Raw genomic sequence first — 115,343 nt, 5'->3', positions numbered from 1 at the left:
AAGAAGTTTCTGACGCAGGCGGAGTAGCAGGAGTTCCTCTTGACTCTAACGGATTGGATGCAAAAGCCAGAATGGAAAAAATAATGAAAGATATGCAAGATGTAAACTATCAGTTTACAAAAGAAAACATGAATAATCCTGTAGGAGAATTTATTTTCATGTCATCTGCAAGATCATTTGAAGAAGATCAAATTAAAGAACTTATTTCTCTTAGCGACAGCTCATTCCAAAACAAACCGGAAATAAAAGATCTGTTAGGCATGTTCGAAATGCAATCTCAACGCAATGCTGATGTTTTGAACCAACCGTATAAAGATGTACAGTTAACAGACCAAAATGGAAAATCTGTAGCTTTATCTACTTATGTAGGAAAAGGAAAAGTTGTATTTCTTGATTTCTGGGCATCATGGTGTGGTCCGTGCATGCAGGAAGTACCTCATTTAGTACAAGCGTATGCTAAATACAAAAGCAAAGGATTCGAAATTGTTGGTATTTCTCTTGATGAAGACAAGGCGGCATGGACAAATGCTGTTAAGACAAACAATATGTCTTGGACACAATTAATCGATGCAGATAAATCGGCAGCAGAAACTTATGGAATAAGTGCGATTCCTTATACACTTCTAGTTGATGGAAACGGTACTATAATAGCTATGAACCTAAGAGGTGACGACTTAGATAAAAAACTAGCCGAACTTTTGAAGTAATTTGACTGTTAATACATAGATTAATAAGCACAAAGTTATAAACATATGAAAAAGTTATTATTATTTTCTGCAGTTGCGATCTTAATGTCATCGTGTGTAGAGAAAAAGGAATTTACCATCAATGGTAATATGGGTGATGATGAATTTGAAGGTCAACAAGTATACTTACAAGAAATAGGCGCTGATTGGAAAGAAAAAATCAATATTGATACTGCCCTTATCGAAAACGGAGCGTTTACATTCAAAGGCGTTGCCAAAGAGTCTAATGTTGTCCGCTTTATTGTTTTAGCCGAGGCTGATGCAAGACGTAAAGTGCCTGCAACAGTTATAATTGAACCGGGAACTATTCAACTATCATTCGATAGTATTCCTACTGTAAAAGGAACACCGGCAAACGACAGCTATCAGGCTTTTGCTTCTAAAGCAAATACTATTAGCCAAGAACAAAAAGCCATATACGAGAAAAGCAAGCAAGATACTGCTAACGTAGCACTTCAGGCTGATCTAGAAAAACAGTATGAAGCGAAAGATGCCGAAATGAAGACAATTCTTTACGATTATGTAAAGGCTAACATTCAAACACAAGTAGGTACATACTTCTTTGCAACAAGAGCTTATCAATTCAGTTTGGATCAACTTAAAGAGCTATTACCATTAGTTAGCTCTGAGTTCAAAACAAATGAAAGAATACTAAGCATGGAAAAGCGTGCACAGGCTCTTGAGGCTACCCAAGTAGGCAATTCGTTTGTAGATATAAAAGGAAATGCTCCTGACGGAAAAGAAGTAGCTTTATCCGACTATGCCGGCAAAGGCAAGTATGTACTTGTAGATTTCTGGGCATCATGGTGTCCTCCTTGCCGTCGAGATATGCCGATATTGGTAGAAGCATATAAGAAATACAACAGTAAAGGTTTAGAAATAGTAGGCGTATCGATAGATCATGACAAAGCAGCTTGGGAAAAAGGCATCAAAGACTTGAACATTACATGGCCACAAATGTCTGATCTTAAAGGTTGGAAAAGCGACTTATCTAATGCATATGGTGTAGCATCGATACCTCACACTGTATTATTAGACAAGGAAGGCAAAATCATTGCTAAAGACCTTCATGGCAAACAAGTAATGGACAAGCTGGACGAATTGTTTAAATAAAGTAAGTCGGTTTACAAAAACGTAACGAATGAAGAAATTCGCACTTATAATGATATCCCTGCTTATTGCAGGGAATATCTTTTCACAGAACAGGGAGTTTACCTTAAACGGTAAGCTCCCAAATTCGCTTAAAGATGGCTGGTCTGTATATTTGTATAGCCTGTCTGAGCAAGACATGTCCCCTATATTATTGGACAGCACAAAAGTCGAGACTGGTCAATTCTCAATCAAAAATACGATAGACAATAGTCAAGAGCTTAAGATCGTAAGGCTTGTCGATCCTACTGGTGAGAAAGATGTGGTAAATCATCTAATTATTGAACCCGGTACGATTGATCTGTTGTATATTGACGATACTTTTATCGTAAAAAACTCTCCTGCGAATGAAAACTATGCAGCCTTCAAAGAAAGTTTAGATACTATATCTTACAAAATGAAGCAAATCAATCAAGCCATGCAAGCTCCGGGTGCTACACCAAGCCTTGCACAAGATTTTGATTCGTTAGCCGATCAGTTTCAAAAGGAGACTTTCAACTATATATATAAAAATATAGACAACAAAGTAGGTGAGATCTTTTTTCTCTCGTATGGCAGTTACCTCCGTCCCGAACAAATTAAGGAATTATACGATTCGGTAAGACCTGCATTCCAAAACACAAAGATGGTGAAATATCTGATGGACACCTATGTAAACACGAAAGAAGATGTGGTGATAGGCAGTAAATTTATAGACGTAGAGCTATCAACTCCTACCGGAAATAAAGCCATGATGAGTGATTATGTAGGTAAAGGAAAAGTGGTACTGATAGATTTTTGGGCTTCGTGGTGTGGACCATGCATCAAAGAAATGCCACAGATTGTTGGCTTATACAACAGATTCAAAGACCAGAATTTTGAGATAGTCGGTGTATCTCTCGACGATCATAAGGGTCGCTGGACAACAGCTATCGACAGGATGAACATGACATGGATTCAGCTATCCGATTTTGGTGGATGGGACAGTGTTGCAGCACGCCTCTACGGAGTATCGCAAATCCCTCAAAGTTTCTTGGTAGACAAAGATGGAACAGTAGTTGCACACGACTTGCATGGAAATGAACTAATCAGAAAAATAGAAAGTTTACTGAAAGAAGAATAAGTTTACTTATTCTTCTTTTCTTCCTCCTCTTGTTCTTCCTTATATGCGCGTGGAAGAACGATAGAACAATATAGTGTAAGAAGCGATGCTATAAGAAGTATCACTACCCACTCGCTCATATTCACAAACATAAGATAAGCAGATACAGCCATCAACAACACTGCAAACACCTGAATGTTGAAAAGGCGCTTTCCCCGGATACTCTTCCCCGGATAAGGTGTTGTAAACACAGATGCAGCAAAGCCTGCAACGCCAATTATCATGGCATACCTACCAACAGTAAGATCGAAATTGTAAGCAATAGCCGACAATAGGATAAGAATAGCTGATACTTGGAAAAATATATTTTTTGCTTTCGGGTTTAATTTCATTAGGTAGGAGTATAAATAATCTTACTTATTCGATGATAAAGATATCTTCATCGGGTCTTTTCATCAAATAATTTTCGCGGGCAAATTTCTCAATATGCTCTCTGTCGTCCTGAAGTTGTTCTAATTTTTCTCTATCCTGAACTGCTTGTTCACGATAATACTCTATCTGACCATTCAATTCCATAATTTTAGCATCATGACTCAATCGCGAAAAGATACTGCTATCGCTAATGAAAAAGCCAAAAATAATAACTACCAAAATTACAATCAATTGCACTTTAGTATATCGGGTAGTCAGATAATTGAATATCAGTCTGAAAAATTTCATCTATAGAATTAAATTTTAGTAGAACTCACCACACAAAGATATATATTTGTAATAATATTCAGACACAATGACGACAAAAGATGATGTTATAAAAAAATATAAGAACTATTTATTGCTGGAAAGGTCATTATCTCCCAATTCTATCGATGCATACATGACCGATCTTAGTAAATTGTCGGGTTTTCTCCAAAATGAAGAATTGAAGATAGAAGACGTAAAGCTCGATCATTTACAGCAATTTATAGCACAACTCTATGATCTTGGTATCAATGCACGCTCCGTTGCACGCATTATATCGGGCACAAAGTCGTTCTTCAACTTCCTTGTTTTGGATGGTTACATACAAGCAGACCCTACCGAACTTCTGGAAACTCCTAAAATAGGATTGAAACTGCCTACTGTACTTTCTCTCGAAGAAATAGACAACCTATTATCCATTATTGATTTGTCTACAAAAGAGGGACAGCGCAACAGGGCTATAATCGAAACCCTCTATGGCTGTGGACTGCGCATATCGGAATTGACAAATCTCCGGTTCTCCGACTTATTTTTTGAAGAAGGCTTTATAAAAGTAGAAGGAAAAGGCAGCAAACAGCGATTAGTTCCTATATCGCATACTGCGGTCAACGAAATAAAGAAATATCTCTATTACCGCAATGAGATGACCATCAAGAAAGGATTCGAGAACGTATTATTCCTAAGCAACAGAGGCACAATGATATCGCGTATCATGGTTTTCCACTTCATTAAACAATATGCAGAAGAGGCCGGAATAAAAAAGACAATCAGCCCGCATACATTTCGCCATTCTTTTGCCACGCATCTGCTCGAAGGTGGTGCCAATATCCGTGCTATCCAATTGATGCTGGGACACGAAAAGATAACTACCACCGAAATCTATACCCACATGGATAGAGAATATCTACGACAGGAGATAATAGAACATCATCCACGCAATAAAAAATAAGCGATTGTTATCCAAGTTTTAATATGGAAATCATATCTTTGTTTTCACCTAAAGGTCATAAGCCTTCCCATTACTTTGACTGCATGAGAGTCAAGGTATGCTACATCACTAAAATTTAATATTAAAAATTAATCATACATTTAAATTAATACGCACCTATGAAAAAAAGATTTTTTACTGTCGCAGCTATTATAGCAATCGCTAGTACTATTATGTTTTCATCTTGCATCGGGTCATTCGGGTTATCTAAAAAGTTATTATCATGGAATCAAACACTTGACAATAAATTTGTCAATCAAATAGTATTCTTTGCATTATGGATCGTTCCTGTATATGAAGTTTCTATACTGGCAGATGTTCTCGTAATCAATTCTATCGAGTTCTGGTCGGGCGACAATCCGATAGAAGCAGGTATTGTAAAACAAGTACAAGGGGAGAACGGAATCTATACGGTAGAAACTTTAGAAAATGGATATCGCATCGAGAATCAAGAGGGTCAGGAAATGAATCTGGTGTACGACAAGGAGTCTAATACATGGAGTGTTGTAGCAAATGGAAATTCTGCAAAACTGATAAAAATTGAAGATGGTGGTAATGCTATAGTTTATCTACCTAATGGTGGTGAAAAATCGGTACAGCTTTCTAACGAAGGTGTTTTAGCTTTCCGCGAATCGATCGAAAATTCAACATATTACGCAGCAAAATAAGCAAATCGATTATTTAGTTGTATAAAAAGATGGGTGTTTGAAAAATTACTTTTCAAACACTCACTTTTTGCTGTTTACAGCACCCATAACAAATGCTATTTATTTTTCATTTGACGTGAATAGCCTGATACCATGCGAGCCTCTTATAAGCTGCATTCAGAAAAGAGAACTGTTCTTGTTCGACATAAACTGTCAGCCCAGAATATTTCTCTATTGCAAATCCGCTATATCCTAACATAAAATGGGGTGTAGCCGATTTCCACACAACACATTTATCTATCAGAGCTTTAAATTCCTCGCGTTGCGTATCACTAGCAATAAAAGATGCATAATATTGCTCAAAATCGAAAAACAGATGATAGCCGTAACGGTCGAAATATTGAATATCGCCTACGTTTATTTCTTTATTCAAATCGCAATTTTGACTCACAAAATCCGACAGATCACCCAGTGCAGAAGTCTTTATAATGGAGAAGGTAGCCGAACACTCCCATCCTGTTTTGGTATTGAAATACTCGAATGAAGTCTGAGCAAATCCTTTCAGATCACCATCAAAGAGTTTATTGATAATTTGCGGATAAACTTCAGTAAAGCCGGGTGACAATATTTCTGCCGAAGAAGCCAGAATATAATCAGTCTTGTCTTTGAGTTCATAAGCGACTTCTATACCTGCCATAAAGCAGGCTTCAAACACAATGTAATCAAATGTACCATCGGGGATGGCATTTGCAAAATCAGTCATATCCATTTCTGATATACCATCCATCAAAACCGATTTATTCGCAGCCTGGGGGTTGGTTAATGTGCCTGGCGGCAACCAACCCGAGGCATGCGAGAACACAAGTAAACCGTAAGGTGAATAAGGGTAAAGGTTTTTAACTTCGCCAATCACGCGGGCGAGAGTTTCTTTGTAAGCAGAATCTTCTTCCATATATAGATTTACGGTCTTTAGTACATTCTTTCCATTTTGATTTACAATCACCATAAGCAATGGTTTAGCATCCGAAGCATCGCTATATATTAATAGCTTATTATCATTTTCTGCTTTCCAACCCGAGCGGATGGACTCTATTTTTTGGTAAGTCTCGTCCGAGAGGCTATTGTCACCACCAATATATACCAACAAGACATGCTGCGCCATAGACAGATCCTCTCCTCCATCTTTACTGCAAGAGAATAACAGAATACACAAGAGCATCAGCAATAATCCTATCTTATTGAAACCATCCATCAGTATCATTTTTTAATTTCTTTTTAAATTTTCATCTCTTCCCCCTTCCGCTGAAACGGAAGGGATCAGAAATTCTTCGGAGGAGTTCATATAATCACTACGTTAACAACCCCATCATCTTAACAAAACTTTAAAAACTACACATACAAGCTCGCTAGCCTAGTATGTTTATCGTGTGTTTCTCTTTTGAACACTTAATGTTTGAGAAACTTAAATTCTTCCATCTCGTAAGGTTCATTGACAATACCCTTCTCGTCAATATAATACAGGCTCGGTGTTGCAGCCACACCCCAATGCTTGAAATCGGGGCTACTGAATCCCTGTAAATCGCATAGTTTATCCGTCCATGGACACTGCGAGGCAAAGCTTTCAAAGACTTTCCTGTCTGTATCGGACGATAGGCTGATAACCCTAATCTGTTTGTCTTGCAACAGGTTGAAATGTTTTTTTACGGCTTCCAACAGATTAACACAATTGGGGCAGTCGCTCTCGTAAAAGATCACCAAAGCAGGGTAAAGATCAATATCCAATCCTGTTATAGCAGGTGCTTTGTTTCCGGTAAGCCGTGTCTGAATAAGCAAGCGGTTGGCTATCTCGCTGTATTCGTTAGGAGAAACATCTATCCCATATGGGTAGGCAGCAATACTTGCCGCTGCTTTTTCGTTACCTTCTGCTACCAGACAGTCCGCAAGTGCGCGTATCAAAGGTTTCAGCCTTTGAGGATAATTTTCCGCCACACGCACGATCAATTTCTTAGAAGCATCGGTGAGAGCGGTGGTATAGCTATCGCCCGAAAATTCCTCTTTATAGCTACCGCTCCAAGCATGGAGATAACTAGCCCATAGTGGCGAGGCGTACAGGCTATCAAAGTCAAGAGAGTCGCACACATAAGTTCTTTCCACTGCCTTTTGTTGGGATGTACCCGAAACCAGTAGTTCGTAACGCTTGTCAAGTGCTGACTGTCTATTCTCCAAACAGCTGACCAATAACAATGGCATCAGAATGAAAAAAATGATTTTGCATATGTATTTATCTCCTTTTGGCATACTATTTTGTTTAGATATTATATTTTAATCTATTCGTCGCAATTTTAGGCTCATTAATTCCTCACACAACGCACAGAGATAGTATAGTTGTAGTAGTTAGTAGCAGGGTCTGACATACCGGTATTACTGGCTGTAAAGGCTCTATTTGCTGTAGAAGTCCACCAATATCCAGCCAAACCCCAATTGAACCACATACCATTCGCAGGATAACTTGGGTTATAATTTCCTGCAAAAGGATTTCCTTCATTTTTTACCCACCATTTGGCAGAGGGAGGTATAGGTGTAGCATTTACTATATTTATCAGTTCAGTAACATCGGCATCCTCCGGCAGTCTCCAGCCTGCCGGACAAGCACTCGGAGCTTCTAGATAAGAAGTATAATAGTAACCGTTTACTCTTTTTGAATTGCCGTCGTATGCTTTAAGACTCGTCGTACCCTCAATAGAGTTCTCTACCATCCAGCATTTATCACCATATTGATGGGTCAGGTATTCGTTATTCCCGATCTTCATTTTTACGGCATTTCCATTCGATCCGCAAACCTTTCCTGTTATTTGTAACCTCGTGTCGCCCATTTTACCCGTAGGATCGTATAGGATAATATAAAACGTGCGGTCGTTATCAACCGTACTAGTACTGTTTTTCAGGCTAAATTTCAAGGGATATCCTGTGGCTTCGTTATTACCACCATACTGGGTCATATCCAGCGGATTAAGAAGAATTCCGGTATCACCGATTACTTCCCTGATAGCCCACGAAGTGTTGGTTTTGATTGTAATGGTATTTTCCTGTCCGTTTAGTCCGTAATATATCTGATTGTCGTGGTTTAAATTGACAGCACCCTGAGCGAAGCTGACAGATTTACTTATGCTATTAGTACCTCTCGTTATGGTAAATGTAACTGTCGAGCTTTTTAAGGATGTACTGCCCAATGAAGGAGTGATTGTATATTGCTTAGAGCCTCCGGTAATATCGTCAGCACTCATACCACTGCCACTACCGAAATCAAATGGGGTGCTTCCATGCTCAATGGTAACATTAACGGGCAGAGATGTAGGTAGCCAGTTTATATTTATGATTTTCTCAATGGGATTCGATATACTGAATGCTAACGAGCTACCTATCTCGTTTCCTTCGTTATCGGTTATTTTCAGATCGAGAAAACTGCCATACTCGTTTGTTTGCGTTACTTGTACCGGATAACTGATGCGTCCTGCCGTAAGCCATATCGTAGCTTTACGTTGCATGCTACCCGTGTTTTCGCCGAATTGAAGAAATACTTTTTGGGTAGTTCCGGCAGCACCAGTATTGGTTGATAGTGTCAGCCAATCGGTCTCTGTAATACCATCGGCTCCAACAATTTTATCTACCTTCCAGCCTGTAGGATAATTGGTCTCTACAAGCAATGCGTTGAAATCCGGCTCATCACCCGTAGTGCTTGCATCCCGTGCAAAAGTGAATTCTTTTTTATTTACACTCAAATAATACTGCCCATCAGTAGCGACATTCTCCAAGAAGCTTTCATTCCAGGCTGTTACATCAGCCGTCATGTTAACCGGACGTGATAAAAATGCTTCGTCAGGTGTCTGATATCCTGAACCACCTACCGAAGTTATATTTACTTTGTATCTATAGTTGCGAAGGATGTCAAGCCTCGATGTATTGGGCGTGGAAGAACTGCGGTCGTAGAAATCGATGCGATAGTATGTTTCGGATGTCGAACCGTTATAGTATCCGCCTACTACGATACAGAACATATTATTGTCATTACTCTGGCTTTTGTTATCGTATTCGCTGGCATATATCTCACGGATAAAGCCAATGCCGGCTTGTGCATGCTCATATTTAATAACGGAATTAAGTGAGATACCATCCGAAATACTGGGTAACACCACTCCTCCGCCTGAAACAGCACCCATCGGTGCAGCAAGCCCTTCTGACTTACTGTTATAGACAGCTACACTTTTAATATTGAATGTACTGCCTAATCCCAACGGTACATCATCCGTCGTTGAAAAATTGAGCCCCACATCGATACGTGCCACACTACGCAGCAAACTGATAAGACCTAACGATTGATTATTAGTGTTAGCTGTTATTGTATAGGTTGTGCCAGTCTCGCCCCACATAGGAAGATAAATTCTGTCCGGTTCGTCTGTTTTCCATTCCGCACTAGTAAAACGGATCATATCCAGAACTTCCGCCTTTGTCTTGTTTGTCGTAAAGCTTCCTTTGACAGCATCTATTTCATTCCTGAGATTAGCCAGCAAGACAACACGGTGCTTTTCGCTCCCATCACTTTTCTTTAACAGAACTTTAAAACTTTTGCTGGTAGACCCTGCTGCATTATTTATATCAGTAGCATGGGTTGCATAAAGGAATGTTTCGGGATCTGAATTGTTGTCTTTAAAAACAAGAACATCGATCGTCTCTAATTCATATTCGTCTGTTTCATCAAGTGCATAGGTGGCAGGCGTAGCAATACCGGGTACCCTGACAGTGAGGTTGAGTTCCATCTTGTCTCCTCTGTCTATCGCTCCTGAATCATTATCCACTATGTCTTCGTTGGTACATCTGCCAAAAAGGGATGCCAATAAAAATAGAATTAATAATTGTTGATAAAATTTCATTGCCTTGGATTTTATACGATGTTTTTTTATTCTTTCATATTATGCTGTCTGCTATAAGGGAACTTACATTCCCGAAGGACTATTTATTACCTGCCAGTTATTTATACTGATTAATGCAAAACTATTTGTTCCGTTTTCATTGCTCACACGGTAATGGAAGGTGTAGTCATCCAGACGATCCAGATCCTCCTGCGTATTTATGGGCAGGTTTTGCAGAATACGCTGTGTAAGCGATTCTTCATATAGTACCTCACCTGAGGCGTTTTTTAAAGTGATCTGCATATTGCCTTCTTTGAAAAAGCGCATAACCGTAAAATCTGTTTGTTGCGCTTGATCGTGAGTCATAGTACAGGCCGATATATGTTGTAGCTTGGCATTACCAGCTAACGAGTTATCATAATTATAATCACCATTAAAACCATCTAACTGGACGGTATAGGGTTCTTTAATATTTTTTGTCCCGCCTGTTGCCGGATCATCTTCTATAATGATATGTATATCATTTGTATTTTTTATCAGTGAAATTGTCTGTATGCCGTTATCTGTTGCCCGGATTTTGGCAAGACCATGAAAGAGTGAATATTTACCGGAGGTAACAAGCCTCTGATGGTCGGTAATAATGGAAACCTGCATATCGGCAAGCATGGAAGTATAAGTATTATTGAAGCGCAAAGCATCCATATTACCCCAAATAACAATAGTATAATTGCCCACAGGCAGAAAAGAGAGTGAATAACTGTTACCAATATCAAGATCGGCAGATAATATATGTTTCGCAACAAAAAAGTTGTTGTCTTCGTCGTATATAAACAGATCTAATGTTTCCACCTGATCGGCGAAAAGGTCTTTATAAGCAGTATTATGCGTATAGACGAATGAAAGACTTAGACCTAAACCCGTTGGGCAGTCGTCGTAATCTTTGTCTATGCATCCCCAAAACAGGAAGATCAATATCAGACTCAGCAATGCTTTTCTTGTAGTGGTTGAAAACGGATATCTCATTTTATTGCTGTTATTATTCATTTTTGTAGCTTCAGAAGCTTATTGAAAAAGGAATACCCATCGAGGTTACCCTATATAGGTATTCCTTTTGTCTCTTACTAAATTGTCTATCTATACCTAGTATTCACGCCAACTGTCATATAAGTGGAGTATTTCCTTAGATACCTCCGCTTTGTTCGATAACCGACCAAGGCATTACATCGATAGTGGCATGGATATTGGTTTCGGATGCAAGTGGATTTTCAGGTTTCGGATCTGTTGGAACTGTAGGTTCATTACCACCGCCTTCGGCACTTCCACCTACACCGCTAACTGAGGTTATTGTCACTTTGAAGTAGGTATTACGCTTTACAGTATGTTTGGCTATCACTGTACTTTCTTCGTTATCAGCTAAATATAAGCGGTAGTAGCATACGCCTTCGGTGTATTTAACAACAATGTCTCCGCTTTCGACCAGTTGGTCTATTAGAGGATAGGGGTTTTCGTTAAAAAACTTCTCATTCCAACTATTATCTTCAGCAGACCATATACGGTAGAAAGTTTTGTCTGCAGCTGGTGTACTAATTACTTCGTTTCTATTATATACTACTTTTGGTTCATACACGCCTTTTACAGAAATATAAGTTGCATTTCCTTCTTTGGGTATTTCATTGCTGTTCTCCATCGCATAAGAAGGCTCGCTCTTGTCTGTTCTTAAATATTCAAGGTTATTGAAATAGCTGGTAGTGATAACATTTTCTGCGGAGTAAAATGGAGCCCATAGCTGTATTCCTTCAAACTTAGGCACTATATACATCTGCTTAGGATTATTGTGTATCTTATACTTAACCGCAGTAAGAACACCTCCCGAAGGATCTGTATTTGCATCTGGCTCCATATACACATTCACCTTGGCAACAGCACGTCCTACTTCTATTTTGAAGTTGTTTTCATTGCCTTCTGTTTCCGCCTCTCCCACTGAGGCAGAAATAAGTATCTTACTGATTGGTGTGCCAACACTGGTCATTAAGAAATCATCATCAGTAGTTAATTCATCTATCGCTGCTATGTCTATTACGTCCTTCTTTACGTCATTAAGAGATATAGCACCTTTTTTATAGGTCGAAACTATATCTGTAATAGCGGCTGTTTCATTAACAATGGCATAAAAATAATGAGTACCCGTTGTTGTAGTAATCGTTTTAGAAGCATATACATCTATATCTAAAGATACAGCCTGCTCGAATGACTGCTTGGCGTCGAATATCAATAAAATGGCAGTATTGATATTCTTTTCATTCGGATCAGCCTGCTCCGTTCCTGTCGGTGCATATGTGACCGGTTGGGACTGTGTCAGGGTAATTTTAGCAGTAGTAGCCACTCCGTTGGACACTATGCTGCCACCTCCTGTATCCACATTCTCATCGTTATTGCAACTGGCAAAACTTATTAGCATCGTTGTTGCAATCATTAAAAAATAGATACTTTTTTTCATTTTGTTTAAATTAAAATTGTTTGTAATTAATTTTTCGTTTCTCATTAATTGATTCATTTTTTATTTTGAGTTTACTTAATTATTTTGTGGATGTTTTTTGTAACGCTCCATGCGCTTATTATCCTGCTCTTTCTTTTCCACTTCTGTGAGGTTGTATACAGCTTCGGCATATCCGGCTTTTTTCGCCTTTTTGAAATAGTCCCTAGCCATATCAAGCTCATTGCGATAGAGGTAAATGACACCGAGATTGTTCCATGCCTGCGGCATATCCGCATATCTTTCGAGATGGCGTGCTGCAGTGGACAGTTCACCTATTTCAATCATCAGCGCCGCGGCATTAAGCGTGGCTAGAGAATCTTGAGGAAATTGTTTTGGAATAATATCAAGTAGAATATCCCGATATTCCTTACTTTCTTTACCATAGCTTTGTGCAACAGAATATAATTCGCGGTGGCTAAGTAGTTCGTTTCTCTTGCCAATCATTTTTTTTACCTCTTCTATGGAATACTCCCTAACTTTATAGTTGATCTGGTATTCTACACGGCGAAGCTGGGGAAACAGATCTTTGAGCATGATTCGATAAGGAGTACCTCCACCTAATTTCATCAGTTTGCCTTCACGCCCATCAAAAATATCCGTGTCGTCAATAATAGATAGAATTTCTTCTTTATGAATAATATCACCGCTCTGCACCAGTATTTTCAGCCCGTCCCAATCCTCGGCTATCCACTTTACGCTGATCTGTTCAGTGTTGAGATTCAGATTATAATTGTTTAGAATATAGTCTTTGAATGCAAAAGCCCTTTCTTTGGAGAGTCGTTCGTTGGTTTCATACCTACCATCGGGTGAAGCGTAGCCTTCGATAAACAATCCGATGATATGTATATCCGCATTACTTATCAGTTCGCTGAAAGCATCTTTTATCTTCAATAATTCAATAGGGTTACGACGGAAATCGGGCAGAATAACCGAGCGTCCTAATTGAAAATCTAAAAAAGCCTGTCCCTGTTTATTGCGGAATTTATTCTCGACTGCAGGTTCGATAAAGCTTACTTTAGGTTGTACTTGATAAGGAGTTCGTACTGCCAATTGTACACGCTGTGCCAACACAAAAGTGTTGAGTGTCCTCTCGTCCTTATAACCTGCAATCTCCTGACGCATTACCAATACCGCTTTATCCATCCATATACTGTAAGGCATGCTGAGTTTGTAATGCAGGATAGTATCGGTTTCTGCATTAAGGTGGTCAATAATCATATAGGGCTCTTGATTGTTACTTTTCGCTTCGCTACCTTTAAGACTTTTCCAACGAGAAAACATATTTCGCTTATTGCTGCCTTGAACTAATACACTAGGAAAAGTTTGTCTATCGCTACTGCCATATAATTCGGGTATCAGCCGAATGGCTGCATAATCTTTTACGGCATGCTGCTGTATATGAATATCAAAACTGATATGCAGGCTGTCATTTTCTTCTTTGAGCACATTGCTTTTGAAGAATATATTTCCCTGATAGTCTTGTGCCCAACTATTTAAGGCGAAGAGCAAGAGTAGGTATAATAAGCTGCACTGTTTCATATATTGATATATTTTGAGTCGTCAACCTTCTTTTCCGAAATGATTACCATTGATTATGAGGAGGAAACGAATGCTTTGTTTGTTATTTTATATAATAAATAAGTGATATACCTGCTTTTGTTGGTCCAATGTAATGCTGGTAATTATTTCTCAAGCCTTTACCATCAGAACAGGTACTACAATCCTGATTGACATTGTCCAGATAAACGTATCCGAAACCGAGGGTAGCTTCGAGCGACCAACGTGGTGCCAAATACCAATTGTAACCGTAGCTGAAACCTACCCCATAGAGATTGCCCTGATAACGGTTGTTTTTTAGTGAACCGATATTGAACCCTCCTATATTATAATGTGAATAAATTGTATGAAACCCCAAAAAGTGCCTGTTGAAAGGCTCATTGATCCAGTAACGCAATTCGGGTTGCAGCATAATATGCTTAAACATTTTGACCCGGGAGAGTTGCCATGGATTGTAACTGCCCGATATATCGAGTGTATATTTGTCCGACAGGCGAAATTCAACACCTAAATTAAAAGAAGCAGTAAGATTATATAACAGGTTGCTTTTGACAGCGATTGTGGGCATGCTCCGCTTTTGCCAAGGAATGTCATGAGGAATAATAATATCCGAAGATGTATTAAAAGTCTCATCGCTAATTTCACTCTTATTTAAGCGAATTGTATCAATGCCTTTTTTCTGTATTATTGTATTTCCCTGAGCGGATATGAAACCGAACGGCAGTATCAATATTACTAATACTAGAAAAAGTATCTTTAATACCTCTTTTTTGTGAGTATTATAATTCATTATGTTATAGAGTTATATTTATTATTTATACTGCAATGAGTATTATAGTATTTTCAATGTATCTGTATCTAGAATGACTAAGATGCTTTAGCGATGAAAACGCGGAGAAAATGTTCTGTTGTGTTGAATAATTTCATCAACAAGTTTCATACTCCCGAAAATACTTTTTTACTCTTCCACAAAGATACGCCAACAGCATAATACACTGCAAATCAAACGATAACAAGACCGTAAATGTATTATCAAGACCGTAAATAATGCATCCCAATTTCGTCAATTGAGATACATTATCATTAAAATCAATATTTAGCGGGGAAAATTTTCTATTATAGGGGAGGCATTTTAATCTTTTAGAAAGGGGTGTTCACGATCTAAAATATATTTATCAATTTGGGCAAATATATATGTCTCCTTAGCGGAAAAAGGACAAATATTTTGAGTAAATACAGTTTGGGGATATTTATATTTTATAACAGTATCTATTATTTAGAAACTGTCTCTCGTTTTTCGTACCAATCGGCCGATTGAGTAAGGTACATTTTATGGTATTTCGCAAAAGTAGTGTAACTGCTGAAACCACAATTGTCAGCAATGGCTTTCAAGCTATAAGATGATGTTGCCTCAATCTGTTTTTTGGCCTCTTCGATCCTGAAAACATTTACAAAATTAAAGAATGTGGTGTCAAAGTCAGCGTTGATGATTTTCGAAATATAAGTGCGATTAGTATTTAAATCCCGGGCAACATCGTTCATTATTAATCTTTTCGATATGTATGGCCTTGACTCTTCGAAATATACAATGAGTCTTTTACGAAGCTCTTCGTGTTTGTCGTCAAGCAGAATTTCAGGATCTGACGGAAAAAAAAGATTGAATTCTTTGATATTGGTTTCAGCTAGAAAATTGGAAAAATATACTGTTACTTCGCTTTCTGTCTTTTCATAAGTAGTAAAATTAAAAATAATATATAGAACCCTATAGAGATATAGTAACTGGTACACTACATAAATTATCACGATCGGTATACTATAATAGAAAATCATTAACAGAGCGCCCAGAAATGAAATTATCGCAAACAGAACACCAAGGATCACACCATTTTTATATCTGATCAATGATTGTTCTATATAAGAATAGTTATCCATTATATAATCCAGAAACAGCAGATTAACACGTATCATCCGTTTCATATAGATAAAAACCAGATAAATGGTAGTAACAATCGTTAGTGCAATGGAGATTTTTACTCCCAAAAATCCATTACCGATAATATTGCCCTGCAGATCCATTAAAAAACCCTGTTCCTGAAAGGTATAAAATACAATAACAAGCACATGAAGCGTACCCACGACTATACCTGCGATCATCACTTTCTTAGAAAACTGCAACCATTTTCTTGCAGGTACAACTACGCTGTTCCAAGCCATAAAGAAAAAAAAGAACGTAAAAAACAGTACATATCCCCGCAAGCATTCCAATATCGTTATATTGTAAGGGGTTGCATAGATAAGTATAGCACTGAGTAATGCGTTTAGAATAAAATATATACCGAATAATACAATAGTTTCTTTTTTCCTGAAACTACTCTGTACTATCAGCAATGTGACTCCTTGAGCCACAAGTATAACTGGAAGAATGAGAAAGATATCCGCAGGCATATAGTACTAGCTTAAAGCTCTATTAAGATGATTGTCTTAGCAAATATATATAATTATTTTGGAGAAATAATCACGAAGTAATTTTTTAATTACATTGAACGTATATTATTATTAATACTTTGATTTACATTAGAGATACAGAGATTTTATAAAAATATAGATGCTGGGAAAACAAATGAAAAATTAATCAAAACACAGGACTAATATCCAAATAACTATGGTAAAAACTATCAAATATCAGAAAAACATAAGTAAACAATTCGCAGTAGCCAACAAATAGTAGGTTATTACTCTGTTTATTTTCACATTCTTTAAATAGACTTAACCTACTAAATCACAATATCTTAAATAAACATCCATTTTTCTTTGTTGATTTCAGAAATAATGGTTTAGTTTGTAGCATTATCTTATCATATAATAGATAAATAAAAGATGCAAAATAACACTCCTCATAATGATAAACTAAGACTGGGTTTCTCACCAACTAGTTTGGGAGTTAACCTTATATTGTTTGAGAGAGAGTCAACCCCCGCAGCCTCATCCTTCTTTGCATCAAAGAAACGTAAATATATACGGCAATTTCAATAGTTAGATTTCACACTTTAACCATAAAATGCCCTGCGACAGATAGATTTGCTCTAAACCACAAAATGCTCACAATTTTGCACAATCTATGTCAGATCTGAATTTCAAATTAAACTACCTTAAGCAAAATGAAGACGAGCCCCAGCTTTACTATTATAGTATTTATAATACTAAGTTTTGTTAGCTACTCACCAACAACCCATGCACAAGTGACTATCGGGTCAGGTGGCGCACCTCCACAGGGAGCACTACTGCAACTCAAAGAAACGGAAAGCACAAGTAACAATAGTAGCCGAGGACTAAGCATGCCACGCGTGAGCCTTAATAACCTTACTCCTACCACTCCTGCTGCTTTAGCTGCATCCATAGGTGGTACAGGCAATTACGACCTAGCCGAACACATTGGGCTGATTGTCTACAATGTAACTGATTATTCATGCTCTGCTGCCCCTATCGCCAAAGGTATTTACTTTTGGCAGGGAACACGCTGGGAAAGCATATTGCCCGTTACTCCTTACCCTGTTATTACATCAGTCGTTGCCACCCCGAATGCTATATGCACGGGTGCAGCTACTACGCTTTCTGGTCAGGTTAACGAAGGGGCAACTATCCGTTGGTATACAACCTTAACAGATGGAACTTCAATCGGAACAGGTAGAAGTCTAAGAGTTACGCCTACAAATAGTACCATATATTATGCCGAAGCTTACAACCCGGCTAACAACTGCGCATCGTCCGTTGCGCGCAAAGCTGTGAACGTAACTGTGAGCGCTAGCGTTGCTCCGATACCGACTATTACAGGGTCAACCAATAGTATATCCAATTCGGCAGGCAACGTGTACAGCACCGAAGCAGGCATGAATAACTATGTTTGGGCAGTAACAGGGGGCACAATAACTTCGGGTACAGGAACAAATACAATAACTATCACTTGGGGCTCGGGCAACAGTGGCAGCGTCACAATTGATTATACCAATTCCGAAGGTTGTACAGGCTCAACAACCACTGATGTTATCTTAAAAACAATGCGTGCTACCTTAGGCTCTGGCGCACTTACCGGCAAAATATGTTTTGATATTGCACTGAGCAATAACGACATCAACGACAGTGGTGCATTATCCAGTCGGTTGCCGCACCAAGCCGATTTTACTAAAACGGCTACCAATACCCAAACTTACATCTTCACCCCTAGTGGAACGGTCAGTAATGTCCGCTTTATAAGCATAGCCGGTAATGGTTCTATTATTCAAAGTATAGTACCTAACGGCAATTACACAGGTACTAATATTTCTACCCCTTGTACGGCAACTGTTGTTTACTTCAACACATTAAACACCGATGCCTTGGGCAAATACACGAATGGGGTAGGCAACAATGCTCCACTTACGGCGGATATCTATGCGATATACAACAATAACTCGGCTGGTACAGGCGATGATGTGACGGTTAAACTACCCATTATTATCAAAGATGCTTCGTGTTGTGGAGCACTTATAGCCCCCGGTGTCTGGAAAGACTTTATGTGCCATAACATGGGTGCGGATGCTACGAAAGACCCGCTTAACCCTGTGAAAGAAATTCATGGCAATTATTATCAATGGGGACGAGCCACTATCGTGGGTGATGCCACTACAGCCAGAGGAAAACCGTCGAATTGGAATACAATTCGGGAACCAGACGGGGCATGGAATTCGGGTACGGAAGATGCTCCGGTGAAAACCGATAATGACCCTTGCCCTGCCGGCTACCGTGTGCCAACCAGAAAAGAATGGGAAGGCGTTACTCGTAATAACCCTACTTCCTCGCTGGGCACATGGAGTACAGGAACAAATAACGATACCAACTTTGGTGTAGGCCGCAGACACGGTCAAAACCTTCTTTTGCCGATCGGTGGACGCCTCACCGAAGGGGATGGCGAACTGCTCTATCGTGGACGCTTCGGTGTATACTTGAGTAGTACTGAGGATAAAGGTACCCCTGAATACATGTACTATCTGGACAACAATAACGAGTCCGATAAGGGGAAGGCATATATAAATAGCAACTTCCGTACATTCGGAATGATGGTGCGTTGTATATCCGAAAGATAAGTAAACGTCGTTTTACTATTTGCACCCTCCTGCCTAATGTGCAAGAGGGTGTATTTCGATACCGTTAGATAATAGAAAATATGTGCAATCTTCAATTGAAAGTATCTTGTAAAAGTAAAGAAGGTGGATGAGGCAGAAATAATATGGGCTCCTTATACATCAGTTATTTACTATGCGCGTAGTTAAAGTGAGAGTGTGTACAAAACGTATATACATAAAAATAAAAAAGTCTTACAATTACTTGTAAGACTTTGATTTTTATGTGGTCCCAACTGGGCTTGAACCAGTGACCCCCTGATTATGAGTCAGATGCTCTAACCAACTGAGCTATAGGACCGGATTGGGATGTTCTCCCGAAATCGGATGCAATATTACTGCTTTTTATCGAAACCAGCAAACTTTCAAAGAAAAAAGTAGCTTTAAAATATCGCTTTATAGGCATTAAGCCTCACTTACAGGCTTATTACGATTTCCAATAATAGACAAAGCTATATAAAGGAGTATGCCTGCTGCAATAGCCAATACACCAATAAGAGCAAAAAGCCCTATGATAAATACAGCTAAGAAATAACGCTGTTCGTTGCCCTTAAGTTTTAGGCTCTTAATTTTCAATGAAAACATTGGCAATTCCGAAACCATAAGAAGTGAAAAGACGATTATACCAATCAGTATTGTATAAACTAATCCCGAAGAGAAAACAATACTCTCATGCGTCATCAACCCATAGCAGAAACTCACCCAAAAAAAGCCATTTGCAGGCGTATTAAGACCGATAAAGGACTCCGACTGGCGTTCGTCCACATTAAATTTCGCTAAGCGGAGAGCGGAGAAGATTGCCAGCAAGAATGCCATGTATGGAAGATACTCACATATAATAGGATTCTGAGATATAACCGGTACTTTTTCAGATAATAATGTAAAGACAGCCAGACTAGGCGCAAAACCGAAGCTAACCATATCTGCCAAGGAATCTAATTCTTTACCTATCGGTGAATAAGCCTTTAAAAAACGAGCGGCAAACCCATCCGAAAAATCAAATAATCCAGCTATAACAACCCAGACCACTACCCACATATATTCTCCATGAAATGCCATCACACAAGCAATACACCCGGAGGAGAGATTCAGACATGTAAGAAAATTAGGGATATGCTTTCTCATAATTTATTTGAATTTAGCGATAACAGTTTGATTCCCCACCACCTTTTGATCCATTTCTACTACAATCTCGGTACCTAGAGGTAAATAGACATCAACCCGCGAACCCAATTTAATAAAACCCAGATGCTCATCGATATGCGCCTCATCTCCAGCTTGAGGATAAGTCACAATACGACGAGCCATCGCTCCCGCCACTTGACGCAGCAAAAGCTGATGCTTCCTATCTTCGGTCTCGAGCACAATAGTCGAACGCTCGTTCTCTGTACTCGATTTGGGTAAATACGCTGCCATAAAACGTCCCGGATGGTGTTTTGCCATCAACACTTTCCCGTTGATAGGAAACCAGTTGGCATGAACATTGAACGGAGACATAAATATAGAAACTATTATACGCTTATCTTTAAAATATTCGCCTTCATACACTTCTTCAATAGCTACAACCTTACCATCTGCCGATGCGACTATGGTGTTATTCATATCGCCTGTGAACCTACGATAGGGACTGCGATAAAAATTAAGTACTATCAAAAAGAAAACCAAAGAGGCTCCACCTACAAAATAAGAGAGTACAGGTAGATGAAAGAAGTAGTACAATGCTCCATTGAGCAATGCGAGTATTATAAAGTAAGTTGCTAAAACTCCACGACCTTCGTGATGAACTTTCATAATCTATGTTTTACAAAGACATAATTCTGTTAAGATGCAAAAGTATCTTTATTTGCCGATATATACAAATTTGATACTGCATTTCGTATAAAGAAAAAAGAGAGACCACAGGCCTCTCTTTATATTATCAGAGTTCCTTTGATTACAACAAATAAAGCGAACTGATAGACTCATTGCTCAGTACCCTGCGAATTGCATTTGCGAAAACATCTGCAACTGAAAGAACAACAACCTTATCGCATTTTTTAGTATATGGAATACTATCCGTAAACACCATTTCTGTAAGCCCCGACTGATCTATACGTGTAGAAGCCGGATCGGACATCACAGCATGGCTCGTAATAGCTCTAACCGAACGCGCACCGTTAGCCATCATGATATCTGCAGCTTTGGTTATTGTTCCTGCTGTATCCACGATATCATCTACAATAAGAACATCCATTCCGGTCACATCCCCTATTATTTGCATCTCGGATATTTCATTCGCTTTCTTGCGAAGTTTATAGCAGATAACCATAGGTACGCCAAAATATTTTGCATAAGAACTTGCACGCTTAGTTCCACCTACATCAGGTGTAGCTATTACAAGATTCTCTTTATCTAACGATTGGATATAATCTACAAATATAGCTGATGCATAAAGATGATCAACAGGCACATTGAAAAAGCCCTGTATTTGATCTGCATGTAAATCCATCGTAATTAAACGATTAATACCTGCCGCACTTAGCATATCGGCAATAAGTTTAGCACCTATAGAAACACGCGGCTTATCTTTGCGATCTTGTCTAGCCCATCCGAAATAAGGAACCACAGCAACAATAGAATGAGCCGAAGCCCTCTTTGCCGCATCAACCATCAATAACAATTCCATCAAATTATCTGAAGAAGGAAACGTCGATTGTACCAAAAACACTTGACATCCACGAATAGACTCCTCGTATGACACGGAGAATTCGCCATCTGCAAAATGCTCAATATTCATTTTACCAAGAGGGCACCCAAGACTCGCACAGATTTTTTCAGCTAGATAACGAGAATTAGTTCCCGAGAAGACCTTAAATGGTAGACTTTCCATTGTTTTTTTAATCTTTTAGATAGGTTTAATGATAGGTTTGTTATTTGAACTACAAAAGTATAAAAACAATTTGCTCAACAAAAATATTAGCTCATAGAAAATCTAATAATTTTCCCTGAATGCGCATTTACGCTCACTTTTAACGATTGATACCAGTTTGCAGGCAGTTTAAAGTCTTTATTTGCAAACAATTCTTTTGCAACCTTTATCTTATATGGTATAATGTCCATAAAATCAAAGGCATCTTCGGGGATATCAACCACAACCTCTTTATCTACTTCGTCAAAATTGGCAATTACCAGCACGAACTCTTTCTTAGATGAACGTAAAAACGTATATTGTTTAGTTGAATCAAACAACGGATTCTCATAATTAGCATACATCAGATCGTAAAACTTACCGCTGTTTATGCTTTCGTCTGTTCCTGCTATCTGCAATAGTTGAGTGTAAAATTTACGGAGTTTTATTTGGCTATCATTCAGTTCCGAATTACCAAAAGAACCTCCATTACGCCATTTAGAAACAGAATCAACAGACCAATAATCAAATATAGTTGTTCGTCCGTCACAGCCACTAAAACCTTCTTTATCCATACCCCGCTCTCCTAATTCCTGACCGAAATAAATCATTACAGGGTTCGTATTCATTGTAGCTGTAACAATCATCCCAGGGATAGCCTTAAATGGATCTCCTGCAAAAAAATCAGAAGCAATACGCTGTTCATCGTGATTTTCTAAAAAGTTAAGCATTTTTTGCTGCAAACCATCTATACGTTGCCAGCAGAATGTTATTTCGGAAGTCGGCTTATGACCGCAAATGACATCACGAAGCGTATCGTACAAGTCGACTTTATCGTACAAGTAATCGAATAAACCCCAATGCACATAGTTGTTATATTGCTCCGGATTATAAACCTCAGCAATGAATAATAACGATTTATTTTTTGCTTTGACTTTTGGTATTACCCAATTCCAAAATTCGACAGGTACCATCTCTGCCATATCACAACGGAAGCCATCAACACCTTTAGCTGTCCAATAAAGCAGAATATCTTTCATTTTCGACCATGTATCGGGAATAAGCGCAAAGTGATTTCTTCGCCCGTTATTATAATCGACACCATAATTAAGCTTTACGGTTTCATACCAATCGCTCACAGATGGCTTATTACTAAAACAGTCATTTCCTGTGGCTTTTGCAGGGTATTCATCATAAGCACCTTCTCCTTGCTGAACAGGAAATTGCAGTTCGAGTTTTTGCCCGGGTATATAGTAGAAATTGTTATCGGGAGAAAATGCAGACGAAGTATCATCATCAGCCCCAAAATCTTTCACGTCTTCAGGTTTTGCATCAGAACGATATTGTCGCGCAACATGGTTAGGTACAAAATCCATAATTACCTTCATTCCGTTTTTATGCGTCCGCTCTACTAATGCTTCAAATTCTGACATTCTATCTCCTACACTATCAGCAAGGTCAGGTGTAACATCATAGTAGTCACGAATAGCATAGGGCGAACCGGCATTTCCTTTTATTACATCAGGATGATCTTTAAGAATACCAAAATCCGAATAATCTGTTTTAGAAGCATGCTCCAATATACCGGTATACCATATATGGGTGTATCCCATTTTTTTAATCTCTTTCAATGCTTTATTATCAAAAGCTGAAAACTTGCCCACACCATTTTCTTCGAGGCTTCCATTCTCTTTATTGAGAGATTTTTCGTTGCCAAATAATCTTGGAAGAACCTGATATATAAATATTTTTTCTTTCATAACGTCTAAGTCTTAATGTGTCAAACAACAATATTCGCAAAATCTTTCTCTAAGGATTCCTTTTTTTCTTTAAACATATCTACCACCAAATCGTATCCCGATTGATAAATATCTTCGACATGTTCCAGATCAAACATCGAATACTTCGATAGATCCGTCGATTCTATTAAATAATCGCATAAATTACGATCGAGCAATGTATTAGAGCCCGACATATAATGGAATGAACGCTCCGCCACATACTTCAATGAATTCTTATACTCCATAACCCTTATAGGACTAACATTGACTCCTATAATCTTTATACACTCACGACGAATGGTCGAAACCGGAAAGTTTTTAAATAAACCACCATCTACATAATAGTGTTCATCTATTTCTACAGGTCTGAATATAATGGGAACAGAACAAGAAGCAACTACTGCAGGAATAAGTGGCCCGGATGTAAAAACCATGCTCTTTCCGTATTCAATATCAGTAGCGACAACACGCAAGGGTATTTGCAAATCTTCAAACGTTTTTGCACGGAGATGCTTCTTTAGAAAGCTTTGAAATCCGGTACTTTTAAAGAATCCACCCTGCGGAATTGTGAACTCGGCAAATTCACGAAAAACTTTCTTTTTAAAGAATGACAAAATTTCTTGTGGAGAATAGCCATCAGCATAAAGCACTCCTGCAAACGCTCCTGCACTCGTTCCGGACACGACCTCCGGGAATAATCCATTATCATTAAGAGCCTGTAATACACCCAAGTGAGCAAAACCCTTTGCTCCTCCTCCACTCAAAGCAATCCCCAGTTTAAATTTATCTTTATCGTCTACTTTCATATATCTAATTAATCAATGCATTCAAGAGCATCTTTAGCAAATTTAATGATTATAGGCTATATTTTACTAATTATAAGAATATTATTATCTCAATCTTTCGTAATTTTACAGTCATATATATTTTACATTAACCTTTATCAATATGATGAAAAAGAAATTACTGGCAGTCTGCCTTGTTCTAATTTGTAGTATCTCACTTTTAAATGCACAGAAGCTAAATGTTGCGACATATAATATACGCAACGACAACAGAGGAGATTCTATTGCCGGAAATGGCTGGGTACAACGCTGTCCTGTTATTTGCGAATTGATACAATTCCACGACTTTGATATCTTCGGATCACAGGAAGTATTAAACAATCAGCTAAACGATATGTTAGCGGGTCTTCCTAATTTCGCATACATAGGTGTTGGACGCGATGATGGAAAAACAGCAGGCGAATATGCTCCTATATTTTATAAAAAGGACAAATTCAAGCTGCTAAAATCAGGCAACTTCTGGTTGTCAAAAGAAACCACATTCCCCAATAAAGGCTGGGATGCTGTATTACCACGCATTTGCACATGGGGTGAATTTGAAGATAGGACAAGTGGACTACGATTCTGGTTTTTCAACCTGCACATGGATCATGTGGGTGTAGAAGCACGTAAAGAAAGTGCGAAACTAGTGTTGAGTAAGATAAAAGAAATGTGTGGCACAGAACCTGTAATATTCACAGGTGACTTCAATGTAGACCAAACAAATGAAAGCTTCACACTCATCAACAGCTCAGGCATTATGAGGGATTCGTACGAAGCGAGCAAGATTCGTTATGCACAAAACGGTACTTTTAATGGGTTCAATACTGACCGCAAAACAAACAGCCGCATAGACCATATATTTGTTAGTCCGACATTCGATGTGTTACGCTATGGAATATTGACTGACACATACAGATCGGCTGTTGCAGAAAGCAACGAAGAGATAAAATCGGGGAACTTTCCCAAAGAAGTTTCGCTACATAAATATTCGGCACGAGTACCTTCCGATCATTTCCCTGTGATGGTAGTGCTAGAGTATAAGAAATAATTATAAATCGAAAAGGATATATATCACAAGAGGCTGTCCCATAGTTGGAATCAGCCTCTTTTTGTATGTTTACGTAATATCAATTATTTTTTAATGTAAACTATACCATCCTCACTAGCGGTCAATTTATTATTCGCTATAGTTGCAACAATAGTTTCCCCATCTTCAACCATAACTACATTTGGGTGATCGTAGGTATATGTGCCACTTCCCGAAAATTCTAGTTTTTTATCTACGAGAGCTTCATACCCTGAATAATTAAATGTTGATTTTTGAAACTTAATAGTGCTTTTGTAGGTATATTCACCATCAACCTCATTAGCCTCCCATGTTGTACCCTCTAAAGAATCATTTTTGTCGTCATCATCTTTACTACACGAACCTACGATAAGAGGTAAAAGCAATAATAATAAAAGTAATTTTTTCATAGTTGTAAAATTGTAGTTGTAATTTATAGTATTAAAATTTCGACAAATGTATAATTTATTATTTAGCATTCTCTATTTAAGCAGTTAAATTATTAATATCCTGCTATATTTATTTTTACTCCCAAATTTCGGACAAATCGGTGATTTAGGAATCGATCAGCAAAATTCATTGACGATGGGCAATTTTGGTGGAATAGCATGGTGGCATCCTGTATATTAAAAGATAGTTGTAGATTTAAAAGAAAAAGGAAGCTATCAGCCAGAGACGTCGGAAGAAATACTGGTCACTCATGAGTTACACCTCCCTTTCTTATTGTTTCTGTTCGATTAATTTTCTTGCTTTCATTCTATAGAGAAAAACATCAGTAGCTCGCAAAGAATCTACTGTCATGAAATCTTTTTGTAGAGCATCATAAAAGTTATAAAATACCTCTTGTACTTCCGGTCGATCTTGATTTAATAAAATAAATTCAGGCGCAGCCGGATCTCCATAGCCCATTTTTTCAAAATTAAATGGCTCGAAACGAGGGTTAATTCCCTCAGGTACTAACACACAATATCTATTACCAGGAGCAATTAGCTCTACACGGCTAAGCATAAAATGTGAATAAAAATTTACCACAAAAATATGCCCTTCCTTTCCGTCCGATCCGATAAATCGGCGAATATCAGTATAAGCATTTTCTACGATCTTATAATCTCTCTTGCATGAATAACATCGTACGGCACCAGCAAGAGTTAAAAGAACCAGAAAAGTGATAGCTAACTGTCTGAATCGAGGTAAGTCCATAGCCCTACCCAAAATGATAGCAATACTAAGTACATATAATCCAAACGAGCACGTCATATAGCGGGGAACTAATATAGGCAAATAGATTATGGATATTATAAAAGCTGTTGCAATAGGCAATAGAAATGCCACAAATGCTATTAAGCTCAAATAAACCTGTTTGTTCTTCTGTTTAAAACCATTTATAAACACCTTTGCGGTTAAAATGCACTGTACCAACATTAAAAAGATGAGCCCAACCATCATTTGTATTTTTGTAAAATAAAGGAAGGGGGCTTCTACTATCTTAGGTGAATAAAAATAATAAATATGAACAAATATATCGTTTAACGTTAGTGGAACTATCCAATAATGACAGACAACATCTTCAATCTGAAAAGTAAGCTGATAAAGCCATGGCGAATAAATAACCGAAAACACGACTCCCAGAATAATCAGATGAAGCCACTTCTTTTTAGCTCTAAACAGGAAGATCAACAACAGAATATATATCCAGAAAACACCCAGTAGTCCATAGTTGTGAGTATACGCGGCACAAATACTCATCGCAAAAAACTTAAGCCAATCGATAAACCTTCCCTTTAAATAAACATCGTAAGCAAACAAGGCACATGCTAGAACGAAGAACATGCACCACGAATACATTCGTATATCCGTTACTAAATATTGAGTTGCAGGAAATACAATAAGCAGAATAATAAAAATAATTGCAACACGATCTCCAAAATGACGGCGTACAGGGAAACAACCAAGCAGCAATATTGCCATCATACCCAGAGCTGAGAATACGCGTAAGGCAAACATCGAGTTATCGAATATAAGACTGTACGTTTTCAACAACCAATAGTAAAGCGGTGGATGTACATCAGATGCTGTTATCCGCAGAATATCAAGATAAGATCTCCTTATCATAAATGTAGAATATGCATCATCGTAAGGAATAAGAACATTTATAGAATCCTGATACAAGAATGTACCAAAAGCCAAACATAATAAAAGAATATATGTTATAATCTTTGTGAATTTCATCTGTCTTCTATTTGGTACTGCCCCACTCCAACGATTCCATTATATGAATAATATCTTCGCGTATAAATTGAGTTACAGGTGCAATGGAATCCTTATTTACTTTCTGATCATAATAAAGTGAGCCTCTGAAAAAATTAGAAAGACTATCTGTCACGAAAAACTGAATGGGAGTAGCTACCGCCCCCTTTATTTCATATATTATCCCCGATGTATTATGTAATTCATTAGTAAAGCTCAGTTGTTTTATGGCATCTGCTATCGAAGCATGGCTGTAGGCTAATTGGTAATTGACATCAAGAGCATTACGCAGTGTCTCGGGAGTAATAGGAATATAGGTGCAAAAAATAGTAGCATTATATTGAGGATAAACAATATTAAACCATTTCTCGTTGCCTGGGGAACCTTCGACATTCTCTATTCTGGCAATATCGGGGTATTGAAATGAGAATTGGTGATCCTTGTACTCTGCCATACCAGACTCCTTCCTTTCGAGTCGTAAATATCCTTTTGGCTTGGGGGTATATTCATTACAAGAGAAGAATAACAGGCATAAAATGCATAAAGAAAATCTCATTTAATCCATTATTTGTAAAGTGAAAACAGATTAAACATTTATAGCTTAATAGCTATTTACATTTAATCTGTTCCATATTAATTTCAATATATATAAACCTTTAGAAAGGCAAATCATCCTCGTCCGAAGCATTCGAGAATGAGGTTGGAGCCTGATATGTATTATTCGTTTCGCTAGCAGGTGGAGTTGTATTGTATGAGTGTTCGCCTCCTTCGCCAGCTTCTCTTCTACGGCCAAGAAGTTCTAAATTATCCGCATATATCTCGTTTACATAACGCTTCATTCCATTGGCATCGTCGTATGTACGTGAGCGGATTTTACCTTCCACGTATACTTGTGTTCCTTTACGGACAAACTGCTCAGCAACTTTAGCTAATCCCCGCCAGCATACAATATTATGCCACTCCGTACGGTCAGGAATCTGAGTTCCATTAGCAGCAGTATATCCCCTTTCGGTCGTTGCCAACGTAAAGTTAGCTACAACACTACCATTATCAAAATATTTTATATCAGGGTCTTTCCCTATATTACCGATTAATATTACTTTATTTACGGACATATCTTTGTTGTTTTTAGGTTCTTATCTATTTACAAATATAGGAATTTTTTCTACGTGTCGGAGTTCGGGATTATTTATTCTCCTACAGATACAATTTTTTGTAAAAACAGAGAATTTGGAATGACAACAAGTTCTCCTTCGTTTGTCCGCAGATAAGTATGAAATGTCTGAATATTTTCTATTGTAGCAACAATAGGCGAATCTTTATCTAATATGCGTATTTCGTCTCCAATATGAAAAGGGGTCGTGAAAAATATAATTATTCCAGCAGTTATATTGCTAAGCATAGACCATTGGGCAAACATAGCGACACCTATAACTGCAAATATAGAGGATAAAGCAACAAGCATATGCTCGGGTTGTACCCCCCAAATAATAGTCAAGGCAACAATACAGGTGAAATTTATAAGTATGTATATAACTCTTATAATATGCGCTATACGATTTTCATTTTTCAAACGAAGAATACCAAAATTACGTATCAACTTACGTGTTACGTATTTAGAAACCGGTGTTGCTATTAAAACAATGGCTGTAGCAATTAACTGTGGGATATATTCGTACATAGCAATTTTGTTAGTGTAAAAAAGGAGAAACAGACTAGCCATTCCTCCTTTTGTTTATTTATTTAGATTGAATTTATTTATTTTTTATACGCTAAATAATAACGTTGATTAGATGTGCTAGTCAATAAATCCCATGTACCTACAGAAGTAAGCACATCTTTTGTTTTACCTTCTACGGTAGTTGATGCCCAATATCTGAATTTAATTGGCACGAGAATGTAATCGCCCTGTATCACCGCATTTGCATTGTTAGCTGGGTGAAATTCACTTCTCAACCGAGACAGACTAGTTACCGAGGTAACAGTTCTTGACGCAGTGGTACCATCATTACTACCAGGTACTTTTTTAAAACGTACATCAATTATTAATTTGTTATCTTCAGGATTTATTTTTGTCGGTACTTTATCTATAATCTCTATCTGATTATTTCTGTCATAATAAAACTCAGCTACTACTTTGTCATCTGGCTTCATAGTAAACTCATAACCAAAAAACCAATTATCACCATAATAATCGGTTCCATCAAAAAACGGAGTTCCTACAACCTTTGCAACAATACTATCTTCGCCTGCTTTCGGAACTGATAGAGGATAGAATTCTGATTTCTCTATAGCTTTTCCATCACTATTAGAAGGGGTTATATATTCTGCATTATATAATCCATTTGAATTATTCGACAAATTTATTTTATAATTAATCAAATAGCATTTCCCCGGTGTAAAATCTGCCATATTAGTAGTAGTCATTTGACCGATTGGCGTTGACGCTATCGTCTGGCCTGTTGTGCCTGTCGATATGTATGCAAATATGCCCTTATCTTCCGAAACACTTTCACCATCTCCCAAACAAGAAGACAATGAAAGCGCCGTTGCAAACACTGAAAAAATCACTTTAAACGTTATCCTTTTCATTTCTATATAGTTTTAATTTAATATTCAATTTTATTTTGTGTTCTCGATTGAGAATTCGATTGAGTTTTTCTCCCTGAATAGATTATTTATCCACTGTATTAAAACAGCATGCTCTTCATATTAGGCTTCAAATATACAACTTTTTTACAACACGATAAAAATACAAAGAATTGTTTGCCTATCATCTTATAAATTTAACTTACTCATACTGTTTTTAACAATGTCAAATATCCGATATCCAAAAATACGCCCTCTCTCAACAATTAAATAGTCAGATAGTTGACAAACAAAGTCTGGATAACTCTTAAGCTATCCATTATTCACACGCATATTAGCTATGCTTAAATAGTAAAACGGTTATTGGAATTTATTAGTATATATGAACAGTTAAATTTTCGAATGAAGCTTCTATTATATGAGTCTGAAGTGGAAATTACAGCTCACAATTCTATTCTACAAGATTAACATGAAAATTGACATTATTTACCTCTCTTGTCTTTTGTCTGTATTTTCTTATCTCCAAGTTTAGTCCCGGAATAAATTATATCTTCAGTATTATTATCTGCTTTCTTACCAACCGAAAGTCCATCTCCTTCCTCAGGAATAGTATCAGCATCTTGCACAGGCACAACTACTTCCTCTTCTGGAAGTGTCTTTTCCTCGGGTGCAGGTTTTGGTAAATCAGTTAACAATGGAACAGATTCAGTAGGTACACTATCCACTAATGAATCAAGAGTATCTGTTGTGTCATCTATCATTATAACATTATCCACAGGAGGTTCTTCCTTCGGCTCATCACTGTCTGTAAGGAGTACGACCCCACCAATAATTACAGCAACACTTACAGCGGCAACAGTTGACTTAACCGCTACAGTTGACATGACCGTAGATGTACCTGATGAAGAAGCAGATGATGCGGACGACGCAGATGATGATGGATCAACCGGAGGTTGAATTGGTGATTGCGATAATAGCAGATCTAACCCACCCCAAAGAGATGCAGGCACTTCCGGTTCGAAACTATTTAGTTTCGAAGAGAAGAGATCTTTTATTTTATCGTTTTCCAATGCCATCTTTTATCCTCTGTTTTTTAGATATTGTTTAACTTTTTCTTGCAGAATCTGGCGTGCACGAACATACTGTGAACGAGATGTACCTTCACTAATTTCAAGCATTTCCGCTATTTCTTTATGGGAATAGTCTTCTATTGCGTATAAGTTAAAAACGGTTGCGTAGCCTTTTGGTAGTTCTTGTATCATTTTTAGCAGTTCATTTTCTGATATTTTATACATCTGATCTTCTTCCGTTGTGTCATCCACAATATCAGGAAGATCTTCTATATGCTCTGAACTTTCTGTAATCGATTTTCTTTTTCTTAAATTCTCTAAAGCTTGGTTTATAAAAATTCGTTTCATCCAACCCTCAAAAGATCCTTTTCCTTCGAAAGAACCCATGTGGGAGAAAACTTTGATAAATCCATCCTGCAGCAAATCTTTAGCAGCATTTTGATCGGAACTGTAACGCAAGCAGATACCAAACATCTTACGAGAGTACATCTCGTAGAGTAGCTTCTGCGCATCACGCTTCTGTTCCTTACAACCTGCTATTATCTGCAGTTCATTCATATGAGCTAAGCTTCCTTTTTATAAGATGCACTTTTTATTAAAATGTTGCATGCACCTACCATAAATTTGTTTTTTTATTTACATTTTTTGAAGAATATGGATTTCATGCTGCAATTACAAGATTCAAGTATTAATGATAACATCAATTTTAGTCCTGTTTTTGCGTGAAAAGAACCATTTTGACACGCAATTTATTCCCTATATCAATCATATCAACCACATCTTGCAGATTCAGACTTCTATCAGCCTGCAACAAGATGTTAGCCTCCTCATTCTCTTGCTTATTAGCAAGAATGGCAGCTAGAGTAGGTTCTATCTCGTCCTTTGTTACCGGTTTATCATTAATATAATAATGCAAATCAGCCGTGATAACTAAGTTTATATTCTTTTTAGTCACCACCTGTTCCGATGTAGATGCATTTGGAAGCAACACCCTAATTGCAGCAGGTGTCACCATAGTAGATATAATAAGGAAAAACAATAACAAGAAGAACATAATATCGTTCAATGAGGACGTATAGACCTCAGCTGCTCTTGTTTTTCTTCGTTGAATTTTCATTGGTTATGCTCTTTACGAATTGTTAAGCCTCTATTTTACCTTTTTTGTAAGCTCTTATAGCTTTCAAAATCTCATTCGACTCTTTATCTATATTAGCCACAACTTTATCTATGCGCCCATTTAAAATATAATATCCCGTATATGCAATGATCCCAACTAACAAGCCGGCTCCCGAACAAATCATTTTTTGATACAACCCTGTAGAGATAGTATCTATAGCTAAATCATTTGTCTTAGCAATATCATAGAATATTTTTATTACTCCGAAGATTGTACCCAAGAAACCAAGCATTGGAGCTATAGATGCAGTAATACCCAAATAGTTCATTTGGTTTTCGAGCATCGATACTTGTTGACGGGCCTCAACCTCCATCGATTCTTGTATCTCGCTATCGTCACAATCAAAGTCTTTCAGACCGGCAGCCACTACTTTGGCAGACGAATAAGGACGCTCGACACAAAACTTAAGAGCCTTGTCGGTTTTCCCTTCGTGGACTAGTTCTACTACACGGGATAGCCATACCAAATCCTTTTTTCCAACACGATTTATAATCAACCATTTGTTTATTATAACATATATAGCTAATAGCGAAAGCAGAAAGATAGGTAATAATATCCATCCACCTTTTAACACAAGGTTAAAGTAACTTTCTTCAGGAGCAACCTGAGTTGCTACATCGACGATAGGAGTTGTTTCTTGAAGTAGAACAAATAGGTTCATAGGTGTTATTTTTGACGTTTTATTTTTTACACAAAATTCGACAGAAGGCTGATTTACCAGTCTAATGTCGAACTTTTATATTGTTTTTATCTGTTGTTAATATATCCCAAAGCTGGCTAAATTTATATGTTCATAGAAGCAACTTATCATACCGATGAAGAATATGCCTACCATCGATACAATGAGTGAGAGTTTCAAATATCCATCACTGTTAACAGTTTCGATAGGAGAATTGTTCTTATTGATAAACATCGCTTTAACGACAAGTAAGTAATAGAACAAAGATACAACAGTATTTAAGAATGCCAAGAAAACAAGCAATATTTGTCCTTGCTCCATTGCGGTCATAAATACAAACAGCTTACTAAAGAACCCTGCTGTCGGAGGAATACCCCCCAGAGAGAACATGGCGATCATCATTACCAATGCCAGTTTCGGATTAGTTTTATACAATCCGTTATAGTCATCCATACTTACTTTACCCGTTTTATCTTCAATGGCTGAGATAACACCGAATGCTGCAAGATTAGAAAATACATATACAAATATATAAAATAATGTAGCTGCCATCCCTTCGGCTGTTCCTGTAAATACACTCAACATGATATATCCCGCCTGAGACACAGAAGAGAATGCAAGGAATCGCTTCATATTCTTTTGACGAATAGCAAACAAGTTACCGATTGTAATAGTCGCCAGAATAATAATCCATATAATATCTTTCCATATAGCAGAAACCACAGGGAATACTGTATATAATATAATCATCAGTGCAAATACTGCTGCACCTTTCGATATGGTAGATAAATATAGCGTTACATTAGTTGGTGCACCTTGATACGTATCTGCAGCCCACAGGTGGAAAGGCACCAATGATACCTTAAAGAACAAACCACTCATGATAAATATCATAGCCATGATTACCAAAGGCGTAGAATATATACTTGTTGCAATATCCGAATAGTAAAGAGTTCCGCACGCTCCATAAAGGAACGAGATTCCAAAGATCATAATTGCAGATGAAAATATAGCATTAAAGATATATTTAGCTCCTGCTTCTGCTGACTCATGTCTGTATTTATCGAATGCAACAAGCGCTGCGATAGGCAATGATGCAGTTTCGAGTCCGATGTAAAACATCATGAAATTACCCGACGAGATCATAAGATACATACCTTCTAATGTAAGAAGAGTAAGCATAAAAAATTCACCTCGCTTAAATATAGAATCGGGTTTCGACAACCAAGAGTTAGCTTGGAGGAAAATCAGGAATACGCCGATATTCAATATTTGTTTTATTGTATGTTGTGCCGGACCTGTAATATATAATCCAGAAAAGGCCTCACCCGAATCTTTGAAAAAGAAACAGGCTACCGTATGCACCAGAAATAAGGTACAGGCTACGGGGAAATAGTATTTTTTAGCGCTGTCTGAAGCAAATAAATCGTAAAAAATAAGTAAGAGAAATACTGCCATTAGCGACAGTTCGGGCTTCATCAACAAATAATTACTTAAATCCATCTTTATATCTTAAATTACAACGTTTACAAATTTTGATTCCTACTTATTTCTTATTGAATATAAGCTAAACTAGAGCTGATAAGATTTGAAATCCATCCCGGGAATAATCCCATACCAGCCACACATACAATAAGTCCTACAACTGCTATCTTTTCGTGCCATACAGCATCAGTCAATTCCAAATGGTGCTCATCTATTACCGGACCGTAAAGAATCTTACCTACCACCTTAAGAATATATACAGCTGTTGCCACAATAGAAGATATGGCAATAATTGTAAATACACGATGGAAAGTATCTGCATGCTCGAATGAGCCTACAAAGATTGTCATCTCGGCAACGAATCCACTCAATCCCGGAAGCCCTAGGGATGCCAAACCGGCAATTACATAGGCGACACTAAGGAATGGCATGACTTTCATCAACCCTCCCAACTGACGTATATCACGAGTATGTGTTCGTCCGTATATCATACCTATCAAGGCGAAGAAAAGGGCAGTCATCAAACCATGAGATAGCATTTGCATCACCGCACCCGTCATTGCTGTTTTATTCATCATCAGAATAGCAAATAATACTAATCCGCAATGACTAACCGATGAGTAGGCATTGATATATTTCAAGTCTGTTTGAGAGATAGCACCTAATGCACCATATATTACACTTATACCCGTAAGTATGATAAATATCCAAGAAAGTTCATCTGCCGCATCGGGAAGCAAACGCATTGCAATACGGAAACAACCGTATCCCCCAAGCTTCATCAGTACACCTGCATGTAACATAGATACTGCTGTTGGCGCAGAAGCATGACCATCGGGCGACCAAGTATGGAACGGGAATAAAGCACCTAATACACCAAAGCCAAGGAATGTCAATGGGAATATCCAATATTGAGCTCCGATAGGAATTGTGTTATTAGCAGCAATCTTCATTATATCGAATGTATGTTGACCGTCTATCAGTGGAGAGTTAAAATGAATACCTAATATTCCTACGAATAGGAATGCAGATCCCCCCATCAACATTAACGTCAACTTCATAGCCGAATATTCTTTTCGTCCAGTACCCCAAAGCCCGATAAGTAAGTACATCGGAATCAAGGCTATCTCGTAGAAAAAGAACATGGTAAACATATCGAGAGAGATAAAGAATCCGTATACCCCCACCGAAAGGAGAGTTAACCACATAAAGAAATCCTTAGGCAGCGGATTCATATTCCACGAAGCGAATGTGCCGGTGAGTATAATTACCGATGTCAATAGTATCATTAATACCGATATACCATCAGCACCTATCGAATAATGAATATTCAACGACTGATACCAGACAGCATCGAACATAAATAACATTTCGGCAGTATTACCGGCTGCACGCTCCTGATAGAACATACATAATAATACCAATGCCAATATGACTTCGATAACTGCACCTATCACTCCCACGGTGCGTACTTGCTTAATATTGCGGCAAGGAATAAATGCCAACAACATCACAACAGGTACAAGAACAAATAATGAAAGAATATTCATCTTCTTATATTTTTACTAAATCTTAATTACAAACAAAACATACTACACAAAACGCGAATCCAACTACCAGAATCAATGCTCCAACAAGATACGCCAGGGCATATTGTTGTATACGACCCGATTGAAATCCTTTGATCGTATCGGAAGCTGCATTGGTAACATCAGCCAGTGAATCCATAAATCCATCGACATACGTTTTGTCGAACCATGCGATAGGGCGAGAAATGCAGTTGAATATTATTTTACGCGTAACGAATAACCACAATTCATCGAAATAGAATTTATGATATGCCCAGTTATAAAATCCACCAAGAGTTGAAGCAATCTTGTCTGGTATATCGTTTTTCTTGAAGTATAATGCAAATGCCACGCCAATACCGATAAGAGATATAACGACACTTGTGATAGCAACCTGCATATCGATATGAGCCTCGAACGGTGCTCTGTCTGATGTAATTAATTGACTAAATGGAACCCATCCTGCAACAAAAGCAAAGACAGCAAGTATTATCAATGGGATTGTCATTGTCGGACCAGCCTCGTGAGGTTCATGATGGTAATGTTTATTTTTTTCATAAAAGAATATACGGAAAAATAAACGAGACATATAGAATGCTGTAAGTCCGGCAGATACAGACAATATAGCATATATTGCCTTATTATGTTCAAAAGCAGCAGCTAATATTTCGTCTTTACTGTAAAAACCCGAAAACGGAGGGATACCGGCAATAGCCAGCCATGCAATTCCAAATGTAATACATGTGATCGGCAGCTTTTTGAAAAGACCGCCCATATCACCCATCTCGTTGCTATGTACAGCATGAATAATAGCACCTGCGCATAAGAATAGTAATGCTTTAAAGAAAGCATGTGTAAATAGATGGAACATACCAGCCATATACCCTAAACCGTCGTGTCCTCCAAATTTGGAAACACCTAACGAAGTAAGCATAAAGGCTATTTGCGAGATCGTAGAAAACGCTAAAACTCGTTTTATATCGGTCTGAGTACATGCTACCACAGCGGCAAACAGAGCCGTTATAGAACCTACCCATGCTATTATCTCAAGTACATCGGGTGCTCCGAAAGCGTATATAGGGAATAAACGCGCTACAAGAAATACCCCTGCAACAACCATAGTCGCAGCATGGATAAGTGCCGAAGCGGGTGTTGGCCCTTCCATCGCATCGGGTAACCATATATGGAACGGCATCATAGCCGATTTTCCTGCACCACCCATAAAGATAAGCAACATGGCCCACGAAAGGACAGATAACCCTACGAAGGAAGTTCCTTGCATAGTTGCAATAAACGGAGCTCCTTGTGTAGTAAGTGCTACAAAATCGAATGTATTGGAGTAGAAAGATAGCAACAGGATACCTACAAGGAAAAAGAAGTCGGCAAAACGTGTAACTATAAATGCTTTTTTCGCAGCAGCAACTGCCGACGGTTTCATATAATAAAAACTGATAAGCAAGAATGAGGATACCCCCACAAGCTCCCAGAAAATATACATTTGGAAAATGTTGGTTGCTACAACCAAGCCTAGCATCGAGAAACTGAATAGTGAAAGGAATGCGTAATAACGTTGAAATCCTTTTTCACCTTTCATATAGCCTAAGCTATATATGTGCACCATCAGCGAAACGGTTGTGATAACGATAAGCATCATTACCGAAATAGGATCTAGATACATACCCAAATCGATATGAAGATGATCAGTAAAACGCAACCATTCGAAATTAATCACATTGATTGCTGCATAAGCACCATCAGCACCCACACCTATGCCAAAGAAATATTGATATCCGGTGAGATAGGCCAATATAGCCATCACCGACAATGATATTGTACCTAATGTACCTGCCACAACAGGTTTCATATATTTACCTCCTAAACCCAGAATGAGGAACATTATGGCGGGAAGTACAACTATGAGTATCGAATAATTAAAATTATAATCCATATCGAGTAATTATTTCCTTCTACTTAGTGTTTCATTGTTGTTATATTCTCATCTACATATATACTCTTCACATTACGGTATATATTGATGATAATAGCAATTGCCACAGCTGTTTCGGCAGCAGCAATACCTATCGCAAACATAGCAAAGAAAAATCCTTCCAATTGTCCGGGATATAAATAGCGGTTAAACACCACAAAGTTGATATCGGCTGCATTCAGCATCAGCTCAACCGAAATTAAGACCATAAGCATATTCTTACGCGAAAGAAATCCGTATACTCCTGCAAAGAACATAATCGTACTTACAACCAGATATGCCTCGATAGGCACTGGTCCCGACAGAAAACTTGTAATAAAATCAAACATAATTATATCTTTTATCTCTTTCTAGCAATCATTATACCTCCAATAATACAAGCCAGAAGTAGCAAACTGATTGCTTCGAACGGCAACATATATTGGTATTTATCTGTACCCATCAACGTAAAACCTACCTGACGCATATCTAACTCGTCTTGTTTAATATAGGTATAGAACTTAGCCACATTATGGAAGATGATATGTCCGCAGATAGCAATACCCGCAAGGGCTGCCAGAGCTGAGATGAACATTCGTTTGGGTTTTTCGAACTTCACTGCTTCTCCCGGTTGATTGGTCAATAGGATAGCAAAAATAAATAAGACCATAACCCCTCCTGCATATACAGCGATCTGTACAGCCATAAGGAAATGATAGTCTAATAGTAAATAAAGACCGCCCGTAGCCAACAGCACAAAAAGCAAGAAGGTTGCCGAACGGATGATGCGTTGCGATGTAACAGCCAAAAGAGAGGATGCTACAATAATCGTCGCTAAAATGTAAAATATAATTTGCTCTGCCATAATCCCGTGATTATCGTATGTTATGTTATTCTTTACCTTCTGTCTTATCCGCGCCCTTTTCAGGTGCAGGAACAGAATCCTTAGTTGTTTCAGACTCTTTTACCTCCACTGTCGGCTCAATTGTGGGTTTTACCTCAACCACCGGTTTTGGCGCTTCCACTTTAGTCTCTTTTACTGCCTCTACCAAATTATTCAATGCAGATGTAGCTGTCGCAGGAGTTTCAGCTTTAGCTTCTATTGCTTTTTCAGTAGGTGCTACAGAAGCAGCAACTTCCACTTTTGGTGCAGTCGGTTTGTCAACTACAGGCTTAGACTCTTTTTTCTTTTCGCGAAGTTTTGAACCTTCATTATTTAATTTCTGAATCAACTTGCTACGGGTAAACAACGAATTCTCGAACGTACCGCTGAATTTGATTGCATCCGAAGGACATGTTATTACACAAAGATTACAGAAGGTACACATACCAAGATCATAGAAATATTCATCAAGAATTTTCTTTTTCTTGCCGTCTTCTGTTTCTATCGTTTTCGAAACGATTCTAATCGTTCCGTTCGGGCAGTTCATCTGACAAATACCACAAGATGTACAAGCGTGCTCGTTATTCTCGTCGTGGGGCATAACCAGTTCGCCACGAAAACGATCGGCAATCACTAGTGTTGCTCTGTTTTCAGGATACTGCTCTGTAATTTTCTTTGTCCATAGCTCCTTCCATGTCACACCCATACCTGTGAGTAACGACTTGATTCCGCCAAATAAACCTGAAAAATATTCTGATACTGAACTCATTTTATTCTGCTATAAATTAAAACATTCGAGGAAATATAGTAGGCAACCAGTCAGATAATGTCCATCCTGCCAAAACAATAATTACCATCAATAATATATTTACTACGTTGATTGGCAATAAATATTTCCATTCAAGAGTTAACAATTGGTCTATACGCAAACGAGGGAATGTCCATCTCACCCATAAACTTACAAATACCAATACGCCTGTTTTACCAAAAAACCAAACATAAGAAGGAATATAATTCATCCATTCGTTAAAGGTTTCCCATCCATGTACCTGTATCGGCATCCATCCACCTAAGAATACTGTGCAAGCAATCCCTGCCACAATAAACATATTCAAATACTCAGCCAGATAAAAGAATCCAAATTGAAGACCCGAATACTCTGTATGATAGCCGGCTGTCAATTCTGATTCTGCTTCGGGTAAGTCGAAAGGACCACGATTGGTTTCGGCATGACCCGATATAAGGTAAATCACAAATGCGATTACTGATACTATATGACCATTGAAAAGATTCCAGCAATATTCTTGTCTTGCTATCATTTCAGAAAACTGCATGGTTCCCGATAATATAACCATCGTCATCAATGCTAGTCCTGCTGAAAGTTCGTAACTGATAAACTGCGCACCGCTTCGCATAGCACCAATCATCGAATACTTATTGTTACTAGACCATCCTGCTAATAGGACACCAATGATACCTATCGATGATACTGCTATAACATAAAATACTCCGATATTAAAATCGACAGCTTGCAATCCCTTTCCAAAAGGTAATGCTCCAAATGTCAGCATAGATGCTACAATCATAAAGAAAGGAGCAGCATAGAACAAGAATTTATCGACATTATTGATTTCGATAATCTCCTTGATCAATATCTTCAACATATCGGCAACACTCTGTATCGATCCGTATTTACCTACACGGTTAGGACCGACGCGAGCCTGAAAGAATGCAGTTATCTTACGTTCTGCATAAATCAATATCAGAGCCAACAATGCATACATAAGCAGTAAAGCAACTCCTACAAGTACAAACTGGATTAAAAGTACCGCAAATTCGGGTAAATTAGCTCGCAGTGTTGTATCTAACCAACTTGTTAGCTGAGAAATTTCAAATGAAACCTTTAACAACATATATTTCTTTATATTGATAAAATAAATAATCTTTTTTAGCGATCGATATCAGGTATCACATAATCCATAGATCCTCCGATACCAATAAAATCGGATATCTTTTCTTCGGCACAGATTATCGGCATAACCGAAACTGCTGCCATCGACGGAGAACGGAATTTCATGCGATAAGGAGTTTTGTCTCCCCTACTTTGGATAAATACACCAAATTCGCCACGAGCAGCTTCCACTCGTTGAAAATAGTCACCTTCGGGTAATTTGATGATGGCTTTAGTTTTAGCCTGAATATCACCTTCGGGTATATTGTCTATCAATTGCTCTATAATTTTCAATGATTCTTCTATTTCATCAAGACGATTCAAATATCTTGCATATGAGTCGCACTCATTACGAATAACCTCTGTAAACTGAACCTTATCATATAAGGCATAAGGTTGATGTTTACGCATATCGCAAGAAAAACCCGAACCTCGTCCGGCCGGACCGGTTACCGCATACGAAATTGCATCTTCTGTAGTAAGAATGCCGATGTTTTTCATACGGCCTACTGCAATTACATTGCCTGTAAATAGTTTATCGTATTGCTTAAGGTGCTTCCTCATATAAGGAATAAATTCCTTTACATCTTTTTGGAAGTCTTTATAAATATCGAACATTACACCACCAATCACATTATAATTGATGATCAAACGTCCACCTGATGTTTTTTCTATAATATTAAGTATCTGCTCACGCTCACGCATTCCATAAATAAATGCTGTAGTAGCGCCAAGGTCCATACACATAGTACCCCATGCAATAAGGTGAGAGTCGATACGGTTAAGCTCATCCATAATGGTACGGATGTATTGTGCTCTCTCGGGCACTTCTATTTCAGCTGCTTTTTCAACACACATACACAGTGCATGACGGTTGATGTTCGCAGACAAGTAGTCTAAACGATCGGTTAAATGAAGAATCTGAGGATAGGTCATATTCTCACACATCTTCTCAATTCCGCGATGGATATAACCGCTATGTACATCTATCTTTTTTACAATCTCACCGTCTAACGCAACTCTAAAGTGCATTACACCATGAGTGGATGGATGTTGTGGTCCTATATTGATGATATAAGCGTCATCTGCAAAGATGTTATTTTTCTCCTCTTTCAGTCCTTGCGGAGTCTCTACTATTCGGGGAGCAATATCTTCAATCTCTTTACTTTCTAGAGAAACTGGATTCAAAACAGGGTTTGCATCGTAATCTTTCCTCAACGGAAAGCCAACCCAATCACTGTTAAGGAAGAAACGGCGCATATCGGGATTGTTTATAAAACGGATACCCAACATAGCAAATACTTCTCGCTCATTGTAGTGAGCTGTCCCCCAAAGATCGGTAACAGTATATAATAAAGGTTTTTCTCTATCTGTTGTACCTGTTTCGATAACAAGCTCTTTAGTAAGATCTTTGGATGAAGAAAGCAGGTATATTACACCTAATTTTTCTCCCCAATCCATTCCTGTTAGCTGGGCCAGATAGTCGAACGGCAATTCGGCATGATAACGAAGAATTTTTGCTAAATGACGCAATTTGTTAGGCTCTACAGTTACCGTAAGCTTATTTCTTTCTTCGATAACAGCCTCCGGTACAGCATCGAGTATTACCTTCTTGATATTTTCCATCGATTATTAATAAATAAAAGGCAAGGGATAAGCGAACTTACTCCTCCATTCAATATCTTTTGTTTTTACTTTTTTACTTTGAATAAGAATCGCTCTACTTTTATTTTACGTTGCAATTGCATCAATCCGTAAAACAAGGCTTCGGGGCGGGGCGGGCATCCCGGAATATATACATCTACAGGAATAACTTCGTCAACGCCTTTCACTACATGATAAGAATCGACAAACGGACCCCCCGAAATAGCACAACTACCCATTGCCACTACATATTTAGGTTCGGCCATCTGATCATAAACACGCTTCAACAATGGAGCCATTTTATGCACGATAGTGCCTGCCACTACAATTGTATCTGCCTGACGTGGACTGTTACGTGTAACCTCCATGCCAAAACGAGCCAGATCGTATTTTGAAGCAGCCGATGCCATAAACTCAATACCACAACAGCTTGTAGCAAAAGCCAAAGGCCATATAGAATTAGATCGTCCCCAGTTTATTAGATCGTCAAGTTTACCGACTACAATACCAACTCCGTTGGATTGAAGCTCTTTAACGTATTCTTCAAGGTATTCGTTATCTTTAAATTCCTCATTCGGAATCCCTTTTATATATATATTCTTTACTTCCATGACAAAGCTCCTTTCCTCCAAGCATAGGCTAAGCCTAGACCTAATATCAATATGAAAAATAATATGCTATACAAACCCTGCATACCCAAGTCACGCACTACTGTTGCCCACGGGAACAAGAATATAGTTTCCACGTCAAACATCAGATAAAGAATGGCATACAGATAATATCCCACTTTAAATTGCATCCACGATGTGCCATGTGTAGGAATACCACACTCATAAGGCTCACCTTTTTGCGCATTAAATGATTTAGGAGAGAGCAACAGGGCCATGCCCAAACCGGCACAGACTAAGGTCATCCCTGTAACTAAAACGACTAAAAAAAGAGCAGAAGAACTCATATTTTTATTTTAAAGTTAGATCTATTATAGTTTTATAGTATTTCAGTTCCTTTATCAAACGATTGTAATAAGAAATATAATATAATACACTCCATACACAATGGGCGCAAAATTAAAATTTTATTTCGTTATACACAAACTTAAGACGCCAAATAATCGAAAATTGTCAACTGAACATTACAAAATTAACTGTTATGCCTTCTCCTTAACGATATAAATAGGTCTTCTCTTTGTTTCAAGATATGTTTTTGACAAATATTGGCCAAGAATACCCAAGCAGAAAAGCTGGATACCGCCAATGAAAAATATAATACAAATAGTAGAAGGATACCCATCTACAGGATCTCCCCAGATAAGTGTTTTCATTATGATGACACAAATCATCAGAAAGGCGATGACACAAAACAAAATCCCAAAAGCCGATGCTATATATAAAGGTCTTGTAGAAAAAGCAATGATACCCTCTATCGAATAAAAGAACAAACTCAGAAACGACCACTTAGTAGCACCTGCAACCCGCTCTATATTTTCATACGAAATCCATTTAGTATTGAACCCGACCCAGCCGAAAATACCTTTTGAAAAACGGTTATACTCGCTCAAGTCAATTATGGCATTTACCATTTGGCGGCTCATCAGGCGAAAATCACGAGCACCATCTACAATTTCGGTATCTGATATTTTATTTATCAACTGATAAAACTGCTTAGCAAAGAAAGATCGTATTGCCGGCTCCCCTTTGCGATCGAGGCGACGGGTTGCTACACAATCGTAGTCTTCGGTTTTAAGAGTATCATACATCTCTTTTAATAACGATGGCGGATCTTGTAAATCGGCATCCATCAATGCGACATAATCGCCTGTCGACGCCTCTAGCCCGGCATAAATACCGGCTTCTTTGCCAAAGTTACGAGAGAATGATACGTAGCGAACGCGGTCATCCACATCTTTAAGTCCTTTGATTACCGATAATGTTTTATCTTTCGATCCGTCATTAACAAAAATAAATTCGAACTCTTGCCCGGACATACCTTCTGTTACTTTCTTTAGTTCTTCATAAAGGAAGGGAAGTGCTTGCTCTTCATTATAGCAAGGTATTATTAAGGATATTTTATCCATGATATTGCAAATTTAGATAAAAACAATATTATAAAGTTTGATCATTTCTGAATCACAAAGCTAATAATAAATAGAATACAGATCTTTGTTATCTTTAATTATTTCCGCTTCACTCTATAAACATTAAAATGTCTCAGCTTATTTGGAACATCTTCTAATTTATATCCCTCGGGTAAAAAACAATTCTCAGAAAGACCGGGCACAGCAAAAACATATACATCATCATATTTTTCGATCTTAGAAAAAGAATCTTTTTCTGATGAAAATTCAACAATCCTATCATCTGCCCAATATGGTATTAGTAAAGCTTGCACCCATGGCGCCTGACCAATCGAATCAGAATTGACAATTAACATTGGAACCTTCTGATTTTCAACACAATTTACTTTAACATAGGGAATACCCCAATATATATCGTCTTTAAGAATCCCTTTACTCAATGTGAAAACAAAAAATAGAACAAACAGAAATTGCTGTTTGCGAGAATCAAAATATGATAAAACAAAAGGAATAAATAATGACACAATCGGCAGAGCAGAAACACCATAGCGAATAGCTTTGTATGGAGCTAATATAAAAACAATCAGAATCCAAAATAAAGCACAACCAGAAAGCAGCAATGGCAGAAAGGATTTTACATCTTGATTGTTACCCTTTCTTCTTTGCATGAAAACAAAGGCTACCGAAAGAACAAGTACTCCAACTGAATATATGTCAAGAAAGAATGAACAAAGCTCTTTAGCCAGTCCTTCAATTGACAATAAAATATTTTCGATCACCCCGTCTCCGCCTAACTTTTCTATGGCTTGTGTACCACGTTCTGCGATAAGGAAGCTATTGTAATTGGAATAAACTGTCAAAACGAATATATAGGACAAAACAAGGGTACATATCAAAAAAGAAATATTATACTTCTGTTTTTTCTTATAAGAAAAAAACACCAAGGCAAATCCTAAAATAATAACATAAAATACTGCAAAATAGCCAGACAGAAAAACCAGCGCCGTAGCTATCGCAATTAGAAGCATATTTTTCCATGTATCGAACCTCACCCTATCTTGTATTGACAAATAACACAAAACAAACACAAAAGAGAATAATACAAGAATGGTTTCTTGTAACTGATATGGCCTAAAAAACAAAGTATTCGCTATGGAGGCAGGGTTAAGGAATGCAATAGCAAGGGTGCATATTACGAGAATTTTATTTGAGAATAATTTACGAGACAACCCGCATAATAAAAAGAAGCCACAAGCAAACAGCAGGAGATTCAAAATGAAACCTCTCATCAATATTTGATCAAAAACTGTTGTATCAGCTCCCCAAAAACTTATGCGTAAAAAAGAATAATACAGATTTGTGTGTGGATCGTCTCTCGTCGAGTTACGCAAAGATCTTACATCTTGAAAAATACTTTTTAAAGAATTATCATCTGACAATAAAATAGCTTTCAGTTCTCGTCCTGTGTATACGGTACTATCATCTTTAAACTCTTCGGTCCATCCGTAGGTATTATAAGTAGATAATATTACAGAAAGGTGCTCATCTAAAAATAAATGTTCTTTATCGATAAACTTTAAGCAACGAATACCGGTAGCCAAAACAAAGACTAATAAAACCCAAAACCAAAACGAACGAAAAATCTTTACCAGAATACTATAATTCATATTACCGAGAATAAGTTTGTAAAGCTTAAATAACTAAGCCAAATAGAATTGGAGAGTTAAATAGACCGCAAAAGTAACAATTAAAGCAAAGACGACAAACATCAATCAGAAAGAAGATACTTCTCTACCAATCGCGAAACCGGATAATCATCGACCGTTTCAGCTTCTATTTGTAAGTAATCAGGAAAATCCCCGCGTTCAATTTCTATTCGATAAAAATTAGCATAAATTATCTGATGTGACAAGACATGCTTCATTTGTGACACCAAAGTGACTGTCACTCCCCCCACATTATCAAACAGCTTAACAAAAGACTCATCCTTCTGCAATCGTTCTATGGATAAGCTTTCGGAAGTTTCAATCAGCGGCAATTCATAAAGTCCATGCCAAATATCTTTAGCTCCACGTTTGTTCAAATACATGTTATCGTTGTGACGAATATCCAAGTAATTAAAATAGCGATTTCGAACCTTAGTCTTGCCTTCTTTAACGGGGTAAGATGACACCTTATTATATAAATATGCCTGACAAAAATCTGCCATTGGACATATTTCGCAATTGGGAGACATAGGAACACACTGCAAAGCCCCAAATTCCATGATAGCCTGATTATGCAAACCCGGTTCTTCCTCATTGAGCAAAGACTGAGCCAATTGAGCAAAAACCTTTTTGCCGGATGTTGTATCTATAGCGTCATCAACAGCAAATATACGCGACAGTACCCGATACACGTTGCCATCGACTACGGCATAGGGCTGATTATATGCAAAAGAAACAATTGCAGCAGCGGTATACTCCCCTATGCCTTTTAATGCTAAAATATCTTTATATTCGTGGGGAAATACTCCTTTATATATACCTGCTATTATTTGAGCCGTTGCATGAAGATTTCGTGCCCTACTATAATATCCTAAACCTTGCCATAATTTCAACACTTCGCCCTCGTCGGCGACGGCTAAACTACTCACATCAGGGAAACGGTAAATAAAACGATTAAAGTATGCCCAGCCCTGATCGACCCGTGTTTGCTGCAATATTATTTCCGATATCCATATTATATAAGGATCGTTTGTCTCCCGCCAGGGTAATTCCCGCTTATTCTTTTCATACCATTGTGTCAGCAATGCACTCAATCTTAAGTTTTTCCCTTCAACCATGTAGTTTAATATATGATAATCTCATGTTTAACTGCTTTTTTTACAAAAAATGAGTTTTATTTGTTTCAAAGGTAAATAAAAAGCTATATATTTGCAGTCCAAAAATTTAATTGTTTAGAACTATAAAAAAATAAAAAAATGACAAAAGCTGACATCGTTAACGAAATTGCGAAAAATACAGGTATTGACAAAGCTACTGTATTAAAAACAGTTGAATCATTCATGGACGTTGTAAAAGACTCACTTAGCAAGAATGAAAACGTTTACTTAAGAGGATTTGGAAGTTTCATCGTGAAAACTAGAGCACAAAAAACAGCTCGTAACATTTCTAAAAACACTACAATTATTATACCTGCACATTCTATTCCTGCATTTAAGCCGGCTAAAACTTTTGTTATACAGGTAAGAAAATAAAAAATTACATCAACAATTATTAATTTCTAAAAATAAAAAATATGCCAAGCGGAAAAAAAAGAAAAAGACATAAAATGTCTACGCACAAGCGCAAAAAGAGACTAAGAAAAAACAGACACAAAAAGAAAAAATAAGGTCTGACATTTTTCTATGAAATGGAAATATACAAGAACAAACTTATAAATTAATAGATTTTAGGTTTGTTCTTTGTGTATTTTGAGAAATAGGTTTATCCGCAAGGAATAAACAAATCCACTTATTAGTTTAAACATTTAGTCAAAGAATTATGTTTAATCTTCTACACCCTAATAATTAAATAAAATATGAATAGCGAACTTGTAGTTGATGTTCAACCGAACGAAATCTCAATCGCTGTACTCGAAGATAAAAAATTAGTCGAGTTACAGAAAGAAGGAAGAGATGCATCGTTTGCAGTTGGTAACATCTATGCCGGCAAAGTAAAGAAAATAATGCCCGGCCTCAACGCTGCTTTTGTAGATATAGGGTACAAAAAAGATGCTTTTCTTCACTACTTAGACCTTGGTGCTCAATTCAGGTCTGTAGACAAATTTCACAAACAGGCTATTGCTGACAAAAAGAAATTCCCCAACATTTCTAAAATGAAATTAGAGCCGGATATTAACAAAGAAGGCTCAATCAGCGATATACTAAAATCAGGACAAGAAATTCTTGTTCAAATTGCAAAGGAACCAATTTCGACGAAAGGACCACGGCTTACAGCCGAACTCTCACTGGCAGGACGTTTTCTCGTGCTTATTCCGTTTAACGATAAAGTTTCTGTCTCGCAGAAAATAAAATCGAAAGAGGAACGTGCCCGACTTCGCCAGTTGATACAGAGTATCAAACCTAAGAACTTCGGAGTTATAGTGCGAACTGTAGCCGAAGGAAAAAAGGTTGTAGAATTGGATACAGAATTAAAAACTCTCTTTAGACGATGGGAAGATAATTTACCGAAAATACAAAAGAGTAAACTACCAACCGTTGTTTACGAAGAGACTGGACGTATCGTAGCCTTACTGCGAGACGTTTTCAATCCGAGCTTTCAGGAGATCCATGTAAATGATCAAGAAACTCTTAATCAGATAAAGGATTATATAACAATTATTGCTCCCGAGAAGAAGAATATAGTAAAAGACTATACAGGAGAGCTTCCTATATTTGATAATTTCAATGTTACAAAGCAGATTAAAGCCCTTTTCGGCAAAACAGTTACTTTCCGAAATGGAGCATATCTTATCATTGAACACACAGAGGCGTTACACGTTGTAGATGTCAACAGCGGAAACAGATCTAAAAACCCTGAAGCAGGACAAGAAAATAATGCTTGGGAAGTAAATTCCGCAGCAGCAGAGGAGATAGCCCGACAATTACGATTACGAGACATGGGGGGAATTATCGTAATCGACTTTATAGATATGACGGAAGGAGAGCACCGTAGCCAGCTAATAGCTAAAATGCAGGAATTAATGTCTAAGGATCGTGCCAAACACAACATATTGCCATTGAGCAAGTTTGGATTGATGCAAATCACTCGCCAGCGCGTACGACCCGAGATGGAAATATCGACCACAGAAATATGCCCGAACTGTTTTGGCAAAGGGGAGATAAGACCATCTATTTTATTTACAGACACCTTGCGCATGAAAATAAGCTATTTGGTTAACCAATTGAACGTGAAGAAATTTACTTTACATGTACACCCATATGTAGCAGCATTCATCAACAAAGGTTTTATATCATTGAATATGAAATGGAGATGGAGATATGGCAGAGGAATTAAAATAATTCCAAACCAGAATCTAGCATATCTCGAATATCATTTCTATGATGAAAACAAAGATGAAATAGATATGAAACAAGATTTTGAAATAAAGTAGAAATCTACAATAAATAAAAGCCCGATAATTAATTACCGGGCTTTTATTATTCTCATTTATCTCACCTAATTCGGTCAAGATAAGACTTTTTCTATATTTAAAAGTCTTTTATTTCTTTCACTAGTTTCTTAGAAGGCAGATAGATTTGGAATCCAACCCCAAATGAAAGACCATGAGTGTAAGCTGATGAACCGAAACCAACTATACCATCGTATTTCAGCAAACCTTCAATACCCACAGAAGGAGTAATAAAATAAGATATACCAGGACCAAATCCAAAACCTAAACCAGTAGTGTTCGAACTATTCACTCTATTACTAATCCCCTGAAAGCCAGTGTTAGCTTCAACAAAGAATTTAGTATTTCTAAAAGCAGGAACCTTATCAACACCAACAAAATAACGAGCCAAAGGTCCTACTCCATAAGTATAAACATTTCCATCCTGCCCATTAACATGGTTTAAACCAAACTGTCCGTAAGCTCCGACTGCTAGTCCGTCTCTTATAAACCAAGCAGCCTTAGGTGTAAATTGGAAAGACGTTTGACTATCAAACGTCAAATTTAAATCAGCCACATTAGCTCCTACTAAAACATTTCCCTGGCTTATCTGGGCTTTTGCCACATTTACTCCTAATAGAAGTATAGCGAATACAATTATCTTTTTCATAAATAAATAATTTAATTAATAAAGACGCTTATTTAAAGAATATAAAACAAACTTTTTATTAATTTGTTTTAAATTTAACTAATACAGAAGGTAAACTTAATATATATTCACACATTACTAAAACAAACAAATACTATCCTTAACTTAAAAACCTGCAACAATTACCCCACAGAAAAGATTCAAAGTATATCTAACAAAACATTCTTAAAATAAGCAATTAAATAAATACACTTAAAATACACACTTATTATATTTTAACATTAAATCACAAAATATTCAATAGATATCCATTGTTAATAAGCGTTTTCACAGACATATTATATTAATTTAAAAATATATCTTTGTATTAATCAATAATAACCTAACGAAAATCATGAGAAAACTGACATCTATCTTACTTTTTTCATTTTTGGCATACTCCGGATTTAGTTATGCACAGAAACAACCTGTAGATTATGTAAATCCATTTATTGGAACAACAAACTATGGAACAACAAATCCAGGGGCAGTTTGCCCACAAAGTTTCATGTCGGTAACACCCTTCAACGTTATGGGTTCCGATCTTAATAAACGAGATAAGGACACTGGCTGGTGGTCGACTCCATATTCTTTCGCAAATAGCTATTTCACAGGTTTTGCACATGTAAATCTTAGTGGCGTTGGTTGTCCGGATATGAGTAGCTTATTACTTACTGCAACAACGGGTGAACTAGATGTTGACTATCACAACTATGGAAGTGAATATAAAGACGAAACTGCCAGTCCGGGTTATTACTCAAACATTCTGACTAAATACAATATCAAAGCCGAAGCCAGTGCTACACCGCGTGTAGGTATATCACGATTTACTTTCCCAAAAGGCCAGAGCCATATTCTACTTAATCTTGGCGAAGGACTGACGAACGAATCGGGAGGTATGCTCCGTAAAGTCAATGATAGAGAGATAGAAGGAACTAAACTATTAGGCACTTTCTGCTACACAGCTAACCAGGCTGTTTTTCCTATTTATTTTGTAATGCGCTTAAGTAAAGCCCCTAAAACGACAGGCTATTGGAAACTACAACGCCCAGGACTAGCGTGGGAAAAAGACTGGAACGCCGATGCAGGAAAATATAAATTATACACAAAGTATGAAAAAGAAATTGCAGGTGACGATGTTGGTGCATATTTCACTTTCGACACAGAAGAAAATGAGGCTATTACTGTTCAAATGGGAGTATCTTTTGTCAGCATCGCAAATGCACGTGAAAACCTGAACAAAGAACAACCTAAGCCTGATTTTGATGGTATACATGCCGCTGCCCGTAAACAATGGAACGACGACCTATCCCGCATTCTTGTAGAAGGAGGAACTGATGAGCAAAAAACAGTATTCTATACGGGACTGTATCATGCGCTTATCCATCCTAATATCCTACAAGATGTAAACGGACAATACCCTGCAATGGAAAGTTCTGAAATAAAAACGACTAAAGAGAACCGCTATACTGTATTCTCACTTTGGGACACATATCGCAATGTGCATCAGTTGATGACACTTATCTATCCCGATCGTCAATTGCAAATGATGCATTCGATGATAGATATGTATAAAGAACATGGTTGGATGCCTAAATGGGAACTTTACAGCCGCGAATCGTACACGATGGAAGGCGACCCTTCGATCCCTGTTATTGTAGATGCATATATGAAAGGGTTACGCGATTTTGATATAGAAACAGCCTACGAAGCATTCTATAAATCGGCAACAACTCCGGGTGCCGAAAACATGCTTCGTCCCGACAATGACGACTATATGAAATATGGTTATGTACCTTTGAGAGGTAAATTTGACAACTCAGTCTCACATGCTTTGGAATACTATATTGCCGATTGGAATCTGGCTCGCTTTGCAGAAGCGTTGGGCAAAAAAGAAGATGCTAAATTGTTTCACGACCGCTCTTTAGGCTACAAGCATTATTATGATAAAGAATACGGAACATTCCGCCCAATTCTTCCCGACGGTACATTCCTGACTCCATTCGATCCGTTATTGGGTGCAAACTTCGAACCAAACCCGGGTTTTCATGAAGGAAATGCATGGAACTATACATTCGCAGTACCGCATGATATTCCCGGACTAATGAAGTTGATGGGTGGACCTAAAAAATTCACAGAAAAGCTACAATCGGTCTTCGACAACGGATACTTCGACCCGACTAACGAACCTGATATTATCTATCCTCACTTGTTCAGTGATGTGAAAGGCGAAGAGTGGCGTACTCAAAAAATCATCAAAGAGGTTCTAGCCAAACACTTTACAAATACTCCGGGTGGACTACCGGGAAATGATGATACAGGAACACTATCTACATGGGCAGTCTTCAATATGATGGGGATTTATCCTGTTTGTCCGGGACGCCCCGACTATACCTTAGTAACACCCACATTCGACAAGATTACGATTAAACTCGATCCTAAATTTTATAAATCGGGACAAGTCGTTATTGAAAAAGTGAAACCTATGGATGCTGCAAATCCTGATTATATAAGCAGTGTAAGAGTAGATGGCAAAGAACTAAAAAGTTATCGCATAACACATGAAGAATTGACAGGAGCAAAAGAAATTAAATATTTGGTCAAACCAATGGCTAAATAATATCAGATAACTTATAAATAAAGGCTTGCAAATTATGTAAGCCTTTATTTTTTTGTATTTTTATTGTTCTATATATTGATTTAATCTAATGAAGAAAACACTTACTCTCATCTATAGTTGTCTATTTTCTGCGATTCTGTACTCACAAGGAAATAGCAATAGCCTCAACATAAATCTTGTCGATATTCCTCAAGGCTACTTCTGGATGGGATCGGAAGGAAAAAGTGAGAATTTTGATGAAGCTCCACTTCATAAAGTATATATTACAGAACCATTCAAAATGGGAGCAACAGAAATAACAAATGCACAATATGAGGCTTTTGACCCTTCCCATAAAGAATACAGAGGTAAATACGGCTTTTCTGAAAATAACGATGATGCAGCGATATATATCAGCTACAAGGATGCTATTGCATTTTGCGAATGGTTATCAAAAAAAGAAGGAATAACCTATCGTTTACCGACCGAGGCAGAATGGGAATATGCTTGTCGAGCAGGAACATATACTCCCTATTGGACTGGAATTTCATTACCCGATTCTTTCCTGAAGAATCAGAAACTATACCGTGATCCTGTATCGGTATCCTTACAAGTTGGTCAAACCAGACCAAACACTCTTGGGCTTTATGATATGCATGGTAATATAGAAGAATGGTGTTCAGATTGGTATGCCCCGTATGAATCACAGGAGCAAACTAATCCATTGGGGGCAAAAGACGGATTATATAAAGTTACCCGTGGTGGCAGTCATGGAACACCCGTAGAATTCTTGCGATCGGCAAACAGAATGGCGATGATTCCTGAGGATAAGCATTGGCTTACAGGCTTTAGAGTGGTGCAAGGAGAGCACCCAGAAATCGGTTATTATTCAAAATCGGAAACAATTCCTTTTTGTATGCAAGATGTAAATCAAGCTAAATTTGATTGGAAAATCGACAATACTCCGATATTCAAAGAGCCTGTAAACTACATCATACCACCCGACTGCAATAGTAATATTCCTTTCTACAATCATAACCATTGCCCAAGCATCACGTGGTGCGATAATGGAGATCTACTAGCTATCTGGTTTTCTGCCAATCAAGAGAATGGCCGCGAAATGGTAATATTAGGTAGCCGCCTTCGAAATGGCAATGCAACATGGGATCCGGCTTCATTATTTTTCAAAGTGCCCGATCGTAACATGACCGGTTCTGCACTATTTAACGACAAACAAGGTAGACTTATTCACACAAACGGAGTAGAGGCCGCCGGCGATTGGCAAAATCTGGCAATGGTGCAGCGAACAAGCGCCGATAATGGCGCAACATGGAGTAAGCCTCGATTAATCGGGCCCGAACATAAGAAAAGGCATCAGGTTATATCGGGAACAATCCGGACTAAAGCCGGATACCTTATCCAATTGGCAGATGCGAGCCCCGAAAGTAATGGAGGTACAGCAATGCACATAAGTAAAGATAATGGACAGACATGGCAAGACCCGGGAGAAGGAAAAGCTAATAATTTTACCGAAGGTGATAAAGGCGGAAGCATAGCTGGTATCCATGCCGGTATTGTCGAACTTTCGAATGGGAACTTGATGGCACTAGGCAGAGGAGATGCAATACAGAACAAAGATAGTCTGTGGAGAATGCCTATGAGTATATCCTCCGATCTTGGCGAAAGCTGGACATATTCGGCATCCATATTCCCTCCGATTGACGGTGGGCAACGTTTAGTGCTCATGAAGCTTAACGAAGGTCCTATTATGTTGATTTCATTCACCAATCATCCCTACCGATTAAAAAACAATGGTGAAAGAGGGATGGAATTTACTAATCCGAAAGGCGAAAAATACAACGGAGAGGGAATGTATGCAGCTCTTTCTTGGGATGACGGTAAAACTTGGCCTGTAAAGAAACTGATAACTGACGGGAAAGAACGTTTACTTTACGGACAGGCATGGACCGGATTTTTCCTGATGAATGAAACTCAAGCCGAACCCCAAGGTTATCTGGCGGCAACACAATCGCCGGACAATATAATACATTTGATTAGCAGCGGCATTCATTATCAGTTCAATCTGGAATGGCTAACAAATAAAAGCAATAGCAAATAAAATATAAACATTATATCTATCATAACATGAAAAAGTATTTGTATATCCTATTCTTTCCATTGCTAGTATCTTGTTCTTCTACCTATTTTCTATCGACGCTTAGCTCGAATAGTGAAGACGTAGAGCAAGTAGAAAATGGAGATTTCTTAATAGAAAAAGACAGCCTATGGATTGCCTATTGCTTCAATGGCGAAAGTGCCCCTATCCAGATTACAGTATTTAATAAATCGAGACAACCCCTGTATGTCGATTGGCAAAAATCAGCCCTAATCGTTAATGATGTAGCATTTACCTATGGAGGTGAAAAGCTGGAAATGGGAGGCAATGTAAATGGCTATTTTATAGATGATATGCCTATGCTTTATAATAGTGTCGGTGAATTTCAGGGTGATTTTAGGGGAAACATAAACTTACCGAAATATATAAGTTTTATTCCTCCAAACACGATGATTAGTCACAAACCTCTTCGTTTGACAGGAGTAGACCTCGAAGTTATCCCCAAAAAGGAATATAAGAATATGCTAATGACTGATAAAAATGATCAGACTGTGAAGGTTAAACAAGTAAACTTCGAAGAAGAAAATACTCCTCTGAAATTTAGAAGTTATCTGACCGTATATGCGGAAAATAACAAACCCATGTTTTTTGAACAAAGCTTCTATTTGAAAAATATAATAAAATCGACATCTCTTACGCCAAAATCTATGTCTAAGGAGTTGGCAGAAAGAGGAGATTTGTTCTATATCGAAAAACCTGCAAATACTACGTTCGCAAATATATTTCTAGGGACTAGCCTTGTAGTAGGTGCAGTCGCTCTGGATGTGATGGTTAATACAAATAATTACTAATAATAATTATACTATTATTCTTGCCTAATCAGGATGATAGTACAGCCTTTAACTTTCCATTATCTTATACTCTTTTTGTCCAAAGAAATAACTAACTTTGCGGCAAAGTAAAACTGCAAAAAAACAGTCATGGAATACAATTTTAAAGAGATCGAAAAACGCTGGCAAAAGTATTGGATAGATAACAAAATTTATAAAGTATCGGAAGATACTGCCAAACCTAAATATTACGTCCTCGACATGTTCCCCTACCCTTCGGGAGCGGGTCTTCATGTAGGACATCCACTAGGCTATATAGCATCAGATATTTATTCAAGATACAAACGTCTACAAGGCTTCAACGTTCTCCATCCGATGGGTTACGATGCCTACGGACTCCCGGCAGAGCAATATGCGATACAAACCGGACAACATCCGGCTATCACAACTACTCAAAATATCAAAAGATACCGTGAGCAATTGGATAAGATTGGATTCTCTTTCGACTGGAGCAGGGAAATACAAACCTGCGACCCTAAATATTATCACTGGACGCAGTGGGCATTCATCCAAATGTTCAATTCGTACTATTGCTTCGACGAACAACAAGCCCGACCTATACAGGAGCTTATCGATGTATTTGAAGCACAGGGTACACAAGGTATGAATATTTCTTGCACTGAAGAATTGTCGTTCACTGCTGACGAATGGAAAAACAAGAACGAGAAGGAAAAACAAGAGATATTACTTAATTACCGCATAGCTTATCTGGCAAACACCAGAGTTAACTGGTGTCAGGAATTAGGAACCGTATTGGCAAACGACGAAGTGATCAACGGATTATCCGAACGCGGAGGCTATCCTGTCGAGCAACGTATCATGCGCCAATGGAGTCTGCGCGTATCTGCCTATGCTCAACGTCTGTTAGATGGTTTAGAAAAAATAGACTGGAGCGATTCAATAAAAGAAACGCAAAAGAACTGGATCGGTAAAAGCGTAGGTGCGGAAATGAAATTCAAAGTTAAAGATTCGGATATTGACTTCGAAATCTTTACTACACGTGCCGATACTATCTTTGGGGTTACATTCATGGTACTGGCTCCCGAAAGCGATTATGTATCTATGATAACTACCGATACTCAAAAAGCTGATGTAGATAAGTATGTAGAAGCCACAAAACGCCGTACAGAGCGTGAACGCATTGCAGACAAAAAGGTATCGGGTGTATTCTCGGGGGCTTATGCCATCAACCCGTTGAACGGCAAAGAAATCCCTATATGGATTTCGGATTATGTACTTGCCGGATATGGAACAGGCGCTATTATGGCTGTACCTGCACACGATAGTCGTGACTATACATTTGCTAAACATTTCGGTTTGGAAATCCTTCCTTTGATAGAAGGTTGTGATGTATCGGAAGAAAGCTTCGATGCAAAAGAAGGCATCATGGTGAACTCTGGATTCTTAAACGGATTGACAGTAAAAGAAGCAATAGAAAGAACAAAAGAATATATCGAAGAGAAAGGTCTTGGCCGCCTGAAAACGAATTTTCGCTTACGCGATGCAATCTTCTCACGTCAACGTTATTGGGGTGAGCCATTCCCTGTTTATTACAAGGACGATATGCCTTACATGCTTCCTATCGATAAGCTTCCTTTAGAATTACCGGAGATAGATAAATTCTTACCGACCGAAACAGGTGAACCACCTCTTGGTCGTGCTACTAAATGGGCATGGGATACGGTAAATAATAAAGTGGCTGATACTACCCAAATAGATAATAAAACAATATTTCCTTTAGAGCTTTGCACCATGCCGGGTTTTGCGGGATCGTCAGCCTATTACCTACGCTACATGGATCCGAACAACGATCAAACATTAGTTGCTAAAGACAAGAACGAATATTGGCGTAATGTCGATCTATATATCGGAGGTACGGAACATGCTACAGGTCATTTGATTTATAGTCGTTTCTGGAATAAATTCCTATTCGACATTAACGTAGCTTGTGAAGATGAGCCATTCAAGAAGCTTATCAATCAAGGAATGATACAAGGACGAAGCAGTTTTGTATATCGCATTAATGGTACAAATAAATTTGTTTCGCTAAACCTGAAGGATCAATACGAGACTACGCAACTGCATGTGGATGTAAATATAGTCGATAACGACGTTTTAGATTTAGATAAATTTAAAGCATGGAGACCAGAATTTGCCACAGCAGAATTTGTATTAGAAGATGATAAATATATCTGTGGGCACGGAGTAGAAAAGATGTCCAAATCACTATTCAATGTTGTAAATCCTGATGATATTGTAGAAAAATATGGAGCCGACACGCTTCGTATATACGAAATGTTCCTTGGACCATTAGAGCAATCGAAACCATGGGATACAAACGGCATCGATGGGGTCAATCGTTTCCTACGCAAAATGTGGGGCTTGTTCTACAAAAACGATCAATTTGTAGTTACAGACGAAGAACCGACCAAAGACGAGTTAAAAGCTTTACATAAATTGATAAAGAAAGTAACGGGCGATATTGAAACATTTTCGTTCAATACTTCAGTCGCTGCCTTTATGATTTGTGTAAACGAATTGAGCGCATTAAAATGCAACAAACGCACTATCCTAAAAGATCTGATTATAACGCTTGCACCATTTGCACCATTTGTTGCCGAGGAACTTTGGAATGCTTTAGGCAATACTGAATCGGTTTGCGATGCACAATGGGTAGCATACAACGAGAACTATTTGATAGAAGACGTTGTTAACTATACGATTTCTTTCAATGGTAAAGCACGATTCACAATCGAGTTTGCAGCAGATACTGCAAATGACGAAATAGAAAAAACGGTTTTAGCCCACCAAAGCGCAGAGAAATGGCTGGAAGGAAAAACCCCGAAGAAAGTAATTATTGTACCTAAGAAAATTGTAAATATCGTTCTATAAAAGAACCTATGCCAAAAAGATATTTAAAAGAGTTTTATTGGAAAGACTATCTGAATATTACGATAGGTCTTATCCTCTATGCTGTGGGGCTTATCGGGTTTATCAAACCGGGAGGCATAGTAACCGGTGGACTGGCTGGGGTTGCCCTGTTAGTTGAATATTCGGCAAAAATACCATTACAATATACCTACTTCAGTGTCAACTGTATATTACTGATTATAGCATTAAAAGTGCTGGGCGTTAAGTTTCTTGTAAAAACAATATATGGAGTTTTTGTTTTAACCGGACTACTAACATTGTGTCAGACATATATTACGGGACCCATCATAGAAGAAGAACCTCTTCTCTCGGGAGTGATTGGCGCTATGATGTGCGGATCAGGCATAGGAATGGTTTTCACAGCTAATGGAAGTACGGGAGGTACGGATATCATAGTGGCTCTCATCAATAAATACAAGAATATCGCTTTTGGGCGAGGTATGCTGTTATGCGATTTTATAATTATCTGCTGCTCTTATCTGGTATTTCAGGACTATCAAAAAATAATAGCCGGACTTATTGTTATGGGCGTTATGACCTACTCTATCGACATGGTCATAAATGGTTTCAGGCAATCAGTGCAGGTACTTATCTTCTCCGAAAAATATGAGATTATTGCTAATGCTATCAATAAAGAATTGCATAGAGGCTGTACCGTACTCGACGGAATGGGATGGTACTCAAAAAAACCAACTAAGGTAATCGTAGTTTTAGCCAAAAGATCGGAAGCAATCGATATGTTCCGATTGATAAAAAGTATCGATGAAAAAGCATTTATCTCGCAAAGCACTGTGCGAGGCGTGTATGGGGAAGGTTTTGATCAAATAAGATAACAAAATCATGATGGCAGAAGGGCATTGTAAAAACTGTGGCAATACGACGAAAAATAGTTATTGCGATATATGCGGACAATCTGCCAAAACAGAGCGTATCAGTTCCCATTATCTCTGGCACGAAATACAACATGGTATATTCCACGTAGATAAAGGTATATTCTATACCATAAGAGAACTTTTCGTAAGACCCGGAGACACATTAAAAGAATACCTGGCGGGCAAAAGGGTAAACCACTTCAAACCGCTTGCTTTTGTGGCTATACTTGCCACTATATACGGCTTCATCACGCATTACTTCCACATCTACCCTGAGATGAAGGTAATAGCGACAACTGACACAAATGCATCAGTTGATTACTCTGCGACTATACTCGATTGGATATACACGCACTATTCGTTGTGTATGTTCCTTACGATCCCCTTTATAGCCACCTGCTCCTATCTGCTTTTTCGCAAGAATGGGTATAATTACTTTGAGCATCTCATCATTTTCTCCTATATAACAGGTCAGCAAATAATTATATATCTTTTGTGGTGTCCTGTAAATTACTTTTTCCCTGCATCGTGGAGTTTTGGAATTGCAATGTTGACCTCTACCATATATGCAGCATGGGTACTTACTCAATTATTTAAGAAATCGTCATGGACTAAAGCAGCTCTTAAAGCAACACTCTGCCTTATTCTTACTCAGATAGTGTTCCTTATCATAATGATGGTTGTAGTAATTATAATACTATTAACAAAGTACTATATATAATGAATATCAATGGAAAACATATTATTCTCACAGGAGCGTCCGCAGGCATAGGATACGAGATTTTAAAGATACTGACGACTTACAAAAATGTGAAAATAATAGCCGTTGCCCGCCATGTCGATATGATTAAAAGTGTTGAAGGTGTTGTCTTTCCTTTTGTTGCAGATGCCAGTACACAAGAAGGTGTCGATTCCATTTTCACTTTTGCCCGCGAGACAATCGGACGTATAGATCTGTTTATAGCAAATGCAGGATTCGCATATCTCGAAAAACTCGATGCACCAAACTGGAAACACATAGAAAACATATACAACCTCAATACCGTTTCACCGATTTATTCTTTACAGCAGTTAATAGAGGAAAAGGCAGATAACAAGGCTTTTGTTTGTATTATATCAGGCGCAGGATTCGTTTCGCTGCCCGGCTATTCTCTTTATTGTTCTACAAAGGCAGCACTACATCATTTTATAGAAACATACAGGTATGAGCAAAATAAAAATCTACAAATAACAGCAGTATATCCAATAGCAACACATACCGATTTCTTCGATAAAGCAACAGGAGAGGCAGATACTCCCTTACCTTGGCCTAATCAAAATGCAAAAACAGTCGCACGTAAAATAGTAAAAGGCATAGAGAAAGGGCAGAAAAGAATATATCCATCGTTACTATTTCGCATATTTTATCCTATAGGAAGAGCATTCCCCGTATTTTTGAAGCTATATTCGTTAATGGAAAAGAGGAAAGTAAGAAATTGGTTATAATCTGCTTGCCTTATACCTTTCAAATATCTTATACCCTAATATTCCGATCATTATACCGAAAGCCATCCCACACAAAATATCTAACGGATAATGTTTTGCCAGATATATACGGCTGTAAGCGACTGCGGTAGCCCAGCTCAATATAGCACAAGTATATATCTTATTCCGGAAAAACAACAAAGAGAAGACAGCCATACAATATGAAGATGATGAATGCGAAGAGAAAAAGCTATAACTGCTCTCGTATTCTTCGATAGCATGAAGAATGTCACTCCATGCTTCGATATGTATCGGACGGGCGCGGGCAACAAATAGCTTCAGTATATTGGTCAGTACAATGCAAGCACCAACCGAAAAGACGAGGAATACAGGTGCAGATTTACGCCAGACACCTCCTTTATAAATCATGAAGAAGATAATTAACAGACATACAATTGTCCACGAAGTAAAAGAACTTAAACCAAGCATAATAGGATCCAACCAATCGTAATGTTTACTATTAAGATAAAGTAAAAGCTCTTTGTCCCAGTCTATAATAGTTGATAAATGCATAAATAATCCGGTAATATTTAATTCGAGAACAAAGTAAAGCGTTTTATGTTTAATCAGATAGATATAAACATATTTTATAGCGTATCGAAAAACCCTATGTTGCAACATACATAAGGTATCAAATATTATTTTACCTTTGAATCATTAACATACTAAATAACCATATCATGAAAAGTAGTGCCAGAAAAACTCTTGATGAATTTATTATCGAAAGACAAGACGACTTTCAGTATTCTACCGGAGAACTCTCAAGACTCCTTAACTCTCTCCTATTAGCAGCAAGAGTTGTTAGCTATAAAATTAACAAAGCAGGTTTGGTTGATATTATTGGTGGTGTAGGGAGCACTAACATACAAGGGGAAGACCAGCAGAAGCTCGACTTATATGCCAATGATGTATTCATCCAAACACTTGTCAATAGAGAAATCGTATGCGGTATAGCTTCGGAAGAAAATGATAACTTCATAACAATACAAGGCTTCGACGAAGGTCATAATAATAAATATGTTGTACTGATGGATCCTTTGGACGGATCTTCGAATATAGAAGTGAATGTATCTGTAGGAACAATATTCTCGGTTTATCGCCGGGTGTCACCAGTTGGCACACCAGTCGCTATGTCTGACTTCTTACAGCCGGGCGACAAGCAAGTAGCAGCGGGGTATATCCTCTATGGAACATCTACCATGTTCGTTTACACAACCGGGCGTGGTGTAAATGGATTTACATTGAATCCTGCTATCGGAAGTTTCTACCTGTCACACCCTAAAATGACCTGCCCTAAAGATGCCAATATCTATTCGGTAAATGAAGGCAATTATGTTCATTTTCCACAGGGAGTGAAAGATTATATTAAATACTGCCAAGAGGAAAAAGAAGATCGCCCTTATACATCACGATACATCGGAAGTCTGGTATCGGATTGTCATCGTAATCTTATAAAAGGTGGAGTATATTTCTATCCATCCACATTCAAAACCCCGAAAGGCAAGCTGCGTCTGCTCTACGAATGTAACCCTATGGCATTTATTACCGAACAAGCAGGCGGAAGCGCAAGCGATGGGAAAAGACGTATAATGGAAATAGAACCAACTGAACTCCATGAACGCACGCCGTTTTATTGTGGCAGCACAAACATGGTAGAGAAAATTAAAGACTTTATACAAAAAGCTGAAGAAAAAGAAAAGAAATAATTTTACACTAAAAGCCCCTATTATCAACTTTAAGATATTATAGGGGCTTTAGATTACATCATACCATGGAATTCAATTATCAACTCGAAGAGAAAGACTTTCTCTATTTTCAACTTTATTTTGCGTCGAAGAGCCCCCAGATAAAAAAGCAACGTTCAACAGCCCGCATGCTGGGAGCGATAGTATTATTTCTGATGGCAATTTTATTCTTTGCTACAAATGAGCGGTTTGAGGCTTATTACTTTCTAGCTTCTACTGTTATTATCCTGATGGTCTATCCTTATCTTTCTGCTTTGGCATTGAAATACTCTTTCAAAAAATTCGTAAAAAACAATTATAGAGAAGAGTGCCCCAAATCGATTAGATTGAAAATAGATCATGCCACGATAGAGTCTATCGAAGAAAAAGGACATAGTAAATTCGACATCAGAGATCTAACGAAAATTACTGAGATAAAGAATTATTTCTTTATACACACCGATGAAATTACTGCCATTATAATCCCAAAAAATCAACTGGAAAATACAGATAATATACGGAATTATTTAAGTAGAATAGCCGACGATCATAATATACCATTCGATAACGAACCAAATTGGAAGTTTAAATAAATCTTATTTAGCGAATTTTATATTTAAAAAGTGCTTTTTTCATCGGAGGATTGCAAACTCAAGATTACATTTTAGTATATTTGTAGAGATATAGTGGTCAATTAAGGCTACCTATTGAGACTAAATATTTATCATATCTACAATACATTTAAATTATGGACTTAATAAAGCAAATCATTGAACGAGCCAAATCGAATAAACAACGTATTGTCCTTCCGGAAGGCACAGAAGAAAGAACAATAAAAGCAGCAGACCAACTTCTTAACGATGGTGTAGCGGATATTATTCTGATTGGAAACCCGTCGGAAATACAAAGTTTAGCGACAAAACTTAGCCTAAAAAACATAGACAAAGCGACAATTATTGATCCACTTAATTATAGTCAAAAAGAAACATATGCAAATCTACTTTTCGATTTACGAAAAGCGAAAGGTATGACTATCGAGCAAGCAACCAAACTGGCAGAAGACCCATTGTATCTTGGCTGTTTAATGATTAAAAACGGTGATGCTGATGGCGAAATAGCAGGAGCACAGAATACAACAGGCGATGTACTTCGTCCTGCCCTTCAAATTATAAAAACTGCACCCGGAATTAGTGTTGTATCAGGAGCATTCTTAATGTTTACACAAAATAAGGAATACGGAAAAGATGGATTGCTGTTCTTTGCAGATTGTGCAGTAACCCCCGATCCAACTGCTTCGCAACTAGCAGAAATCGCTGTAGCCACAGGACATACAGCTCGTGCACTTACAGGTGAAGAGCCTCAAGTGGCTATACTTAGTTTCTCATCGAAAGGCAGTGCGAAACACCCACTGGTTGATAAAGTAATAGAAGCTACTCAATTGGCACAAAAAATAGATCCTACTTTAAGTCTTGATGGCGAATTACAAGCCGACGCAGCAATTGTACCTTCGGTAGGTGCAAGCAAAGCACCGGGGAGTAAAGTAGCAGGACATGCAAACGTATTGGTATTCCCTTCGCTAGAAGTGGGTAACATTGCTTACAAACTTGTGCAACGATTAGGAAATGCCGAAGCGGTAGGTCCTATTCTTCAAGGAATGGCAGCACCGGTGAATGACCTTTCGCGTGGATGCTCGGTGGATGATATCTATAAAATGGTAGCAATAGCAGCTAACCAAGCTATCGCAGCAAAGAATAAATAATAAAAATCAACTAAATTATATATGGCAGAAATTATAGAACCTATCGAAGAATTCGGACTGAGCCGTAAGGACAGAAAAAAGTCTCTCTTCACAAAAATAGGAGTTGTCGGATGCGGACACGATGGTAGAAGTATCGTTAGCCTGACAGCCCTTTCGGGGATGGAAGTTATCTTTATTGAAGTTTCACAAGAAAGAATACAAGAAGCCCTAAAAGATATAGAACACGGTTTGGATACCAAGATCGAAAACTGGGGACTGACTCAAAGTGAGAAACGAGGAACTATGGCGCGCATAAAAGGCTCGCTCAGCTATGGTGACCTCCGCGATTGTGACTTTGTAATAGAATGTATCCGTTACGAAGCTAATGGAGAGAGAAGTACCGAGTTGCGAAAAGAAGTATTCAGAAATCTCGAACAGGTATTATCTGCCGAATCGATTATTGCTACAAATGCAACAACCGTAATTATCAGCGAACTAGCTGCCGAGTTAGTACATAAAGAAAGATGTATCAGTCTACATTTCCCTGTAGCGCACAACGAAGCACGCTTACTGGAAGTTGTCAGCGGAACCTTCACGTCCAAAGAGGTACTTGAAAAAGTAAACCTCTTTGCCAACATGATAAAATACACCCCTATTTCCGTACACGAAAGTAGCGGACTTGTTAGTCTTCGCCTGATGATAACAATGCTAAACGAAGCTTGTCAGATTTGGATGGAGAACGTAGCCTCTATGGAGGATATCGACAAAGAGTTTACCATCATCTATGGTCAACGTTATGGAATTTTCCATATGGCAGATATTATCGGAATAGAAAAAACCGTAATGCTGATGGAAGACATGTTTCATGAGTATGGAGACAAAAAATACAAAGCATCGCCAATACTATGGCGTTTATACCGGTCGAAACAAACAGGTGTACAGGCTGGAAGAGGTTTCTATATATACGATGAAACAGGTAAACAACTTGGTCCAAACAAATTAATTTAAGAGCATGAAGATATTAGTATTGAACTGCGGTAGTTCTTCTATCAAATATAAGCTTTTCGACATGAAAAGCAGTGAAGTATTGGCTCAGGGAGCAATCGAAAAAATCGGATTAAAAGGGTCTTTCATGAAATTCCCTCTTCCCAATGGAGACAAAGTAATTCTCGAAGGTGAGATACTTGAGCATCAAGCAGGTATAGAGTATATATTAGGTGTATTAACAAGTGAGAAATATGGTTGTATTAAATCGCTCGACGAAATAGAAGCCGTAGGTCATCGGGTAGTGCATGGTGGAGAGAAATTCAACAATAGTGTATTGCTTACAGATGAAGTGATTCTGCAAGTGGAAGAGTGTATAGAACTAGCTCCTCTACATAACCCACCGAATCTTGCCGGTATATATGCCGTAAAAGAATTGATGGGAGACATCCCTCAAGTAGGTGTTTTTGATACAGCATTTCATCAAACAATGCCACCAAAATCTTATATGTACGGATTACCTTATTCATTATATGAAAAGTATGCCATACGCCGTTACGGTTTCCACGGAACAAGCCACCGCTATGTCTCACGTAAAGCATGCGAATTATTAGATGTTCCGTATGAAGAACAACGTATCATCTCTGCCCATATAGGTAACGGAGGCTCACTTGCTGCTATCAAAGACGGCAAGTCGATAGATACCACCATGGGCATGACCCCTGTGGAAGGATTATTAATGGGAACGCGTTCGGGAGACGTAGATGCCGGTATAATCTCTTTCGTAATGGAAAAAGAGAATATTGGTACACAGGCAATATCTACTCTTGTTAACAAACATAGCGGCCTACTTGGTATATCCGGTGTATCGTCCGATATGCGCGAAGTACAGTCGGCTATGAAAGCAGGAAATGAAAGAGCAAAACTAGCTTTCGATATGTTTGAATATCGCATCAAAAAATATGTTGGGGCTTACGCTGCTGCACTAGGCGGAGTTGATATCCTTATCTTCACAGGAGGAATCGGTGAAAACCATTCTATATCACGCGAGATTATTTGTGGCAACATGGAGTACATGGGTATAGAACTTGATCTGGATAAAAACAATGAAATTCACGGAGAAGAAGCTGTCATCAGCACTCCTAATTCAAAAGTGACAGTAATAGTCGTACCTACTGATGAAGAGTTTATGATTGCTTCAGACACTATGGAAATAGCAGGTAACTAACTGTAAATAAAGAACAATCTATATTTTATATAATTATTAGGGCAGCAGTTGTTGCCCTAATTTTATTATTAAAATATTTTAACAATATATGTATGAAATAAGACTATTTAGCTTGTTTTATTCACATTGTTTAAGTAAGAAACCTTAAACAGGAGCGGTTTTGAGGGCTATAAAGTTAAACAAATTTAAGTGCGTCTAATTAACCCCCTAATTGTTTGGAGTTGCATTTCGTTTGCTGTACATTTGTAATGTGTTTTTCATAGTATTAGATTTAAGGTTAACAATGAAGATTGGTTGTCGTGATGACAACCTTTTCTTTTTTTATAGCATACAGCATTTTAAATAGATATTTACTGGAAACTATATCGTTTTGAATTATAATAACTACCAACGACTAATTAATAGTCATCAGCCTCCACATAGTAATAGCTTAATTTTAGAATAATATTAAATCATAGATTTGTCTTAAGATTTAAGTTATTAATTAAATTTGCTATTATGAGAACAAGACTATTAATTACACTATTAGCGCTAACTTCTATTTTCGCTCAAGCGAGAGACTTTTTTTCGCTGAAAGATTTACAACCAAATGACACATTCAGAATTAAAATAACTTTAGCTGATGGAATAGTCGGTCATAGTTCTATTTGGGATTTTGATCAGGTGCAAAAAATAGAAATACAATTCGACGTACTGTCAGTAAATAAAGATTCTATCAGGCTGGGTGTTAAACCAACTAATTGGTTTGTACATTTTCAGGATGAGAATCAATATAATCCATATAGCCTCTTTCAATTCTATAGTTATTATGATTCTTACTTTTTAGGTCCTTGGAATGGGGAAAAAGGGTTTTACTTATTTAAAGATAACAATGTCGTCGTTACAATAAATAAAAACAACGGAGACTTTTCCACAACCTTTATTCCCATACCAGAGGAAAAGGAAGGGTATGGCCATGTAAGAAGAAACTGGTATAGCGATTTACCACAAATGTCAACAGGACTAAAAATAAGAGATAATAGTGCTCCATTTGCAAGTATTTCATTAGATTTTGAGAAAGTTCTAAACGCATCTGTCCAAGGATTTATAGGCAGTTGGATCAAAAAAAGCAAAGACGGCAATCCGATGCCATGGTTCGTTGATTTAATGGATATTATAACACCGGTTGTACAAAAACCAATTTTTGTACAAATAGTCTCTGCTTCGTTCGATCTTTATCCTAATATACATCTGTCATACAAGCCTTCAAAGGATATACCCGAGGATAGGATATTTATTGTGAATGGCAGTAAAAAAATCAGACCTATAAAAAAAGAACCAAATGGCACATATATTTTTAACTTTTTCATATCCTCACCCAAGCGATTAAGTATCAATGATATTTTATTAGATGTTACTCCCGACGATTCGCAGAATATAATATATAATACTACAACAAACAATTATACGTTCGAAGGTAAGGGATCTGCAAACAGTGCTTATACTAATGCGATAGTAAAACTTTATAGTACACCGTCCGAATTATATGAAAACAATCGGATAGAAGAACTTACACCGCAACAGATAGATGATTTTTTTAAGCTCAAAGAAACTTCCTATAAGGTTGTATTGGCAAACCATGCCAAGGGTATGAACAAGTACTGGATAAGATCAGCAGAATTGTCATACGATTATTGGTTTGCATCACAAAGATTATACCTTGACAATGAAATGACGAAGCAAAATCTCGGAAGAGGAATAAATCGTATACCTCAACACCCGATTCCGTGGTATAGTCCCAAGTTTGCGAATCTATTCCCAATTACCGATTATTTATATCAGCCTTACACCTACGATGATTTTCTGAATAACTACTTCAGCTATAAGGCATGGCAGACTAATGATGATATGCTTACCGGAATGAGGTACCTTCAGGAACATATTCCCAAATATTACTTTGCAGATGCTATATTTGGGGGTTATCCGCGATTTTATTTGACAGGAGAAACCCTCAAATATTTAATGACAGGCTTTCACTTGAGTGATAGCCAGAGAGAATATGAAGATTTTTTGAGAAAATGTTATCAACCTGAAATACGAGAAACTATAATTGCCATGCGTGAACAATTGGAGAAAGTGGAACCCGGAGCGAATATTAAAAATCTTGATCTTGCCATTCAACAAGATATTCCACTAAAAGACAAAGCAGACGGCTACATCGTTTTACTTGTAGATGACGAATTCAACGAAACCATTGAGGGAAATCTGAAAAATACAAATGAGAATATAGATAAGGAGAACCTAAAGGATAAAATCAAATTATGTATTATTACATCAGATTCCCAAAAAGCATTTTTTAATGATAAAACGGACATCCACTTTGTATCCGATACAAAATTATACGACTATTACGATAAAGTTATCAGCAGGAAAGGAGACTACATCATAATGAGGGATGACGGAACTATTATAGACAGGACTTTAGGAAATTACAATGATTCAGGTCATTTCATCACCAATATTATAAAGACAGATATTGAAAAGCAAAAAAATCAACACACTGCCTCAAACGGTATGTTGACCCCAGTTATTTTGTCCTCACTTTTCTCTATGGTCGTAACATTCTTTATCGTACGTTTGGTTATTAAACGACGCGAACGAATCCGCAGGCATATATCCGAACTTGAACTAAAGGCTATCCGCGCTCAAATGAATCCACACTTCACATTCAACGCATTAGGTTCGATACAGAATCTCATAAATCAGAAAAAGAATAAAGAGGCTAACGATTATTTAGTTAACTTTGCTAAATTGCTTCGTATGGTATTGTCAACATCCGAAAAAAGGCTTATTTCTCTTTCGGAAGAAATAGAACAATTGGAGCTGTATCTTCGTCTCGAACAGTTGCGTGTCCCTTTCCTCTATACTATTAATGTGGATAAGAATATTTATATAGAGAATGAGGAGATTCCCGGAATGCTCATTCAACCAATTGTTGAAAATGCAATTAAACACGGGATTGTACCCAAAGGCGGCGGACAAATAAAATTGAATTTCAACCTTATCGGCCATGTACTGTATGTTATCGTCACAGACTCGGGGTCGGGATGTTTCCAATCTGAAAATACTTCGCCAAGCGGTTTCGGTTTACAGGCAGTACACGAGCGCTTGAAATTGTTGAGTAAGGAACTTAATTTGGAAATAGGGATGAAAATAGAAAACATTGCGACAGATGGTAAAACAACAGGGTGTATGGTGACAATATCCATACCTGTTTAATATTTGATGATAAATGATTAATATCCCTATACGCGCAATTATTGTAGAAGATGAGCAGAATAACCGCGAGAACCTGCAAAAACTTCTTGCTAAATATTGCTCTTCTATGGAAATAATTGGTTTGTGTACATCTGCGCTCGAAGGCCGGCAAAAGATCGTTGAACTCAGACCCGATTTGGTTTTTCTCGATATAGAGATGCCGGGAGGCGATGGTTTCTCAATGCTCGAAAGTCTTTGTATATTTGACTTTGAAGTGATATTTGTAACAGCTTTCACCAGTTATGCCATTAAGGCAATCAAGTTTTCGGCTCTTGATTACATCGTAAAACCAATAGATATAATGGAACTTCTCAAAGCGGTTGACAAAGCAAAAGAAAAAATTCATAAAAAACAGCAAAACTCCCGAATGCACAATCTGCTGGACAACAGAAACAGGGAAGGAAATAAAAAAGTGATTGCCTTACCATTGTCGGATAAAATTGAATTTGTTGAAATAGCCAATATCATACATTGCCAAGCGGATGGAAACTACACGTTTTTTCATCTTAAAGACGGAGTAAAACTATTGATTTCCAAAACACTAAAGGAGTATGACGAATTACTTTCCCCTTTAAATTTCCTAAGAGTACATCAATCTCATCTGATAAATCTCGATGAAGTAAAAAGTTTCGTAAAAACTGATGGGGGATATATTCAAATGAAAGATGGCACAAGTATAACCATATCCCGACAAAGAAGAGAAATGGTACTTCGCATTTTACATAAGAATGACTTCAAAGTTCGATAAACAATAATCAAGATAAATACTGCACTAAAGCATGGGCACAGGGAAAAAGTTTTGCTCATCATTACTTCAAGAAAAACAATTGAATATCAAGGTAAAACAATAAATACACATATGGATTTCAGAACAAAAGTAGAGATACAATCATCAGATTTAGACATTACTCATCACAACAGATTAGTAATGCTGGGCTCTTGCTTTATCGAAAGCATTGGCGAAATGTTAGAAAATAGTAAGTTTACAGTCAATCTCAATCCTTTTGGCATACTATACAATCCGCAGTCCATAAGTCAGGCATTACATATATTGATAGATGGCAAACCTTTTGCAAAGGAGGATATATTTGAATACAAAGGACTGTTTCATAGTTACCACCATCATAGCCGATTCTCGAATACCGATAAAGATGAATGTTTGGCAAAGATTAATCAAAGCCTCAAGTTTGGCTCCGATGATCTAAAAAAAGCCGATATCCTTTTCATCACATTCGGCACTGCCTATGTATATAAATCGAAAGAATTAGATCTAATAGTCAGTAACTGCCATAAATTGCCTGCGACACAATTTGACCACTATAGACTTGATGTGGATACAATAGTAAATGACTGGAACAATCTGATAAACGAATTACAAACGATAAATCCCAAGCTTAAGATACTATTTACAGTAAGCCCTATTCGCCACTTTAAAGACGGAGCTCATGAAAATCAGCTTAGTAAATCGACTTTACTGCTGGCTGTAGATGAAATATGTAAACAAAATAAGAATACAGATTATTTCCCATCATACGAGATTGTACTGGACGAACTGCGCGACTACCGCTTTTACAACGAAGATATGATACATCCCAACACCACTGCCATCAAATATATTTGGGAAAGATTCAGTGAGACTTACTTTAGTAAAGAAACACATTCTATAATCAATGAATGGTTAAAAATAAATTCTGCGATACAGCACCGTCCTTTCAACGAAAATAGCCCGGAACATAAACATTTTTTAAAGCAAACTTTGTTAAGGCTGAATGAATTCAACAAGAAATATCCATACATTTGTTCCGACAAAGAAGTCTCTAACTTAGAGGCGCGTATATAGGATTAAACGACACGCGAAATATGAAATATTCGATAAGCGAAATAGCTAAGATTCTCGATTATAAAAAGTCGGATCTAAATGATTCTACAATTAGCATTCTGTTGACGGACAGCCGTCAATTATTTTTTCCCGCAGAAACTCTTTTTTTCGCACTTACTACAAAAAATAACGATGGACATAAATATGTATCGGAACTTTATAATAAGCAAGTACGCAATTTTGTAGTAAAAACTATTCTACCCGAATGGGCTGATTATACAGATGCTAACTTCATTGTCGTATCTAATACTTTAAACGCCTTACAGCGTTTAACAGCCCATCATCGTAACCGTTTCGATATACCAATCATCGGCATTACAGGTAGCAACGGTAAAACAGTTGTGAAAGAATGGCTCTATCAGATACTTCACGAAAGCTTTAATATCACCCATTCGCCTCGCAGTTATAATTCTCAGATCGGAGTTCCTCTGTCAGTATGGCAAATGAACGATCATACACAATTGGGTATTTTTGAGGCAGGAGTATCCCAGCCCGAAGAAATGGCCAAACTAGAGGGGATTATCCGCCCCACCATTGGTATTCTGACGAATATTGGACAAGCACATCAGGAGGGTTTCAAATCTGTAAAGCAGAAGTGTTTGGAAAAGCTCGAACTTTTCATCAATTGTGATGTCATTATCTGCGAAGAGGAAAATGAATTGATCGACGAATGCATGGAAATAGCATGTTTATCGCAGAAACGACTGACATGGTCGCGCAAGGGATCGAGCAAAAGTCCGTTGTATGTACGCAAGGTAGAAAAGAATAATACCTCAACTACTATTCATTATGCAATGCTTGGTTTTTCTTCGCAAGTTACTATCCCTTTTACTGATAGTGCTTCGATAGAAAATGCTATTCACGTTCTGGCAACTGCCATGTATCTACACATGCCGCTTACCGAGATTAACAGTCGCATGGAAAATCTCGAACCTGTAGCCATGCGGTTGGATGTACGTCAAGGCAAGAATAATTGTACATTGATTAACGACTCTTACAATTCAGATATTAACTCCCTGAACATTGCTCTTGATTTTCTAGCCCAGCGGGCAACCGACAGCAACCAGAAAAAAGTACTTATCTTATCCGATATTCCTCAATCAGGATTATCGACAAAAGAATTGTACTATCTTGCATCTAACCTTGTTATAAATAAAAAGATAGATGTGCTTATCGGTATCGGAAAAGAGATATCGAACCACAAAGATATGTTCAAATCGATCGAAAGCTATTTCTTCGACAACACGAACGATTTTATACTATCCGACCTCTGGCATACCAGTTTCCACGATATGTTTATTTTATTAAAAGGTGCAAGAAGTTTTTCTTTCGAAGCCATTAATAAATTATTGGAAGTAAAAACCCACGAAACTGTTTTAGATATTGATCTGGACGCCATCGTACACAATTTTAATTTTTACAAATCACGCCTCAAACCAAATACAAAAATGATTTGTATGGTGAAAGCTGACGGGTATGGTGCCGGATCGACCGAAATAGCTAAAACGCTTCAATACCACAAGTGCGATTATTTGGCTGTTGCTGTTGCAGAAGAAGGTGTTGCGTTGCGCAAAGCAGGTATTACAGTACCCATTATAGTATTAAATGCAGAAGTAGGAGGATTTGAAGAACTAGCCACGTATTCATTAGAGCCAGAAGTTTATAATTTCAGAATACTTGATGCTTTTATCAAAGAAGCACGGATGCAAGGAATCGTTAATTATCCTATTCATATCAAAATAGATACAGGAATGCATCGCCTTGGATTTACCAAGGAAGATATTTCTGATCTGGAGAATCGCATACAAAAACAAAATGGTGTACGCATACAATCCGTTTTTTCACATCTGGCTGCCAGCGAAAGTTGGGGTTTCGATGACTTCACTACCGAGCAAATAAAAACATTCAGAGAAATAGCCGGAGAGATAGAAAGCACCTGCCAATATCCCATACTAAAACACATCCTAAACTCGGCAGGAATAGAACGCTTCCCCGAAGAGCAAATGGACATGGTGCGTCTAGGTATTAGCTTGTACGGTGTAAGTGCCAGCGGACTGGATGGACTTAGAAATGTTTGTACCCTTAAAACTACCATCTTACAGATAAAACATATCAATAAAGGAGAAACTGTTGGATACGGACGTAAAGGTCATTTCGATCACGATGCTACTATCGCAACCATCCGTATCGGATATGCCGACGGCATCAGTCGCCAGTTTGGCAATGGTACAGGCAGTGTATTGATAAATGGACATACAGCACCTATCGTGGGCAACATCTGCATGGATCTATCGATGATCGATGTAACCGGCATTGATGTAAAAGAAGGGGACACCGTCACCGTTTTCGGTTCCGACTTATCCCTGATTGATCTGGCAAATAAAATAAATACTATTCCTTACGAAATACTTACCTCCATATCACATCGGGTAAAGCATATTTATTATAAAGAATAATTGTTCGTTTATGAACTTTTGATCCTGGCAAGTTGTTAAAATTAGTAACAGAGTTGTAAAAAATAAAACGCCATTATACCTACAACCTCTAAAACTTTTACTATTTTTGTGACATATACATAGTTGCATAAACAATCAATGTCGATAAATCAAACTAACGAATATGCTTAAAAAGAGTTTCGGAGCAGCCCTTCTTTTCTTTTTTGCTGTGACAGGTACTGTTTTTTCCCAACAGTATCTGAGTCTCGAAGATTGCCGTAATCTGGCCATAGAAAACAACAAAGCTCTCAAAATTGCAACAGAACAAGAACGAGTAGCCTATTATGAAAAGAAAGACGCATTTACAAAGTATTTCCCCGATATATCCTTCAATGGAGCCTATCTCAGAAATCAAAAGAATCTGAATTTAATCAATTCAGCAGCCATCCCTTCATCCATAGACATTCCACCTATAGCAATACCTCCGGCCATAAATTATCCGGGAGGCTCAGTGGACATAAGTGATGTAAGAAATCAAATTCTGAAAGCCGGCGAACTAGATATCAAAAATGTATGGGTTGGAGGTTTCAACCTTACCCAACCTATATTTATGGGTGGGAAAATCATTGCATATAATGATTTACGCTCCTATGCCGAAGATCTCGCCAGAACAATGAAAGATACAAAGACAACAGAGGTAATAATGGAAGTCGATCAGACCTACTGGCAGGTTGTATCCATAGCAAATAAGAAGAAATTGGCTGAAGCTTATGTAAATCTGCTGCGAAAAATGGATTCAGATATCGCAGCAATGGAGAACGAAGGTGTAGCAACAAAAGCCGATAAGCTATCTGTAAATGTGAAATTGAACGAAGCAGAAATGACTTTAACCAAAGCAGAGAATGGATTAAGCTTATCAAAAATGTTACTTTCACAAATATGCGGACTTGAAATAAGCGATCAAATAATACTCAAAGATGAGAATATAGAAAGCCTTCCCACAAATGAGAATGAAGCCATTCCAAATATCGACGAAGCTTTAGCAAACAGAACCGAAGTGAGAAGCCTTGAATTGGCAACTAAAATATACGGAAAGAAAGAAAAAATAGCACAAGCCGAATTTATGCCTAATATTGCTTTTATGGCAAATTACATTTGGACCAACCCGAATGGATTCGACGGATTTCAAAACAAATTCGGAGGTATGTGGAACGTCGGTGTAATAGTAAAAGTTCCCCTCAACTTTTTTTCCAGTACAGCTAAATTAAATGTAGCGAAAGCCGAAACACGTATCAAACAATACGAACTGGCTGAAGCCAAAGAAAAGATCAAACTGCAAGTGAATCAGGAAGCATATAAACTGGCTGAAGCAAACAAAAAATTGATTGCCACAACTAAAAATACAGAGAAGGCCGATGAAAACTTAAGGTATGCCAATGTTGGATTCGAAGAAGGTGTTATTTCCGCTGCTGATGCTTTGGCCGCTCATACTGCGTGGATGTCTGCACACTCCGAAATGGTAGACGCACAAATAGACCTTATGCTTTGCAAAATATATCTGAACAAAGCACTGGGACGCAAATTATAAGTAAGCAATAAAACAAAAATATAATGGAGACAGAAAATAAAAAATCAGGATCAAAGCTTATCCCTATCATCGCTTTTTCGGCAGTAATAATAGCCGTGGGGCTATATGGTTTCTTCTTTTTGAATCAGGAAGATAATATCATCCAAGGTGAGGCAGATGTTACCGAAGTACGTATTTCGAGTAAAGTACCGGGACGCATATATAAATACATGGTCGAAGAAGGCAGTTATGTAAAAAAAGGAGACACTCTGGCAATACTAAGCGTACCCGACATCGATGCAAAACTGGCTCAGGCAAATGCTGCTGAATTAGGTGCTGCTGCCCAAAATATGAAGGCGATAAAAGGCGCACGTGTAGAACAGATACAAGGAGCGTATGAAATGTGGCAAAAAGCTACGGTTGGTGTAGAGATTGCCCAAAAATCATTCTCCCGCGTACAAAACCTATATGACAAAGGGGTTGTTACCGCACAGAAGCGAGACGAAGTAGAAGCTCAATATAAGGCAGCAGTTGCAACAGAAAAAGCTGCTAAATCTCAGTACGACATGGCTGTGAATGGTGCCGAGAAAGAAGATAAAGAGGCTGCATTGGCATTGCTAAACAGAGCAAAAGGAGCTGTAGCCGAAGTAGAATCATATATTGCCGAAAGTTATCTGATATCGCCAATAGACGGCAAAATATCCGAGAAGTTTCCAAATGAAGGAGAACTGGTCGGATCAGGTGCTCCGATAATGAATGTAATGAGACTAGACGACAAATGGGGATCATTTAATATCCGAGAAGATCGCTTGAAAAATTTCAAGATGAATGAAATGATCAAAGCTTATGTTCCTGCACTTGACAAAGAAGTAGATATGAAAATCTATTACATCAAAGACTTGGGCTCATACGCAGCATGGAAAGCAACCAAGACAACAGGTCAATACGATAGAAAAACATTCGAAGTAAGAGCCAGATTTACAGGCGACATAGAAGATGTATTACCAGGTATGTCTTTAATAATAAAAGAGTAAAATAACAGAATGGATAGCAATACAGGTTTATTCGCAATCTTCAAAAGAGAGTGGCAACGGATTGTTTCTTCCAAGATATGTATCTGGGGGATATTCGTCACGCCTCTATTATCTATGGTTATTCTACTATGGATGATGAGCAGCGGACTACCTTCGCGCATCCCTATTGCTGTTGTGGATTTAGATAATACTTCTACATCGCGTTCTCTTATCAGGCAATTAGATGCCTTCGAAAAAACAGATATAAAGTTCAAGAGCCTTTCATTCAGAGAAGCACGCCAGCAAATGGAACGGATGGAGGTTTATGCCGTTCTGACGATTCCTCAGAATTTCTCGAAAGATGCTGTATCCGGCAATCAACCGAAATTGGTCTATTATACTAACAATGCATTCCTTATTTCAGGATCATTGCTATTTCAGGATCTAAAAACCGTATCTACTCTTGCAGCTGCAGCCGTTGGATTAAAAACAGGAATAGCAAAAGGCTATACAGAGCTGCAAATAATGCCTATTGTACAGCCCATAACTACACAATCTCACCCATTGGGCAACCCATGGCTCAATTATTCTGTCTATCTTAATAATATGCTTTTACCGGGATTGCTCCAACTACTGATATTGATGTTCACAGTTTCGGCATTGGGTTCGGAAATCAAAGCCGGAACAGGCACCAAACTATTGAAAATGGGGAACAACTCAATACTGAAAGTAATTGCAGGCAAATTACTGCCTTACACAATTATCTTTTCTATTATTGCTTTATTTTTCATGTCCATGTTGTTTTATTACAACCAATTCCCTTTACACAATGGCTTTTGGCCGATGTTTGCAAATTATTTCTGCCTAATTATAGCTGCTCAGGGACTCGGTGTTATTCTGTTTGGTGTATTCCGAAACTATCGGCTGGCTCTCAGCATATCGAGTTTGATAGGAATGGTTACTTTTTCTATCACGGGTTTTTCTTTCTCAGTACTAGCAATGAATCCGAGCCTGTACGCCTTGAGCAATTTATTCCCTTTGCGCCATTTTTTCCTCATATATGTAGATCAGGCTCTCAATGGGATCCCCATAGGATATTCCATGTATCAATATGCAGCACTATTGGCATTTGTGCTTCTTGCATTCTTTTTCTTGGGCGTAATCAAAAAAATGTTCAAGGAAAATGTATATGAATCTTAAGCTAAATAGTATGACAAAATGAAGAAATTATTACTTGACATATATTATGTATGGGTGAATGAACTGAAAGTTGTATTCAAAGACCCTGCTGTGATATTACTATTCTTTATAGTACCTCTCGCCTACCCTGTTTTATATAGTTTTATCTATAACAATGAGACCGTACATAATGTAAAAGCAATAGTTGTCGATGATTCGAACTCTGCCCTTTCACGCGAATTTAAGCGCAAAGTGGATGCAACGGCCGATGTTAAAATTATAGGCTATGCAACCGATATGGAGGAAGCCAAAGAAGCTATGAGGCGAAAAGAGGCTTACGGGATCTATTACATTCCCAGCGATTTTAGCCAAAAGATAAATACAGGGCAACAAACACAGATAGATATATTTGCTGACATGAGCAGCCTGCTCTTTTACAAGGCTTTGCTACTAAGCGCAACGGAGGTTTCTCTTGACATGGGCGCAGATATACGTGTCAGCGAAACCGGTGGAGAAAGCCGCAAAGAAGATGATGTAATTATGCAACCCGTAGAAAACGAATGGATCCCTTTTTATAATATACAAAACGGATTCGCTAGTTTCCTGATACCAGCCATATTGATACTTATTTTACAGCAAACTCTTATCTTGGGCATAAGTACAATAGTAGGCACACATAACGATAAAAAACGCTTCACAATAGCATCGCATACTGCTGCCGGAAAGAACGTAGGCGCATTAAAATTAACGATAGGAAAAGCATTCTGTTACAGCTCGCTGTATATGCTTATTGCCGTATGGGTGTTACGGATAATCCCTTATATATTTAAATTACCACAAATAGGCGATCCTATAACCATAGCAGTGTTCCTGATGCCGTTCTTATTAGCCGCCACTTTCTTCTCAATGACATTGTCTTATTTTTCTTCTCAGCGTGAATTTGCAATGTTATTATTTGTATTTACAAGTGTTATTTTCGTTTTCATATCGGGAATATCATGGCCATGGACAGCCATACCCGCTCCTTTAAAGGCGATAGCATACATTATACCTTCTACCCCCGGCATACATGGTTTTGTTAAAATAAATACTATGGGCTCAACCTTAATTGACGTCTGGCCCGAATATATTGCGTTATGGATTCAGACTGCCATTTATTGTACGACAGCCACTTTTATGTACAAATGGTGGATACAAAATTATGATCCTGAATACAAAGGTTTAAACCGACCTATTTCAAAATAAAAAAAAGGATTGCCTATTCAGACAATCCTTTTCTATTTTAGGAAACAACAGAACTTATCGTCGTTCTATTCCTTCTACATAATTGATAAAGGCTGTATTAACCATTCTATTACCACCAGGGGTCGGATAGTTTCCGGAGAAGTACCAATCACCATTATTTTTAGGACATGCTTTATGCAGGTTTTCAATACTTTGGAAAACAAGCTCTACTTCAGCCTTCGTTCCCGCAGGAGTTAGCATTTCAGCCATTTTAACGGATATATCTTCATCTGTAAATGGAGCATATATTTCCTTTACATAATTTATTATTTCTTCTTTCGGCTTATTCTTTTGCGCCACAGACTTCTTATAGACATCATCGACGAGCGATTCCATACCGCGCTCCTTTAACAGCTCTATGGCTGCTCTAAATGCTGCAAATTCACTCATTCGGGACATATCTATACCATAACAATCGGGATAGCGGATCTGAGGAGAAGAAGAAACAACAATTATTTTTTTAGGGTGTGCCCTGTCAAGCATCTTAATAATACTCTGCTTCAAGGTTGTTCCACGAACAATACTGTCGTCAATTACAACGAGATTATCTTCGTAAGGTTTTACCGAATCGTAAGTAATATCATAAACGTGAGCCGCCAAGTCATCACGGCCACTGTCTTGAGCTATAAATGTTCTTAGCTTTATATCTTTAATAACCACTTTTTCAGTGCGAACACGCATAGATAGAATCCTCTCTAATTCTTCTTCGTTGATCGATGATCCTTTTTGTGTGATTTTACGAAGCTTCACATCATTCATGTGTTTATTGAATGCTTCTGTCATACCAAAGAAAGCAACTTCTGCCGTATTTGGAATAAACGAGAATACAGTATTGCGAATATCCGAATCAATCGCTTTCAATATCTGAGGTAAAAGAAGTTTTCCCAGTTCTTTACGCTCTTTATAAATATCAGCATCTGACCCTCGAGAGAAATAAATACGCTCAAAAGAGCATGGTGCAATATTTTTCTTTGGTTCTTGTATTTGAGAAAATTGGATTGCTCCATTCTTTTTAATAATAATCGCCTGCCCGGGTTGCAGTTCCTTAATATCTTCAACATCTCTATTGAGAGCTGTTTGTATTACAGGACGCTCGGAAGCCACAACTACAATTTCGTCATCGTGGTAGTAGAATGCAGGACGTATCCCCCAAGGATCACGATATACAAACCCATCGCCACAGCCAATCAATCCACCAATTGTAAATCCACCATCCCAATGCGCACTTGCTTTGCTCAGCATAAAATGAACATCAAGATTCTCAGCAATAGCATCATTCAGAGCATTACCTTTTAATCCTTTTTCTTTACTAAGCTTATCGTATTGAAATTGAACCTCTCTATCCAGTCCATGACCCAGCGATTCCAATAAAACAAAAGTATCCGCAAAATTACGTGGATGCTGGCCTTCCTCAAGCAAATCTTGAAATAGTTCATCCACATTTGTCATATTGAAGTTCCCGGCTAGTGTAATATTACGTGAGCGCCAGTTATTGCGTCGTAAGAATGGATGCACATACGACAGTCCGCTTTTACCTGTAGTACTATAGCGGAGATGCCCCAAAAATAATTCTCCGGCAAAAGGAAGATTTAAACTTGCATATTCAGGATCATTTAGTTTGTCCGCCGATACCTTTTCGAAGTTTTGATACACATTTGCAAATATCTCGGAGATAGCACTCGAGCCCGTAGCTCGCTCTCTGAATATAAACTCACTTCCGGGAGGTGAATCTAATTTAACTACAGCCAATCCTGCTCCTTCTTGTCCGCGATTGTGCTGTTTCTCCATTAGCAGGTATAGTTTGTTCAACCCATACTGCCAACTTCCGTACTTTTTTTGATAATACTCTAATGGTTTAAGCAGACGTATCATTACGATACCACATTCATGCTTTAAAGGCTCTGTCATAGAAATTTTCCTTGATTTAAGAACGTTTATTCTCTGAAAGGACACAAAGATAAGTGTAAAAATCTGCTTATCCTAAAAAATAATATCAGTTTAATGCATAATTAACACCAATAAAAAACATTAATATAAACACCTGTTAAATAGATAACTAATCCCCCAAAAGCACATAAAACACCAGTAGCTATAAGAGAGAACGCAAATAAAAATATAATTTTTTTAGCGAGAATGTTTGGATTTTAAATTTTTCATTCTATCTTTGCACTCGCTTTGATAAAGCAACAGGGAGATTCCGTAGCTCAGCTGGTAGAGCACATCACTTTTAATGATGGGGTCCTGGGTTCGAATCCCAGCGGGATCACAAATTAGACAAGCAAACAGAAGTAAATTCCTGATTTTCAATGAAAATCGGGAATTTTTGTTTTAATACTACTGGTGAAAAATGGCAGTTTAATGCATATTCCACAAGGTTAAATCGTGGGACTTGGGAGTCCATAAAAAAAGTCCAACAATTTAGCTTTCTTCTCACTGATTCACAACGTTTTGCATAGGTTTATTTTGACAGGGATTGAGTAATTTTAAATCCTTAAAATGTAAACAAAATGAAACGAAAAAGTTTTAGTGTGTTATTCTTCCTGAGAAAGAAGAAATTATTGAAAAACGGAGAAGCACCCGTTTGTATGCGTATAACCGCAGACCGTTCCATGTGCGATATCCAGATTAAAAGAAGTATTGCAGTCGAACTGTGGGATCAATCCAAGGAGCGTTCCAAAGGCAGGGGACAGGAAGCATATGAACTGAACCTGTATATCGAATCTATCCGTTCCAAGATTTATCAATTCCACAGAGAATTAGAGACAGACGGAAAAACTGTCAATTCGGAAACTATCAAGAATAAATTCTACGGCATCGACAGTGACAACAAAACCCTCCTTCAGGTATTTACCGAACATAACAACGAAGCACGTACTCTAATAGGTAAAGGCTACGTGGATAAAACCGTTCAACGTTTTGAAACTACTGCTCGTTATCTTAGTGAGTTTATTAAAGCAGAATATAATTTATCCGATATAGCTTTAAAAGAACTCGATTTAGCCTTTATCCGCAAATTCGATGTATTCCTTAAAGTGGAAAAGAATTGTGCCCAGAACTCCGCCATTACCCGACTAAAGAATTTAAAGAAAATTACTCGTATCGCATTCAGTAATGACTGGATGCAGAAAGACCCTTTTGTTACTTACCGTTTCAAGTTTGAAGAGACTGATCCTGAGTTTCTGACTCAAGAGGAATTAAATGGTATGATTCGGAAAGAATTTCCTGTACAAAGGTTGGAAATCGTAAGAGATATATTTGCCTTTTGCTGCTTTACAGGATTGGCATTCACGGATATCCAACAATTAAAGCCTGAGCATTTAGTAAAAGACAATGACGGTTCAATGTGGATCAGGAAGAACAGGCAAAAGACAAAAAATATGTGTAATATTCCTTTATTGAATACTGCCTGTCAGTTAATAGAGAAATATAAGAGCTACCCCGAATGTCAGAAAAAGAATATAATTTTTCCTGTGCCGAGTAATCAACGCATGAATAGTTACCTCAAAGAAATCGCTGATGTGTGCGGGATAAGTAAGAAGCTGACGACTCACACAACACGGCATACGTTTTCGACGACTGTTACTTTGGCGAATGGTGTGCCGATTGAGAGTGTTTCGAAGATGTTAGGGCACAGGAGTATTCGTACGACGCAGATTTATACCAAGGTGTTGGATCTGAAAGTGAGCAGGGATATAGATGACTTGGCTACTAAATTGAATAAGAGAAAAAGGAGTGGATTTATAATTTTGTTGCTATTGGAGGACAATTCGGGCTTAATAAAGTTATCCATATTTTAATTATAGGCCTCGGTATTCTAAAGGTGTCATTCCTGTTACTTTTTTAAAGAAGCGCCCAAAATAAGTTGGGCTTGCAAAGTTCAACTCTTCAGAAAGTTCCAAAACAGTTAAGCTGGTAGATCTCAATAACATCTTGGCATTAAGGATAAATACTTCTTCAATCCAAGAATTGGCTGTCCGTCCTGTTACCTTTCTCACAACGTCGGACAAGTATTTTGGTGTAATGCACATTTCATTAGCATAAAATGACACGAATCGTTCTTTGCTTTGCCCCCTTAATAGCAGCAGCATGAATTGCTCAGTAACTTCCTCTGCTCTCGATTTCTTACTCCTTGTAGATATATTTTCATCCTCCATATACATAGATGCGAGCTCTACGAGCAGAGCATAAAGAAGCCCTTGTATGGTTTCTTTTAAATAAAGAAGGTTTTGATTGCTGAAAGTCTCAGCTATAAATGAGTGATATCTCAATAAGTTTTGAATATTACTTTCTGATGTATGTAAAACGGGATTTAAAGCAACTTTACGGAGCATATCCATATTTTTCGGAAAAGGGAAATCTGAAATAAAATCAAAAGAAAAGGAAAATACTTCTAATAGTAAGTCGTCGGTATTACTTAAACTTTCAATAATTTGTTTAGGTAGTATCGTCAGAATTGAGTTTTCGTCAACCGTATACTCCTTATAATTAACTCTAACCTGTGTTGTCCCGCGTTTACAAATACAGAAAGTGATCCCATCAATAACAAAAGGTACATTAAATGAAATCATATCATCCATGGGACCTTTTTGGGTGTTAGAAATGATGAAGTCATTAATAATATAAGGAGATTTCAATCTCACATTTTCAATTTCTAATAAGGTTGGTTTCTTATTCATCTTCTCATAATTTAAACTGAATACTACACTCTGATTTTCGCATAAGCCTCCTCCTTATGCAAAAATAGGAAAAAATGAACATATCTCTAGCTTATAAGATACTATAAGATCGGTTATAATCCAAGATATTTGTGCCGTTAATTGAAAACTGGAATATGAAAAGCCACGAATTTTTATTAACAACTAAAATGTTTAAACTCATGAAAAGAGAATTCATGATCAGCTTATACTTTATTTTAAGCATAAATTTAATGCAGGCCCAAGTAACAATAGGCTCTGGAATCGCTCCGAATAGAGGTGTACTTCTTGACTTAAAAGAAAATGACACAGCAAATGGGGGGACTTCGGCTAGTAAAGGTTTATTATTGCCACGTGTAAGTATAATAAACTTAACCCCGACCAATGATTCTGAATTGGCTAAGTCAATAGGGAATACAACCGATGAGGGCTATGAAATGAATACTCATACTGGGTTAGTAGTGTATAATACCAATACAATAGAAACTACAACAAAACGAATTTGCCCAGGTGTCCATTATTGGAATGGAGAAAAATGGATATCAATTAAAGTATATCCGGAGATGGAAACTAAAAAAGAACTTGAAGGTAAACTAAAAAAGGTTTATAATAAATTCAACGGACCTACTGATCCAATGTGGACTCAACTGGGGAAAAATCCACAAGACTACCCAATAGGAGCTACATCTAGCATAACAATGAAAGATGCCGATCTAAATATCTATAATACACAGCGCTACTATGTAGGATATGTAACAGAAGTTGGTATGTTTAAGACCTCAACCAATGTGTCTTGTACAGATGTTCCCAAATGGATTCTTGTTTCTAAGAAAGAAGAAATTATTAATCCTTCTTTTTTAGATGGTGTGTGGACTGTAAACAACGTATATTCTACCCAAAAAGCCACAGGAGGAGCTTTTTCTTCGGGGCGATTAGCACGGTTGAATCCGGCTTATTACAATAGCACTAATGGAGCTATTGAAGTAAGTCCTAATGCTATGCCATCAGGTACAATTAAGTATGGTGCAAATGTATCAGGAGTAAGTAAGAACATGACATCATCGCCTATTACATTTGCCAAAGAGTTTGGACTAATGTATTCTTGGGCGGATGCGATGGAAGTGTGCTCTTCAGGTTGGCATCTACCAAGTAATTACGAATGGGATGGAGTTGTCTTGGCTCATGGGGGAAATCTAGTTGCCAGTAGTGGTATGCGTAAAAATAGTAAATATTGGTACACATCTACTGATAGTTCTACAATCCAGTGGGGAGCAAATGATTTAGCAGCAGCAAATTTAGGATTTTTGGCTGTACCTTCTGGTTTCATTGATAGTACGGGAAAAGCAGCCAAAGGATTTGGTTATGCAGGGCATTGGTGGGCATCGTCAGATACAGGGAGCACTTGGTATATGCTTTCTGATGAAACTCAAATATTTGGATCTATCAATTCAGGGTACTACCAATCTGTCCGCTGTGTGAAAGACTAATTTTTCAAACAACATTCTTCTACATGATGAAAATTCAAATAATATGCCTCGCATTTTTTCTTATGTTATTCTCTAATATGATTTATGGACAAGTGACCATCGGTTCGGGAGAACCTCCTGCTAGTGGATCACTGCTAGATTTGAAGCAAGAGGGTGAAACAACAAAAGGATTAGGGCTACCTCGTGTAGTATTGACAGAATTGGAACCAGAGCAAGGAAAGCTTTCAGAATCTATAAATGGAGGCACAGGCGATTGGGATGAAGCTGGGCATATAGGCTTATTAGTATATCATGTAACTTCCACAGTTGACATATGTGAAAGTATACCCGCTGGTATATATGTATGGAATGGCAAAAAATGGCAAAAACTAGGTTTGAAAAAAGAAATATTGAGACCAGTAAAAGAGTTGCCTATTACCTCAAAAAAAGGCTTAGATCAGCCTAACTCTTATATTGTAACAGAGCCTAGTATCTTGAGAATACCTATTGATAAAGCGGTAAAGGTTTGGGATGGTTCTTCTTGGAAAACAGCAGGGACTGACAGCCCAGCAAATACACCATTGCTTCCTACAAGGAATTTCTCTTCAAATCTTAGTGCAGAATTGATCTGGACTGATAACCAATGTGGAAGGGTGATTCTCAATGCTCCAAAGCTAGAAGTAAAAGATAATCTGATAGAAGTATGGATAGGAGACGAAAAAGGAAATGCTTTAATAGCATTAAAAGATGGCAACGATATTGTTTGGAGTTGGCATATTTGGGCTACTGATATGCCTACATCTACCGACTATGTACACAACACGGGAAAGCAAACAAATCGATGGATGGATAGAAATCTAGGGGCTACTTCGGCTATGTCACAAGACATCAATAGTCTTGGACTGCTCTATCAATGGGGACGCAAAGACCCTTTTGTAAGTGGTAGAGCTTACGAAGGGAATCAATGGAGGAGTGTTAAAAAGACAATTTATGCAGTTGATGGATCAGTCAAAAATGAAGATACACCACAAGCAGTAGTAAGTTCTGAAACCACAAATTTGACAAGTAGTATCAGCAATCCACTAAGGTTTATAACTGGAGGGTCAATCTCTGGTGACTGGTACTCTACAACAAACCTAAGATGGGATACGCGCTGGGGCAATAAGTCTACAGTTCTCACTACTCAAAAATCGGTGACTGACCCATGTCCTGACGGTTGGCGTGTACCTAGCTTCAACGGATTGAGTGACAGTGACTCTCCATGGACGAAAATTAAGATTAATACGACTAAACCAACTGACTATATAGCTACTACTCTTGATAAAGGATATGATTTTATAGAGTCTTCCTACTTTCTTGGTTGGTATCCTATTTCAGGTTATCGAGGGGATAGTGCAGGTTCTTTGCACAATGTGGGTTATGGTGGTTATCATTGGTCTGCTTCTCCTTCCAATAATGGGGCTCGTAGTCTAGGTTTCAATAAAGACAATATTACCCCATGGAATAATAACACTCGTGCCAACGGATTCTCTGTCCGTTGTGTGCAAGAATAAAAGAAGATTTCTTTGGCTCATTTTGGATGCTATATTGTTCTACCTACTCTTGTGTTTATTTAAAGATAATATAATAATGAAGAATTATAACGATAAGATAATTAGGATAATCAAAGAGATTATTCCAGAAGGTACTAGCATACCTTGCGTTTTGACAGATACTTTACTATTAGGAAAAGAAAGCGTCTATAGGAGAATTAGGGGTGAGGTGTGTTTTACTTTGGAAGAAGTTATTAAGCTTGCGAATAAATTTGAGTTTTCTCTAGACAAAGCATTAGATATTACTAGGAAAGAAACTTCTTATTTTAGTTTAACTCTACCCAATTCTACTGTCAAAATAGAAGGTTATGGAGATCGATTATCTTCATTTATAAGTTTTTTCAAGAAAATGAAAAAAGACCCTAACTCAATGGCTAGATATGCATCTAACACTTTGCCATATTCTTTCTATTTTACGCATGAGAATTTGGCTAGATTTTTATATTTTAAATGGTTATATCAGTCAGGAGAGGATTTATCACATATGACTGTAAAAGATATTGTTATCCCTAAACATGTACTAGATCTTCAAACACAGTTTGTTGTGGAAACCAAGTGTTTGAGTAATTCTGTTTTCATTCTTGATCGTAATGTTTTTTCTTCCATAAAGTACGATATAGAGTGTTTTTATGGTTTACATTTAATTGACTCGGAAGATATAAAGTTAATTCAGAATGAATTATTTTCAATTTTGGATGATTTGGAATTGATGGCAAATAATGGCGCATATAATACGGGAGCCAAAGTAGAAATATATCTATCAAATATAGACTTAGAAGCAACGTATAGCCATTTTGAATATGTAGATGAACAATGTGCACATTTGATATTGTATGGCATAAGTGGCGTAGATACTGAATCGACTGATGTTTGTGAAAAACAGAAGATTTGGATAGACTCTTTAAAAAAGAATTCAACCTTGATTTCAGAGAGTGGAAAGATGCAAAGATATGGTTATCTCCATAGCCAAAGAAATGAGGTCCATTCTCTCAGCGATTATTTCGTTAAATGTACGTCTTCAAACTGAGGTTCGCTAGCTATGTATTTCCCAAAAGAGTTCTCGTATCGACTGTTTTTGTTTTTCTTTATGTCTTTCTCTAATTTTAGTAATATTTTCTGCTGATCTGCCATGTCTGTATCTCTTTTGATGAAATTACAACCCGCAAATTTACCATCTGGGTTCTCAGAAGAGATTACGAATAAAATAAAAGAAAAAGGGATTAAATCTTGTTTTTATATGATAGCTGAATCGGGTGGAGAAGATATAAAACGGATAACTGAATTCTGCCAAGGTGTTGGATATGAAGGTGAGCAGGGATATGGATGAATTGGCTGTGAAATTGAATAAGAGGAAACTGGCTGCCACTACCTTATTAACCAATGGCTTTACAAACAGGATACTATTAAAGATAATGACTCTTACTGTAGCCCAACACATTAATAAATAAAAATATAAATAACTTAAAAACTTGTATTGTGTTATTAATGTACTATCGGTTAATATATACTTCAAAATTACTTTTAAGATACGATGACTCAATTACTATGGATTGAACAAAAAATTCAAAAAACTCAGGTGCGTCTTTTTGATTATTCAAACTGCTGTAAACCTTCATCTGCGCCCTTTTGCCAACCTAGATTCTAGAAACAATTCATAACAAGGTTGTAAAAGAAGGTAAAAAAGCAAGCGTTTGGATTATTTTTACAGCTAAAAAAAAACAGGCTCTAAACTATTGGTAATTTATTTTGTTTCAATATTAAGTAACTGTTGCTAATTACATATTGATTTTAAAAAAGATATTTAAAGACATGAAAAATTTAAGCTATTTATTTATATTCTTGCTATTATGCTGTGCACAGGAGTCTATCGCACAGAAAAAAGAACAGACTCAATCTTCTAAACAAGCTCCTTTATATACTGATGCTGAGATAGATCAGCTACTAAAGAAGTTAACCGATCAGGAAAAGATTTCTTTAGTTATTGGCAGAGGGATGGACAATGTTGGAAATCTGGGAGTAATTGATGGAAGAGTGCCTGGAGCGGGAGGGCAAACCCATGATGTACAACGTTTAGGAATTCCAGACATTATTGTTTGTGATGGTCCTTCTGGCATTCGCATCAATCCTACACGCGAAGGAACTACGAAGACTTTTTATGCTACTGCTTTTCCATCAGAAACGGTTTTAGGATCGACATGGAGTAAAGAGCTTGCTCAAAAAATAGGTAAAGCTTTAGGAACAGAGGCTAAAGAATATGGAATAGACGTATTATTAGCTCCCGGTGTAAATATTCAACGTAATCCTCTAGGCGGACGAAATTTTGAATATATTTCCGAAGACCCTGTATTATCAGGTGTTATGGCAATGAACTTGATCAACGCAGTTCAAGAACTTGGTCTTGGCACATCTCTAAAACATTATGCGGCCAATAATGCCGAGCATAATCGTTTATTTAGCAATTCGTTAGTTAGTGAACGCGCTTTGCGAGAGCTCTATTTAAGACCTTTTGAGATAGCTGTTAAAGGAGCTCAGCCATGGACTATTATGACTTCCTATAACAAACTGAATAACACATATACAAGTGAAAGACGAGATTTAAATTATCAAATTCTCCGTGAAGAATGGGGTTTCAAAGGACTTGTTATGACAGACTGGTATTCAGGCTTTCCTAGTGTAGAGGTTATTCGTGCTGGCAATCAATCTAACGATGTGTCCGCTCAAATTCGATCAGGAAATGACTTAATCATGCCAGGCTCTAAGATTCAATTAGAGGCTGCATTAGAAGATTTAAAATCAGGGAGACTGTCAAAAAAAGACTTAGACTTTGCAGTGCGAAATGTATTGCGTTTGGTTTCTAAATCTCCAACTCCTCTAAAATATAATTATAGTGATTCTCCCAATTTAGAAGCTCATGTAGATTTATCTCGCCAAATTGCAGCAGAGGGTACAGTGATGCTTAAAAACTCAATGACTCTTCCCTTAGCCTCAAACACACGTATTGCTACATTTGGAATAGGATCTTATCATTTGGTTGTAGGAGGCACAGGAAGTAGCGAAGTTGCAACAGCTTATAAAGTACCGATATATGAAGGCTTACAAAATGCTAACTTTAGCCTATACAAACCTCTGCTTGAAAAATATGTTCCATACGTACAAGATGAAGAGAAAAAAGATATAGAACGCAGAGCTAAACTTAATGCATTGGCTCCTTTGGGTGTAATATCACAATTAGACATTACAGATGAAGAATTAACTGATGCTGTTGCTAATACAGATGTGGCAATTCTAACTTTTGGACGTAATTCGGCAGAAGAGCAAGACTTAAATATTGATAGCGAATATAACTTAACCCTAGAAGAGGAATTATTATTAAATCGTATTTCAAAGGCGTATAAGAAGCAAAATAAAAAAGTTATCGTTGTCTTAAATGTTGGGAGTGTTATGAATACATCATGGGCTGATAAGGCAGATGCGATTTTAGTAACTTGGTTTCCAGGAGCTGAAGGAGGCAATGCTCTGGCAGACATTGTAAGTGGTAAAGTAAACCCTTCTGCCAAAACTACAGCTACTTTTCCTAAGTCTTATGCCGATGTACCTTCTGCAAAAAGTTTCTTTGCAAGTGCAGATTCTGATTATCGGGATATACGATATACAGAAGGAATCTATATAGGATACCGCTATTATGATAGCTTTAATGTTGAAACTGCCTATCCGTTTGGATTTGGGTTATCCTATACTTCTTTTGATTACAGTGAATTGAAATTAAACAAGCAGGAATTTAAAGATGAAATAAAGGTTAGCGTGAAGATTACTAATACAGGAAAAGTCGCAGGTAAAGAAGTAGTTCAATTATACGTAAAAGCTCCCAAAGGAACTATAGATAAACCAGTTAAAGTGCTAGTTGATTTCGGCAAAACGAAGCTATTACAGCCAGGTGAATCAGAGATCGTACAATTATCAATAGGGGCTAAAGAAATTGCTTCATTTCACACCGAAAAAAGTCAGTGGATAGCAGATGCAGGCACATATAAAGTTTTGATTGGGAAATCGAGTCAAGATATCGTTTTAAAATCTGAATTTACGATCGAAAATACGCTAATTGTAGAACAAATTAGACCTGCCTTTACTGAGCATCTTGATTTTTCGGATTTAAAGAACCAGTAATAAAGACATAATATATGACCTTCTAGAAGTTAGGTAGATAGTAGTCTGCCGAGACAAGACAAAAGGTATCCTTTTAATCGTCACAAATTCGTTACGGACTAGCCTTTTTGAAAACTTAAAAGGCGGATTATAAAACATATTACAAGATAAAGTAGTGTTCTCAGCGAAATCACAAGGTACAACTGACTTTCAGAAATGGAAGTCAGTTTTTTATTTTCTATCTGAATCTCGTATTCTCACTAAGAATTGTATCTACACATTCGTCAATTTCCGTGGTTTGAGAACTAATACATTCCAAAATACAATTTATTATCAAAATTAGCATCTACAGATAATTACTATATTCTAAAATATACAAAAGAAAAAGTCAAGATGACTCTATCAAGAACAAAGATGAGAACCTCTATTCTCAGGAAAAAAGGTTGCCGACCAATTAACAGTACTGATTTTTATAGACACAGCTGCACCATTCCTCACTACGAAAAACGAGTTTGGTTGATAAAGGCCCCATCATTATATTAGTTTCACTTATCGAATACTCAACTACCAATTTATCCGACATTTGAGGTGAAAAATAAATATAGCAGGATATCAAGAATTAACTTACCGAAAGAGAGAATGATAAATAATAAATTATACATTTGTCCAAATTTTAATACTACAAATTACAACTATGAAAAAATTACTTTTATTACTATTCGTTTTACCTCTTATCTTTGTTTCGTGTGGCTCGGATGATGATAATTCTCTTTCATTAAAAGAAGCAGAAAAAACATTAAAATATGGCAATACATATCAAATAAACGCAAGCTCCGACAACAAAATAACTTACACTTCTGAAAACGAATATCATGCAACCGTATCTGAATCTGGACTAATCACGGCAGGGCGTATTGGCGAAACAAACATATTGCTGACAGATGGGAACGATACGAAGGAGTTTAAGGTAACAGTCAATCCTGAAAGTAATTTATATCCGGAACCAAATGTTGAGTTCGGAATTTCAAAAAGTGATTTAATTAAAAAACTAGGCACTCCAGATTACCAAACATCTGAAGGTATTCGATATGATAATTATTCTTCAAATGCACCTCAAGTAGCTTATTTATTCGATTCCAGCGATAAATTAGAAACTTCGGTTACTATGGTTAAAACTGCATATAGTTCTGAATTAGGTACATTTCTAGGAGAAAGATATGTATATGGTACTTCTATAGAGGAAGATTACACCTTGATTTTCATAAATAATCTAAAATTAGAAAACGCAACAATGATGATTGGGGCAAGTTTGTATAATACAAGTTATTGGATGACAATATACACAACTTACACTCATCAAAAATCTAGTTCAGCAAAACAAGCAACCATGCTTCAAAGTATAAATGAGTTGATGAAATAGTTTGAAAAACTATCATTTTGATTCATCTCTTATCCCAGAAACAGGCAATAAACTGACACACAAGTAGTACAACCCCAATAAAGGGGTTATACTACTTAAAATGTTTTATTAAAAATGACCTTCGAGAATTTAAGAATTCATTTAACACATTGCTATCATGCTGATAAAAGCACTTTATATCTTAGATTAGTTATGTGATTACAAGAAAGACCGATCTTTCAAATGAAATCGCCAAAACACATGTATTAAACAAGAGGTGTCTACTGAAGGTTATGGAAATTGTTAAGAATTCCTTATCTTGCGACAAGATTTTTTGTCGAAGTGGAGCGAGACTCCTCCTATTTTATTGTAAAAATAGAGTTTAGGGAATTTCGCAAAATATTTACAAGAATACAACGATCATAATCTTAACACACAACATCCGAACACCAATCCGCCAAAGGATTAAAATAAACTAAAAAACAAACGATACATGAATTTCGAAGAACTAAAAAACAAACTTGAGTATACAACAAAACAAGCATTTATAGATAATGTTTGAAAAATATGGAGAAGAAAAAATATACGCTTTTGCATTATATAGCGATGAGGGTGCAATGACTGTATGCCCTTCAACGAATACACTTAAGCATTTGAATGGAATAGATTCAAACCAGGAAGATTTCACATACTACAAATTTGAACCTGCCGAGTGGAAATACGAAATGCAAGGCGCAGACAAGTTATTTAATGAAATTTCAGAACTTTGTTCGGATGAAATTTCCAAGATGGAAGAAGACGATGAAATATATGATAGAGAATTCGATAAATTTCAAAAGAAATTATATGACACGTGTATCGAGGTTTTAAAAAAATTAAAGTCAGAAAACTTTTTTAAACAAATAGTTGGGGAAGATATTTTTTTGATTTTCACAGTATCCGAATACGAGTTCGATAAAAATGAGCTGGAGAAAATTATCACTCAATTAAATGAAAATGAGTATAAAGAAGAGTATCTAAATTGGATGCAAACATGGCAAGAGGGCGTATAATTTAAAACGTATTGACTATAATAGTATAAAACATCAACCTCCTTATCATACGAGGAGCAATCTGCAGTATATAAAACAGGCAAATAGATTTTCTATTTGCCTGTTTTTATTCTACAATCGGGTAATGACGAAAGGATCAATTAATGCCCTGTTTGCAAAGCATAAGCCAAATTGTATAAACTTCTGATATAGATGAAAAAACCTATCTTTTTCATATCCGTCACTCTTTGACCGTAAATATACCTTTTAGTCTAATATCTTTAGAAGAACTTCCTATCATGATTCTGAAATCGCCCGGCTCCACTATTCTTTCCATATTCACATTCAGATGAGACAAGACATCAGGAGTAAGCGTAAATTTTACAGATTTCTCTTCACCCGGCGCAAGAGAAATACGCTGAAATCCTTTTAGCTCATTAACAGGGCGGCTTACATCAGCAAGCAGGTCATGCAAGTAAAGTTGCACAACTTCTTCCCCCTGCACTTTACCCGTATTTTTTATCTTACATGAGACTATTATATTTTCATCGGCTTTTATTATAGATGATGAAAATTGCAGATCGGAATAACCAAACGTCGTATAACTCAATCCATGCCCAAAAGGGAATAATGGCTCACCGCTCAAGTCGAGATAATCATCTCCGCGTCCGGTAGGTTTATGGTTATAGTTTAAAGTAAGCTGACCTTCCGATAAAGGAAAGGTTATAGGTAACCTCCCTCCCGGATTATAATCTCCGAATAACACATCAGCAACTGCCACACCGCCCACATCACCCGGATACCAAACATCGACAATCGATGAAACGTTGTTAATCCAGGCATCCATTGTGACTGCATTTCCTCCGACAATAACTACAGTTACAGGAACACCTGTTGCAGCAATCCGATTAATAAGTTCTTCTTGCCTGCCGGGAAGCTTAAGCGAAGCACGATCTCTGAACTCGGCCTCTTCTATACCCACTACAACAATTGCGGCATCACTTTTTTGGGCTGCGTTCACGGCTTCTAATATTTTGCTATCCTCATTTTCCACTTCTGCATCCCATACAAGACGGACACGACCATTACGCGTGTTCTCATAAAACTTAAGTTCAATATCGTAAGATTTTCCTTTCTCAAAAACAAATGGCACAGTAGATGTAGTATAAGAGGTTTTCAACGGACGATCTATCACTTTCTCACCATTAATCGACAGCGAGTAACCATCATTGCCCTCAACTCCTATCTGATAAGTGCCGGATACAGGCGAAATCAATTTACCCGTCCATTGTGCCGAGTACCAGTCGAATGCAAACAGGTCGGGATCAGGAGAAAAGAGCGTCCATCCAAATTGCATTCTACTATCATAACGTGTCATTTTAGGTTCTCCAATCCAAGTTATATTATCGAAATATTCGCCTTTAAGTCCTGAAGATTGCCCCGACGACAAGTATTTCCCCGGAATAGTTACAAGCGAAGGACTCATTCTCTTACATCCTTCTGCATAGAGTATTTCTATATTGTTACCAACTTTATCTTTTAAAGCTTTTAGTATGCTTACCTTATCAATGCCGGGACCACTATACCCCCCAAGCGTGCCTGATCGGCATCTTGTCCTATAACAGCAATACGTTCATATTTTTTAGATAATGGTAATGCATTCTCTTCATTCTTTAGTAAAACGATCGATTTTTGTGCTGCAAGCAAATTCAAATCGCGATGCTGTTGCGACCCATTCCATTTTGCAGCATCTTCGGGATCAACATACGGATTTTCGAATAATCCCAAACGGAATTTCTCCCGAAGAACTCTTCTCACCGAATCGTCCAAATCCTCTTGATTCACATATCCTTTTTTGCAAGCCTCAAGATAAGGCTCATGCGTTTCGTACCTTACCTGAAATATAACATTCAGCCCGTTATTGAATGCCGCAGCTCCTGCCTGAACTAAATCGGGCACAGTATGATGTAAGTAATACATGATATCAACAGCATTGGCATCAGAAATAGAGAACCCATCGAATCCCCACTCTTTCTGTAATTTATCCTTTAATAATGTCGAATTTGCTGAACATGGGGAGCCATCGAATGTATTATAAGCCGTCATTACAGACTTCGATTTACCTTCAAGAAAACAAGCTTTGAAAGGTACATAATATGTTTCTTCCATATATCGGTCGGAATAGTGAACAGGATAACTATCACGTCCGCCATCACCATGATTTGCGACAAAATGCTTGGGAGAAGTAATTACTCCCATCTGTTCGAAACTACTCACAAATGTTACTCCCATACGGGCAGACAAAAAAGGATCTTCGCCATAAGTCTCCTCTACTCTTCCCCAGCGCGGGTCGTTAGCAAGATTAACTACCGGAGATAGAATTTGTCTGATTCCACGCGATTTACATTCATTCGCAATAGCAGTAGCAACCTGTCTCACCAATGTAGTATCAAAAGTAGCAGATAAGCCGATAGACTGAGGGAAAATAGTTGCACCCTGCCTTACCAATCCGTGCAACGCCTCGTCGAAAGGAATCATAGGAATCCCTAAACGGGTTTCTTCTATGAAAAATTTCTGTATTTCATTTATATGTTCCGCTGTTGCTTTAGCAGTTAATCCCGGCCCATATTTAAGTATTTGTTGTGTTTGCTCGTCGCTATTGCTATACGTATATACCTGAAGCCCGAAAACACCGTATTTGAGTTTATCCTTTCCCATACTCAAATCTCCCGGCATCATATAGAGTTGCCAGAACTTCTCTTCGACAGTCATTCTGCTTAATAAATCCTCAACCCTTTCGTTGATAGACAATTTTGGGTTTTTATATAGAAGAGCCGATTTATTCTGACTCATGAGTGAGGACATAGCCAGCATTACCATCCCCATTACTAACAAAAAATGTTTCATATCTAAAGGTTTTTCACAAGGTATTATAAATGGTATTAAAGAAAAAAACCGGCTAACAAATATTATTTTGCAGAGCCGGTTTTGTATATAGATTAGTTCTTATTTATCCCACCAGACTCTCGATACCATTTTGTCTCCATCAGATAGATTTCTCACGGCTTCTAAATAGTGCGCTGAATTGGCGGAAGCTTCACCTTCCGGATAAGTAAAACGACGAGGTATTGTTCCATTAGTAGCGTTTCCTATATATACCACAGGTTTCAATACAGGATAACCAGACCTCCTCCAGTTTGCAAAAGACTCATATTCGTCAGAGAATGTATTAATATAATACTGAGTATTAATTTGCTCTAACGCTTTACCTGGGTCATAAGCATTATTAGCCAGATATGCTTGTACATCACTGTCCTTAATACCCTGAATATCGAATTGTTTGAATTGTTGCATAGCAGCTATCACACCATTTTGATAATAGCTTTGAGCAGACCCGCTGATCCATTGTCTATAAGCAGCTTCTGCCAACAAAAGTTGATTTTCGGCATACGTTACTAAAAAAGTAGGAGCATCTATTCTGGCATAAGTATATCGGTTAACAACAGAGTACTTGTTCATATCACCCGGATAGAGAGGGTAATTCTCTATAAAAGTTGTCCCTGTGGTAGTTTCATCATAGCCGTTAGGCATCCCTATTTGACTAACAGCGGTAGTATCGCCCATTTGCCAGTCGCCACTACCTATTTTTTTAGATGGGTCGGGAACCACTGTACAAAGATATGTTAGTCTAGGATCTTTTGTGTTTTTCAGCAAATTTACAAAAGACTCACTCATACGGTAAGCACCCGGATCTTCGTGGCAATATATCTTACCAAAAGGCTCACAACTATTATTAGATGTAGAAGCACCCGGATGTTTTATCAAAGCATTATCGTCATTACTCTGAAATAGTCCACCTGCCACAGCAGTATTGACCCATGTCTTAGCTGTCTCAGGATCAACTTTCGACATACGCATAGCCAGACGTAACATTAACGAGTACGAAAACTTTTCCCATTTAGCAATATCTCCACCATAAATTATATCGGCTGCTCCGATACTAGATGTAGCTCCTTGCAGATTTGTAGCAGCTTCTTGTAGTTCCTTAAGCATATCAGTGTAGATATATTGCTGGGTATCATATTTCGGATAACCGTTTGTTTCATAATAGCCAAGACCAGCCTCTGTATAAGGGCAGTCGCCATACAAATCTGTCATACGATGAAATAATAATACTCTCAGGATACGTGCCATCTGATATTCTGCATAATATTTCTCGTTGCCTTTCCAGTTTTGCATCAGATCCACGAGATCTCTAATAGCATTAGGGTACATTCTGTCCCAATATGCTGAATTATATCCTGCGCTATAGGTATATTTATCACCATTCCAATAACTTTGAGTAGAAGCTGTATGCTGTATCATAGTACTGGTATAGATCAGCCCGTTACGCCATGCCTCGTATTCTGTTCCGTAACAATATTGCTGAACATTGGTAAATACCAGCTTGTAATCCATTACTTTGGAACTAATAGCTTCGGGATCTATATTCGTATCTCCGAAATCGCTGCAACCCGAAACGGATGTCATCAATCCGAGAGCTGCCATTATATATAATAATTTCTTCTTCATATTTTTTCTTTATTAGAATTTGACATTTAAATTGAAACCGATATTGCGTGTTGCAGGATAACCGTTTAATTCCAGACCTTGTCCGTTCGTATTATTATAAGCAGATTCAGGATCAATATTAGGAGTATGCTTAATTATTGTCCACAGATTACGACCTACCAATGATATTCCAAGCGATCTTATTGGAGTTTTAGCTAAGAATGAAGAAGGGAACTGATATCCTAAAGAGAATTCTCTCAATTTAACAAAACTTGCATCATACACGAACTCTTCTGTAATCGATTGGTTAGTTATATGCCTCCAGTATGTTTGTGCATCAACACTTACCGTATTAGCAGCGCCACTTTCATTTACGCCCTTTCCTATAATACCACCGTCGCGACCTTCAAGTGTATTTTTATGAAGCCCCGTACTATATAAATTATAGTTAGTTCCGGAGTATAGTTTAGCACCGAACTTAAAATCTATTAGAAACGCTAGCATAATGTTCTTATATGTAAAATCATTTCTAAAACCTCCTGTTAATTTGAATACTCCATTTCCAAGATCTTCGAGTTGATCGGTTCTGATAGGCAATCCTTCGGAGTTGAACACCCGGTTACCTTGACCATCTACTTTATATTTATAACCGACAATCTGTCCGTATGATTTGCCGACAATATTACGTATAGTAGCACCACCACCATTCGATGTTGCACCATCTATACTTAAATATTCAGCTCCTCCAAGAAAAATCACTTTACTTCTGTTATTCGCCAGATTTAACGACGTATTCCAGATAAAGTCTTTAGTCTTAACAGGAACTCCATAGAGTAAAAGTTCAATACCTGTATTACGTATTTCTCCCACATTTTGTATTGCAGACGTGTAACCCGATGCACTACTGGTGGTTACCTGCGCTATATCATCAGTTGTAGTTTTCTTATACACGGCAAAGTCAAAACCCAAACGGTTATTGAAAAGCTGAATATTTGTACCTGCCTCCCATTCCGCGATACGAACAGGTTTCAGATATGCGTTAGGAACAACACTATTCTTCACTGTACCCATCGATTGCTCTTGAACTGCAAAATTTGCGGTAGTATAAGCCAGTGCTGTTTGATATGGAATGGTTCCATTTGATGCCGAAGCATAAGATGCCCTCAATTTACCCGACGAAAGCCAGCTCGGCATTGTAAAACAATCGCTAAACATATAACTTACACTTACAGATGGATAGAAATAGCTGTTACTGTCAGGATTCAATGTCGAGAACCAGTCGTTACGCCCTGTAAGATTCAGATATAACCAGTCTTTATAAGAAAAATCGGCTGTTCCGTATACCGAATTTACCTGATATTCACTATATATTTTTCTGAATGTACGTGTTGCAGCAGCGACATTACTTGTAGAATAAAATCCACCAATAAGGAAAGGTCTTATACCGCCATCTGTTCCATAAGTTTTAGCTATATTTCGTTGCCTGTTTCCTCCGACTGTTGCAGCAAGAGAGAAATCGCTTATTTTTTTATTAAAACCGATAAGGTAATTAAGGTTTATTTCAGAATAGTTTTTTTCGTATTCGTTGATATAGCCATTAGGATCAGCAGCAGCGCCATTTGGCTGAACTTGCTTGAAAGTCAATATATAACCATCACGAGTTACTTGCCCTTGTGCATACAACCAATCTGTAACGTCGTAGCGTAGTGTAAGCCCTCCTGTAAGTCTGTTTTTATCACTTTCGTTCGATTTGTGATACTGTAAGAAATAAGGATTATTAAAATAAACATTATTTCCCGGTTGCAGTTCGTTTCCATCTGCATCAATGCCAGCTTTCAGCCATCTGACATCGTAAGAATTTGCAAGATACAGAAGTGTTGCATTTACGTTACCATTACCATCCGAAAGATTTGATCTACCACTAACATGCTCAAACACATAATTGGCATTAGCCATTAATTGTAGTTTTGGTGTAATTTTATAAGTGGTATTCATATTTATTCCCTGCTGATTTGCGCTTGCATTCGGCAATATAGATTGATCAAAAGTATTTGATAAACCGAAACGATAATTTACTTTTTTATCACTTCCACTTACTGCAACTGAAGTTTGGTTGCTTATTCCTGTGCGATAAAAATTCTTCCAGTTATCAACACCGGAATATGCATAATTATCACCTAATCGGTTTACAGCAGTACTACCATCCATTTTCGATCCCCAGCTCGAACTATATGTTTCGTATGCAGCTTGTTGCGTTTGAGGTTTTCCTCCTTGTGTACCTTGTCCATAAACGTTTTGGAAATCGCGATAATCGTAGATATTATTAAAAGTGAGATTGTTATTAAATTCAATCCCCAAACCCTGATCTGATTTCCCAGATTTAGTGGTAATCAAGATAACACCATTTCCACCACGATATCCATACAAGGCGGAAGCAGCAGCTCCTTTCAAAACCTGAATATCTTCAATATCATCGGCATTGATATTAGACAAACCGTCTCCCATATCCATTCCACCCCACTGTCCGGCATTACCTTGATTGGAGTTATCAAAAGGAACTCCATCAACCACATACAATGGTTGATTGTTACCGGTCAATGATGCATTACCTCTTATTATAACACGGCTACTTCCACCCAATCCTGTCGAATTGTTTGCAACACTTACCCCTGCTATTTTACCACTCAATGCATTACCTAAATTCGCATCACGAGATTCGGTAAATTGATCTCCCGACACATTGGCGGTAGAATAGCCCAACGACCTTCTTTGTCGTTTAATTCCTAACGCTGTGATAACAACTTCGTCGAGTTTTTGAGCATCCTCAGCAAGCACAACATTAATTTCTGTTTTCCCATTTACTGTTACTTCTTGTGCCAAGTAACCGATATAGCTAAAAACTAAAACTGGATTTGGAGTTGTAGCCTTAGATAGATCAAGACTATAATTACCATCATAATCCGAAATTGTACCAACAGATGTACCTTTCACAGCTACTGTTACCCCCGGAAGTGTTACCCCTGAAGCATCTGTAACTATACCCGACACTGAACTTTTTGCAGTTTGTGCACTCACCAGTGTACAAACAAATAGCGCCATGAATAGAAGATTCATACGCAAAACAAATCTGTCGGCATTTGATCCGATAGATTTCCGACTTAGAAGCCGTCCCTCTTGTTTCATACTTTACGTCTTTTATGGTTTAAAACTAATTTTGATAGATCCCTTTTTGCAATAAAAAAGAGGATTCGATATTTCAAATAGTTATTGCACTATTTGAAATATCGAATCCTGTAAATTTCTTATATAAAAGAGGTGAAGATTGGCCTTTTTGCCAAACCTTTCTTTTGAAAAAACTATTTTTTTTGTTATGTAATTCTCTCTCTCTCTCTCTCTCTCTCTCTCTCTCTCTCTCTCTCTCTCTCTCTAATAAAATAGCGCTGCCAACCAAATTTTCAGCCAGAAAAATGGGAATAAAAAGCAAAATATAGGGTATTAGATATTGCATAAAGGTCAAAGGAGTAATGGCAATACATATTGCCAGATTTTTTGCAAGTGATTTCTAATTATCAATCGGATAAACGATCCGAAGATTTATTTAAAATAAAATTGATCAGTTCAGAACTAAAATACTAACATTAGTTAAATACTGGAGCTATTATACCTAAATTAGCTACAATAGATGGAGGCTAATTTATGAAAACTATATAAAATAAAAAAATATATTAACATAAATATTTACACCAATAATCTATTTATCACATAGTTATATTCACAATAAAACAATAAGCCCTAACAAACAATAAGCTCAAGAAGGCTATCTAATGCTTTAACAGACAATAGGTTAATTTAATTAAATTTTCACATAATTAACCTATTCGGAATACAATAAGTACATAGATAGTTTATGGCATTGGAGTACATTAAAATCAATTGATACGGGTTCAAGTCACCAAAAAAGGTTCGAGAACAATAGCATAAAAGACCAACCAAAAACGAATCGTCAACTTAGTTATCTTTTTATACCTTTACAATAACGAATAATACTTATAGGTTTTATGGAAAAAATCTCAATACGTTCCATTCAAGAAAAAGATAATAAAGCATTAGCAGATTTAATCCGTAGTGTTTTTGAGGAGTTTGGTTCAGAAAAGCAGGGAACTGTATATAGCGACCCCACAACTGACAATCTTTTTGAATATTTCAGAAAAGAAAAGGCTCTATGTTGGATAGCAGAAAGCGATGGTATTATACTAGGCAGCTGTGGCATATACCCAACCGATGGACTACCCTTTGGATGTGCTGAACTAGTAAAATTTTATTTATCGCCTGATTCGAGAGGAAAAGGAATCGGGCAACAATTACTCCATAAAGCAATCGGAAGTGCCAGAGAATTAAATTACACACAACTATATCTTGAGTCATTTCCTGAATTCGGAAAAGCCGTTTCAATGCACGAGCGCCTCGGATTCAACCACATAGATCATTCGCTTGGCAATTCGGGGCACTATGCTTGCACTATTTTTATGTTGAAAGATTTGTAATGCAATTCTCTAATCTTTTCTAATTCTGATCCCAATTCAATATAAGAGTTATTTCAATATCAATTTAGATGAACATTCTGCAACAAAGCAATGTTTATTTATTGAACTAATAACCCTCTTATGGAAGTAACTCTGATATTTATCGGCGCACTTATTTTTTTCTCGCTGATATTCAATGCCCTATTCGAAAAAACAAGGATACCGAATGTACTATTCTTGCTTTTTATAGGCTTGCTGATAGGCCCCGTTTTTAATCTTGCCAATCCCGAAGATTTAGGCAGACTAGGCAAAATATTCACCACCATAACACTTATTGTCATTCTCTACGAAAGTGGCACCCGCCTTAATTTCGATGGTTTAGGAAAAGCAATCGGACCGGCTAGTCTACTTACCGTTTTCAATTTTGTTGTCCCTGTAGGTGTTGGTATGGCTGTCGGTCATTTCGGGCTAGGATTGGATTTGTTGCCAAGTGCATTTATGGGTGCATGTGTTGGAAGTATATCCACACCAATCATACTACCCATGCTAAAGCAATTGAAACTAAGCAAAAAAGCAGAAAGTGTAGTTTTTCTCGAATGTGCTTTAAGCGATATCGTATGCCTGATAGGTGCACTGGCTTTACTTGATGCGATGGATAGCGGCTCGTTCAGTGTAGCTGCTACTGTAAAACACATGGCAATATCATTACTCTTTGCAACATCTATCGGTCTTGGTGTCGGTTATCTTTGGACAGGAATACGACGCTATATCATAACCAAGCTTCAGAACAGTATGTTCACTTCGTTTGCTTTGGCATTTATCATCTATGGATTCTGCGAACTTTTAGGCATCAATGGAGGCATGGCAGTACTATCGTTCGGATTTATACTAGGTAATATAGACGAATTATCCAATCTGCTGGAAAAACAAAATCCTGAAAAGAATTTTATCAAGCGCAAAAATCCTGTATTGCTTATGCAGGATGAAAAGAATTTCTATTCTGAAATAGCTTTCATCTTCAAAACCTTCTTTTTTGTATACATAGGTATGAGCATCCGATTAACCGAATGGAGCCATATAATTATGGGGATATTGTTTATCTCCCTTATGTTTGTGGTACGCATTCCCTCTATTGCACTATTTTGCAGAAAAGGTTATTCGTCGAGAGACAGACGGATAATGAGCATTCTCAATCCAAAGGGATTAGTGTCGGCGGTACTTGCTTCCATGCCATTGCAACTTGCTGTAACAGATGAGCAGATACGCACCGGAGAGGTAATTCAGAATATTGGCTATGCTAGTGTAATGTTCAGCATAATTATTTTCAGTTTACTTATTTTTCTAGTCGAAAAACTCGACAAGACAGATAATATAAATACAACCTCAAATGCAGGTAACAAGGCTTAGGAGATAAGTTTCGTGTCTTACCATGGCAAAATGAAAAACAAAACAAAACAATTTTACTGATAAATGTACTATCTTTAAATTTGGATTTTGATGAAATAATTTGAAGTAATACTCGCAGCAGACACATTATAAGCCATGGCAGAGATTCGTAGGATAACAATATTTTATTTCTCAGGAACAGGCAATTCCAAAGGGGTTGCATCTTGGTTCTGCGAATTTGCCGTAAAAAAAGATATTCAATGTCAGCTAATAGATATTTCTAAAATAGACGATTCTGTATTTGATATTATAGACTCCAATACTTTAATCGGAATCATCTCACCCGTTCATGGTTTTAGTTTTCCCAAAATAACATTAGATTTCATTCGTAACTTCCCTAAAGGTAAGAATAGAATTATACTGATGAACACAAGGGGGGAATGAAGATAGGGAATCATGTAACGCAAGGCTTAACAGGTATTGCGTTTATGCTGTCATCATTCATATTAGTACAAAAAGGTTATAAAATCATCGGACAAATTCCTTTCGATATGCCATCCAACTGGATTTCGATCCATCCGGCATTGAATGAGAAAACAGTTCTGTTTTTGCACAAGAAAAATTATGATCGTGTAAAGAAGCATTCGGATAAGATACTATCAGGAAAAAAGGATTTTGCGGCTTATCATAATATCATCCAAGATATTTTAATTTCACCCATATCACTAGCCTACTATTTTGCAGGTAGATTCTTTTTTGCAAAATCATATTATGCAAGTAATGATTGTGACAATTGTGGTTTATGTATCAAACAGTGTCCGGTGAAAGCAATCGAAGACACAGGTAACAGACCGTTCTGGACATTTAAGTGCGAAAGTTGCATGAAATGTATGAGTATTTGCCCCAAAAAGGCTATTGAAACGACACACGGATTATGGCTAGTTGCAGGGATTCTCTGTTCAACAATCGTTTCTGTATTATTATATAAAGTGTTGCCGATAAACATTGATTCCGCATTATTGAAAATTGCATTATTCAGTTTCATTTATATTATCTTAATCAGAGTAGCTTATAAGATTCAGCACTTCTTACTTAAATATAAATTAATTGGTAAATTGATTTCTTATACCTCATTGACCCACTATAAGTTTTGGGGACGATATAAATCTGTTCGTGATGATAAATGGAAATAATACCTGACAAATAACATTTTATATAGCTACTCAGAATATCATAATGTCCATTTTTTACACCTTACCATAAAAGAATAACTTCTATTTTTGTCTTATTGATAATATGGAAAACTTTCGAGCCATACAGCCCTCGATGTTGCTTAATCCTTATATTAAGCAATATTGGTTTTTGTCGGTGGATAATGTTGCACAAGTATCGCAACGAGCTATTCCGGCCGGAAGCATGGGACTCGTCTTTAATCGTGGAGATAGAGTTTATAATTCATCTGCAAAAAAGGAGATGCTACCCAGATCGTATATATCCGGTCAATCTACTACATATACGAATACCTATTTCGGAATTCTCGATCTGATTATAATTGTATTCCAACCCATTGGAGCAAGAGCATTTTTTGATACGCCCATAAACGAATTAAACGAGCAAATGATTCCGATTGATTCGTTTAATGATCCCTTAATTATAGAGTTGGAAGACCATTTAATGAATACGACTGATTATCAAACCTGCGTTTATTGGATCGAACAGTTTTTACTAAAACGTATCTACGAGTTCGAAGAGTATAATTACAAACGATTATCAGCCGTTATCAATTCTATTAATTATGGGGAAAGCGAGATATCCAGACTCGCACAAACAGCCTGCCTCAGCTACAAACAATTCAAACGGATTTTTGTGGAATATGCCGGGCTGAACCCAAAAGAGTTTTTACAAATCAATCGTTTCGCAAAAGCATTGCATATACTGCAAACCCAACCTTCTATAAGCGTAAATGACTTAGCCTACCAATGTAGTTATTATGATAAATCTCATCTAATAAAGGATTTCAAAACATTCTCCGGCTATACCCCTACCGAGTTTCTTGCTAATTGCGATCCTTACTCCGATTACATGTCATTATTTCAATCTTTTTTTATAAATACAAAATAATAATTAAACTTGATTTATTATGAATATACTGATTTACGGCGCAGGAACAATCGGATGCACTTATGGCTGGCAGCTGGCCGAAGCAGGACATGATGTAAGTATTTTAGTACGAGAAGGCAAAAAACAATCAATAGAAGAGAATGGAATAAATATCCATTGTACCGATTACAGGGGAGGACAGAAAAGGATAGAGAATATAGTGTTTCGCCCTAAAGTAATTGAGGTGCTATCATCGGAAAATAATTATGAATACATCATTGTATCAGTAGGCTGTGACAACCTGAAGTCAGTTTTACCAATACTTTCAGAGTCGGCAGGAAAAGCCCATATACTCTTTTTCCAGAATATGTGGAACGATTTCGACGAAATAGCAAAATATCTTTCATCCGATCAGTATTTCTTCGGATTTCCTTTTATGGTAGGCGGAGGAAGGGGTGAAAAGGGTCTCAATGCTATTATTTCAGATTCTAAGTACTCTAAAACAATCCTTGGCGAAGCTAATGGAGACACAACACCTCGCATACAGAAAATAGCTAAAGCTATGGGGACCGCCGATCTAAAACCATTTATTTCAAATCAGATAATAACATGGCTTGTCCCTCATTTTGCATTCATTGCCGGATTTTCGGCTGGGGTCATAAAGGCCGGAGGTACTATGAAAGCATTTACGGCTAATTCAGAAATTATTAAAGAAGCAATACGATCTGTCAGGGAAGGATTTCTGGTGTGCTCAAAAAGTGGAATAAACCCTAAGATGGAAAAGGTTAACAAGCTATATTACTTACCACTATGGATCAGTGTTCCAGTAGTTAAAAAGATATTCGGTAACGAAGCCATGTGTTTAATGTTTGACGGATATTTAAAACATTCGAAAAATGAAATCAAAAAAATGCTTGAAGATATACTTGAAGATGGTAAAATGTATAATGTCGAAATGCCATACTTAAAGCGTTTACAGAAAAGTGTTATGGACTCTACAAAATGAAGCTATTCTACTATCTATTTATACCAAAAAGCATTCTCTTTACGATTTAACCACATCTATATTTATTTACTATCTACAAGAGTATTTTTTCGCTCAAACAAGGTCATAAACCTTTGGTCGAAAAGATACTCTTTTACATAAGTTCGCTATTTTAACATTCCCTCTCAAATATTTAACTTTTGCTCTTTTAGGCCTTTTCGGTCCGCACAGACCAGAACTATTCACATCAAAATATTACATATTAATACTTGGAATTCAGCACATTGTTTCAAATGCAACTAATTATAAGAATTGTACCACAAATACCAATGCAAATCATAAATATCAAAGAAAAACATAAAACAGAGAAAACGCATGTAAACAAAATCATTGTCGGTTTGTTTCTCAATTAATAGTAGCAAGAATACAACAATCGTGTTACCATGAAAAACCGAATAGCTACCGTCTAGGCGAATAAGTTTTACTTTAATATAATAACATTTATGAGAAAAATATCCATCACTTTACTTATAGTATCTATATTATCAGTATCTCATATTTTCGCTCAAAAAGCTCCTATTGAATCCGATAGTCTGGAATATGAATTTGATAGTCTAAAATCAGTAACTCTTGGCGATATTATTATAGAAAGTAAAATTTACAAAAAATACAATCTAGGAAATATTTCCAATAGTTTAAGGATTCAGGGGCAAATGCTTGAAATTCCTCAAAACATACAAATAATTAATGCCTCTATACTAAGGGATCAGTTGTCTCTAAACGTAACGGAAAGCGTTACGCGCAACGTTAGTGGAGCATTCAGAGAAGAGTTACACAATGGGGTTTCTCCCGACATTTATTTACGTGGTGGATATATTAGCGCTCAACGCAATGGTGTAGATCTACGTCCTTTACTAAAAGGACCTATTGGCGACGATGTGGCTATAATTGAAAATATCGAATTCGTAAAAGGTCCTTCCGGATTTTTGAATTCACTTGGAGATCCGGCAGGTTCTTACAATATTATCACTAAAAAGCCAACCGGAACGAATAGAAAATCCTTTCAAGTTATGCAAGGGAGCTTTGGGTTATTAAGAGCTGAAGCCGATTTGGATGGAAAATTCGATGAAGATGGAAAGCTATTATATCGTTTCAATATAATGGGAATGAATAAAAAAGGATTTCTCCAGTTTGACAACAATGAACGTATCCTTATAGCCCCTTCGCTAAAGTATAAATTTGATGAAAGCACTTCACTTACTGTTGAATATATCTATCAACGTTTAAATTATATGCTTTTGAGTGAAGCGCAAATTTCGCCTTACGGCTTCGGATCATTACCCACCGATTTCACGATAAGCGATCCTAATCTGAGACCTTACCGGGCGAATGACCACAGTGCTTTTGTCAATTTTCAGAAGAAATTTAATCAGAACTGGTCTTTCACTACGCAAGTTTCTAATATTAACAGCCAGTCTGCCGGAACCATATTCTGGGTTTATGGCAAGAACGAAACAGATCCCGATATTCTAGATCGTTATTATGTTTATGACGGGATGAAATATAATATTTTCTCTACACAGGCTTTTACCCAAGGAAACTTTTCGACCGGAAACATCAGACACTCTTTCCTTGCGGGGATCGACTTCAATCATAAAAGAAATAAAACACAAGACACTTGGGGTACAGCAACTGCTATTTATCCACTTAGTATTTCAAATCCTATATATTCAAATGTTATCAACAATAATGGAATCGGAGGAGATTTTGATTCGGAAAATGGAATTAACTCCGTAGAGAACCTTATAGATAGCAGATTGTATTACACCTCTGCCTATGTAATGGACGAAATCGGGTTGATAGATAATAAGCTAAAAATAAGTGCAGGCTTACGATTAACACAATCCGATGCTGATTTTAACCAATATGGAGAAGAGACAGAGGCTAGCGACTGGGTACTTACCCCGAGATTGGGCGCAAACTATCTTCTTACTAATTCATTCAGTGTATACGGTTTATACGACAATTCATTCATTCCACAAGCCGGTATAGCATACGACAAAACGCCTCTGAAACCAATTCGGGGTGTGAGTTTTGAAGCAGGATTGAAAAAGGATTGGAACAACAAAGCATTGAGTACAACCCTATCGTTTTATCACATCACCCGAAGTCAGAATATAGTAAAAGACCCTGTAAGCAATGATTTTTATCAATCGGGAGAAAATGAATCACAAGGGATAGAATTCGACCTTAGAGGTAGAATAGTGAAAGGGCTGGATGTAATTATCAATTATGCATACACCGATTCGAAAATCACTAAAGATGACAAAAATCCGGGAATGGTAGGAATGGCTACCCCCAACCGTATCAGACACATTCAAAATAGCTGGTTAAATTACGAATTACCATTTAAAACATTAAAAGATTTTAGCCTCTCTCTTGGCTATCAATATATGGCTGGAAGGGCAGAACGATTTACATCTATGGATCCTCAGGAATTGAAGGATTATTTTAGAATGGATGGGGGCATTTCTTTCACTAAAAAGAGATTCAGCATCAACCTAATAGTAAACAATATTCTCGATAGTAAACAATATTCAACTGCTTGGAAAAAGAATGATATGTACTACTGGGTACAATTACCTCCTGTCAACTATCGCTGCTCATTTACCGTAACCCTTTAATCCCGAAACCATGCGTATATTTATAATACTTTTCAGTTTTGCATTTCTTGTAGGTTGCGGCAATAGTAATACGCTTGACAAGAAGCAGGATAATCTTTCGACAATATCCGTTACAGACATTCAGGGCAATGAAATTCATTTATCTAAAGCGGCCGAAAGAATAATATGCCTTTTCGATCCGTCTGTAGATGTAATCTATATGCTCCAGGCACAGGATAAACTGATAGGAATACCTGCCGAAACCTATTTCGACAATGAACTTTACGATTACTACAAACATATCGACACACGTATCTTAAAAAAAGAATTGCCAACACCCGGTAGTAACGAATTAGCAAACTTAGAAAGCATTATCCAATTAAATCCGGATTTGGTAATTGCACAGCAACTTCCCGAAAGTATTGTCAAAACTCTGCAAGGAATGAATATACCTGTTTATATCGCCGCCGCTGCTAGATATGAAGATTTGATGAAAGAGATGAAAGACATCTCATTGCTTACAGGTAAGCAGGATAGAGGTGAACAGCTTATCTCTTATGCAGAAAATAAAATAAAGGATTTGCAGAAACGCACAGCCACACAAGAAGGATCGAAACACAAATCGGTCTATTTCACATGGGCTAACGGCAAAGTATTTTCGACTGCCGGCCGTAATAGTATGATGAATGATTGCCTCGATCTGGCAGGTGTCGAAAATGCCTGTCCTTTCGATATAGACAAACCGAATATCAACCCCGAAACTTTGATAGAATGGAATCCCGACATGATTGTGATGTGGAATGACAGCCCCGATTTATTTTACAACAAAAAAGAATTAGGCGGAATAACAGCAATCAAGGAAAGGAAGATACACAATCTGATGCCGATGTTTTACTACAATCCTCACACCTTCAAATCGCTTTGCGCAGCGGTAGCAATTAATCAATGGGCTTACGATAACGATGAAAAGGATAATACAGAAGAAATTAAAGAAATACTTTCGGTACTTTACGGAAAAGAAGCGAGTGAAAAACTTATAAAATACTTATAATGATAACAGAAATAGCAAAATACTGGGATAAACAAAGTACCATCTGGAGAGAGGAGAAACAAGAGGCATGGACTTTACCCGAAACCACACACTGGTTGGAATATTTTAAAACTCTTCGACCTAATTTACCCGGTAATCGGGTTTTAGAAGTAGGTACCGCCTCCGGATACTTTGCCAACATCTTACACCTTGCCGGATACGAGGTTACAGCAGTCGATCTGTCAAGCAATATGATTGAAGAAGCTAAGAACGTTTCCAACGAATTAGGTTCTCCAATTGATTATCACGTGATGGATGCACAAGATTTACAATTCACAAGTAATCAATTCGACTTAGTGTTTACCAGACTAATGACATGGACAACCCCCGATGTTGAGAAGTTTTATGCTGAAAGTTTCAAAGTTCTGCGGGCAGGAGGAATGTTTTTAAACTTCGACGGAGACTTCGGAAACCTATGTTTCTCACAAGAAGGACACGAAAGATATCCAGCAGGCATTATGGAGCAAGCCAATGTAATTAAAAGTAAGTTGGATATCAGCAAGCACAGCCGCCCTCAAAGAGACATCGAGTTATTATCCAAAGTTGGATTTGAAGGAATTATGGTCGATGAAAAGGCTCAAAATAGGATATTAAAAGAGTCGGACGACAATTCATCCCTTTTCCAATTAACCGCTATCAAACCCATTTCTTAATGTCAATGATCCTTTAACATTATACGCATTGAATAAAAAAGTCGCAAATATTATATGCTTCGGTCTGCCTCTGCCCATGTTGGTTATTTCCTTGTTCATAGGTTCATCGGGGCAGGTCAATGCTATTGATTATATAACTCTCCTGTATAAAAAAATAATGGATGGCAACCTGAATACAGACGAGATAGCCCGTTATCAAATGATTTCAAATATTCTTTTGAATGTACGGATGCCTCGAATCCTGCTCACCTTTTTAGTTGGTGCAGCCTTATCCACATCGGGTGCCGTATTACAGGGCATATTTCGTAATCCACTGGTAGATTCGTATATATTGGGGATTTCGTCAGGCGCGGCTTTCGGCGCATCATTAGCAATTCTCTATTCGTTGAGCTTTGTAAATGCTTACGCTTTTGTAGCAGGGTCTTTGGCCGTAATCCTTACTTATTCAATCGCAGGTTCTAATAAACAAACATCTACCGTATCGATTATTCTTTCGGGAATGATTATTTCAGGTGTGTTTATGGCTCTGCTCACAGCAGTTCAGTATATAAGCAATCCGTATAAATTACAGGCGATAGTTCAATGGGCAATGGGTAATCTACATGCCACATCATGGGTAGAGTTGAAACAGGCTTTTCTACCAATAATTATCACTATAACCATCGTATATCTGTATCGCTGGCGAATAAATTTGCTGGCTCTTGGGGATGAAGCAGCTAAATCGGTTGGTGTGAATCCGACTTTCGATAAATTAATTTTGATAACCTGTGCCACCCTGATGACTACCACAACAGTTGCTGTTGCCGGGATTATTAGTTTTTACGGTTTGTTTTTGCCACATATTGTCAGAATGCTGCTTGGCTCGGATAATAGCAAGTCGATTCCCGGAAATATATTCCTGGGAGGAAGTTTTCTTTTGTTGATAGACAACTTATCTCGTGCTTTATTTGTTTTTGAAGTACCCATTGGTATTTTCACGACCATTTTAGGTGGTGCTTTTTTTGTTTTCTTAATGCGAAAAAATAAATTGAACTGGAATTGACAACCGATGCCATACATATTAATAATTTACACTACGCGTACGGAGAAAAATCTGTACTCAGAGAAGTAAATGCCGTTTTTCCGGAAAATAAATTCTCGGTATTGCTTGGTATCAACGGGGGAGGAAAATCCACATTATTCAAAATCATTGCCGGATTATTGAAAGATTATCAGGGTGGTATCAACATCTGTGGTAAGGAAATGAGTAAGTTGCGATTCAAAGACAGGGCGTCACTAATAGGTTTTCTCCCACAATTTACCCAATCTGTATTTTCATTTACAGTAGAAGAAATCCTTCTGACCGGTCGCACGGCTTTTTCGGGCTTTTACCCTAAAAAAGAAGACAGGCTATTAGTCGATAAAATATTGAAAGATTTGTCCATTACTCGTCTAAAAGATAAATCGTTTACACAGCTTTCGGGCGGCGAACAGCAAATTGTAATGATTGGACGCTTATTGATGCAAAGACCGAAAATTCTGCTTTTGGATGAGCCTACAAACCATTTGGATGTGTATTACCAGCATTATCTGATGGAGAAATTAAAAGAGTATTCAGAAAATGATTTTACGGTAATTGCCATTATGCATAATCCTACTCTTGCTTTCCAGTATGCAGATCATTTTTGTTATCTGCATCATGGAAGCATCTATACACCAAGTAACCCTGCAGAACCTAATGTAGAACTACTTGAAAAAGTATATAGCATGAGTTTCGTCGAATTTGCCCGAGATGGTAAAAAGTTTATGCTACCTTTTGGTGAAATCGTGTAAACTCATTTAATAATTATTGCAAACAGAAATTTTAGAGATAAAATTTGGACTTAAAAGAAATCAATTCACTATTAAAATTAAAAAATATGAATGTAGTTCGATTTGGAGTATCTGTAGAAAAAGAAGTTTTGGATTTATTAGATAACTACATGAAAGATAATAAATTCCCCAACCGTTCACAGGCTATCCGATATTTGATAAAAAAGACCGAAGTAGAAAACCAATGGAATTCCGACGGAGTTGTAGGTGGTTCTATAACCCTGTCGTTCGATCACCACAAAAGGGAATTATTGGATAAAATAACAGAGATACAACACCAATTTTATCACGTAATTCTATGTTCTCAGCATATTCATCTCGATCACGATGTTTGCATGGAAATCATTGCATTAAAAGGGCAAGCTTCTGTATTGCGAGAGCTAGCCAACCAACTAACTGCGGTGAAAGGTATTATACATGGAGACTTATCTATAACGATGGTGTCATAAGAAATCTGTCTCATTCTTCTCTGATATGTTGGAGAAACCAACTATTTCCGATCATGCAACATTTTTACAATCATTCGATCCATTCGTTATAGTGTTAATCTGCAATTAAAATTTTCTTTGTAATAATATTGAGAAAACCATTTAATTAATCTGATTAACTAAAAACCATGAAACAGAAAAGCATATATTTAGCTCTAATCCCAGTAATGTTATCATTCTTCGTTATGGGATTCGTAGACTTGGTTGGTATCGCGACCAATTATGTAAAAGCTGACTTTGCCTTGTCG

The 115,343-nt window shown here is 37.4% G+C and carries 94 protein-coding genes, 2 tRNA genes and 3 pseudogenes (1 of these 99 running past the window's edge); 51 read left to right on the top strand and 48 right to left on the bottom strand.

Annotation, left to right across the window (positions count from 1 at the left end; translation table 11 throughout):
* The 3 genes in view from G7Y56_RS07845 to G7Y56_RS07835 are tightly spaced (at most 45 nt apart) and all read left to right on the top strand, a layout consistent with a single transcriptional unit that may run on beyond the window.
* A protein-coding gene (locus tag G7Y56_RS07845) for a TlpA disulfide reductase family protein (RefSeq protein ID WP_165042491.1) crosses the window boundary here: on the top strand, positions 1-707 show its 3' portion. The gene continues 430 nt to the left of window position 1, outside the view; the window shows 707 of its 1,137 coding nt (coding positions 431-1,137); its start codon lies beyond the left edge, outside the window; its stop codon occupies positions 705-707.
* A gap of 45 nt (positions 708-752) precedes the next feature.
* A complete protein-coding gene (locus G7Y56_RS07840) occupies positions 753-1,859 on the top strand; it encodes a thioredoxin-like domain-containing protein (RefSeq protein WP_165042490.1) in 1,107 nt (368 codons plus the stop codon).
* A 28-nt stretch (positions 1,860-1,887) separates the two neighbouring features.
* Complete coding sequence (locus G7Y56_RS07835) at positions 1,888-2,997, top strand: redoxin domain-containing protein (RefSeq protein ID WP_165042488.1); 1,110 nt, start codon at positions 1,888-1,890, stop codon at positions 2,995-2,997.
* Between the two features lie 2 nt (positions 2,998-2,999).
* Here G7Y56_RS07835 and G7Y56_RS07830 read toward each other — a convergent pair whose 3' ends face one another.
* Complete coding sequence (locus tag G7Y56_RS07830) at positions 3,000-3,368, bottom strand: hypothetical protein (protein ID WP_165022993.1); 369 nt, start codon at positions 3,366-3,368, stop codon at positions 3,000-3,002.
* A gap of 25 nt (positions 3,369-3,393) precedes the next feature.
* Complete coding sequence (locus tag G7Y56_RS07825; protein ID WP_165022996.1) at positions 3,394-3,696, bottom strand: septum formation initiator family protein; 303 nt, start codon at positions 3,694-3,696, stop codon at positions 3,394-3,396.
* Positions 3,697-3,763: 67 nt separating this feature from the next.
* Between G7Y56_RS07825 and xerD the strand changes: the two genes are divergently transcribed.
* Positions 3,764-4,663 carry a site-specific tyrosine recombinase XerD gene (gene xerD / locus G7Y56_RS07820; protein WP_165042487.1) on the top strand — a complete coding sequence of 300 codons (900 nt, stop codon included), beginning with the start codon at positions 3,764-3,766 and terminating at the stop codon, positions 4,661-4,663.
* Positions 4,664-4,821: 158 nt separating this feature from the next.
* On the top strand, positions 4,822-5,370 hold the full coding sequence (locus G7Y56_RS07815) for a DUF3332 domain-containing protein (RefSeq protein ID WP_165042486.1): 549 nt from the start codon (positions 4,822-4,824) through the stop codon (positions 5,368-5,370).
* Between the two features lie 106 nt (positions 5,371-5,476).
* Here G7Y56_RS07815 and G7Y56_RS07810 read toward each other — a convergent pair whose 3' ends face one another.
* The 8 genes from G7Y56_RS07810 to G7Y56_RS07775 all read right to left on the bottom strand — a co-directional run bounded on the left by G7Y56_RS07810 (position 5,477) and on the right by G7Y56_RS07775 (position 16,794).
* Complete coding sequence (locus G7Y56_RS07810; protein WP_255498678.1) at positions 5,477-6,610, bottom strand: clostripain-related cysteine peptidase; 1,134 nt, start codon at positions 6,608-6,610, stop codon at positions 5,477-5,479.
* Between the two features lie 185 nt (positions 6,611-6,795).
* Positions 6,796-7,647 (bottom strand): peroxiredoxin, encoded by an 852-nt coding sequence (locus G7Y56_RS07805; protein ID WP_165042485.1) that lies wholly within the window; start codon positions 7,645-7,647, stop codon positions 6,796-6,798.
* A gap of 53 nt (positions 7,648-7,700) precedes the next feature.
* The gene (locus tag G7Y56_RS07800) at positions 7,701-10,277 is read right to left on the bottom strand and encodes an FISUMP domain-containing protein (protein WP_165042484.1); all 2,577 of its coding nucleotides are present in this window, start codon (positions 10,275-10,277) and stop codon (positions 7,701-7,703) included.
* 63 nt (positions 10,278-10,340) lie between these two features.
* Positions 10,341-11,279 carry a FimB/Mfa2 family fimbrial subunit gene (locus G7Y56_RS07795; RefSeq protein ID WP_165042483.1) on the bottom strand — a complete coding sequence of 313 codons (939 nt, stop codon included), beginning with the start codon at positions 11,277-11,279 and terminating at the stop codon, positions 10,341-10,343.
* Positions 11,280-11,436: 157 nt separating this feature from the next.
* Positions 11,437-12,753, bottom strand: coding sequence for an Mfa1 family fimbria major subunit (locus tag G7Y56_RS07790; protein ID WP_165042482.1), 1,317 nt, complete (start codon positions 12,751-12,753; stop codon positions 11,437-11,439).
* 75 nt (positions 12,754-12,828) lie between these two features.
* Positions 12,829-14,331 carry a DUF3868 domain-containing protein gene (locus G7Y56_RS07785; protein ID WP_165042481.1) on the bottom strand — a complete coding sequence of 501 codons (1,503 nt, stop codon included), beginning with the start codon at positions 14,329-14,331 and terminating at the stop codon, positions 12,829-12,831.
* A gap of 82 nt (positions 14,332-14,413) precedes the next feature.
* On the bottom strand, positions 14,414-15,139 hold the full coding sequence (locus G7Y56_RS07780) for a DUF3575 domain-containing protein (RefSeq protein WP_255498677.1): 726 nt from the start codon (positions 15,137-15,139) through the stop codon (positions 14,414-14,416).
* 482 nt (positions 15,140-15,621) lie between these two features.
* Positions 15,622-16,794 (bottom strand): AraC family transcriptional regulator, encoded by a 1,173-nt coding sequence (locus tag G7Y56_RS07775; RefSeq protein WP_165042479.1) that lies wholly within the window; start codon positions 16,792-16,794, stop codon positions 15,622-15,624.
* Between the two features lie 713 nt (positions 16,795-17,507).
* Here G7Y56_RS07775 and G7Y56_RS07770 point away from each other — a divergent pair.
* Positions 17,508-19,469: an FISUMP domain-containing protein gene (locus G7Y56_RS07770; RefSeq protein ID WP_165042477.1), complete on the top strand. Its 1,962-nt coding sequence runs from the start codon at positions 17,508-17,510 to the stop codon at positions 19,467-19,469.
* 263 nt (positions 19,470-19,732) lie between these two features.
* On the opposite strand, the gene G7Y56_RS07765 is transcribed toward G7Y56_RS07770, so the two are convergent.
* The 6 genes from G7Y56_RS07765 to G7Y56_RS07740 form a co-directional block, all read right to left on the bottom strand.
* Positions 19,733-19,806, bottom strand: a tRNA-Ile gene (locus G7Y56_RS07765).
* 104 nt (positions 19,807-19,910) lie between these two features.
* A complete protein-coding gene (locus G7Y56_RS07760) occupies positions 19,911-20,630 on the bottom strand; it encodes a phosphatidylcholine/phosphatidylserine synthase (RefSeq protein WP_165042475.1) in 720 nt (239 codons plus the stop codon).
* A gap of 3 nt (positions 20,631-20,633) precedes the next feature.
* Positions 20,634-21,296 (bottom strand): phosphatidylserine decarboxylase family protein, encoded by a 663-nt coding sequence (locus G7Y56_RS07755; RefSeq protein ID WP_165042473.1) that lies wholly within the window; start codon positions 21,294-21,296, stop codon positions 20,634-20,636.
* 142 nt (positions 21,297-21,438) lie between these two features.
* Entirely contained in the window at positions 21,439-22,374 is a 936-nt protein-coding gene (locus G7Y56_RS07750) for a ribose-phosphate pyrophosphokinase (RefSeq protein ID WP_165023030.1), read from the bottom strand.
* An 86-nt stretch (positions 22,375-22,460) separates the two neighbouring features.
* The gene (locus G7Y56_RS07745) at positions 22,461-24,152 is read right to left on the bottom strand and encodes an alpha-amylase family glycosyl hydrolase (RefSeq protein WP_165042471.1); all 1,692 of its coding nucleotides are present in this window, start codon (positions 24,150-24,152) and stop codon (positions 22,461-22,463) included.
* Between the two features lie 20 nt (positions 24,153-24,172).
* Complete coding sequence (locus tag G7Y56_RS07740; RefSeq protein WP_165042469.1) at positions 24,173-24,979, bottom strand: patatin-like phospholipase family protein; 807 nt, start codon at positions 24,977-24,979, stop codon at positions 24,173-24,175.
* 145 nt (positions 24,980-25,124) lie between these two features.
* Here G7Y56_RS07740 and G7Y56_RS07735 point away from each other — a divergent pair, with 145 nt between their 5' ends.
* A complete protein-coding gene (locus tag G7Y56_RS07735) occupies positions 25,125-26,048 on the top strand; it encodes an endonuclease/exonuclease/phosphatase family protein (protein ID WP_165042538.1) in 924 nt (307 codons plus the stop codon).
* 83 nt (positions 26,049-26,131) lie between these two features.
* Here the strand turns inward: G7Y56_RS07735 and G7Y56_RS07730 are convergent, their stop codons facing one another.
* The 23 genes and pseudogenes from G7Y56_RS07730 to mutY all read right to left on the bottom strand — a co-directional run bounded on the left by G7Y56_RS07730 (position 26,132) and on the right by mutY (position 48,223).
* A complete protein-coding gene (locus tag G7Y56_RS07730; protein ID WP_165023039.1) occupies positions 26,132-26,476 on the bottom strand; it encodes a hypothetical protein in 345 nt (114 codons plus the stop codon).
* Between the two features lie 310 nt (positions 26,477-26,786).
* Entirely contained in the window at positions 26,787-28,295 is a 1,509-nt protein-coding gene (locus G7Y56_RS07725; RefSeq protein WP_165042467.1) for a glycosyltransferase family 39 protein, read from the bottom strand.
* Positions 28,296-28,302: 7 nt separating this feature from the next.
* The gene (locus tag G7Y56_RS07720) at positions 28,303-28,869 is read right to left on the bottom strand and encodes a hypothetical protein (RefSeq protein WP_165042465.1); all 567 of its coding nucleotides are present in this window, start codon (positions 28,867-28,869) and stop codon (positions 28,303-28,305) included.
* Positions 28,870-28,969: 100 nt separating this feature from the next.
* Positions 28,970-29,428 (bottom strand): single-stranded DNA-binding protein, encoded by a 459-nt coding sequence (locus G7Y56_RS07715; RefSeq protein WP_165023048.1) that lies wholly within the window; start codon positions 29,426-29,428, stop codon positions 28,970-28,972.
* 74 nt (positions 29,429-29,502) lie between these two features.
* Positions 29,503-29,994, bottom strand: coding sequence for a mechanosensitive ion channel domain-containing protein (locus G7Y56_RS07710; RefSeq protein WP_165023051.1), 492 nt, complete (start codon positions 29,992-29,994; stop codon positions 29,503-29,505).
* 77 nt (positions 29,995-30,071) lie between these two features.
* Entirely contained in the window at positions 30,072-30,905 is an 834-nt protein-coding gene (locus G7Y56_RS07705) for a hypothetical protein (protein WP_165042462.1), read from the bottom strand.
* A 479-nt stretch (positions 30,906-31,384) separates the two neighbouring features.
* Positions 31,385-31,978 (bottom strand): hypothetical protein, encoded by a 594-nt coding sequence (locus G7Y56_RS07700; RefSeq protein WP_165042460.1) that lies wholly within the window; start codon positions 31,976-31,978, stop codon positions 31,385-31,387.
* A gap of 3 nt (positions 31,979-31,981) precedes the next feature.
* Positions 31,982-32,530, bottom strand: a complete 549-nt coding sequence (locus G7Y56_RS07695) for an RNA polymerase sigma factor (protein ID WP_165023060.1) — start codon at positions 32,528-32,530, stop codon at positions 31,982-31,984.
* Between the two features lie 148 nt (positions 32,531-32,678).
* The gene (locus G7Y56_RS07690; RefSeq protein WP_165023063.1) at positions 32,679-33,089 is read right to left on the bottom strand and encodes a biopolymer transporter ExbD; all 411 of its coding nucleotides are present in this window, start codon (positions 33,087-33,089) and stop codon (positions 32,679-32,681) included.
* 22 nt (positions 33,090-33,111) lie between these two features.
* Positions 33,112-33,810, bottom strand: coding sequence for a MotA/TolQ/ExbB proton channel family protein (locus G7Y56_RS07685; protein ID WP_165023066.1), 699 nt, complete (start codon positions 33,808-33,810; stop codon positions 33,112-33,114).
* Between the two features lie 96 nt (positions 33,811-33,906).
* A complete protein-coding gene (locus tag G7Y56_RS07680; protein WP_165023069.1) occupies positions 33,907-35,331 on the bottom strand; it encodes an NADH-quinone oxidoreductase subunit N in 1,425 nt (474 codons plus the stop codon).
* A 50-nt stretch (positions 35,332-35,381) separates the two neighbouring features.
* Positions 35,382-36,863, bottom strand: a complete 1,482-nt coding sequence (locus G7Y56_RS07675) for a NuoM family protein (protein WP_165042458.1) — start codon at positions 36,861-36,863, stop codon at positions 35,382-35,384.
* Between the two features lie 22 nt (positions 36,864-36,885).
* The gene (nuoL, locus tag G7Y56_RS07670) at positions 36,886-38,829 is read right to left on the bottom strand and encodes an NADH-quinone oxidoreductase subunit L (protein ID WP_165023075.1); all 1,944 of its coding nucleotides are present in this window, start codon (positions 38,827-38,829) and stop codon (positions 36,886-36,888) included.
* Positions 38,830-38,852: 23 nt separating this feature from the next.
* Positions 38,853-39,197, bottom strand: coding sequence for an NADH-quinone oxidoreductase subunit NuoK (gene nuoK / locus G7Y56_RS07665; RefSeq protein WP_165023078.1), 345 nt, complete (start codon positions 39,195-39,197; stop codon positions 38,853-38,855).
* 11 nt (positions 39,198-39,208) lie between these two features.
* Positions 39,209-39,712: an NADH-quinone oxidoreductase subunit J gene (locus G7Y56_RS07660; RefSeq protein ID WP_165042456.1), complete on the bottom strand. Its 504-nt coding sequence runs from the start codon at positions 39,710-39,712 to the stop codon at positions 39,209-39,211.
* Positions 39,713-40,025: 313 nt separating this feature from the next.
* Positions 40,026-40,499, bottom strand: a pseudogene (locus G7Y56_RS18555) (4Fe-4S binding protein); the annotation flags it as partial.
* 16 nt (positions 40,500-40,515) lie between these two features.
* A complete protein-coding gene (gene nuoH, locus G7Y56_RS07650) occupies positions 40,516-41,643 on the bottom strand; it encodes an NADH-quinone oxidoreductase subunit NuoH (protein ID WP_165023087.1) in 1,128 nt (375 codons plus the stop codon).
* 35 nt (positions 41,644-41,678) lie between these two features.
* Positions 41,679-43,307, bottom strand: coding sequence for an NADH-quinone oxidoreductase subunit D (locus G7Y56_RS07645; RefSeq protein ID WP_165042452.1), 1,629 nt, complete (start codon positions 43,305-43,307; stop codon positions 41,679-41,681).
* 65 nt (positions 43,308-43,372) lie between these two features.
* On the bottom strand, positions 43,373-43,936 hold the full coding sequence (locus tag G7Y56_RS07640) for an NADH-quinone oxidoreductase subunit B (RefSeq protein ID WP_165023094.1): 564 nt from the start codon (positions 43,934-43,936) through the stop codon (positions 43,373-43,375).
* Complete coding sequence (locus G7Y56_RS07635) at positions 43,927-44,280, bottom strand: NADH-quinone oxidoreductase subunit A (protein WP_165023111.1); 354 nt, start codon at positions 44,278-44,280, stop codon at positions 43,927-43,929. Before G7Y56_RS07635 ends, G7Y56_RS07640 begins: the two co-directional genes overlap by 10 nt.
* Positions 44,281-44,472: 192 nt before the next feature.
* A complete protein-coding gene (locus G7Y56_RS07630; RefSeq protein ID WP_165042450.1) occupies positions 44,473-45,399 on the bottom strand; it encodes a glycosyltransferase family 2 protein in 927 nt (308 codons plus the stop codon).
* A 98-nt stretch (positions 45,400-45,497) separates the two neighbouring features.
* Positions 45,498-47,066, bottom strand: coding sequence for a hypothetical protein (locus G7Y56_RS07625; protein WP_165042448.1), 1,569 nt, complete (start codon positions 47,064-47,066; stop codon positions 45,498-45,500).
* A 101-nt stretch (positions 47,067-47,167) separates the two neighbouring features.
* A complete protein-coding gene (gene mutY / locus G7Y56_RS07620; protein ID WP_165042446.1) occupies positions 47,168-48,223 on the bottom strand; it encodes an A/G-specific adenine glycosylase in 1,056 nt (351 codons plus the stop codon).
* A 138-nt stretch (positions 48,224-48,361) separates the two neighbouring features.
* Here mutY and G7Y56_RS07615 point away from each other — a divergent pair, with 138 nt between their 5' ends.
* Entirely contained in the window at positions 48,362-48,637 is a 276-nt protein-coding gene (locus G7Y56_RS07615) for an HU family DNA-binding protein (protein ID WP_006801658.1), read from the top strand.
* A gap of 323 nt (positions 48,638-48,960) precedes the next feature.
* The gene (locus tag G7Y56_RS07610; protein WP_165023122.1) at positions 48,961-50,535 is read left to right on the top strand and encodes an Rne/Rng family ribonuclease; all 1,575 of its coding nucleotides are present in this window, start codon (positions 48,961-48,963) and stop codon (positions 50,533-50,535) included.
* 97 nt (positions 50,536-50,632) lie between these two features.
* Here G7Y56_RS07610 and G7Y56_RS07605 read toward each other — a convergent pair whose 3' ends face one another.
* Positions 50,633-51,202 (bottom strand): outer membrane beta-barrel protein, encoded by a 570-nt coding sequence (locus G7Y56_RS07605; RefSeq protein ID WP_165023125.1) that lies wholly within the window; start codon positions 51,200-51,202, stop codon positions 50,633-50,635.
* Between the two features lie 373 nt (positions 51,203-51,575).
* Between G7Y56_RS07605 and G7Y56_RS07600 the strand changes: the two genes are divergently transcribed.
* The 7 genes from G7Y56_RS07600 (at position 51,576) to G7Y56_RS07570 (ending at position 62,113) form a co-directional block, all read left to right on the top strand.
* Positions 51,576-53,840, top strand: coding sequence for a GH92 family glycosyl hydrolase (locus G7Y56_RS07600; RefSeq protein WP_165042444.1), 2,265 nt, complete (start codon positions 51,576-51,578; stop codon positions 53,838-53,840).
* 88 nt (positions 53,841-53,928) lie between these two features.
* Positions 53,929-55,938, top strand: coding sequence for an SUMF1/EgtB/PvdO family nonheme iron enzyme (locus tag G7Y56_RS07595; protein ID WP_165042441.1), 2,010 nt, complete (start codon positions 53,929-53,931; stop codon positions 55,936-55,938).
* Between the two features lie 26 nt (positions 55,939-55,964).
* Positions 55,965-56,786: a hypothetical protein gene (locus tag G7Y56_RS07590; protein ID WP_165042431.1), complete on the top strand. Its 822-nt coding sequence runs from the start codon at positions 55,965-55,967 to the stop codon at positions 56,784-56,786.
* 129 nt (positions 56,787-56,915) lie between these two features.
* The gene (gene leuS, locus G7Y56_RS07585) at positions 56,916-59,717 is read left to right on the top strand and encodes a leucine--tRNA ligase (RefSeq protein WP_165042427.1); all 2,802 of its coding nucleotides are present in this window, start codon (positions 56,916-56,918) and stop codon (positions 59,715-59,717) included.
* An 8-nt stretch (positions 59,718-59,725) separates the two neighbouring features.
* On the top strand, positions 59,726-60,589 hold the full coding sequence (locus tag G7Y56_RS07580; RefSeq protein WP_165042425.1) for a YitT family protein: 864 nt from the start codon (positions 59,726-59,728) through the stop codon (positions 60,587-60,589).
* 7 nt (positions 60,590-60,596) lie between these two features.
* The gene (locus G7Y56_RS07575) at positions 60,597-61,349 is read left to right on the top strand and encodes a DUF3667 domain-containing protein (protein WP_165042423.1); all 753 of its coding nucleotides are present in this window, start codon (positions 60,597-60,599) and stop codon (positions 61,347-61,349) included.
* A complete protein-coding gene (locus G7Y56_RS07570) occupies positions 61,349-62,113 on the top strand; it encodes an SDR family oxidoreductase (RefSeq protein ID WP_165042421.1) in 765 nt (254 codons plus the stop codon). Before G7Y56_RS07575 ends, G7Y56_RS07570 begins: the two co-directional genes overlap by 1 nt.
* Here the strand turns inward: G7Y56_RS07570 and G7Y56_RS07565 are convergent.
* Positions 62,108-62,665, bottom strand: coding sequence for a phosphatase PAP2 family protein (locus tag G7Y56_RS07565; RefSeq protein WP_165042419.1), 558 nt, complete (start codon positions 62,663-62,665; stop codon positions 62,108-62,110). The genes G7Y56_RS07570 and G7Y56_RS07565 overlap by 6 nt on opposite strands.
* A gap of 167 nt (positions 62,666-62,832) precedes the next feature.
* Between G7Y56_RS07565 and fbp the strand changes: the two genes are divergently transcribed.
* From fbp to G7Y56_RS07500, 13 genes are all read left to right on the top strand, one after another.
* Positions 62,833-63,858 carry a class 1 fructose-bisphosphatase gene (fbp, locus tag G7Y56_RS07560; RefSeq protein ID WP_165042417.1) on the top strand — a complete coding sequence of 342 codons (1,026 nt, stop codon included), beginning with the start codon at positions 62,833-62,835 and terminating at the stop codon, positions 63,856-63,858.
* Between the two features lie 65 nt (positions 63,859-63,923).
* Positions 63,924-64,469 carry a YcxB family protein gene (locus G7Y56_RS07555; RefSeq protein ID WP_165042415.1) on the top strand — a complete coding sequence of 182 codons (546 nt, stop codon included), beginning with the start codon at positions 63,924-63,926 and terminating at the stop codon, positions 64,467-64,469.
* 155 nt (positions 64,470-64,624) lie between these two features.
* On the top strand, positions 64,625-65,635 hold the full coding sequence (gene pta, locus G7Y56_RS07550) for a phosphate acetyltransferase (RefSeq protein ID WP_165042413.1): 1,011 nt from the start codon (positions 64,625-64,627) through the stop codon (positions 65,633-65,635).
* 21 nt (positions 65,636-65,656) lie between these two features.
* The gene (locus tag G7Y56_RS07545; RefSeq protein WP_165042411.1) at positions 65,657-66,622 is read left to right on the top strand and encodes a 3-hydroxyacyl-CoA dehydrogenase family protein; all 966 of its coding nucleotides are present in this window, start codon (positions 65,657-65,659) and stop codon (positions 66,620-66,622) included.
* 4 nt (positions 66,623-66,626) lie between these two features.
* A complete protein-coding gene (locus G7Y56_RS07540) occupies positions 66,627-67,826 on the top strand; it encodes an acetate kinase (protein ID WP_165042409.1) in 1,200 nt (399 codons plus the stop codon).
* A gap of 498 nt (positions 67,827-68,324) precedes the next feature.
* Complete coding sequence (locus G7Y56_RS07535) at positions 68,325-71,084, top strand: sensor histidine kinase (protein ID WP_165042407.1); 2,760 nt, start codon at positions 68,325-68,327, stop codon at positions 71,082-71,084.
* 13 nt (positions 71,085-71,097) lie between these two features.
* Positions 71,098-71,871: a LytTR family DNA-binding domain-containing protein gene (locus G7Y56_RS07530; RefSeq protein ID WP_255491399.1), complete on the top strand. Its 774-nt coding sequence runs from the start codon at positions 71,098-71,100 to the stop codon at positions 71,869-71,871.
* A 111-nt stretch (positions 71,872-71,982) separates the two neighbouring features.
* Complete coding sequence (locus tag G7Y56_RS07525; protein ID WP_165042405.1) at positions 71,983-72,963, top strand: GSCFA domain-containing protein; 981 nt, start codon at positions 71,983-71,985, stop codon at positions 72,961-72,963.
* A gap of 20 nt (positions 72,964-72,983) precedes the next feature.
* Positions 72,984-75,458 carry a bifunctional UDP-N-acetylmuramoyl-tripeptide:D-alanyl-D-alanine ligase/alanine racemase gene (locus G7Y56_RS07520; protein ID WP_165042403.1) on the top strand — a complete coding sequence of 825 codons (2,475 nt, stop codon included), beginning with the start codon at positions 72,984-72,986 and terminating at the stop codon, positions 75,456-75,458.
* A 163-nt stretch (positions 75,459-75,621) separates the two neighbouring features.
* Complete coding sequence (locus G7Y56_RS07515) at positions 75,622-77,025, top strand: TolC family protein (RefSeq protein ID WP_165042401.1); 1,404 nt, start codon at positions 75,622-75,624, stop codon at positions 77,023-77,025.
* A 23-nt stretch (positions 77,026-77,048) separates the two neighbouring features.
* Complete coding sequence (locus tag G7Y56_RS07510) at positions 77,049-78,038, top strand: HlyD family secretion protein (RefSeq protein ID WP_165042399.1); 990 nt, start codon at positions 77,049-77,051, stop codon at positions 78,036-78,038.
* 9 nt (positions 78,039-78,047) lie between these two features.
* Positions 78,048-79,217 carry an ABC transporter permease gene (locus G7Y56_RS07505; protein ID WP_165042397.1) on the top strand — a complete coding sequence of 390 codons (1,170 nt, stop codon included), beginning with the start codon at positions 78,048-78,050 and terminating at the stop codon, positions 79,215-79,217.
* A gap of 18 nt (positions 79,218-79,235) precedes the next feature.
* On the top strand, positions 79,236-80,441 hold the full coding sequence (locus G7Y56_RS07500) for an ABC transporter permease (protein ID WP_165042395.1): 1,206 nt from the start codon (positions 79,236-79,238) through the stop codon (positions 80,439-80,441).
* A gap of 54 nt (positions 80,442-80,495) precedes the next feature.
* On the opposite strand, the gene G7Y56_RS07495 is transcribed toward G7Y56_RS07500, so the two are convergent.
* Positions 80,496-82,388 (bottom strand): amidophosphoribosyltransferase, encoded by a 1,893-nt coding sequence (locus G7Y56_RS07495; RefSeq protein WP_165042393.1) that lies wholly within the window; start codon positions 82,386-82,388, stop codon positions 80,496-80,498.
* Positions 82,389-82,673: 285 nt separating this feature from the next.
* On the opposite strand from G7Y56_RS07495, the gene G7Y56_RS07490 reads away from it, so the two are divergent.
* Together G7Y56_RS07490 and G7Y56_RS07485 are read left to right on the top strand one after the other, a co-directional pair.
* Positions 82,674-82,746 (top strand) — tRNA-Lys (locus tag G7Y56_RS07490).
* A 241-nt stretch (positions 82,747-82,987) separates the two neighbouring features.
* Positions 82,988-84,277: a site-specific integrase gene (locus G7Y56_RS07485; RefSeq protein ID WP_165042391.1), complete on the top strand. Its 1,290-nt coding sequence runs from the start codon at positions 82,988-82,990 to the stop codon at positions 84,275-84,277.
* Here G7Y56_RS07485 and G7Y56_RS07480 read toward each other — a convergent pair whose 3' ends face one another.
* Entirely contained in the window at positions 84,278-85,156 is an 879-nt protein-coding gene (locus G7Y56_RS07480) for a helix-turn-helix domain-containing protein (protein WP_165021211.1), read from the bottom strand.
* A 200-nt stretch (positions 85,157-85,356) separates the two neighbouring features.
* On the opposite strand from G7Y56_RS07480, the gene G7Y56_RS07475 reads away from it, so the two are divergent.
* From G7Y56_RS07475 to G7Y56_RS07445, 7 genes are all read left to right on the top strand, one after another.
* On the top strand, positions 85,357-86,661 hold the full coding sequence (locus tag G7Y56_RS07475) for an FISUMP domain-containing protein (RefSeq protein ID WP_165042389.1): 1,305 nt from the start codon (positions 85,357-85,359) through the stop codon (positions 86,659-86,661).
* Between the two features lie 23 nt (positions 86,662-86,684).
* The gene (locus G7Y56_RS07470; protein WP_165042387.1) at positions 86,685-88,193 is read left to right on the top strand and encodes an FISUMP domain-containing protein; all 1,509 of its coding nucleotides are present in this window, start codon (positions 86,685-86,687) and stop codon (positions 88,191-88,193) included.
* A gap of 76 nt (positions 88,194-88,269) precedes the next feature.
* Positions 88,270-89,259 (top strand): hypothetical protein, encoded by a 990-nt coding sequence (locus tag G7Y56_RS07465; protein ID WP_165042384.1) that lies wholly within the window; start codon positions 88,270-88,272, stop codon positions 89,257-89,259.
* Between the two features lie 120 nt (positions 89,260-89,379).
* Positions 89,380-89,559 carry a hypothetical protein gene (locus G7Y56_RS07460; RefSeq protein WP_165042382.1) on the top strand — a complete coding sequence of 60 codons (180 nt, stop codon included), beginning with the start codon at positions 89,380-89,382 and terminating at the stop codon, positions 89,557-89,559.
* 482 nt (positions 89,560-90,041) lie between these two features.
* Positions 90,042-92,396, top strand: coding sequence for a glycoside hydrolase family 3 C-terminal domain-containing protein (locus G7Y56_RS07455; RefSeq protein WP_165042380.1), 2,355 nt, complete (start codon positions 90,042-90,044; stop codon positions 92,394-92,396).
* A gap of 673 nt (positions 92,397-93,069) precedes the next feature.
* The gene (locus G7Y56_RS07450; RefSeq protein WP_165042378.1) at positions 93,070-93,795 is read left to right on the top strand and encodes an Ig-like domain-containing protein; all 726 of its coding nucleotides are present in this window, start codon (positions 93,070-93,072) and stop codon (positions 93,793-93,795) included.
* 533 nt (positions 93,796-94,328) lie between these two features.
* Positions 94,329-94,826, top strand: coding sequence for a DUF4303 domain-containing protein (locus G7Y56_RS07445; RefSeq protein ID WP_221412548.1), 498 nt, complete (start codon positions 94,329-94,331; stop codon positions 94,824-94,826).
* A gap of 220 nt (positions 94,827-95,046) precedes the next feature.
* Here G7Y56_RS07445 and G7Y56_RS18550 read toward each other — a convergent pair whose 3' ends face one another.
* From G7Y56_RS18550 to G7Y56_RS07425, 5 genes and pseudogenes are all read right to left on the bottom strand, one after another.
* Positions 95,047-95,292: a fibronectin type III-like domain-contianing protein gene (locus G7Y56_RS18550; RefSeq protein ID WP_255498682.1), complete on the bottom strand. Its 246-nt coding sequence runs from the start codon at positions 95,290-95,292 to the stop codon at positions 95,047-95,049.
* 174 nt (positions 95,293-95,466) lie between these two features.
* A pseudogene (locus tag G7Y56_RS07440) lies at positions 95,467-97,523 on the bottom strand (glycoside hydrolase family 3 N-terminal domain-containing protein); the annotation flags it as partial.
* 288 nt (positions 97,524-97,811) lie between these two features.
* Entirely contained in the window at positions 97,812-99,377 is a 1,566-nt protein-coding gene (locus G7Y56_RS07435; RefSeq protein WP_165042376.1) for a SusD/RagB family nutrient-binding outer membrane lipoprotein, read from the bottom strand.
* A gap of 12 nt (positions 99,378-99,389) precedes the next feature.
* Positions 99,390-102,539 carry a SusC/RagA family TonB-linked outer membrane protein gene (locus G7Y56_RS07430; RefSeq protein WP_255498671.1) on the bottom strand — a complete coding sequence of 1,050 codons (3,150 nt, stop codon included), beginning with the start codon at positions 102,537-102,539 and terminating at the stop codon, positions 99,390-99,392.
* A 73-nt stretch (positions 102,540-102,612) separates the two neighbouring features.
* Positions 102,613-102,864, bottom strand: a complete 252-nt coding sequence (locus G7Y56_RS07425; protein WP_165042374.1) for a hypothetical protein — start codon at positions 102,862-102,864, stop codon at positions 102,613-102,615.
* A gap of 550 nt (positions 102,865-103,414) precedes the next feature.
* Between G7Y56_RS07425 and G7Y56_RS07420 the strand changes: the two genes are divergently transcribed.
* The 13 genes and pseudogenes from G7Y56_RS07420 to G7Y56_RS18540 all read left to right on the top strand — a co-directional run.
* Positions 103,415-103,900, top strand: a complete 486-nt coding sequence (locus G7Y56_RS07420) for a GNAT family N-acetyltransferase (RefSeq protein WP_165042372.1) — start codon at positions 103,415-103,417, stop codon at positions 103,898-103,900.
* Between the two features lie 120 nt (positions 103,901-104,020).
* Positions 104,021-105,286, top strand: a complete 1,266-nt coding sequence (locus tag G7Y56_RS07415) for a sodium:proton antiporter (protein WP_165042370.1) — start codon at positions 104,021-104,023, stop codon at positions 105,284-105,286.
* Positions 105,287-105,421: 135 nt separating this feature from the next.
* Positions 105,422-105,709: a flavodoxin domain-containing protein gene (locus tag G7Y56_RS18545; protein ID WP_255498670.1), complete on the top strand. Its 288-nt coding sequence runs from the start codon at positions 105,422-105,424 to the stop codon at positions 105,707-105,709.
* Positions 105,706-106,458, top strand: coding sequence for an EFR1 family ferrodoxin (locus G7Y56_RS07410; RefSeq protein ID WP_255498669.1), 753 nt, complete (start codon positions 105,706-105,708; stop codon positions 106,456-106,458). The genes G7Y56_RS18545 and G7Y56_RS07410 overlap by 4 nt, the downstream gene beginning before the upstream one ends.
* 103 nt (positions 106,459-106,561) lie before the next feature.
* Positions 106,562-107,386, top strand: a complete 825-nt coding sequence (locus tag G7Y56_RS07405; RefSeq protein ID WP_165042368.1) for a helix-turn-helix domain-containing protein — start codon at positions 106,562-106,564, stop codon at positions 107,384-107,386.
* 19 nt (positions 107,387-107,405) lie between these two features.
* Entirely contained in the window at positions 107,406-108,371 is a 966-nt protein-coding gene (locus tag G7Y56_RS07400; protein ID WP_165042366.1) for a ketopantoate reductase family protein, read from the top strand.
* A gap of 482 nt (positions 108,372-108,853) precedes the next feature.
* Positions 108,854-111,034, top strand: coding sequence for a TonB-dependent siderophore receptor (locus tag G7Y56_RS07395; RefSeq protein WP_165042364.1), 2,181 nt, complete (start codon positions 108,854-108,856; stop codon positions 111,032-111,034).
* A 10-nt stretch (positions 111,035-111,044) separates the two neighbouring features.
* Positions 111,045-112,064: an ABC transporter substrate-binding protein gene (locus tag G7Y56_RS07390; protein WP_165042361.1), complete on the top strand. Its 1,020-nt coding sequence runs from the start codon at positions 111,045-111,047 to the stop codon at positions 112,062-112,064.
* Entirely contained in the window at positions 112,064-112,756 is a 693-nt protein-coding gene (locus G7Y56_RS07385; RefSeq protein WP_165042359.1) for a class I SAM-dependent methyltransferase, read from the top strand. The genes G7Y56_RS07390 and G7Y56_RS07385 overlap by 1 nt, the downstream gene beginning before the upstream one ends.
* A gap of 28 nt (positions 112,757-112,784) precedes the next feature.
* Positions 112,785-113,798, top strand: coding sequence for an iron ABC transporter permease (locus G7Y56_RS07380; protein WP_221412547.1), 1,014 nt, complete (start codon positions 112,785-112,787; stop codon positions 113,796-113,798).
* Positions 113,795-114,568, top strand: a complete 774-nt coding sequence (locus tag G7Y56_RS07375; protein WP_221412546.1) for an ABC transporter ATP-binding protein — start codon at positions 113,795-113,797, stop codon at positions 114,566-114,568. Before G7Y56_RS07380 ends, G7Y56_RS07375 begins: the two co-directional genes overlap by 4 nt.
* 86 nt (positions 114,569-114,654) lie before the next feature.
* On the top strand, positions 114,655-115,056 hold the full coding sequence (gene nikR, locus G7Y56_RS07370) for a nickel-responsive transcriptional regulator NikR (protein WP_165023234.1): 402 nt from the start codon (positions 114,655-114,657) through the stop codon (positions 115,054-115,056).
* Between the two features lie 167 nt (positions 115,057-115,223).
* Positions 115,224-115,343, top strand: a pseudogene (locus G7Y56_RS18540) (MFS transporter); the annotation flags it as partial.

Source organism: Dysgonomonas sp. ZJ709 (genome assembly GCF_011039195.1).
Classification (GTDB): domain Bacteria; phylum Bacteroidota; class Bacteroidia; order Bacteroidales; family Dysgonomonadaceae; genus Dysgonomonas.
This window is presented reverse-complemented; position numbering and strand designations above follow the sequence as displayed.

What these genes read in the sequence shown, in the direction of transcription:
- G7Y56_RS07840 (WP_165042490.1), top strand. Translation starts at nt 753, where the DNA reads ATGAAAAAGTTATTATTATTTTCTGCAGTTGCGATCTTAATGTCATCG.
- G7Y56_RS07835 (WP_165042488.1), top strand. Translation starts at nt 1,888, where the DNA reads ATGAAGAAATTCGCACTTATAATGATATCCCTGCTTATTGCAGGGAAT.
- G7Y56_RS07830 (WP_165022993.1), bottom strand. Translation starts at nt 3,368, where the DNA reads ATGAAATTAAACCCGAAAGCAAAAAATATATTTTTCCAAGTATCAGCT.
- G7Y56_RS07825 (WP_165022996.1), bottom strand. Translation starts at nt 3,696, where the DNA reads ATGAAATTTTTCAGACTGATATTCAATTATCTGACTACCCGATATACT.
- xerD (WP_165042487.1), top strand. Translation starts at nt 3,764, where the DNA reads ATGACGACAAAAGATGATGTTATAAAAAAATATAAGAACTATTTATTG.
- G7Y56_RS07815 (WP_165042486.1), top strand. Translation starts at nt 4,822, where the DNA reads ATGAAAAAAAGATTTTTTACTGTCGCAGCTATTATAGCAATCGCTAGT.
- G7Y56_RS07810 (WP_255498678.1), bottom strand. Translation starts at nt 6,610, where the DNA reads ATGATACTGATGGATGGTTTCAATAAGATAGGATTATTGCTGATGCTC.
- G7Y56_RS07805 (WP_165042485.1), bottom strand. Translation starts at nt 7,647, where the DNA reads ATGCCAAAAGGAGATAAATACATATGCAAAATCATTTTTTTCATTCTG.
- G7Y56_RS07800 (WP_165042484.1), bottom strand. Translation starts at nt 10,277, where the DNA reads ATGAAATTTTATCAACAATTATTAATTCTATTTTTATTGGCATCCCTT.
- G7Y56_RS07795 (WP_165042483.1), bottom strand. Translation starts at nt 11,279, where the DNA reads ATGAGATATCCGTTTTCAACCACTACAAGAAAAGCATTGCTGAGTCTG.
- G7Y56_RS07790 (WP_165042482.1), bottom strand. Translation starts at nt 12,753, where the DNA reads ATGAAAAAAAGTATCTATTTTTTAATGATTGCAACAACGATGCTAATA.
- G7Y56_RS07785 (WP_165042481.1), bottom strand. Translation starts at nt 14,331, where the DNA reads ATGAAACAGTGCAGCTTATTATACCTACTCTTGCTCTTCGCCTTAAAT.
- G7Y56_RS07780 (WP_255498677.1), bottom strand. Translation starts at nt 15,139, where the DNA reads ATGAATTATAATACTCACAAAAAAGAGGTATTAAAGATACTTTTTCTA.
- G7Y56_RS07775 (WP_165042479.1), bottom strand. Translation starts at nt 16,794, where the DNA reads ATGCCTGCGGATATCTTTCTCATTCTTCCAGTTATACTTGTGGCTCAA.
- G7Y56_RS07770 (WP_165042477.1), top strand. Translation starts at nt 17,508, where the DNA reads ATGAAGACGAGCCCCAGCTTTACTATTATAGTATTTATAATACTAAGT.
- G7Y56_RS07760 (WP_165042475.1), bottom strand. Translation starts at nt 20,630, where the DNA reads ATGAGAAAGCATATCCCTAATTTTCTTACATGTCTGAATCTCTCCTCC.
- G7Y56_RS07755 (WP_165042473.1), bottom strand. Translation starts at nt 21,296, where the DNA reads ATGAAAGTTCATCACGAAGGTCGTGGAGTTTTAGCAACTTACTTTATA.
- G7Y56_RS07750 (WP_165023030.1), bottom strand. Translation starts at nt 22,374, where the DNA reads ATGGAAAGTCTACCATTTAAGGTCTTCTCGGGAACTAATTCTCGTTAT.
- G7Y56_RS07745 (WP_165042471.1), bottom strand. Translation starts at nt 24,152, where the DNA reads ATGAAAGAAAAAATATTTATATATCAGGTTCTTCCAAGATTATTTGGC.
- G7Y56_RS07740 (WP_165042469.1), bottom strand. Translation starts at nt 24,979, where the DNA reads ATGAAAGTAGACGATAAAGATAAATTTAAACTGGGGATTGCTTTGAGT.
- G7Y56_RS07735 (WP_165042538.1), top strand. Translation starts at nt 25,125, where the DNA reads ATGAAAAAGAAATTACTGGCAGTCTGCCTTGTTCTAATTTGTAGTATC.
- G7Y56_RS07730 (WP_165023039.1), bottom strand. Translation starts at nt 26,476, where the DNA reads ATGAAAAAATTACTTTTATTATTATTGCTTTTACCTCTTATCGTAGGT.
- G7Y56_RS07725 (WP_165042467.1), bottom strand. Translation starts at nt 28,295, where the DNA reads ATGAAATTCACAAAGATTATAACATATATTCTTTTATTATGTTTGGCT.
- G7Y56_RS07720 (WP_165042465.1), bottom strand. Translation starts at nt 28,869, where the DNA reads ATGAGATTTTCTTTATGCATTTTATGCCTGTTATTCTTCTCTTGTAAT.
- G7Y56_RS07715 (WP_165023048.1), bottom strand. Translation starts at nt 29,428, where the DNA reads ATGTCCGTAAATAAAGTAATATTAATCGGTAATATAGGGAAAGACCCT.
- G7Y56_RS07710 (WP_165023051.1), bottom strand. Translation starts at nt 29,994, where the DNA reads ATGTACGAATATATCCCACAGTTAATTGCTACAGCCATTGTTTTAATA.
- G7Y56_RS07705 (WP_165042462.1), bottom strand. Translation starts at nt 30,905, where the DNA reads ATGAAAAGGATAACGTTTAAAGTGATTTTTTCAGTGTTTGCAACGGCG.
- G7Y56_RS07700 (WP_165042460.1), bottom strand. Translation starts at nt 31,978, where the DNA reads ATGGCATTGGAAAACGATAAAATAAAAGATCTCTTCTCTTCGAAACTA.
- G7Y56_RS07695 (WP_165023060.1), bottom strand. Translation starts at nt 32,530, where the DNA reads ATGAATGAACTGCAGATAATAGCAGGTTGTAAGGAACAGAAGCGTGAT.
- G7Y56_RS07690 (WP_165023063.1), bottom strand. Translation starts at nt 33,089, where the DNA reads ATGAAAATTCAACGAAGAAAAACAAGAGCAGCTGAGGTCTATACGTCC.
- G7Y56_RS07685 (WP_165023066.1), bottom strand. Translation starts at nt 33,810, where the DNA reads ATGAACCTATTTGTTCTACTTCAAGAAACAACTCCTATCGTCGATGTA.
- G7Y56_RS07680 (WP_165023069.1), bottom strand. Translation starts at nt 35,331, where the DNA reads ATGGATTTAAGTAATTATTTGTTGATGAAGCCCGAACTGTCGCTAATG.
- G7Y56_RS07675 (WP_165042458.1), bottom strand. Translation starts at nt 36,863, where the DNA reads ATGAATATTCTTTCATTATTTGTTCTTGTACCTGTTGTGATGTTGTTG.
- nuoL (WP_165023075.1), bottom strand. Translation starts at nt 38,829, where the DNA reads ATGGATTATAATTTTAATTATTCGATACTCATAGTTGTACTTCCCGCC.
- nuoK (WP_165023078.1), bottom strand. Translation starts at nt 39,197, where the DNA reads ATGTTTGATTTTATTACAAGTTTTCTGTCGGGACCAGTGCCTATCGAG.
- G7Y56_RS07660 (WP_165042456.1), bottom strand. Translation starts at nt 39,712, where the DNA reads ATGGCAGAGCAAATTATATTTTACATTTTAGCGACGATTATTGTAGCA.
- nuoH (WP_165023087.1), bottom strand. Translation starts at nt 41,643, where the DNA reads ATGTTGTTAAAGGTTTCATTTGAAATTTCTCAGCTAACAAGTTGGTTA.
- G7Y56_RS07645 (WP_165042452.1), bottom strand. Translation starts at nt 43,307, where the DNA reads ATGGAAAATATCAAGAAGGTAATACTCGATGCTGTACCGGAGGCTGTT.
- G7Y56_RS07640 (WP_165023094.1), bottom strand. Translation starts at nt 43,936, where the DNA reads ATGGAAGTAAAGAATATATATATAAAAGGGATTCCGAATGAGGAATTT.
- G7Y56_RS07635 (WP_165023111.1), bottom strand. Translation starts at nt 44,280, where the DNA reads ATGAGTTCTTCTGCTCTTTTTTTAGTCGTTTTAGTTACAGGGATGACC.
- G7Y56_RS07630 (WP_165042450.1), bottom strand. Translation starts at nt 45,399, where the DNA reads ATGGATAAAATATCCTTAATAATACCTTGCTATAATGAAGAGCAAGCA.
- G7Y56_RS07625 (WP_165042448.1), bottom strand. Translation starts at nt 47,066, where the DNA reads ATGAATTATAGTATTCTGGTAAAGATTTTTCGTTCGTTTTGGTTTTGG.
- mutY (WP_165042446.1), bottom strand. Translation starts at nt 48,223, where the DNA reads ATGGTTGAAGGGAAAAACTTAAGATTGAGTGCATTGCTGACACAATGG.
- G7Y56_RS07615 (WP_006801658.1), top strand. Translation starts at nt 48,362, where the DNA reads ATGACAAAAGCTGACATCGTTAACGAAATTGCGAAAAATACAGGTATT.
- G7Y56_RS07610 (WP_165023122.1), top strand. Translation starts at nt 48,961, where the DNA reads ATGAATAGCGAACTTGTAGTTGATGTTCAACCGAACGAAATCTCAATC.
- G7Y56_RS07605 (WP_165023125.1), bottom strand. Translation starts at nt 51,202, where the DNA reads ATGAAAAAGATAATTGTATTCGCTATACTTCTATTAGGAGTAAATGTG.
- G7Y56_RS07600 (WP_165042444.1), top strand. Translation starts at nt 51,576, where the DNA reads ATGAGAAAACTGACATCTATCTTACTTTTTTCATTTTTGGCATACTCC.
- G7Y56_RS07595 (WP_165042441.1), top strand. Translation starts at nt 53,929, where the DNA reads ATGAAGAAAACACTTACTCTCATCTATAGTTGTCTATTTTCTGCGATT.
- G7Y56_RS07590 (WP_165042431.1), top strand. Translation starts at nt 55,965, where the DNA reads ATGAAAAAGTATTTGTATATCCTATTCTTTCCATTGCTAGTATCTTGT.
- leuS (WP_165042427.1), top strand. Translation starts at nt 56,916, where the DNA reads ATGGAATACAATTTTAAAGAGATCGAAAAACGCTGGCAAAAGTATTGG.
- G7Y56_RS07580 (WP_165042425.1), top strand. Translation starts at nt 59,726, where the DNA reads ATGCCAAAAAGATATTTAAAAGAGTTTTATTGGAAAGACTATCTGAAT.
- G7Y56_RS07575 (WP_165042423.1), top strand. Translation starts at nt 60,597, where the DNA reads ATGATGGCAGAAGGGCATTGTAAAAACTGTGGCAATACGACGAAAAAT.
- G7Y56_RS07570 (WP_165042421.1), top strand. Translation starts at nt 61,349, where the DNA reads ATGAATATCAATGGAAAACATATTATTCTCACAGGAGCGTCCGCAGGC.
- G7Y56_RS07565 (WP_165042419.1), bottom strand. Translation starts at nt 62,665, where the DNA reads ATGCATTTATCAACTATTATAGACTGGGACAAAGAGCTTTTACTTTAT.
- fbp (WP_165042417.1), top strand. Translation starts at nt 62,833, where the DNA reads ATGAAAAGTAGTGCCAGAAAAACTCTTGATGAATTTATTATCGAAAGA.
- G7Y56_RS07555 (WP_165042415.1), top strand. Translation starts at nt 63,924, where the DNA reads ATGGAATTCAATTATCAACTCGAAGAGAAAGACTTTCTCTATTTTCAA.
- pta (WP_165042413.1), top strand. Translation starts at nt 64,625, where the DNA reads ATGGACTTAATAAAGCAAATCATTGAACGAGCCAAATCGAATAAACAA.
- G7Y56_RS07545 (WP_165042411.1), top strand. Translation starts at nt 65,657, where the DNA reads ATGGCAGAAATTATAGAACCTATCGAAGAATTCGGACTGAGCCGTAAG.
- G7Y56_RS07540 (WP_165042409.1), top strand. Translation starts at nt 66,627, where the DNA reads ATGAAGATATTAGTATTGAACTGCGGTAGTTCTTCTATCAAATATAAG.
- G7Y56_RS07535 (WP_165042407.1), top strand. Translation starts at nt 68,325, where the DNA reads ATGAGAACAAGACTATTAATTACACTATTAGCGCTAACTTCTATTTTC.
- G7Y56_RS07530 (WP_255491399.1), top strand. Translation starts at nt 71,098, where the DNA reads ATGATTAATATCCCTATACGCGCAATTATTGTAGAAGATGAGCAGAAT.
- G7Y56_RS07525 (WP_165042405.1), top strand. Translation starts at nt 71,983, where the DNA reads ATGGATTTCAGAACAAAAGTAGAGATACAATCATCAGATTTAGACATT.
- G7Y56_RS07520 (WP_165042403.1), top strand. Translation starts at nt 72,984, where the DNA reads ATGAAATATTCGATAAGCGAAATAGCTAAGATTCTCGATTATAAAAAG.
- G7Y56_RS07515 (WP_165042401.1), top strand. Translation starts at nt 75,622, where the DNA reads ATGCTTAAAAAGAGTTTCGGAGCAGCCCTTCTTTTCTTTTTTGCTGTG.
- G7Y56_RS07510 (WP_165042399.1), top strand. Translation starts at nt 77,049, where the DNA reads ATGGAGACAGAAAATAAAAAATCAGGATCAAAGCTTATCCCTATCATC.
- G7Y56_RS07505 (WP_165042397.1), top strand. Translation starts at nt 78,048, where the DNA reads ATGGATAGCAATACAGGTTTATTCGCAATCTTCAAAAGAGAGTGGCAA.
- G7Y56_RS07500 (WP_165042395.1), top strand. Translation starts at nt 79,236, where the DNA reads ATGAAGAAATTATTACTTGACATATATTATGTATGGGTGAATGAACTG.
- G7Y56_RS07495 (WP_165042393.1), bottom strand. Translation starts at nt 82,388, where the DNA reads ATGACAGAGCCTTTAAAGCATGAATGTGGTATCGTAATGATACGTCTG.
- G7Y56_RS07485 (WP_165042391.1), top strand. Translation starts at nt 82,988, where the DNA reads ATGAAACGAAAAAGTTTTAGTGTGTTATTCTTCCTGAGAAAGAAGAAA.
- G7Y56_RS07480 (WP_165021211.1), bottom strand. Translation starts at nt 85,156, where the DNA reads ATGAATAAGAAACCAACCTTATTAGAAATTGAAAATGTGAGATTGAAA.
- G7Y56_RS07475 (WP_165042389.1), top strand. Translation starts at nt 85,357, where the DNA reads ATGAAAAGAGAATTCATGATCAGCTTATACTTTATTTTAAGCATAAAT.
- G7Y56_RS07470 (WP_165042387.1), top strand. Translation starts at nt 86,685, where the DNA reads ATGATGAAAATTCAAATAATATGCCTCGCATTTTTTCTTATGTTATTC.
- G7Y56_RS07465 (WP_165042384.1), top strand. Translation starts at nt 88,270, where the DNA reads ATGAAGAATTATAACGATAAGATAATTAGGATAATCAAAGAGATTATT.
- G7Y56_RS07460 (WP_165042382.1), top strand. Translation starts at nt 89,380, where the DNA reads ATGAAATTACAACCCGCAAATTTACCATCTGGGTTCTCAGAAGAGATT.
- G7Y56_RS07455 (WP_165042380.1), top strand. Translation starts at nt 90,042, where the DNA reads ATGAAAAATTTAAGCTATTTATTTATATTCTTGCTATTATGCTGTGCA.
- G7Y56_RS07450 (WP_165042378.1), top strand. Translation starts at nt 93,070, where the DNA reads ATGAAAAAATTACTTTTATTACTATTCGTTTTACCTCTTATCTTTGTT.
- G7Y56_RS07445 (WP_221412548.1), top strand. Translation starts at nt 94,329, where the DNA reads ATGTTTGAAAAATATGGAGAAGAAAAAATATACGCTTTTGCATTATAT.
- G7Y56_RS07435 (WP_165042376.1), bottom strand. Translation starts at nt 99,377, where the DNA reads ATGAAGAAGAAATTATTATATATAATGGCAGCTCTCGGATTGATGACA.
- G7Y56_RS07430 (WP_255498671.1), bottom strand. Translation starts at nt 102,539, where the DNA reads ATGAAACAAGAGGGACGGCTTCTAAGTCGGAAATCTATCGGATCAAAT.
- G7Y56_RS07425 (WP_165042374.1), bottom strand. Translation starts at nt 102,864, where the DNA reads ATGCAATATCTAATACCCTATATTTTGCTTTTTATTCCCATTTTTCTG.
- G7Y56_RS07420 (WP_165042372.1), top strand. Translation starts at nt 103,415, where the DNA reads ATGGAAAAAATCTCAATACGTTCCATTCAAGAAAAAGATAATAAAGCA.
- G7Y56_RS07415 (WP_165042370.1), top strand. Translation starts at nt 104,021, where the DNA reads ATGGAAGTAACTCTGATATTTATCGGCGCACTTATTTTTTTCTCGCTG.
- G7Y56_RS18545 (WP_255498670.1), top strand. Translation starts at nt 105,422, where the DNA reads ATGGCAGAGATTCGTAGGATAACAATATTTTATTTCTCAGGAACAGGC.
- G7Y56_RS07410 (WP_255498669.1), top strand. Translation starts at nt 105,706, where the DNA reads ATGAAGATAGGGAATCATGTAACGCAAGGCTTAACAGGTATTGCGTTT.
- G7Y56_RS07405 (WP_165042368.1), top strand. Translation starts at nt 106,562, where the DNA reads ATGGAAAACTTTCGAGCCATACAGCCCTCGATGTTGCTTAATCCTTAT.
- G7Y56_RS07400 (WP_165042366.1), top strand. Translation starts at nt 107,406, where the DNA reads ATGAATATACTGATTTACGGCGCAGGAACAATCGGATGCACTTATGGC.
- G7Y56_RS07395 (WP_165042364.1), top strand. Translation starts at nt 108,854, where the DNA reads ATGAGAAAAATATCCATCACTTTACTTATAGTATCTATATTATCAGTA.
- G7Y56_RS07390 (WP_165042361.1), top strand. Translation starts at nt 111,045, where the DNA reads ATGCGTATATTTATAATACTTTTCAGTTTTGCATTTCTTGTAGGTTGC.
- G7Y56_RS07385 (WP_165042359.1), top strand. Translation starts at nt 112,064, where the DNA reads ATGATAACAGAAATAGCAAAATACTGGGATAAACAAAGTACCATCTGG.
- nikR (WP_165023234.1), top strand. Translation starts at nt 114,655, where the DNA reads ATGAATGTAGTTCGATTTGGAGTATCTGTAGAAAAAGAAGTTTTGGAT.